This window comes from Maribacter sp. 4U21 (assembly GCF_002742365.1).
In the GTDB taxonomy this organism is placed as follows: Bacteria; Bacteroidota; Bacteroidia; order Flavobacteriales; family Flavobacteriaceae; genus Maribacter.
Map to the genome: position 1 here is coordinate 115,010 of NZ_MDGN01000074.1, position 115,343 is coordinate 230,352.

At 39.9% G+C, this 115,343-nt stretch carries 120 protein-coding genes (2 of these 120 running past the window's edge); 61 read left to right on the forward strand and 59 right to left on the reverse strand.

All coding sequences use genetic code 11. The annotated features are described in order from the left end of the window. Positions 1-410, forward strand: the 3' portion of a protein-coding gene (locus BFP77_RS15545; RefSeq protein WP_099574965.1) for a LysE family translocator. Its footprint begins 208 nt before the window's first position; the window shows 410 of its 618 coding nt (coding positions 209-618); its start codon lies beyond the left edge, outside the window; the stop codon is at positions 408-410. A 72-nt stretch (positions 411-482) separates the two neighbouring features. Beyond that, positions 483-623, forward strand: coding sequence for a hypothetical protein (locus tag BFP77_RS17045; RefSeq protein ID WP_164721426.1), 141 nt, complete (start codon positions 483-485; stop codon positions 621-623). 15 nt (positions 624-638) lie between these two features. Here the strand turns inward: BFP77_RS17045 and BFP77_RS15550 are convergent, their stop codons facing one another. From BFP77_RS15550 to BFP77_RS15620, 16 genes are all read right to left on the reverse strand, one after another. Then, positions 639-1,235 (reverse strand): nuclear transport factor 2 family protein, encoded by a 597-nt coding sequence (locus BFP77_RS15550; RefSeq protein ID WP_099574966.1) that lies wholly within the window; start codon positions 1,233-1,235, stop codon positions 639-641. Positions 1,236-1,245: 10 nt separating this feature from the next. Then, on the reverse strand, positions 1,246-1,605 hold the full coding sequence (locus BFP77_RS15555) for a hypothetical protein (RefSeq protein WP_143751924.1): 360 nt from the start codon (positions 1,603-1,605) through the stop codon (positions 1,246-1,248). A 26-nt stretch (positions 1,606-1,631) separates the two neighbouring features. Next, positions 1,632-1,946, reverse strand: coding sequence for a hypothetical protein (locus BFP77_RS15560; RefSeq protein ID WP_099574968.1), 315 nt, complete (start codon positions 1,944-1,946; stop codon positions 1,632-1,634). 73 nt (positions 1,947-2,019) lie between these two features. Continuing rightward, positions 2,020-3,246 carry an alginate lyase family protein gene (locus BFP77_RS15565; RefSeq protein WP_099574969.1) on the reverse strand — a complete coding sequence of 409 codons (1,227 nt, stop codon included), beginning with the start codon at positions 3,244-3,246 and terminating at the stop codon, positions 2,020-2,022. Positions 3,247-3,429: 183 nt separating this feature from the next. Then, positions 3,430-3,885: a pyridoxamine 5'-phosphate oxidase family protein gene (locus BFP77_RS15570; protein ID WP_099574970.1), complete on the reverse strand. Its 456-nt coding sequence runs from the start codon at positions 3,883-3,885 to the stop codon at positions 3,430-3,432. After that, positions 3,876-4,319: a VOC family protein gene (locus BFP77_RS15575; protein WP_099574971.1), complete on the reverse strand. Its 444-nt coding sequence runs from the start codon at positions 4,317-4,319 to the stop codon at positions 3,876-3,878. Before BFP77_RS15575 ends, BFP77_RS15570 begins: the two co-directional genes overlap by 10 nt. Before the next feature lie 9 nt (positions 4,320-4,328). After that, on the reverse strand, positions 4,329-4,739 hold the full coding sequence (locus tag BFP77_RS15580; protein WP_257212996.1) for a cupin domain-containing protein: 411 nt from the start codon (positions 4,737-4,739) through the stop codon (positions 4,329-4,331). Beyond that, positions 4,705-5,184: an OsmC family protein gene (locus BFP77_RS15585; RefSeq protein ID WP_099574972.1), complete on the reverse strand. Its 480-nt coding sequence runs from the start codon at positions 5,182-5,184 to the stop codon at positions 4,705-4,707. Before BFP77_RS15585 ends, BFP77_RS15580 begins: the two co-directional genes overlap by 35 nt. Then, positions 5,105-5,671: a MarR family winged helix-turn-helix transcriptional regulator gene (locus BFP77_RS15590; RefSeq protein ID WP_099574973.1), complete on the reverse strand. Its 567-nt coding sequence runs from the start codon at positions 5,669-5,671 to the stop codon at positions 5,105-5,107. Before BFP77_RS15590 ends, BFP77_RS15585 begins: the two co-directional genes overlap by 80 nt. A gap of 146 nt (positions 5,672-5,817) precedes the next feature. Continuing rightward, a complete protein-coding gene (locus tag BFP77_RS15595; RefSeq protein WP_099574974.1) occupies positions 5,818-6,414 on the reverse strand; it encodes a YkgJ family cysteine cluster protein in 597 nt (198 codons plus the stop codon). A 187-nt stretch (positions 6,415-6,601) separates the two neighbouring features. Continuing rightward, a complete protein-coding gene (locus BFP77_RS15600) occupies positions 6,602-7,102 on the reverse strand; it encodes a hypothetical protein (protein WP_143751925.1) in 501 nt (166 codons plus the stop codon). A gap of 190 nt (positions 7,103-7,292) precedes the next feature. Beyond that, positions 7,293-7,460: a hypothetical protein gene (locus tag BFP77_RS17050; RefSeq protein ID WP_164721425.1), complete on the reverse strand. Its 168-nt coding sequence runs from the start codon at positions 7,458-7,460 to the stop codon at positions 7,293-7,295. Positions 7,461-7,699: 239 nt separating this feature from the next. Then, the gene (locus BFP77_RS15605; protein ID WP_180272372.1) at positions 7,700-8,620 is read right to left on the reverse strand and encodes a PIN domain-containing protein; all 921 of its coding nucleotides are present in this window, start codon (positions 8,618-8,620) and stop codon (positions 7,700-7,702) included. A gap of 6 nt (positions 8,621-8,626) precedes the next feature. Further along, positions 8,627-8,983, reverse strand: a complete 357-nt coding sequence (locus BFP77_RS15610) for a hypothetical protein (protein ID WP_180272373.1) — start codon at positions 8,981-8,983, stop codon at positions 8,627-8,629. 316 nt (positions 8,984-9,299) lie between these two features. Further along, a complete protein-coding gene (locus tag BFP77_RS15615) occupies positions 9,300-10,778 on the reverse strand; it encodes a mannitol dehydrogenase family protein (RefSeq protein WP_099574977.1) in 1,479 nt (492 codons plus the stop codon). Between the two features lie 2 nt (positions 10,779-10,780). Continuing rightward, entirely contained in the window at positions 10,781-12,505 is a 1,725-nt protein-coding gene (locus BFP77_RS15620; protein ID WP_099574978.1) for a purine-cytosine permease family protein, read from the reverse strand. A 171-nt stretch (positions 12,506-12,676) separates the two neighbouring features. Here BFP77_RS15620 and BFP77_RS15625 point away from each other — a divergent pair, with 171 nt between their 5' ends. After that, positions 12,677-13,519, forward strand: a complete 843-nt coding sequence (locus BFP77_RS15625; RefSeq protein ID WP_099574979.1) for a 1,4-dihydroxy-2-naphthoyl-CoA synthase — start codon at positions 12,677-12,679, stop codon at positions 13,517-13,519. 843 nt (positions 13,520-14,362) lie between these two features. Here BFP77_RS15625 and BFP77_RS15630 read toward each other — a convergent pair. Next, positions 14,363-15,703 (reverse strand): serine hydrolase domain-containing protein, encoded by a 1,341-nt coding sequence (locus BFP77_RS15630; protein ID WP_099574980.1) that lies wholly within the window; start codon positions 15,701-15,703, stop codon positions 14,363-14,365. Between the two features lie 39 nt (positions 15,704-15,742). Between BFP77_RS15630 and BFP77_RS15635 the strand changes: the two genes are divergently transcribed. Next, the gene (locus BFP77_RS15635) at positions 15,743-16,618 is read left to right on the forward strand and encodes a pirin family protein (RefSeq protein ID WP_099574981.1); all 876 of its coding nucleotides are present in this window, start codon (positions 15,743-15,745) and stop codon (positions 16,616-16,618) included. Here BFP77_RS15635 and BFP77_RS15640 read toward each other — a convergent pair. Beyond that, complete coding sequence (locus BFP77_RS15640) at positions 16,613-17,014, reverse strand: DUF2452 domain-containing protein (protein ID WP_099574982.1); 402 nt, start codon at positions 17,012-17,014, stop codon at positions 16,613-16,615. The two genes, BFP77_RS15635 and BFP77_RS15640, sit on opposite strands and share 6 nt — an antisense overlap. A gap of 190 nt (positions 17,015-17,204) precedes the next feature. Between BFP77_RS15640 and BFP77_RS15645 the strand changes: the two genes are divergently transcribed. The 3 genes from BFP77_RS15645 to BFP77_RS15655 are packed head-to-tail and all read left to right on the forward strand — an operon-like array spanning position 17,205 to position 19,767. Then, complete coding sequence (locus BFP77_RS15645) at positions 17,205-17,633, forward strand: 3D domain-containing protein (RefSeq protein ID WP_257212997.1); 429 nt, start codon at positions 17,205-17,207, stop codon at positions 17,631-17,633. Beyond that, a complete protein-coding gene (locus BFP77_RS15650; protein ID WP_099574983.1) occupies positions 17,630-18,286 on the forward strand; it encodes a peptidoglycan recognition protein family protein in 657 nt (218 codons plus the stop codon). The genes BFP77_RS15645 and BFP77_RS15650 overlap by 4 nt, the downstream gene beginning before the upstream one ends. After that, positions 18,283-19,767 (forward strand): M14 family metallopeptidase, encoded by a 1,485-nt coding sequence (locus BFP77_RS15655; RefSeq protein WP_099574984.1) that lies wholly within the window; start codon positions 18,283-18,285, stop codon positions 19,765-19,767. The genes BFP77_RS15650 and BFP77_RS15655 overlap by 4 nt, the downstream gene beginning before the upstream one ends. 4 nt (positions 19,768-19,771) lie before the next feature. Here BFP77_RS15655 and BFP77_RS17055 read toward each other — a convergent pair whose 3' ends face one another. The 3 genes from BFP77_RS17055 to BFP77_RS15665 form a co-directional block, all read right to left on the reverse strand. Further along, entirely contained in the window at positions 19,772-19,939 is a 168-nt protein-coding gene (locus BFP77_RS17055) for a hypothetical protein (protein ID WP_180272374.1), read from the reverse strand. 171 nt (positions 19,940-20,110) lie between these two features. Next, positions 20,111-20,938, reverse strand: coding sequence for an OmpA/MotB family protein (locus BFP77_RS15660; protein ID WP_099574985.1), 828 nt, complete (start codon positions 20,936-20,938; stop codon positions 20,111-20,113). Positions 20,939-21,139: 201 nt separating this feature from the next. Then, a complete protein-coding gene (locus BFP77_RS15665) occupies positions 21,140-22,231 on the reverse strand; it encodes a vWA domain-containing protein (protein WP_099574986.1) in 1,092 nt (363 codons plus the stop codon). A 161-nt stretch (positions 22,232-22,392) separates the two neighbouring features. Here BFP77_RS15665 and BFP77_RS15670 point away from each other — a divergent pair, with 161 nt between their 5' ends. The 3 genes from BFP77_RS15670 to BFP77_RS15680 are packed head-to-tail and all read left to right on the forward strand — an operon-like array spanning position 22,393 to position 25,123. Next, complete coding sequence (locus BFP77_RS15670; RefSeq protein ID WP_099574987.1) at positions 22,393-23,403, forward strand: XdhC family protein; 1,011 nt, start codon at positions 22,393-22,395, stop codon at positions 23,401-23,403. Next, a complete protein-coding gene (locus BFP77_RS15675; protein WP_099574988.1) occupies positions 23,400-24,011 on the forward strand; it encodes a nucleotidyltransferase family protein in 612 nt (203 codons plus the stop codon). Before BFP77_RS15670 ends, BFP77_RS15675 begins: the two co-directional genes overlap by 4 nt. An 8-nt stretch (positions 24,012-24,019) precedes the next feature. Next, positions 24,020-25,123, forward strand: coding sequence for an amidohydrolase family protein (locus tag BFP77_RS15680; RefSeq protein WP_099575133.1), 1,104 nt, complete (start codon positions 24,020-24,022; stop codon positions 25,121-25,123). A 3-nt stretch (positions 25,124-25,126) separates the two neighbouring features. Here BFP77_RS15680 and BFP77_RS17060 read toward each other — a convergent pair whose 3' ends face one another. Beyond that, positions 25,127-25,270: a hypothetical protein gene (locus BFP77_RS17060; protein WP_180272375.1), complete on the reverse strand. Its 144-nt coding sequence runs from the start codon at positions 25,268-25,270 to the stop codon at positions 25,127-25,129. 123 nt (positions 25,271-25,393) lie between these two features. Here BFP77_RS17060 and BFP77_RS15685 point away from each other — a divergent pair, with 123 nt between their 5' ends. Next, positions 25,394-25,885, forward strand: a complete 492-nt coding sequence (locus BFP77_RS15685; protein ID WP_099574989.1) for an RNA polymerase sigma factor — start codon at positions 25,394-25,396, stop codon at positions 25,883-25,885. 3 nt (positions 25,886-25,888) lie between these two features. Continuing rightward, complete coding sequence (locus BFP77_RS15690; protein ID WP_099574990.1) at positions 25,889-26,482, forward strand: hypothetical protein; 594 nt, start codon at positions 25,889-25,891, stop codon at positions 26,480-26,482. Positions 26,483-26,492: 10 nt separating this feature from the next. Here the strand turns inward: BFP77_RS15690 and BFP77_RS15695 are convergent, their stop codons facing one another. Further along, a complete protein-coding gene (locus tag BFP77_RS15695) occupies positions 26,493-27,122 on the reverse strand; it encodes a GntR family transcriptional regulator (RefSeq protein ID WP_099574991.1) in 630 nt (209 codons plus the stop codon). 201 nt (positions 27,123-27,323) lie between these two features. Here BFP77_RS15695 and BFP77_RS15700 point away from each other — a divergent pair, with 201 nt between their 5' ends. Beyond that, positions 27,324-28,118 carry a hypothetical protein gene (locus BFP77_RS15700; protein ID WP_099574992.1) on the forward strand — a complete coding sequence of 265 codons (795 nt, stop codon included), beginning with the start codon at positions 27,324-27,326 and terminating at the stop codon, positions 28,116-28,118. Between the two features lie 1,121 nt (positions 28,119-29,239). Here BFP77_RS15700 and BFP77_RS15705 read toward each other — a convergent pair. Continuing rightward, positions 29,240-30,691 carry a c-type cytochrome gene (locus BFP77_RS15705; RefSeq protein ID WP_099574993.1) on the reverse strand — a complete coding sequence of 484 codons (1,452 nt, stop codon included), beginning with the start codon at positions 30,689-30,691 and terminating at the stop codon, positions 29,240-29,242. 300 nt (positions 30,692-30,991) lie between these two features. Here BFP77_RS15705 and BFP77_RS15710 point away from each other — a divergent pair, with 300 nt between their 5' ends. Both BFP77_RS15710 and BFP77_RS15715 read left to right on the forward strand, forming a co-directional pair. Continuing rightward, positions 30,992-31,450 (forward strand): cold-shock protein, encoded by a 459-nt coding sequence (locus BFP77_RS15710; protein ID WP_099574994.1) that lies wholly within the window; start codon positions 30,992-30,994, stop codon positions 31,448-31,450. Between the two features lie 24 nt (positions 31,451-31,474). Beyond that, a complete protein-coding gene (locus BFP77_RS15715; RefSeq protein ID WP_099574995.1) occupies positions 31,475-32,419 on the forward strand; it encodes an EamA family transporter in 945 nt (314 codons plus the stop codon). A 72-nt stretch (positions 32,420-32,491) separates the two neighbouring features. On the opposite strand, the gene BFP77_RS15720 is transcribed toward BFP77_RS15715, so the two are convergent. Beyond that, entirely contained in the window at positions 32,492-33,070 is a 579-nt protein-coding gene (locus BFP77_RS15720; RefSeq protein WP_099574996.1) for a pseudouridine synthase, read from the reverse strand. Between the two features lie 128 nt (positions 33,071-33,198). On the opposite strand from BFP77_RS15720, the gene BFP77_RS15725 reads away from it, so the two are divergent. The 7 genes from BFP77_RS15725 to BFP77_RS15755 all read left to right on the forward strand — a co-directional run bounded on the left by BFP77_RS15725 (position 33,199) and on the right by BFP77_RS15755 (position 42,128). Then, positions 33,199-34,752, forward strand: a complete 1,554-nt coding sequence (locus BFP77_RS15725; protein WP_099574997.1) for a DEAD/DEAH box helicase — start codon at positions 33,199-33,201, stop codon at positions 34,750-34,752. A 105-nt stretch (positions 34,753-34,857) separates the two neighbouring features. Next, positions 34,858-36,108 (forward strand): NAD(P)/FAD-dependent oxidoreductase, encoded by a 1,251-nt coding sequence (locus BFP77_RS15730; protein ID WP_099574998.1) that lies wholly within the window; start codon positions 34,858-34,860, stop codon positions 36,106-36,108. 63 nt (positions 36,109-36,171) lie between these two features. Beyond that, positions 36,172-37,065 carry a sugar phosphate isomerase/epimerase family protein gene (locus BFP77_RS15735; RefSeq protein WP_218963480.1) on the forward strand — a complete coding sequence of 298 codons (894 nt, stop codon included), beginning with the start codon at positions 36,172-36,174 and terminating at the stop codon, positions 37,063-37,065. Further along, entirely contained in the window at positions 37,062-38,264 is a 1,203-nt protein-coding gene (locus tag BFP77_RS15740; RefSeq protein ID WP_099574999.1) for a PQQ-dependent sugar dehydrogenase, read from the forward strand. The genes BFP77_RS15735 and BFP77_RS15740 overlap by 4 nt, the downstream gene beginning before the upstream one ends. Positions 38,265-38,461: 197 nt before the next feature. Continuing rightward, positions 38,462-40,417, forward strand: a complete 1,956-nt coding sequence (locus tag BFP77_RS15745; RefSeq protein WP_099575000.1) for a hypothetical protein — start codon at positions 38,462-38,464, stop codon at positions 40,415-40,417. Between the two features lie 2 nt (positions 40,418-40,419). Further along, positions 40,420-41,253 (forward strand): DUF2490 domain-containing protein, encoded by an 834-nt coding sequence (locus tag BFP77_RS15750; RefSeq protein WP_099575001.1) that lies wholly within the window; start codon positions 40,420-40,422, stop codon positions 41,251-41,253. 35 nt (positions 41,254-41,288) lie between these two features. Beyond that, the gene (locus BFP77_RS15755) at positions 41,289-42,128 is read left to right on the forward strand and encodes an MORN repeat-containing protein (protein ID WP_099575002.1); all 840 of its coding nucleotides are present in this window, start codon (positions 41,289-41,291) and stop codon (positions 42,126-42,128) included. 3 nt (positions 42,129-42,131) lie between these two features. Here the strand turns inward: BFP77_RS15755 and BFP77_RS15760 are convergent, their stop codons facing one another. The 3 genes from BFP77_RS15760 to BFP77_RS15770 all read right to left on the reverse strand — a co-directional run bounded on the left by BFP77_RS15760 (position 42,132) and on the right by BFP77_RS15770 (position 47,174). Continuing rightward, positions 42,132-45,443, reverse strand: a complete 3,312-nt coding sequence (locus BFP77_RS15760; RefSeq protein ID WP_257212998.1) for a ligand-binding sensor domain-containing protein — start codon at positions 45,441-45,443, stop codon at positions 42,132-42,134. Between the two features lie 115 nt (positions 45,444-45,558). Beyond that, positions 45,559-46,170, reverse strand: coding sequence for a DEAD/DEAH box helicase (locus BFP77_RS15765; protein ID WP_099575003.1), 612 nt, complete (start codon positions 46,168-46,170; stop codon positions 45,559-45,561). A 104-nt stretch (positions 46,171-46,274) separates the two neighbouring features. Beyond that, positions 46,275-47,174 (reverse strand): DMT family transporter, encoded by a 900-nt coding sequence (locus BFP77_RS15770; protein WP_099575004.1) that lies wholly within the window; start codon positions 47,172-47,174, stop codon positions 46,275-46,277. Positions 47,175-47,354: 180 nt separating this feature from the next. Here BFP77_RS15770 and BFP77_RS15775 point away from each other — a divergent pair, with 180 nt between their 5' ends. After that, on the forward strand, positions 47,355-47,723 hold the full coding sequence (locus BFP77_RS15775) for a DoxX family protein (RefSeq protein ID WP_099575005.1): 369 nt from the start codon (positions 47,355-47,357) through the stop codon (positions 47,721-47,723). 5 nt (positions 47,724-47,728) lie between these two features. Here the strand turns inward: BFP77_RS15775 and BFP77_RS15780 are convergent, their stop codons facing one another. Beyond that, positions 47,729-48,076: a DoxX family protein gene (locus BFP77_RS15780; protein ID WP_099575006.1), complete on the reverse strand. Its 348-nt coding sequence runs from the start codon at positions 48,074-48,076 to the stop codon at positions 47,729-47,731. Positions 48,077-48,237: 161 nt separating this feature from the next. Between BFP77_RS15780 and BFP77_RS15785 the strand changes: the two genes are divergently transcribed. The 3 genes from BFP77_RS15785 (at position 48,238) to BFP77_RS15795 (ending at position 51,794) form a co-directional block, all read left to right on the forward strand. Beyond that, a complete protein-coding gene (locus tag BFP77_RS15785) occupies positions 48,238-48,819 on the forward strand; it encodes a fasciclin domain-containing protein (protein WP_099575007.1) in 582 nt (193 codons plus the stop codon). A gap of 901 nt (positions 48,820-49,720) precedes the next feature. Further along, on the forward strand, positions 49,721-51,040 hold the full coding sequence (locus tag BFP77_RS15790) for an AAA family ATPase (protein WP_099575008.1): 1,320 nt from the start codon (positions 49,721-49,723) through the stop codon (positions 51,038-51,040). Next, positions 51,024-51,794 carry an RloB family protein gene (locus BFP77_RS15795; protein ID WP_099575009.1) on the forward strand — a complete coding sequence of 257 codons (771 nt, stop codon included), beginning with the start codon at positions 51,024-51,026 and terminating at the stop codon, positions 51,792-51,794. Before BFP77_RS15790 ends, BFP77_RS15795 begins: the two co-directional genes overlap by 17 nt. Positions 51,795-51,798: 4 nt before the next feature. On the opposite strand, the gene BFP77_RS15800 is transcribed toward BFP77_RS15795, so the two are convergent. Beyond that, the gene (locus BFP77_RS15800) at positions 51,799-52,419 is read right to left on the reverse strand and encodes a LexA family protein (protein ID WP_099575010.1); all 621 of its coding nucleotides are present in this window, start codon (positions 52,417-52,419) and stop codon (positions 51,799-51,801) included. An 88-nt stretch (positions 52,420-52,507) separates the two neighbouring features. Here BFP77_RS15800 and BFP77_RS17420 point away from each other — a divergent pair, with 88 nt between their 5' ends. From BFP77_RS17420 to BFP77_RS15815, 5 genes are all read left to right on the forward strand, one after another. Continuing rightward, positions 52,508-52,642, forward strand: a complete 135-nt coding sequence (locus BFP77_RS17420; protein WP_257212999.1) for a hypothetical protein — start codon at positions 52,508-52,510, stop codon at positions 52,640-52,642. A 16-nt stretch (positions 52,643-52,658) separates the two neighbouring features. Then, positions 52,659-53,336, forward strand: coding sequence for a hypothetical protein (locus BFP77_RS15805; protein WP_099575011.1), 678 nt, complete (start codon positions 52,659-52,661; stop codon positions 53,334-53,336). Positions 53,337-53,350: 14 nt separating this feature from the next. Continuing rightward, positions 53,351-53,836, forward strand: a complete 486-nt coding sequence (locus BFP77_RS15810; RefSeq protein WP_099575012.1) for a hypothetical protein — start codon at positions 53,351-53,353, stop codon at positions 53,834-53,836. A 2-nt stretch (positions 53,837-53,838) separates the two neighbouring features. After that, the gene (locus BFP77_RS17425; RefSeq protein WP_257213000.1) at positions 53,839-53,973 is read left to right on the forward strand and encodes a hypothetical protein; all 135 of its coding nucleotides are present in this window, start codon (positions 53,839-53,841) and stop codon (positions 53,971-53,973) included. A gap of 311 nt (positions 53,974-54,284) precedes the next feature. Further along, the gene (locus BFP77_RS15815; protein ID WP_099575013.1) at positions 54,285-55,223 is read left to right on the forward strand and encodes a transglutaminase domain-containing protein; all 939 of its coding nucleotides are present in this window, start codon (positions 54,285-54,287) and stop codon (positions 55,221-55,223) included. A gap of 649 nt (positions 55,224-55,872) precedes the next feature. Here BFP77_RS15815 and BFP77_RS15820 read toward each other — a convergent pair. The 3 genes from BFP77_RS15820 to BFP77_RS15830 form a co-directional block, all read right to left on the reverse strand. Further along, positions 55,873-56,433 carry a DUF4251 domain-containing protein gene (locus tag BFP77_RS15820; RefSeq protein ID WP_099575014.1) on the reverse strand — a complete coding sequence of 187 codons (561 nt, stop codon included), beginning with the start codon at positions 56,431-56,433 and terminating at the stop codon, positions 55,873-55,875. A gap of 54 nt (positions 56,434-56,487) precedes the next feature. Next, positions 56,488-56,832 carry a hypothetical protein gene (locus tag BFP77_RS15825; protein WP_143751927.1) on the reverse strand — a complete coding sequence of 115 codons (345 nt, stop codon included), beginning with the start codon at positions 56,830-56,832 and terminating at the stop codon, positions 56,488-56,490. Between the two features lie 135 nt (positions 56,833-56,967). Next, positions 56,968-57,294 (reverse strand): hypothetical protein, encoded by a 327-nt coding sequence (locus tag BFP77_RS15830; protein ID WP_099575016.1) that lies wholly within the window; start codon positions 57,292-57,294, stop codon positions 56,968-56,970. Between the two features lie 194 nt (positions 57,295-57,488). Between BFP77_RS15830 and hpf the strand changes: the two genes are divergently transcribed. After that, on the forward strand, positions 57,489-57,791 hold the full coding sequence (gene hpf, locus BFP77_RS15835) for a ribosome hibernation-promoting factor, HPF/YfiA family (RefSeq protein ID WP_099575017.1): 303 nt from the start codon (positions 57,489-57,491) through the stop codon (positions 57,789-57,791). Here the strand turns inward: hpf and BFP77_RS15840 are convergent, their stop codons facing one another. After that, positions 57,792-58,145, reverse strand: coding sequence for a hypothetical protein (locus BFP77_RS15840; protein WP_099575018.1), 354 nt, complete (start codon positions 58,143-58,145; stop codon positions 57,792-57,794). A 137-nt stretch (positions 58,146-58,282) separates the two neighbouring features. Here BFP77_RS15840 and BFP77_RS15845 point away from each other — a divergent pair, with 137 nt between their 5' ends. After that, a complete protein-coding gene (locus tag BFP77_RS15845; RefSeq protein ID WP_099575019.1) occupies positions 58,283-58,786 on the forward strand; it encodes a YceI family protein in 504 nt (167 codons plus the stop codon). A 99-nt stretch (positions 58,787-58,885) separates the two neighbouring features. After that, the gene (locus BFP77_RS15850; RefSeq protein WP_099575020.1) at positions 58,886-59,833 is read left to right on the forward strand and encodes a TerC family protein; all 948 of its coding nucleotides are present in this window, start codon (positions 58,886-58,888) and stop codon (positions 59,831-59,833) included. A 289-nt stretch (positions 59,834-60,122) separates the two neighbouring features. On the opposite strand, the gene BFP77_RS15855 is transcribed toward BFP77_RS15850, so the two are convergent. From BFP77_RS15855 to BFP77_RS15905, 11 genes are all read right to left on the reverse strand, one after another. After that, positions 60,123-60,551 (reverse strand): hypothetical protein, encoded by a 429-nt coding sequence (locus tag BFP77_RS15855; protein ID WP_099575021.1) that lies wholly within the window; start codon positions 60,549-60,551, stop codon positions 60,123-60,125. A 5-nt stretch (positions 60,552-60,556) separates the two neighbouring features. Continuing rightward, positions 60,557-60,811, reverse strand: a complete 255-nt coding sequence (locus BFP77_RS15860; RefSeq protein ID WP_099575022.1) for an acyl carrier protein — start codon at positions 60,809-60,811, stop codon at positions 60,557-60,559. A gap of 3 nt (positions 60,812-60,814) precedes the next feature. Further along, positions 60,815-62,095 carry a beta-ketoacyl-[acyl-carrier-protein] synthase family protein gene (locus BFP77_RS15865; protein WP_099575023.1) on the reverse strand — a complete coding sequence of 427 codons (1,281 nt, stop codon included), beginning with the start codon at positions 62,093-62,095 and terminating at the stop codon, positions 60,815-60,817. Beyond that, a complete protein-coding gene (locus BFP77_RS15870; RefSeq protein WP_099575024.1) occupies positions 62,088-62,537 on the reverse strand; it encodes a 3-hydroxyacyl-ACP dehydratase FabZ family protein in 450 nt (149 codons plus the stop codon). Before BFP77_RS15870 ends, BFP77_RS15865 begins: the two co-directional genes overlap by 8 nt. 15 nt (positions 62,538-62,552) lie before the next feature. Further along, a complete protein-coding gene (locus BFP77_RS15875; protein ID WP_099575025.1) occupies positions 62,553-63,332 on the reverse strand; it encodes an SDR family oxidoreductase in 780 nt (259 codons plus the stop codon). A gap of 13 nt (positions 63,333-63,345) precedes the next feature. Beyond that, positions 63,346-64,401 (reverse strand): type III polyketide synthase, encoded by a 1,056-nt coding sequence (locus tag BFP77_RS15880; protein ID WP_099575136.1) that lies wholly within the window; start codon positions 64,399-64,401, stop codon positions 63,346-63,348. A gap of 6 nt (positions 64,402-64,407) precedes the next feature. Next, positions 64,408-65,118 (reverse strand): methyltransferase domain-containing protein, encoded by a 711-nt coding sequence (locus BFP77_RS15885; protein WP_257213001.1) that lies wholly within the window; start codon positions 65,116-65,118, stop codon positions 64,408-64,410. Between the two features lie 2 nt (positions 65,119-65,120). Further along, positions 65,121-66,242, reverse strand: coding sequence for an NAD(P)/FAD-dependent oxidoreductase (locus BFP77_RS15890; protein ID WP_099575027.1), 1,122 nt, complete (start codon positions 66,240-66,242; stop codon positions 65,121-65,123). Between the two features lie 72 nt (positions 66,243-66,314). After that, positions 66,315-67,013, reverse strand: a complete 699-nt coding sequence (locus BFP77_RS15895) for an OmpA family protein (protein ID WP_099575028.1) — start codon at positions 67,011-67,013, stop codon at positions 66,315-66,317. 26 nt (positions 67,014-67,039) lie between these two features. Beyond that, complete coding sequence (locus tag BFP77_RS15900; protein ID WP_099575029.1) at positions 67,040-67,522, reverse strand: lipocalin family protein; 483 nt, start codon at positions 67,520-67,522, stop codon at positions 67,040-67,042. A 148-nt stretch (positions 67,523-67,670) separates the two neighbouring features. After that, on the reverse strand, positions 67,671-69,647 hold the full coding sequence (locus tag BFP77_RS15905) for an alpha-ketoacid dehydrogenase subunit alpha/beta (protein ID WP_099575030.1): 1,977 nt from the start codon (positions 69,645-69,647) through the stop codon (positions 67,671-67,673). Positions 69,648-69,769: 122 nt separating this feature from the next. Here BFP77_RS15905 and BFP77_RS15910 point away from each other — a divergent pair, with 122 nt between their 5' ends. The 5 genes from BFP77_RS15910 (at position 69,770) to BFP77_RS15930 (ending at position 73,812) form a co-directional block, all read left to right on the forward strand. After that, positions 69,770-70,720 carry an isopenicillin N synthase family dioxygenase gene (locus BFP77_RS15910; RefSeq protein WP_099575031.1) on the forward strand — a complete coding sequence of 317 codons (951 nt, stop codon included), beginning with the start codon at positions 69,770-69,772 and terminating at the stop codon, positions 70,718-70,720. A gap of 2 nt (positions 70,721-70,722) precedes the next feature. Continuing rightward, the gene (locus BFP77_RS15915) at positions 70,723-71,049 is read left to right on the forward strand and encodes a translation initiation factor (RefSeq protein ID WP_099575032.1); all 327 of its coding nucleotides are present in this window, start codon (positions 70,723-70,725) and stop codon (positions 71,047-71,049) included. 114 nt (positions 71,050-71,163) lie between these two features. After that, a complete protein-coding gene (locus BFP77_RS15920) occupies positions 71,164-72,096 on the forward strand; it encodes a DUF1835 domain-containing protein (RefSeq protein ID WP_099575033.1) in 933 nt (310 codons plus the stop codon). Position 72,097: 1 nt separating this feature from the next. Further along, positions 72,098-72,970, forward strand: a complete 873-nt coding sequence (locus BFP77_RS15925; RefSeq protein WP_099575034.1) for a nucleoside phosphorylase — start codon at positions 72,098-72,100, stop codon at positions 72,968-72,970. After that, positions 72,967-73,812, forward strand: coding sequence for a substrate-binding domain-containing protein (locus tag BFP77_RS15930; RefSeq protein ID WP_099575035.1), 846 nt, complete (start codon positions 72,967-72,969; stop codon positions 73,810-73,812). The genes BFP77_RS15925 and BFP77_RS15930 overlap by 4 nt, the downstream gene beginning before the upstream one ends. Positions 73,813-73,820: 8 nt before the next feature. Here the strand turns inward: BFP77_RS15930 and BFP77_RS15935 are convergent, their stop codons facing one another. Beyond that, positions 73,821-74,249 (reverse strand): response regulator, encoded by a 429-nt coding sequence (locus BFP77_RS15935; RefSeq protein ID WP_099575036.1) that lies wholly within the window; start codon positions 74,247-74,249, stop codon positions 73,821-73,823. Between the two features lie 73 nt (positions 74,250-74,322). Then, positions 74,323-74,988 carry a uracil-DNA glycosylase gene (locus tag BFP77_RS15940; protein WP_099575037.1) on the reverse strand — a complete coding sequence of 222 codons (666 nt, stop codon included), beginning with the start codon at positions 74,986-74,988 and terminating at the stop codon, positions 74,323-74,325. Between the two features lie 586 nt (positions 74,989-75,574). Between BFP77_RS15940 and BFP77_RS15950 the strand changes: the two genes are divergently transcribed. From BFP77_RS15950 to BFP77_RS15990, 9 genes are all read left to right on the forward strand, one after another. Then, positions 75,575-75,943, forward strand: a complete 369-nt coding sequence (locus BFP77_RS15950; protein ID WP_143751928.1) for a DUF6326 family protein — start codon at positions 75,575-75,577, stop codon at positions 75,941-75,943. A 137-nt stretch (positions 75,944-76,080) separates the two neighbouring features. Further along, on the forward strand, positions 76,081-77,193 hold the full coding sequence (locus BFP77_RS15955) for a helix-turn-helix domain-containing protein (RefSeq protein WP_143751929.1): 1,113 nt from the start codon (positions 76,081-76,083) through the stop codon (positions 77,191-77,193). Positions 77,194-77,267: 74 nt separating this feature from the next. Continuing rightward, a complete protein-coding gene (locus BFP77_RS15960; protein ID WP_099575040.1) occupies positions 77,268-78,737 on the forward strand; it encodes a serine hydrolase in 1,470 nt (489 codons plus the stop codon). A 171-nt stretch (positions 78,738-78,908) separates the two neighbouring features. Then, positions 78,909-79,385, forward strand: a complete 477-nt coding sequence (locus BFP77_RS15965; RefSeq protein ID WP_099575041.1) for a cupin domain-containing protein — start codon at positions 78,909-78,911, stop codon at positions 79,383-79,385. A 180-nt stretch (positions 79,386-79,565) separates the two neighbouring features. Further along, positions 79,566-82,091: a glycoside hydrolase family 3 protein gene (locus BFP77_RS15970; protein ID WP_099575042.1), complete on the forward strand. Its 2,526-nt coding sequence runs from the start codon at positions 79,566-79,568 to the stop codon at positions 82,089-82,091. 243 nt (positions 82,092-82,334) lie between these two features. Further along, positions 82,335-84,518 carry a prolyl oligopeptidase family serine peptidase gene (locus tag BFP77_RS15975; protein ID WP_099575043.1) on the forward strand — a complete coding sequence of 728 codons (2,184 nt, stop codon included), beginning with the start codon at positions 82,335-82,337 and terminating at the stop codon, positions 84,516-84,518. Between the two features lie 419 nt (positions 84,519-84,937). Further along, entirely contained in the window at positions 84,938-87,109 is a 2,172-nt protein-coding gene (locus tag BFP77_RS15980) for an endonuclease MutS2 (protein ID WP_099575044.1), read from the forward strand. Positions 87,110-87,291: 182 nt separating this feature from the next. Next, positions 87,292-87,696 (forward strand): thiol-disulfide oxidoreductase DCC family protein, encoded by a 405-nt coding sequence (locus tag BFP77_RS15985; protein WP_257213002.1) that lies wholly within the window; start codon positions 87,292-87,294, stop codon positions 87,694-87,696. 175 nt (positions 87,697-87,871) lie between these two features. After that, a complete protein-coding gene (locus BFP77_RS15990; protein ID WP_099575137.1) occupies positions 87,872-89,047 on the forward strand; it encodes a DUF748 domain-containing protein in 1,176 nt (391 codons plus the stop codon). On the opposite strand, the gene BFP77_RS15995 is transcribed toward BFP77_RS15990, so the two are convergent. The 5 genes from BFP77_RS15995 to aroC form a co-directional block, all read right to left on the reverse strand. Then, on the reverse strand, positions 89,040-90,212 hold the full coding sequence (locus tag BFP77_RS15995) for a flavohemoglobin expression-modulating QEGLA motif protein (protein ID WP_099575046.1): 1,173 nt from the start codon (positions 90,210-90,212) through the stop codon (positions 89,040-89,042). The genes BFP77_RS15990 and BFP77_RS15995 overlap by 8 nt on opposite strands. Beyond that, positions 90,209-91,036 (reverse strand): N-formylglutamate amidohydrolase, encoded by an 828-nt coding sequence (locus BFP77_RS16000; RefSeq protein WP_099575047.1) that lies wholly within the window; start codon positions 91,034-91,036, stop codon positions 90,209-90,211. The genes BFP77_RS15995 and BFP77_RS16000 overlap by 4 nt, the downstream gene beginning before the upstream one ends. Beyond that, a complete protein-coding gene (gene gshB, locus BFP77_RS16005; RefSeq protein ID WP_099575048.1) occupies positions 91,029-92,060 on the reverse strand; it encodes a glutathione synthase in 1,032 nt (343 codons plus the stop codon). Before gshB ends, BFP77_RS16000 begins: the two co-directional genes overlap by 8 nt. Positions 92,061-92,080: 20 nt before the next feature. Further along, positions 92,081-93,409: a dicarboxylate/amino acid:cation symporter gene (locus tag BFP77_RS16010; protein WP_099575049.1), complete on the reverse strand. Its 1,329-nt coding sequence runs from the start codon at positions 93,407-93,409 to the stop codon at positions 92,081-92,083. A 63-nt stretch (positions 93,410-93,472) separates the two neighbouring features. After that, positions 93,473-94,537 (reverse strand): chorismate synthase, encoded by a 1,065-nt coding sequence (gene aroC / locus BFP77_RS16015; protein WP_099575050.1) that lies wholly within the window; start codon positions 94,535-94,537, stop codon positions 93,473-93,475. Between the two features lie 190 nt (positions 94,538-94,727). Here aroC and BFP77_RS16020 point away from each other — a divergent pair, with 190 nt between their 5' ends. After that, a complete protein-coding gene (locus BFP77_RS16020; protein WP_099575051.1) occupies positions 94,728-95,570 on the forward strand; it encodes a UDP-2,3-diacylglucosamine diphosphatase in 843 nt (280 codons plus the stop codon). Here the strand turns inward: BFP77_RS16020 and BFP77_RS16025 are convergent. Next, entirely contained in the window at positions 95,567-98,479 is a 2,913-nt protein-coding gene (locus BFP77_RS16025; RefSeq protein ID WP_099575052.1) for an FAD-binding and (Fe-S)-binding domain-containing protein, read from the reverse strand. The two genes, BFP77_RS16020 and BFP77_RS16025, sit on opposite strands and share 4 nt — an antisense overlap. Positions 98,480-98,571: 92 nt before the next feature. Here BFP77_RS16025 and BFP77_RS16030 point away from each other — a divergent pair, with 92 nt between their 5' ends. Together BFP77_RS16030 and BFP77_RS16035 are read left to right on the forward strand one after the other, a co-directional pair. Next, on the forward strand, positions 98,572-99,066 hold the full coding sequence (locus BFP77_RS16030; protein ID WP_099575138.1) for a hypothetical protein: 495 nt from the start codon (positions 98,572-98,574) through the stop codon (positions 99,064-99,066). A 96-nt stretch (positions 99,067-99,162) separates the two neighbouring features. Beyond that, positions 99,163-100,296, forward strand: coding sequence for a TlpA disulfide reductase family protein (locus BFP77_RS16035; protein WP_099575053.1), 1,134 nt, complete (start codon positions 99,163-99,165; stop codon positions 100,294-100,296). Between the two features lie 76 nt (positions 100,297-100,372). Here the strand turns inward: BFP77_RS16035 and BFP77_RS16040 are convergent, their stop codons facing one another. After that, complete coding sequence (locus BFP77_RS16040) at positions 100,373-102,016, reverse strand: hypothetical protein (RefSeq protein ID WP_099575054.1); 1,644 nt, start codon at positions 102,014-102,016, stop codon at positions 100,373-100,375. 139 nt (positions 102,017-102,155) lie between these two features. After that, entirely contained in the window at positions 102,156-102,806 is a 651-nt protein-coding gene (locus BFP77_RS16045; protein WP_099575055.1) for a rhomboid family intramembrane serine protease, read from the reverse strand. A gap of 59 nt (positions 102,807-102,865) precedes the next feature. On the opposite strand from BFP77_RS16045, the gene BFP77_RS16050 reads away from it, so the two are divergent. Beyond that, positions 102,866-103,762 (forward strand): lysophospholipid acyltransferase family protein, encoded by an 897-nt coding sequence (locus BFP77_RS16050; protein WP_099575056.1) that lies wholly within the window; start codon positions 102,866-102,868, stop codon positions 103,760-103,762. 50 nt (positions 103,763-103,812) lie between these two features. On the opposite strand, the gene glmM is transcribed toward BFP77_RS16050, so the two are convergent. Next, complete coding sequence (gene glmM, locus BFP77_RS16055; protein WP_099575057.1) at positions 103,813-105,201, reverse strand: phosphoglucosamine mutase; 1,389 nt, start codon at positions 105,199-105,201, stop codon at positions 103,813-103,815. A 95-nt stretch (positions 105,202-105,296) separates the two neighbouring features. Between glmM and BFP77_RS16060 the strand changes: the two genes are divergently transcribed. The 3 genes from BFP77_RS16060 to BFP77_RS16070 all read left to right on the forward strand — a co-directional run bounded on the left by BFP77_RS16060 (position 105,297) and on the right by BFP77_RS16070 (position 108,395). Then, positions 105,297-105,881, forward strand: a complete 585-nt coding sequence (locus BFP77_RS16060) for an acyl carrier protein phosphodiesterase (RefSeq protein WP_099575058.1) — start codon at positions 105,297-105,299, stop codon at positions 105,879-105,881. 34 nt (positions 105,882-105,915) lie between these two features. Continuing rightward, the gene (gene ggt, locus BFP77_RS16065) at positions 105,916-107,601 is read left to right on the forward strand and encodes a gamma-glutamyltransferase (RefSeq protein WP_099575059.1); all 1,686 of its coding nucleotides are present in this window, start codon (positions 105,916-105,918) and stop codon (positions 107,599-107,601) included. Positions 107,602-107,687: 86 nt separating this feature from the next. After that, positions 107,688-108,395 (forward strand): hypothetical protein, encoded by a 708-nt coding sequence (locus tag BFP77_RS16070; protein WP_099575060.1) that lies wholly within the window; start codon positions 107,688-107,690, stop codon positions 108,393-108,395. On the opposite strand, the gene BFP77_RS16075 is transcribed toward BFP77_RS16070, so the two are convergent. Beyond that, positions 108,392-109,462, reverse strand: coding sequence for a transporter substrate-binding domain-containing protein (locus BFP77_RS16075; protein WP_180272377.1), 1,071 nt, complete (start codon positions 109,460-109,462; stop codon positions 108,392-108,394). The genes BFP77_RS16070 and BFP77_RS16075 overlap by 4 nt on opposite strands. Positions 109,463-109,771: 309 nt before the next feature. Between BFP77_RS16075 and BFP77_RS16080 the strand changes: the two genes are divergently transcribed. Next, positions 109,772-110,206: a GNAT family N-acetyltransferase gene (locus BFP77_RS16080; RefSeq protein WP_099575062.1), complete on the forward strand. Its 435-nt coding sequence runs from the start codon at positions 109,772-109,774 to the stop codon at positions 110,204-110,206. Here BFP77_RS16080 and BFP77_RS16085 read toward each other — a convergent pair. Continuing rightward, positions 110,203-110,970 (reverse strand): XRE family transcriptional regulator, encoded by a 768-nt coding sequence (locus BFP77_RS16085; RefSeq protein WP_099575063.1) that lies wholly within the window; start codon positions 110,968-110,970, stop codon positions 110,203-110,205. The two genes, BFP77_RS16080 and BFP77_RS16085, sit on opposite strands and share 4 nt — an antisense overlap. 97 nt (positions 110,971-111,067) lie before the next feature. Between BFP77_RS16085 and BFP77_RS16090 the strand changes: the two genes are divergently transcribed. The 5 genes from BFP77_RS16090 to BFP77_RS16110 all read left to right on the forward strand — a co-directional run bounded on the left by BFP77_RS16090 (position 111,068) and on the right by BFP77_RS16110 (position 114,801). Then, positions 111,068-112,330 carry a putative DNA modification/repair radical SAM protein gene (locus BFP77_RS16090; protein ID WP_099575064.1) on the forward strand — a complete coding sequence of 421 codons (1,263 nt, stop codon included), beginning with the start codon at positions 111,068-111,070 and terminating at the stop codon, positions 112,328-112,330. Positions 112,331-112,335: 5 nt separating this feature from the next. Next, the gene (locus BFP77_RS16095) at positions 112,336-112,518 is read left to right on the forward strand and encodes a hypothetical protein (protein ID WP_099575065.1); all 183 of its coding nucleotides are present in this window, start codon (positions 112,336-112,338) and stop codon (positions 112,516-112,518) included. A gap of 5 nt (positions 112,519-112,523) precedes the next feature. Further along, on the forward strand, positions 112,524-113,297 hold the full coding sequence (locus BFP77_RS16100) for a TIGR03915 family putative DNA repair protein (RefSeq protein WP_099575066.1): 774 nt from the start codon (positions 112,524-112,526) through the stop codon (positions 113,295-113,297). Positions 113,298-113,800: 503 nt separating this feature from the next. Next, positions 113,801-114,337: a hypothetical protein gene (locus BFP77_RS16105; RefSeq protein ID WP_099575067.1), complete on the forward strand. Its 537-nt coding sequence runs from the start codon at positions 113,801-113,803 to the stop codon at positions 114,335-114,337. 20 nt (positions 114,338-114,357) lie between these two features. Next, a complete protein-coding gene (locus tag BFP77_RS16110) occupies positions 114,358-114,801 on the forward strand; it encodes a hypothetical protein (RefSeq protein ID WP_099575068.1) in 444 nt (147 codons plus the stop codon). A gap of 76 nt (positions 114,802-114,877) precedes the next feature. Here BFP77_RS16110 and BFP77_RS16115 read toward each other — a convergent pair whose 3' ends face one another. Then, positions 114,878-115,343, reverse strand: partial view of a hypothetical protein gene (locus BFP77_RS16115; RefSeq protein WP_099575069.1) — the 3' portion only. It continues 59 nt past the right edge of the window; 466 of the gene's 525 nt are visible here — the last part of the coding sequence; its start codon lies beyond the right edge, outside the window — the gene reads right to left on this strand; it ends in the stop codon at positions 114,878-114,880.

Consider the following 115,343-nt stretch of genomic DNA (forward strand, 5'->3'; position numbering starts at 1 on the left):
AATACATTACCATCATACAGATGATAGGTACCAGTATTCTCATCCTATTATCCCTAAATTTTTTTCGATTGCATTTTAAGTCTAAGGGACAGTTAAAGAAGGTGGAGATAGAGAAGTCCAAAGCATATATGCATGGTTTAGGGATGTCCCTTTTAAATACTTTTGCCATACCTTTTTACTTTACGACCATTTCCTTTTTGATAGGGCTGGATTATTTTGAATATTCCCTTTTGAACAGTTTTTACTTTTCTATCGGCTCTACCATCGGTTCATTTACCATTTACTCAGTATATGCCACCGTTGCCAGTAGAATAGAAGATAGATTAACCACCGTAGCCACAAAAATGAACTTTATCATAGGTTGTTTAACTGGTGTAGTAGGACTGGGGAATCTTTTCTATCTCCTATAGGTAATACTCCCTAACTGGCTATATATCAATCAAAAAGAAGGTTGAATTCCCTGAATATTCGTATATTACCATATGGAAATACCAAACGAAGCAATCTATCTTATGGTTACCGTAACACTAGTTGCCGCGGCACTGGGTCTATTTTCGTACATGACCAAGGATAGTAGAAATTTTAGAAGTAGCCGCAATAGAAGGGCTAGAAAGCAGCATTAGTAGTTAACGTTCGATTTAATTGGAATTAGGACGACTTTCATACAAGCGAATCGCTTTCATGTAATTTTGAGCGCCATTCATGGTCAGGTCGTTGAGAAATCCGTCCAATTCAGGATGATGCACTTTAGTCCATTGAACCAATTCATTCACTCTTTTTTCCCATAGTTTCCATTTCGCATCCGGACATTCCAAATTATCGATTTGGGCTATTTTTCCTAGTTCAAACTGAAATCGATAAATACAGGTCATGGGGCTGTTCTTCAAGAAAACCAATCTAGGGGAATTTACAACGACTTCGGCAATGGCTACGTCGTCCTCAATGCGAATATCCTTTAATCGGTACACAGGCCTAAAAACCGAATCCCACTTAAATTTCTCGTAATAACTCTCCCGGGAAAAAGGCATCGTAAAATCGCCCTCGGTGGTGACCAAACTATCGGAAAGCGTGCTTTTAATCTGTTCGTAATCGCCCTTAACAAAACCCTCGTAATACCCACTCACCAGTTGACTAGCTGTTTGTTGTTTATCCTTACAGCCAAGACCAACGACCAAAATGCTTACGAAAAATATCTTTTTAATATGGGTAGTTATGATAGGTAAAGTGCTTGTCACAGTGTTCTTTTTATTCCCTACTAAAATAACGGTTATAACGTTCTACTACAACAAAAAACAAAGCACCCGTAAAATAGAGGAATACATCAATACCATCTGCGGTGTAACGCGAATTGAACTGTGGCAAAAACCATTCAAAATAGCAAGCGTAGCCCAGGGTGAGGATGCCTACAAGCAGTATAGGAAGTTGTATACGGCCGTCTTTTTTAAGGTAACGCACTGCAAGCTGCGCTATTTTTAGGACAATGGGCATACAGAGCAAATCGTTCAAATAGTTATTGATGAGCGATGGTAAGGCAACGGAAAATCGTTGTAAAGTGTACACTACGAGCGCTAGGGTTACAAACACCGGAAAATAAAAACGTTTCACATATGTTACGCTCCAACTCCTAAACATTACGCAGCGATATAACCGAACAATAAGGCCAAAAACGAGCCGATTGCGATGACCACCAACCAGATGGAATAGAAGAAACGTGCTACATACCGGATGATGAGATTCTCATGGTCCTTGACATCTTCCAGAAATCGCGTTACCGCGCTTTTCTTTTCTGGGTTCGCCTGTGACTTTTGCCGTTCTAGAACCTTTGCTTTGCGCTCTAGTTCCCGTTTTAGGGTAATGTTAACGATGTTACCGCAATTGGGGCAATAATCCTCGTTCAAGGATACTTCCCCGCAGTTATTGCATCTTCTATAGGTTTCGTTGCCCATCTTACTGCAAAGATAGTACAGTATGGCGCTTTCACTAACGCGATAACGAGGGATTGTGACTTAAATAAAACTATCAGCGCATAAGGGGATAGGCAAGATTTGTTCGTTGTATCTGCCTTCGCTCGAGCGGTAATGATTCTATAAATTTCAGATAGTTGCCTTTGGGATACCCATCATTGGCCATTTGAAAAATAGCTAGCAATTCCATTCGGTCCGCTTCCCCTATAGTTGGTATTGGCCAAGACCTATTTTCATCGGCATAGGGCGCAAGGTAATCCAGTGCCAGTCGTAATCGCGAATCCTTATCGCCAACTTTCCAAAGGTCAATATCTACTCTCTTGGCGAGATGCGCCACTGTAAACATAGCGTGGAGGTTGTAAATGCTATAGAAAAGGGAGCGTGTACGTGCCATTTCTTCGGGCATAGTACCATTCAACTGAATTTGAGAAAGAATCCGCTTGTGGGCGAATCGTTGCGCGATGCGGGTTGCCATTTTTCGATTATCCGCATACAACGCAAAATATAGGGCTTGTACATCATAAAAGGAACCGTGATTGTTCAGAGAGGCCGCTTCCTCTAAGGCCATCTCATTTGTGGTAAGCCACTTCAAGTAGGCATTGGACCATGCCTTTAATGCACTATATTCCTTTGGACTCAAGGCACCTAATTTTGAAATCAATTGCGCGCCCTCTAATGCCTTGATGATAAGGCGCCCATCCAATACCCCGGACTTGGTACCTTCGTTATGCCCTGGTCGGCATTGGGCATGATTAAGATTTGGATGCATAAGGGTAGCGCTATCAATAAACCAGACGCGCAGTAGTGATGCCGCTTTTTCAGCATACTTTTCCTCTCCCGTGAAATAATAGGCCAGTCCTAAAGTTTCTGTATGTTCTGCAAAAGTTCCTAAGCGTTGTCGGTCAGATTTTACTAGACTTTGACTATCGGGATTCGTTTCCCCATCACGACGAATGTAGGGTAATCCATTGGTTGTCTTGGGGTCTGGCCACCAGTATCTGCTGTAACTGGCGTAGTCATGTATATCTCCACTAGGTGCCATTTTTTCCTTATCCGTGACTGAAAACGGACCTTCTTTGAGTGCCGCCTCGGCTTCTGCAATAAGTTGGTTAAAAGCAGGCTTGTATTTTGCATCACCGTTTTTAATGGCCGCTTTTGTTGTCGCAAGATGGATGGGGTCCATTAAAATAGTAGTAGGGTAATCGATTACCTCCTCATTTTTCTTACACATGGTTACCCTTACCAAAAATAATAGCAACATAAGTGGTAAGGTTCTTTTCATAAGGAGGTTTTATCTATTATAAATTTAAGGACGTACTCTTCGGAAGCATAGAAACAAGGTACATTATTTCTTGCATAGTTATATAGGCTTACGTGATAATGGAGCTAATAATTACCACGAGAATCGCTTCAAACGAAAAACATTTTCTTTTTAAATACCGTGGCCTAGTCCAACGTTATTTACCTATGACAAGCCATAGGCTTTTTTCGCACTTTTAATCTGCTCTTGTTCCGTAGTTTCGGGATAGAGTAGGTATTTGGGTGCAATTATGGGTTTTACCTGTGCTACACTAATTTTAGTGATGGTTTGGAACGGGAATTTGCCTCCCGTCATTCGGGTCAATTTTGCTTTCATTTCGTCAAATTCCATGTCGGACGGATTTACTATCGTCGCCATTCCTTTGATTTGATAGCCTTTCTGTACCAACACATCTATAAAACTGATACAGACCTGAGCATTCGCTTGTATGTTCTTCACCGTTTGTGGTGAGGCAATATTCGCGATAATAATACTATCCGTGCCGTAATAGGTAAATATTTCTTTTGGGGATACATTGGGTATTTGCGTATCCGATACCGTGGCAAGCCAGCAAAGCACGCTACGGTCTATATATTCCTTGATTGCTATAGTTAGTTCCATTGTTGTAATTCTATAGGGTTGCTTTCTGGGTCCCTGGCATATACAAAGGTAAGAGTACCTACACCCGGGACTTCCTTTTCGGTAATTTGACCCGATGCGGCTCCACCATTTTGGATTAGATTTTTCAGTACCTTTTCCACATCCGCTACCTCAAAAGCAATATGTCCGAAACCTCTTAAATTTGGACTTGCGGGATTTTGCGATACACTGTTTTTATACTGATAAATTTCTAAGGTAGGCCCATCTCTCCCACAGCTTGGTAGCAATAGGTGCGCCCCTTCTAAACTGGCGTTCTTGAGTCCGGTACCACGGTCTAACCAAGGCCCGGATTGTTTTCGAACGGGTGGTACTTGCTTGCAATCGAAGGTTTTCTCGTAAAACGACACGAGTTTTTTCCAGTCGGTACTTACAATATTGGTGTGTGCAAATCTCATAAGAAATAATTATATGCGGTCTATATCGGTTACGGTCCTATCATTGATTAGATTACCAGTGTTTAAGGTGGCGGCCGGTTCAAAAAGCATAACATGTACCTCTTCTGGCGCATAGGGTTTATGGAGAACTCCTTTGGGAATCAACGCGAACTCCCCGGCTTGTAGCTCCAAGGTTTTATTTTCTAGTTCAATGTACAAGGTGCCGGTAATTACAAAGAACAGTTCATCTTCATTTTCATGTTGATGCATCACAAAATCGCCTTTGAATTTAGCCACTTTTACCAGTTGCTGATTGAGTTCGCCAACAATCTTGGGCGACCAATACTCTTTAAAACTTGTGAGCTTTTCGGCTACATTTACTTTTTCAATATTCATCATATCGATATTAAAGGGGTTCTTGAACAGTTGTTTTCGGAGCATGACTAATGTTGAAATTACAGGAGTTAGCGATAAAACATAAGGTATTCGCTTCCTCATGAAGGTCATTGGCTTTTGCAACCATATGCGAATCCTTCACTTTTACCTGAGGATGCAACGAAACCGCTGTAAAACGTCCGCCTCCATTTTCATCTTCTGTCATAGTACCTTCCGCCTTATCCCTGTATTCAATAACTACGATTTTATGTACGGAACATAAGTGTAAAAACCAGAGCATATGACAGGCAGAGAGGGAGGAGAGGAAGAGCTCCTCTGGATTGTAGCGGGACGCATCTCCCAGAAACGAGGGGTCGGACGAACCCATAATACCATGACTTTTCCCTAAAACGGAAATCTCGTGTGCTCTTTCATACGAGCGATAGGCCAGGGTGCCTTCGCCGGTATTTCCCGTCCATTCCACCAAGGTTTGGTAACGATGCTTTTTCATGACTGTTGTTTTTTAATGCCCGGGCGATACGCTCACCAAAAGATGCGTTTTCCAAATTGTGTTCCAAGCGTTCCAAATGCTGCATAATTTCCGTATCTCCATGGAGTAGTTCTAGGGTAACCGTTTTTCCTAGTTCCCATATCTGTGTGAAAAGGGGCATATGGTCCCTAGCTTTTTGGGTAAGCTGAAAAATGGTCTTTCGTTTGTCCAACGGGTCCTTATCACTTATCAGGTAGCCCTTGGCAATCATTTTTGTGGTCATTTTCATAACCGATTGATGCGTGAACTGTAATCGAGAAGCAATTTCCATGACGGAGACGCCCGGCTTTTCCTGTACGATCCATAACACCAAATACCAATTGGGCTCCGTATCCATTTGAAGCTCACGGTACATGGCACGTAGGCTGTGCGACATTTTATCGCTGATACGTTTTAATCGGGTATCGAGGTTGGCATAGCCCAGTTGCTTCACTAAATCATTATCCATCACGTTAATTTGTTTTAAAGATATCCATTATGCAGTTAACTGCGTAAAAATGTTTCAGATTCTATTCTTAACAGTACTTGGACGGGTAGGAGTTTTCTTGTATAATGTCTTATTGCAAGGAATCGAGAACGCCTATAGGTCGTTCATCATCCGCAATCGCTCGTAGGAAATGGTCGGTAGGCATAATAGTGTAGTACTTCTTCCAAGGCCATTTTAAGTGCCTTGTTAATGGGTAATAGCAAAGCGCCTAGCTTATAATCAATTTGATTTAGCTGCATGTAGTATTCGGTAAAAATAGGAACCTGCATTCCTTTTTCGATGGCTATTGCCGCCGCCTTGTAGTTTTCCGATTGTCCCTCTTTGATAATTTTACAGGTCGCCAAGCGCAGCTTTCCATATTTATCGGTATTGGCGGCCGCCCCGAATAAACGACAGATCAAACCTCGGTATTTGTAATCACTACAACGCCCTAGATTTACTTCCGAAAACGGTTGGTATATAACACAGGTAGTAGTTTGGTTAACACTAAGGGTCTGTAACATCTTTTCGGCCTCACCATTCAAGAATAAATGAAAGGCCCAAGGCAAAAATTCTAGGGGAGAGGCTTCTATATCTGGATACGAGCAACATTTTCCGCAACCGGAAACACAACCTAAACCTGATGCTTTTGCAAACTGAGCGCTTTCGAGCTCTAATTGATAAAAAAGACTTTCTACCAATTGCACTCTTTGCGCTATGGACATTATTTTTTTGGTGAAGGTAGCCTAAATAAAATGGCTTTTTACTGCGATTGACTCCATTACACCCTTTTTGTCGTTTTTAAGTCATAAAGAAGTTGCTGTAGGCTCCCGGCTACAGTGTAGCATTGGCACCTTTTTTTATTTAGCTACCGGTGACGATACGAGCGAGATACTAGCGCTAACCGAGTATCTACTTCTTTCGAGTATATCTGAACTCGCTTCTTTTTATCCAATCGGCCGATTCTTCAAATTGGACATCTTTTCTAATTACAAACACATCTTGGCCAATGCGATAACTGTATCGTATACGTGCCTTTTTACCATCGTCTTTAGCATCATGTTCCGTTTGAATTTGAATACTGCCATTTTCAAACTCTTCTCGTGAGCTTATCTTATGCTTGTTTAATAGTAGTCCATTTTTGCTAATCTTAATTTTGTCGGAATTATTCGCTTTTGGTTCTTTTGGGTAGCTATTGTATAGTATAAGCGTGTTTTCGTTATTGCCTTTTTCAACGATAAGATTGGCTGGCATTGTAAAAGGTGTATTGCTTTGATAATCAAGATAGGTAATGCTACCTTCCCAATCTCCGACAGCTAAGTTCAAATCCTCTGAAGTGATTTTTACTTGGCCATAACAGCCTAAAGATAGTACCAATAGCATTGTGGACAGCATACATTTCATCGGGTTCATAGGACTAAAATTTATCTAAAGACAAGGATTTACCTGCTATGTTACAGTTTAATCTTCGATAACTGAAGGGCTTTCTGTTTTTGAAAAACACTTCAGTTTATTGCTGGCTTACTGTTCTGGTCACTAGTTGTACTTGTCCGCCCTTTTTGGAAGAAACTAGCGCGAACGAGGGGAATAAAGCAACGAACTTTTACTTTTTTAAATGATTGTAAACCGATAATACGATAAAAGAAAATACCAGTATAAAAATCAGTTTAATCCAATCAAAATATCCTTTTGAAAAGTAATCGTAGCTGACAACCCCTAAGGATATTGCCAAAGCTTTTAATATCGTTTCTTTGTCCAATAGTTTCTTCATTTTTAAGTTTGATTTTTAATTGCTCAATTATGATTTTATAGTATTCTTAAATTATTAGAATGGCAAGCGCATGATGTTTGCTTTACATTTGTTTAAGCTATTTCTAGTTTACCTTTGCCACCACTAGTTGCACTTGTCCGCCCTTTTTGGAGGAAACTAGCGCTAGCGGGGGCATGTATTCAATCTGTATTTTGAAAATCACAGGCTTGTGCAACGGTTACCTATGTTGGGCATAGTTTTTATTCATTATTTTCATCATCTAAAAAATCCAGATTATCTCTCATTTTTCTTAAAGATTCGTTCCATTCATTCGATTCCAGCCTTTCTTTTAATTGCTCAATTGCCTCTTTCAATTGAAAACTTTTGTAGCTTCTAAACGAAGTGTTGATTACATTTTCTTCTTCCTCAATCATTTCTTTAGTTACTGGTATTTCAACTAATTGAAATGCTTTGTGTAACTTGTCTGTAAGTATAATTTTCCTTTTCTGGCTAATTCTTTGTTTGAACTCTTGTTTTAACCAATCATTTAGATGAGAATCATTATCATAAACGCAACCAAAGTCGGAGTCCCGTGTAACAAGAATTATATGTTTTCCAGTATTTTCTGCACATCTAATTATCCATTCCCAATTTACCGCATCTCCGATTGAATTGTCGGTTTTCTTTCTAGGTGGATAACCAAGTAGAAATCTCTTTTTTGCTAAATTCCTTATGGTAAATCTTACTTTGTTCTCGCGGTTAAGGTTAATCTCTGAGTTGTATGAAAATAGTTTTTGCAGAGATTTATAAACTGGGTCGTTATATGTAGGATTCTTTAAAATGTTCTCGATTTTCTCCTTTAGTTTTTTCTGTTTTTTTTGAATTTCTTTACGAGATTTAGCAATCATTTCAACCGCCTTAGTATCAGATAAAATTGCAGGTATATTGCCTGTAACAGTTCCGATTTTTTTAACCTCAGTAATACTTTCCAGTATAACGGATTGTCTATTTTTCTTGAATTCCATTTCCACTTGACTTGATGTAATAATGAGGTCAAGATGATTTTCAATTTCTTCAAGATATTTTAAGGAGATATCCGATTTCCGGATTCTGTAAAAGTCAAGGAGTATGTTAGTGTCAATAAATATAAGTGCGTCAATACTCTCAATTTTTTTTGCCATTAATTGTTATTTAGTCATTTCATGAACAAAATCCATGTCCAACTGTTTGTTTTCAGAAAAGGACTTACATATATATTCAAGACCTTGTCCAATTTCGACAAGTTTTTTCTCTTCCATGTTTACAATTTCAAAAACATCATTCTGATTGTAATTATATCCAAGACTGGATTGAATTCGATATGCCAACTCCCACAGTTTAGAACTTGTACGAAATCGCTCAATTTCGGTTAATTCCTGAGAATTAAGTCCATCAATAAACAGTATTAATTTGGCGAACTGGCTTTGGTCAAAATTTCCATCCTGATGTAGCTTTTCATAAAATGAACCTTCTGATTGTTGGAGATTTTCAAGTATTAAGTCCATTTGATTTAAATTATGCCCAACGTATGGATATATGTACAATTGCATACATTTCATTTATATCCATCCCAAGTGTATCGCAATATAAATAAACAAAAGAAATAAAATCGTACAAATACCGACGAAAGCCTGACATAAAAGCATCAGTAACGTCCTAATTTTGCGATATTATTTCTACTGATTAAAATTGAGGCAAAAATTTGAATTACCCTTACGGTTTTCTGTAAAGCTTCTGGCTGTAAGCTTTTTGCTATTGGCTATTGGCTATTGGCTATTGGTCATTGGAAGTTGAAAGTTGTTGGTTGATATTGGAGCGCGCTTACAACAACGACCGCATCAACTTCTTGACCTCGCTTGTTTTGTAAAGCTCTTGAATCATATCGGTATAGGTGGTAGCAAACCGCTCATTCTCTGCAAGCTCCCCAAACAAGGATTCTTGCCTGATAAATGCCAAAGGGTCACTTGAAGTTGCTGTTGCGGCCTTATGCAATTCGTCTTGCATGGCGTCTATAATTTCTAGGGGTTCTCCGTTTTGGTCAGCTTGTTTATCGCTATAATAGCACCAAGCGGCTAGGACCAAGGTGGCGAATTTGATGCATCCGCCTGTCGCTAAATTCTCCTGAATGGTGGGAATCAAAAACTTGGGCAATTTGGCAGAGCTTTCCGAGCAAATACGGCTGACGCTGTCTTTAATATTCGGGTTGGCGAAACGTTCAAGTAAACTGTCTTTATAATCTTCTAAATCAATGCCGATTATCGGCCCTAAGATGGGAGTGGCTTCTTCATCCAAAAAGGCTCCCAAATATTTAGCAAAGAGTTCATCTTCCACACAGGCATTGATGGTAGGGTGGCCGTGGATAGCTCCTAAAATTCCCATTACCGAATGCCCGGCATTGAGCAATCGCAGTTTCATCTTTTCATAAGGTCCTACATCGGGTACGAATTGTACGCCTACTTTTTCAAAGGCTGGCCTACCGTTCGAGAATTTATCTTCTACCACCCATTGTATAAAAGGTTCGCAGGTTACGGGCCAAGCATCTTGTACGCCAGAGTTTTGTGCTAGAATATCAATATCTGCGGGAGTAGTTACCGGCGTAATACGGTCCACCATACTATTGGGAAAGGTCACTTCTTTGGCGATCCATTTCGCCAAATCCGGGTTTTGTGTTTCCGCAAAAGCAAGCAGCATCTTGCGAGCCATGTCTCCGTTGTGTTCGATATTATCACATGACATAATGGTAAACGCTGGGAGTCCCGCATCGCGACGTCTTTTTAGGGCTGCGGTTAGAAATCCGTAGACGGTTTTAGGGTCGTTTGGGTGGCGGAGTTCGTGCTGAATATCAGGATTATCAAAATTGAATTCCCCCGTGGTGGGGTTGAAATTGTATCCACCTTCGGTAATGGTAAGCGACACGATTCGCGTATTTTTATGCGCCATCTGGGAGATGACGGCTTCGGGGTCCGTAGTACCCATCTTAAAGTCGATAATCGACCCTATTATCTCGGGTTCTATTTTTCCATCAGGGTGTTTGACCATCAGGGTATATAGGTGGTCTTGTTTTTTAAAAATATCATGTAGATTTTGGTCGCCTTCACGTAACCCGATTCCACAAAGCGAGGAAGCCTCGCCGCTATTTTTTAAAAGGTGTACGTAATATGCTAAATGTGACCTGTGGAATCCTCCGACGCCGATATGTACAATATCAGCCGTTTCTGAGGTCCGATTGTAGTTTGGTACGGGGATATGGTTTCCGATTTGCTCTAAATTATCCTGATTGAGTTGTATTGATTTTTTCATCCTTATGCTTCTGAATGATTAGACTTCCCGCGTTTTAACGCCCAATAGGCGAGTACGAAATAAATAATCGTACAAACAAAGGCATAGGTATAGAAGAGTTCCCGATTTTCGATATAATTGGCTTCGGTAGCGCTGCCAAACATGACATTACAGGCCAAAACCAAGGTCGCTACCAAGGCGGAAATCGCTATAAATTTTAAAGCTTTAGTCATCACAGAAGTATCTTTTACCTGTACAGGCTCCTCTTTTGCTTGCTGTTCTTGAAAACGTGCAATGGTTTCTTGCAGGGCCTCTTCTTCTTTTGCTTCTTCCGTATAGGTCTCTTTGGCTCCGTATTTAGAAGCGAGCAGCGTGTACACGGCGATAGTAAAAAACCAGGTGGGGATAAACAGGTAATAGAACGAAATTACATCCAAGAAATTCAGACCAAAACCGAAGACCAGTCCCAAGCCCCAAGAGGCCACGGCAGGCATACTAAAAGTGAGCTTGCGGTATGAAGACCAGTAACGTGTATAGCCGATTCGCGGGAACAGTTGATGTTCTGCAAAGACAATTGCTCCTACGGGAACGACCAGTAGCCCAGCATAGGTGAGTAGCGGCAGTATTTGTGAAAACACAAAAGGGAAACAGGCGATGGCTACGGTGACCATACCCACCACAATGGTCGTTTTCTTTCGGGAGTGTTTATTGAAAATGGCTTGCGCGGCCAAACCTGCTCGGTATAGATTCGTAATCGCTGTTGTCCAACCTGCCACAATAACAATCACAAATCCGGACCATCCAAGGGCATAATAGGCCACGTCGCCCGGGTCCAGTTCTACGATGGATTTCCCTAAAATGACAGCGGCACCGGCACCCATGATTCCCGCAGCGATCCATGCCACATAGTGACCGAACATCATACCGGTACTGGTGGCATAGCCGTAGTTTTTCTTTTTTGCAAAACGGAGTAGGGCCATATCAATCAACCCGAAATGGGTTATGGTATTGGCCGCCCATCCAAAGCCGATGACTTCGACCAGTCCAATGCCGGGTTGGCCATCACTATTAATGCCCGTCCATATACTCTGGTCACCCAAAGTCATAAAATCGGACCATCCGGAAGGTAATGTCGTATCCAATACGTCCAAGGACAAAGCGGGGAGGAGTACCATGGCACCGCTCGTGAACATCACAAAAAGCCAAGGCGCACAAATGCCCGAAAATTCAGAAACGGCATTAAAACCGTAGAGCGCAATGGACACTACAAAGATGCCCACGGCCAAAACAATGAGAATAAACCAGAAATTCGTCGGATACCAATTAAGCTGCGCAGGAATATCAAAAGCAAAGCGCACCGCCGTAGAAGAGACCGTTATCATGGCCGCTGAAATCACGGAGAAGATGATGACGTTGGCCCAATTGTACAATTTGGTCATGGAGTCACCCGCAATCTTGTTCAGATAGGTGTAGAGGCTTAAACGTGTATCCACCGCAATAGGCGAGGTAATGAATCGCCAGCTCAGTACGGCTAGAATATTCCCGATGAGGAGACCTAGGATGATGTCCATGGTTTTGGCACCTAGCGCTACGAAAGTGGCACCGATAACAAACTCCGTTGCTGCGACATGCTCCGCAGCGTAGAGTCCCGCAAAATGGGTCCAGTCGTGTAATTTATGTTTGGCTACAGGGAGTTGTTCTTCTTCGAGGTTTTTAAGGTGGTCAAAATCGGAGGTTTTTATATCCATACTAGGGTCGGGTTGGTATTAGTTCGGCCAAGATAATCAATTTCTAAACATTGAAAACTCATCGAGAAATAGAAGATATCGTAAGCTAAGAAACGAGAATAGCATTCAATTCTTTGTTCTAATACCACAGAGAGTATTATTTTTAGTGCTCAAATTTAAAGAATCAGAACTATGCAATCACCCGACTGGCAGACCGCCTTGGAATTTGATGACATCACCTATAAAAAGAGTAATGGCGTGGCGCGAATTGCCTTTAACCGACCCAATGTACGTAATGCCTTTAGACCACATACAACAAGTGAATTGATTAAAGCGTTCTACGATGCGCAGGAAGACACCGCTATCGGTGTGGTATTGCTCTCCGCCGAGGGTCCGTCTACCAAGGACGGTATTTGGTCCTTTTGCAGTGGAGGCGATCAAAAGGCTAGGGGAGAACAGGGCTATGTTGGCGCGGACGGTCAACACCGACTAAATATTCTAGAAGTACAACGTATGATCCGGTTTATGCCTAAAGCGGTCATCGCCGTAGTGCCTGGATGGGCCGTTGGTGGCGGACACAGTCTGCATGTGGTCTGTGATATGACCTTGGCCAGTAAGGAACATGCTATTTTTAAACAGACCGATGCCGATGTAACGAGTTTTGACGGGGGATATGGTTCGGCGTATTTGGCCAAAATGGTGGGCCAAAAGAAAGCACGTGAAATCTTCTTTTTAGGCCGAAATTATTTCGCCCAAGAAGCCTTTGAAATGGGTATGGTAAATGCCGTAGTGCCTCATGAAGAACTCGAAGCTACGGCTTACCAATGGGCGCAAGAAATACTAGAAAAGTCGCCTACCTCTATAAAAATGCTAAAATTCGCGATGAACCTTACCGATGACGGTATGGTGGGACAACAAGTATTTGCTGGAGAAGCGACACGCCTGGCCTATATGACCGAAGAAGCAAAAGAAGGACGTAATGCTTTCTTAGAAAAACGTAAACCGGATTTTGGAAAGAACAAATGGCTGCCTTGATGGTTGATTCCTTCGACTACGCTCAGGACAAGGATTGATTCCCTCGGCTACGCTCAGGACAGGGGTTGATGGTTGATGGTTGATGGTTGATGGTTGATGGTTGATGGTTGATTAAAGAAATAAAATAGTGCATCATTTTCCAAGTAAAAGGAATTTATATGCGGTCACTGAGCGGAGTCGAAACGAACGAAGTCTCACCTGTCAGTTCGATTGTTCTTTATAGGCGGTCACTGAGCGGAGTCGAAGCGAACGAAGTCTCTCCTGTTAGTTCGATTGTTCTTTGTAAGCGGTCACTGAGCGGAGTCGAAGTGAGCGAAAAATGTATCGAGAACAGTTTTATGTGAACTACTCCCTATTTCCCTAGATCACTGAGCGGAGTCGAAGCGAACGAAGTCTCACCTGTCAGTTCGATTGTTCTTTGTAAGCGATCACTGAGCGGAGTCCTACCTGTCAGTTCGAGTGTTTTTGATATTTTCATCAAAAATGTATCGAGAACAGTTTTATGTGAACTACTCCCTATTTCCCTAGATCACTGAGCGTAGTCGAAGTGAGTGGAGTCCTATCTGTCAGTTCGATTGTTCTTTGTAAGCGGTCACTGAGCGGAGTTGAAGTGAGTGGAATCGAAACAAACTAAAAAGAGTCCGATCAATGAAGACCAGACTCTTTTACGAGAACACTATATGAAAATGAAAAATTTTAATTCGTTTTTAATAACTCTGTAAATGTAAAGGGAGACCTCGTAAAATTGAAACTATTGTTGTGAGTTGAGTCAAACTTGTTGTGAAGAGGGCGTATGTTGTGGTTAAATAGGAAAAAACTTACAATTAATACCGTTAATCGAATTTATTTTATCGCTTTACAGACCTCACTGAGAAAAGTATTTACATCAAACTCGTCCTCATTGGCCAATCCGGTACGGACTACCACTAGGTCCTTAGAGGGAATAATATACACGCGCTGCCCTTGAAACCCGTTAGCGGAATACAGGTCGCGCGGAACATCGGGATATTTACCGCCGGCATTAAGCCAGAAATGTGCGCCATAAACACCATCCGAGTTCTTTGTGGGTCGGGAAACATAATCCGACCAAGCGGGGGAGAATAACTGCTCCCCGTTCCAATTTCCTTTGTTGAGATAGAGCAATCCAAATTTGGCCCAGTCCCTTGTCGTAGCCCATGCATAGGAGGAACCCACAAAATTGCCTGACATGTCGGTTTCGATAAGCATAGAATGCATCCCCATTTTATCAATGAAATCGGTATACGGAAAATCCAAGTATTCTTGGTAGGAATCAAAGTGTTCCCTTAAAATACCCGAAAGCAAATTAGTGGTTCCGGAGGAGTAGTTCCAAACCTCCGTTGGTGCGGCGACGGACTGTTTTAATCTTTGTGGTTTGGTCATATCGGCCTCCAAAAAAAGCATCTTATTGACGTCGGAGATACTGGCATAATCCTCATCCCATTCCAATCCGCTTTGCATACGAAGCAAATGATTTAGGGTGATGGTATGTTTTAAATCCTTCATTCGAACGTCCTCCGCAAAAGGCTTAAAATCCATACTGATTTTGTTCTGATGCTCCAGGATACCATAGACCGTAGCCAAAACGCTTTTGGTCATGGACCAGCCCAAGACAGGTGTTTTTTCGGAAAACCCTTCAATATACCTTTCCGTTAATAGCTCATTCTTATGGGCGATAAGTACCGTTCGTGTCTTTTGATTTTCATAGTCGGAAAAGGCAAAATCCACGGCCTTATGTAAACGTTCATAATCCACATTAGCAAAAACCGTATCCTTAATACCCTTATTTCCATAGGGAAAGGGCAAATTATTCTCTATTCGAGTTCTTTTGGGTTTTAAAAGTACCTGGGTCTTATCATAGGATTCGTTGATTAATACGCAACCCAGACCGTCCCTACAGACCGTTTCCCGTTCCATAAGACCAAAAACGGAACTGGTGACATCGTCGCCAATGACCTTTTCCAGTTCGGCCATTTTAATCAAGGGCATGTCATTATCGGTCTCAATAATCTCCGTATATAAACGTCCGCTGATAAAGTGTGCCGAGGCTAAATTCTTTGAGGCAAAACCCGAAATGATATTCAATTTTGGATAATTCGCCCAAACTAAAATTCCAGCACCCACGAGTATTAGGACCAGAACAATTCTTCTTTTCTTCAACTTCATTCTTTTAGGGATTGTCGTAAATTTATCAAAAAGAAATACATGTCAAATATCGGGTTAATCATAGAAGAACGCAGCAGGGATATCGGAGATTTTTTAGTGGGACGGCTGATTCCCTTTCGAAAAAAGCGGATGATAGGTCCGTTTATCTTCATAGACCATATGGGACCGACCACCTTGGGTCCGGATACCTACATGGATGTGGACCAGCATCCACACATTGGTTTGTCTACACTCACCTTTATGTTGGAAGGGGAGCTCATGCACGCGGACAGTCTAGGTACGGAACAGCGTATACGACCCGGGTCCGTTAACTGGATGGTAGCCGGAAGTGGAGTTTCACATACCGAACGTACGCCTGAGAACCTTAGAAACGGAAGCCGATTCAAAGCCCATGGTTATCAGATTTGGGTGGCACTACCGAAGGATTTGGAAGATATTGCGCCCGAATTCCATCATATTCCGGAAGCTGACTTACCCCAATGGAACGATGGTAGCGCAAGCTTTACCTTAGTGGCAGGGGAGGGCTACGGGAGAAAATCGCCCGTACCGGTGCATTCTCCCTTGTTCATGATAGAAATTAAAACCACGGATACCTACCAGCTTAATACCATTGGTCAGTTGAAGGGTGAAATCGGGATTTGTATCGTAAGTGGCAGTATAAAAGCCTGTGGAGAAACCGTCACTGAGGGTCATATCGTCGTTAGCAAAGTAGAAGATACCTGTACTACGGTTATTCATGAACATACCCATCTACTACTTTTTGGTGGTGAGGCATTCCCTGAGGAACGCCATATTTATTGGAATTTTGTTTCTCACGATAAAGAAAAGATAACACGTGCCAAGGAAGCTTGGAAGAACAAAACTTTTCCCATGATGGATACTGATGATAGCTACGTTCCGCTGCCCGGCCTATAGTTTCTCCCAAGTCTTGTCCGGTCCCAATTTAAAAGTTCCCAGATGTTCAAAATTACATTCGTGCGGTAAAATCAAGGATAGAAAGGTACTGTGGTCCTTGGAACGATAGAGATGATAGACCTTGCCTACAATAGGTTCAAAATTGAACTTGGCATTGTACACCAGATTGTTGTATTCAAATTCTTGCATCATCCGCTTATATTCTTCTTGAATGGACTCGTATTTTGCCTTAAACTGATTGTTGGCGCTAACGATGTTCGTGTTTTTCCAAGAAGTAACGTCCGGCGGCGTTATTTTAGGTGCGGATACACTGCTGGAGTAGGGTAATAGTTTCCCGTTATAACGTTGTGTTACTTCATCGAAGACCACATAATCCGGCTTTTTCTCTTTTTTCATAGCAGTACAAAATTACAGAAAAGTGAGGATATTAAAGGGTTCAACTAGTGATAATTGGAATTCTTCAACAATTAAACAACAGGAGTAAATGACGTATTCTATTTCTTATTCGAGTGACCGTCTTTTCTATTTCATTCCTAAATCGAAGAAATCGTATTATCTTAGAATCCAATAAATAGTAATCCCTAGTTTGAGAATTGCCCTTTTCATATGTATTTGTTGCTTACTTTTTGGTTGCAAAGAGGAGGTAAAAGATGTCGTGCGTTATGATTGGATTCCCTTAGAAGTAACCGCAGCAGCCTATAATTCTACTCCAGCGCAAACGTCCTACGAGCATCCAAAGATTACGGCTTGGGGTGATTCCATTACGCCCGGAGTCAAATGGATTGCTGTGTCCAGGGACTTGTTGCGAAAGGGCCTAAGACACAATACCATGGTAAAAATAGATACCTTTAAGGGAATTTACTTGGTGAAGGATAAAATGAACAAACGATGGACCAACAGAATTGATATTTATATGGATGAAGACGTTAAAAAAGCACGGGAATGGGGCAGACGTAAGGTTCAAATCAAATATGCCGTGAAGCGGGATACTGCAAAAAATTTAGCTAAAGAATGAAGTGTTTCCTACCGCTATTAGTATTAGGGTTATTGGTCGTCTCCTGTAGTACCACGAAAACTATTGTGGATAAGCCTATCATTTTTAATGAAGAACGGGAAATACTTACCCTGGAGTATCTTTCCAAACGTTACGGACTTGAAAAGGACGACCCCACAATCGTTCCTAAAATGATAGTCCTCCATTGGACCGTTATCCCAACCCTTGAAAAATCTTTTGAAGCCTTCAACAATCCGAGTTTACCCAACTGGCGGCCCGATATAAAGGATGTCAGCGGTTTAAATGTCTCGTCTCAATTTATGGTAGACCGTGATGGCACAATATACCGACTAATGCCAGAAACTACCATGGCGAGACATGTCATTGGTTTAAATCATTGTGCCATTGGTGTTGAAAACGTAGGAGGCGATAGGGACCAACCGCTTACCAAAGCACAACTAAAATCCAATATCTGGCTGGTGCGCTATTTAAAGGAGAAGTACCCTATTGAATATCTTATTGGCCATTATGAATACACCCGTTTTGAAGACCATCCGCTATGGTTGGAGAAAGATGACGGGTACCGCACTAAAAAAACAGATCCCGGAACGGCATTTATGAGACGCGTAAGAAAAGCCGTAAACGACTTAAATTTTAAAGACATACCTGAATGAAAAACCTAATTATTGTATTCCTTGCTTGCTGTTGTTTTGCCCCTGTACAGGCTCAGGATGCTAATATAACCACACAGCTATATGATTCTTACGAAAAATATAAGGAACCAACCCTGAACAAAAGGCGCATTAAGCACCAAGACATTCAACCCTTACTCGCCGCTTTTGCAAAGAACCCAAAGTTTAAAGTGACTAAAGTCGGTAGCTCCATAGGAGGAAAAAGTTTGAACTTAGTTAGCATTGGAACGGGTACTACCGATGTTTTTCTATGGTCACAGATGCATGGCAATGAACCTACCGCCACACAGGCCATTTTTGACATATTGAACTTTTTGGACAGTCCGGATTTTGCAGAAGAGAAGCAAGCGATATTGAATAACCTTACCGTACATTTTTTACCGATGTTAAACCCGGATGGTGCGGAACTATTTCAACGAAGAAACTTATTAGGGGTTGATATCAATAGGGATGCGTTACGTTTACAATCCCCGGAATCGCAGACCTTGAAAAGAGTTCGCGACAGTCTGGAGGCCGATTTTGGTTTTAACCTGCACGACCAGAGCACCTATTACAATGCAGAACGTACGGAAAAACCAGCTACCATTTCATATTTGGCACCTGCCTACAACTATGAAAAAGATATCAATGAAGTTCGGGGCAACGCCATTAAAATCATCGTCTTTATGAATAGTATCCTACAGAAATATGCTCCTGGGCAGGTAGGCCGGTATAATGACGATTTTGAACCCAGGGCCTTTGGGGATAATATTCAAAAATGGGGTACAAGCACTATTCTCATTGAATCTGGTGGATACCCTGAGGATACCGAGAAGCAGGAAATCAGAAAATTGAACTATGTTTCTATACTTTCGGCCATCTATACGATTGCCAAAGAAAATTATAAGGATATTCCTATTTCCGAATATGAAAAAATTCCGGAGAACGACCGTAAACTGTTCGATTTGAAAATAACGGGAGCTACCTATGAATTAATGGGGAAACCGTACAAGATAGATTTAGGAATCAATCAGGTAGAAGTAGATTACGAGGACCATAATGATTTTTGGTACAGTAGCCGCATCTGGGACCAAGGTGATTTGTCTACCTATTACGGATACGAGAATTTTGATGCTACTGGATATATCTTGAAAGAGGCCAAAGTATATCCAAAAGTACTCAATTCTTTAAAGGAAATGAAAAATTTAGATTATCAAGAAATTTTGAAATCTGGATATGGATACGTTCGTAGTAGTAAAATTGGGAATACACAATTAAATTCACCATTACCCTTTCATATAATTAGCAAAAATTATCAAGTGCCTGAATTTTTATTGAAACCTGGCATAAACCCAACTTTCTTTTTAGAAAAGGATGGCGTGTTAGAATATGCGGTAATTAATGGTTTTTTAATAAATCTAAAAGAGAGTAAAAAATCACTTATTTTTTTGTTCGCAAAGAAAAACGCGATGTTATTTAGATAAACTATTAGTATCCGAACTGCACGTTGATATGTGAGCCATGTTTTAATAGGAGTAACAACATTATCACTAATGTGGTAACGATGGATGCAAATAAAACCAAGACTAGGCTCTTATATGCGTTTGACAGCACTCCTAGCGCACTTTTCTGAAGAATTTCGTTGATAACATCCATAATTTTTTTCTTTTAAATTCAATAGCCAGGTGTTTTAGGATGTGATTCGTTGTATATGATTCGGGGTTGTATAATCCAAACAATTACCGAGCCAAAAACCCTACTCTGTATAGGTGAGAAACGAAAAAGGGAGGCAAAAGCCTCCCTAATCATACTTATGTAGGTACTATATTATAAACTTGCCGTGTCCAATAAAGCGAAGAATTTATCCAAGTTTGGAAGAATAACGATTTTAGTTCTTCTATTCTTGGCCATGTTCTCTTTGGAATCGTTCTCCACCAATGGTAAGTAACTACTTCTACCTGCCGCAATCAATTGTGTGGGGTCTACATCGTATTTAGTTTGTAACTCCCTAACGATAGAGGTTGCTCTCTTTACACTTAAATCCCAGTTATCGGTTACCATGGGCGTGTTAATGGTTCTAGAATCGGTATGCCCTTCTACCATAACTTCCATGCTTGGCTCCGACTTAATGACCTCTGCTAATTTGGTCAATATTTTGTCGGCTTTGTTGCTTACTCTGTAGCTCGCGGTATTGAACAACAACTCGTCCGAAATGTTAATCATAACTACCGTTTTGTCTATACTTACCTCTACATCCTCATCGTCGTCCGAAATAGACTGCTTTAGCTTGTATGAAACCGCTAAGTTCATTGAGTCTTGTAAAGTTTTAGCCTCTGCTAATTTTGACGCGTCAACTTTTTCCAAAGTCTTGCGCATATTCGCTTTTGTATTGTTGCTCATAACAGCGACATCGTCTACGGTAGTATACTGACTGTCGTTCATTTCTTTAAGCGAATTGATTTTAGAATTGTACTCCGCAACACGCGCTTCAATTTTAGAAAACTTGGTTTCCAATTCTTCTTTTTCCACCTGAGTCTTCGTAAGCATACTTTGCGTCTGTGCCAAGTTATCTTCCAAAGCAACGTATTTCTTTTTAGACACACATGACGTTAGGAGTGCTATGGAAAGTATTCCAACTACTGATAAATTTTTCATTTTCTTAGTTCTTTTAATTAGTATTTACACTTACATCTACGGGGGAAATCGATAAACGGATGTTTCACCATGCAGATGTCTATGCATACTCCAGTCTAGAAACGTCGCTAAATAATTGGCATTCAATTCCTTATTACAGTTCTTAAAAAACATAAAAAAAGACGCCCGTGGGCGTCTTTAAAAGCTTAGTTTAAGCTGTTGTTAATTACAGCCACCTTCAAATCCTTTAGCATCGAACTTGGTCTGCACAGCACCTTCCCTTGAACCCGTTTTAACTTCTATGGCCAAATTATTTATTCCACTACCATCCCTTTTTGGACTGCAATACTCAAAGAGGTAAAAGCTATTGGCACGTTCGGATATTTTCTCAGAGATGTCGTTGAACGTATCTTCTAATTCCTCCTTATTCGTTGCAAAAACAGAAGCTGTTTTGCCAATATCCGTTAACACCTGGGTATCTATCTCACTTCCTAATCCAATACTGAAGAAAGAAATATTTGAATCGGCATCCGTTACTTTCTTTAAAGCGGCATCTTTTGTAAATCGAGAGGCTTGATCGGTACCATCCGTAAATATGACAACCGAGGCCGCCCCAATCTTTCCGCCCGTAGTGGTTTCCCTGATAAGGTTAGACGCGATGTCCGTTGACTTGATCACCGCTCCGTATAAATCCGTAGAGGGGTCAGAACTGATATCGTCCGTAATACCATCAATAGCGGCAATTAAATCCTGTCTTGACGGTGTTAACTCGTTCAGCAAATGCAACTCATCCTCGCCATCGAACCAATATATGGCCATTTGGAAAGATTCTTGAGCCATTTCCGGCATAACGTTATTGATGAAACTGGTACTTGCAATTTTTAGTTCCTCCAAACTACTGTCCAGTACACTATTACTCAAATCGAGTACCAAAAGTGTGTTATTACTGAATATCTGGGCATTCGGAGATATTCTTGCAAAAGACTCGGATGTAGAAATGGTATTGAAACAATCGTCGTTCCTTCCTTGTTCGTAAATTGTAAACTGATCGGCATTTAAACCAGGAACAGGATTTCCGTCCGTATCGGAAACTCTAAAGAAAATAGATACCTTACCGGGTAAGGTGGTAAACTCTTCTTGGATGGACAACACCAATTCCCCTTCCTCCAATCCTAAACAATCGTCCACAGGGACTCCTTTACCAAGGCCGTCACCAAAATTCAAGTTTAGATTTACATCATCATCGGCATTACCGCAAGAAACGAAAAGTGCCATAAATAAAGTAAATCCAAAGGTCTTCAAAAATAATTTCATAAACATATATTTTGGGTTCAACAAGCAGAACGGTCTTTCTGTCCAGAAATTATGAGGGATTTAAAAAAATATGTTAAACATTGTTAAAGTAGGTCTTGAAGCCTATTGGAAATAGGTAATTTTCAAATGTATACCAACCCTAATTCCACAGCAGGATATCCATGACCCACGAATTAAAGAAAATAGTTAAACAACACCTTGTTTACAAAGCCCACGGATTACAATCCGTTCTTGCTACTGTAGTGGCCTTGGACGGTTCATCATATCGAAGGCCAGGTGTGCGCATGCTTATTTGTGAAAACGGGGAACTCACGGGTGCCGTAAGCGGTGGTTGTGTTGAGAAGGAGATTGTTTTTCAAGCGAGTACGGTTTTCGCATCGGGAAAATCAAAAATGATGACCTACGATGGGAGATTCAGATTGGGCTGCGAAGGAATATTATACATTTTGTTGGAGCCTTTTGCGCCCGACAAATCCTTCCTTGATGCGTTCGAAACCATAATCGATCAAAGAAAACCATTTTCTATTACAGCACAATATCTCAAGGAATATGGCGAACACGAGCATCTCGGTTCTATATTTGTTATTGCTGGAAAGGAATATCATCTTGAGCCGAAGCAGAAAAAAGAACCTAAGCTAGAACTATTTGAGCAAGAGATGCTACCTTCCTATAAATTAGTGCTCGTGGGAGGAGAGCACGATGCCGTGCAACTTTCACAGTTGGCCCTACAGATGGGCTGGGAGGTCAAGGTGTGTACCGTACCCGAAGAAGAAAAGACGCTGACGGATTTCCCGGGAATTGATGCGCTATGGAATACGCAGCCCTTGGAGATGCCCGTAGCACAGATAGATGAACAAACAGCGGTGGTGTTGATGACGCATAGCTATGTCAAGGATTTAAAATACTTGTTCGCACTAAAAAATACTGCCCCGATGTATTTTGGACTTTTAGGACCTTCCAAGAGGAGAGAAAAATTGTTCGGGGAGTTCATTGATCTGTATCCCGATGAAGACTATGACTTCTTCGATACCATTCATGGTCCGGCAGGACTGAATATCGGAGCGGAAACTCCCGAGGAAATCGCCATTGCCATCCTTTCCGAAATATTGGCTGTTATCAGAAACCAAGAACCGATGATGTTGAAGGACAAACAGAAAGGTATTCATCATTGAAAAATACTTCTAAAATAGCGATACTGGTGATGGCCGCAGGTGCCGCTAGCCGTATGCAAAAAGTAAAACAGTTACTGCCTTGGAAAGGGTCTAATCTGCTTTCCCATACACTTAAAACGCTGCGAGAGGTTCAAAAACAGCATTTGTATATAGTTTTAGGTGCCAACTACGATGCTATTTTTAAGCAAATCGACTTTGCGGCGCTATCTGCCTCGATTATCCATAATACGAGTTGGGAAAAAGGCCTGGGAAATAGTATTTCCTGCGGTGTAGCCCATATTTTAAATCAGGACGAAGCTTACGAGGGAATTCTAGTCTGTTTGGCAGATCAGCCCTTGATGGATACTGCCTATTATAAGGCGATGATAAGTGAATTTCAAAGGAAGAATCACCCCATCCTCGCTACCAAATATGCTGCCAAAGCGGGTGTACCGGCTCTTTTTAGGCATGATGTTGTTACGGAATTGACCCGTTTAGACGCGGATACCGGTGCTAAGAAGGTATTGGCTAAATATAAGGAAGCAATTTATATCTTTGATGCCGGGGCCAGGATTACGGATATAGACACCCCAGAAGAATACCAAAAGCTTTACGAACAGTATAATTGATGTATCATATGACTAAAAGCAGTATTTCTAAAAATACAACCCTACTGGTTTTTACCTTTATTTTCATAGTGTTCAACGCGGTAGGTCAGGAGATGAGTTTTGAGGAATACAATCCTACATCTACTCTAGTAGTGCCGGGAAAGGAGATAAAACGGGCTAAATTTCCTTTTATAGACGTTCACAGTCATCAGCGGGATATGTCCGTTGGAAAATTAACTTCATTGGTAAAGGATATGGAGTCCTTAAATGAGGGTATTATGGTAAATCTCAGCGGTGGTTCCGGGGCAAGCCTTAAAAGTAAAGTGGATAACATCAACAAAAGCTTCCCGAACCGATTCGTTGTATTCGCCAATGTCGATTTTTCTAGTGTGGATGATGCCGATTGGGGTGAAAAAGCCGCACAAAAGTTAGAGCAGGATATAAAGAATGGCGCGAAGGGACTTAAAATTTTTAAAAGTCTAGGACTGCGCTATAAGGATTCCAATGGCGAAAGATTGGCCATAGACGATGCTCGCTTGGACCCTGTATGGGCTAAGTGTGCAGCAATGGGTGTGCCAGTACTCATCCATGCAGCGGACCCCAAATCGTTCTGGGACGATATGGACGGTGATAACGAGCGTTGGCTAGAGTTAAAGACACATCCCCGAAGAAAACGTTCCAGCACTGACCCCGCGCCTTGGGAACAGATAATACAGGAGCAGCACAATGTTTTTAAGAGACATCCAAAAACAAAGTTCATTAATGCACATATGGGTTGGTATGCCAATAATCTGGGTAAACTTGGGACACTCCTTGATGCCATGCCCAATATGAACGTGGGCATTGCCGCAGTAATCGCCGAGCTAGGAAGACAACCGCAAAACGCAAGAGCATTCTTTATAAAATATCAAGATAGAATACTTTTTGGAAAGGACAGTTGGAGACCTGAGGAGTTTCCTACCTATTTCCGTGTGCTCGAAAGTAATGATGAGTATTTTCCATATTATAAAAAATACCATGCTTTTTGGGCAATGTACGGCTTAAAATTGCCGGACGAAGTGCTCCGGAAGGTGTATTACAAGAACGCCCTTAATCTGATACCTGGTCTGGACAAGACACTTTTTGAAGACTAATGGTTATTGTCCGTCCTTTTCTTCTTTGGGAGTATTGACAAGACCTTCCACATCTTGAAAAATACCACAGGATACTTCTTTCCTTACCAGCGATGTGGATTTTTTCCTTTTAGTCAAGGCCTCAATTTCTTTATTTAAGAATTGCATACGATTAATTTATGCCTAAAACGTTCTATATTTCAGCTTGTTGTATAGTTCAGGATTAAAATTTTTCATTTTGTGTGATTTTTTTACTGTTCCGTATACCAATAAGAAAACCAGCAAGGCCAAATGGCTAAAGAAGAAGCATTTTCCGCATTAATACGTGAGCATCAAGGGCTACTTTATAAGGTAGCATCGATATATACGAATACGAAACAAGATCAAGAGGACCTCTTTCAGGAAATCGTATACCAACTTTGGAAGTATTTTGATTCGTTCCGAAAAGAGTCCAAAATAACCACTTGGATGTATCGTGTAGGCATGAATACGGCCATAACCTATTTAAAGAAATCCAAAAGGAAAGAGATCCATGCCGTTCCTATATCCGAAGTTGTTGTGGGCAGTAGTGAAGTATTGGATGAAGTTTACGAAGAGCGTTTAAAGCAGTTATATCATCATATACGACACCTGAACGCCTTGGAAAAAGGACTGATGCTCTTACTGTTAGAGGGAAAAAGCTATAAAGAAATGGCCGAGATTACCGGATTGAGCGGCTCTAATATAGGCACGAAAATCTCCAGGATCAAATCCAAACTAAGAAACAACATGACAAAACCTTAACTCATGGAACTAGAAGAATTACAAACGGCATGGACAGCGATGAGCCACGAATTGGAAAAACAAAAGGAACTTACTAATGATATTATTATGGAAATGACAAAAGAGAAATACAAAGCTAAATTTAGGACCATAACCAGTTATGAAAAAGCGGGAACTTTGGTCTGTGTGGCATCTGCGGTATTCATTTTAATACAAGTAAATAAGCTAGATACCTGGTATTTGCTTGCTTGTGGGCTGTTTGCCGTATTATTTAGTATACTCTTGCCTTTCTTGGTCCTGCGTTCCCTAAAGCGTATTCGCCAATTGGATATTATTAATTTAAACTACAAGGACGCACTACTTAAATACACCCAAGCGAAGACCAATCTGCTGAAAATACAGCGTTATGGGAGTTTTGCCGGCATGTTGTATTTGGCTGCTTTTTTACCTACCGTAGCGAAGATACTCAATGACAAAAATCTTTTTTTAGAGCCCTCTAGTTTGCTATGGAAACTTGGCATAATGGCTATTTTTTTGATACTTTTTACCCTTTGGGGTTATGGTCATTACAAACGTATTACCAATGCTGCGGAGCAATTGATAAAAGAATTGGAATAGGGTAAAAAACTCACTCCGTCAACTTTTTCTGAATATAGTTTAAAATTAACATCCAATTCATTTTTAATAGGAGGGAGGCTGTGGGCACATTGTCATCCGCAATGGCGGAAATTATCGCATCATGCTGGTTATCGGATTTGTTATAGAACGAATCGTCCGTCATGAATGCCCTTTCATAAAAGAATATGCGTGTTTTTAAGTCATTTAAAATTTGTAAAGCCAAATGGTTATCATGCCCTTTGGTAAGCAATCTATGAAACTCTAAATCGGCCTGTATGCGTGACAGTGCATCCTTTGCGTCTTCAAAAACCTGTTGTTGCAGCTTAAGCGCTTCAATATCCTGCGTATCGAATTCCGTATTTTCAATGGCCATAACCTCTAAACTGGCCACAAGATTGTACAGGTCTTCCGCTTCTTTTACATCCAGCTCGGCTATAATAAAACCTCTATTGGGTATGGCCTTGATGATATTGGCCTGCTGTAATTGGGTCAGGGCTTCCCGAATTGGGGTAACGCTGATATTCAATTCTCTTGAGAGCGCAGCCAAATTTATGGTTTTTCCTATTTGAAGCTCGCCCTTAACCATTTGGCTCAAAAGATGATCTCGTACTTGCGTTCTTAAATTTACTTTCGTTATCATATAATCGTATATCGTATACGATTTAAACTGGAAATTCTAAAGTTTATTGCTGTACACCCCAGTGTTAAGCCATACTAATTAAATGATTAGTACAAGAATGAATCAATTCTGCTATGTTAAAGTACTAACTATCAACCTAACAGCTTATACTAAATTTAATTACCTCCCGTTCATATTATTCACACCCACAAAACAAATAATATGAAAATTTCAGTAGCAGTATTCAAAAGAATCGCCCTTATTATGATGGGCGTGGTTGTCATTCTTAGTTGTAGTGATGAAACGGAAACAGAGGAAAACGTGGAACTTACCTCCACGGAACTTAAAACTATTTTGGAAACCGACGATGTTTCCGGAGCAGTAGATACGGTTTTATCAGATTTATATATGAATAATAGTACTTCAGGTAAATCGGCTAAGAACGACGACTGCTATAATGCGGAATATACGGATACCGGCTATACGGTGACTTTTAACAACTGTGTTTTGAACGGTAGCGACAATGTGAACGGTACTTTAGTGGTTACCTACAATTTAGATAATGAAACCGCCTCGTATACGGCAGTTTATGAAGATTTTTATGTGGGTGAAATTAAAATAAACGGTACCAGAACCTATGTTTTAAACGGAAATTCCAACGAAAATGTGGTTTCGTTCGCAGTAACGAGTAATATGTCTCTGGTATTAGAAGATGGTTCCACTGTTTCAGAAAATGGAACAAAGACATTTGGAATTACTTTTGGAGATAGTCTTGAGTCCACCACATTCTCCATTGAAGGTGACTGGACATTAATGGCCGATGGTAACACATATAATGTAAGCGTAATTTCTGCTTTGCAAGGTAATCTAAACTGTGCATACCTTAATACTGGCAACATGACCATAGATAAAAACGGTTTAACGATAGGTGTAAATTTCGGAGACGGTACTTGTGACGACATAGCGCTAGTAACATACCCCAACGGGGTAGAAGAGGAAATCACCTTGAAGAATTAAACATAAATTCAGTCATACAAAAAAACCTATAATACCTTATTAGGGGTTTTCTTTTATCTCATTACAATGGAAGGTGATAAGCTCGCTTAAATTTTTAAAATAAAGAAAAGGATATGATTGATTAGGTCATATCCTTTATAACTTAGTTGCCGATCCATTAGGAAGTAAATTCCCTTCTCTGTTCCCAACGTATACGCTTACTACCTGAATTACTTGTAAAAAAAGCGAATTTTTTTGATGTCGTTGGGGATAAGTTCCTGTAATGCTTCATAACCCCGATTTTTAATGATTGATGATTGTTGTAATTAGTGCATATGGTTCCTAACCTCTGCCCATTGTACTCTTTTGCTATTCCTGAAATTTGAAAAGAAAGAGTGTCTTCTAGATTCTGTTGGTGATTTTCTGTTGAAAGTTCTCATGATGTTCGTTTTTAATGATTGATGAAAATTGATTGATGATTGATTATTGTTGTAATTAGTGCATATGGTTCCTAACCTCTGCCCATTGTACCCTTTTTGCTATTCCTGAAATTCGAAAAGAAAGAGTGTCTTCTAGATTCTGTCGGTGATTGTCTGATGAAAGTTTTCATGATGTTCGTTTTTAATGATTGATAAAAATTGATTGATGATTGTTATTGTTTTTCTTATGTCTAATAGACGAGGGCAAATAAGTTTTGCTACAGTACTATGTAATAAAAGGTACTGCTTTTAACATTATTTAACAAAATCAAAATTATCGAATCAATTAATTAATTGATTTTCAAAATTTTAAATAAATCAAAGGCTACGCTTTAGTTAAATAAAAACAGGATAAACGAGTAAAAAGATGCTCAAACACAGCTTCGCCTATTCTTGTCTGCACAGAAAATCCTCAGTTTTATACCGTATATGCCTTTGTGAAAGTGGTCTGGCAGTGAGCTTTTATATGTACTCGATATCGAAATCTATAATGATAAAAAACTTGCGTTTTAATAAATGGAGGCTTTACTTTTAATACCTTGTAGCTTGCCTTATGGTCATTTGCTTTTGTTACGGAATAAAAATTGGTACAGAAGAGGATAGGAGGGATGTGTTATTCATACTCCTACCGTATTCATTTAGAAGGGTACGCCAAAAAAAAGGTTACAATGTTTTTAAGTATTCCAAGAGCGCCAATCTTTCGGTATTGGTAAGCTCATCCCCGAATATATGTCCGCCATTACCATAACCCTTAAGGTTAGTGTTATAGGTATTCTTATCGGACTGGCCTGTTTCTACCGTATAATTCCAACCTACTTTATTCGTGTCGTAATCAGCGTTATCAAATGACCTTTTCCAAAATTCAGGTCGGGCCTTACTGTTCAACATATCCATTAAAGTGGGTACCGAACCGTTATGAAGGTACGGCGCTGTAGCCCAAATACCATCCAGAGGTGGCGCAACATAGCCACCCTCGGGAACTATTTCCAAGGGACTCCCGAATGTTCCGAACCAACCGTTATTGAACCAATCTAGAAAATACGTGTTGAGCTCAGAAGGAGTGTTGTAATGATTAGATAATTCGGGGTCCGTTTGAATACTTTCCAAGGCCACTAGGAAATTGGGATACGTTTCTTGCTCCCCGTATGTACCATGACAGGAAGAACAGGTGTTTTCAAAAACTACTTTCCCTTCCCCAGCTAAATCCGAATTTACCTCAAATGGATAATCAGGGGCCTCCAAGCTATAGATATACGCGAGTATATCTTCTACTTTCTCATCTACTTCAATAGCTTTTTCCGTACCGTCAATGGTTAGAAGACTAGCGCCAATAAAAGATTTACAAAAATCCATTCTTCCCATCGCATTGAAAAACATGGCATTTTTCTTTTTTAACAACCACCATGCAGGAACATCTGTAGGAATTACTTCATCCGGTAAATCGACTAGCGGATCATCTTGCCATTCTAAGGTGTTTTTATCCCTATGAGATACCAGTACTTCGGCAATTTTGTTCGCTGGGTTAACACCGCGGCTCAGTGTCATGGTTTTGGGTCCCAATGCGGTTATGCTTTTGGCAAACTGTTGATAAGAGATTGCTTCGGGACTGTTAGCTCCATACACCGAGTTGATGGCCGTGGTTAGTAGGGCCACATTATCCGCCCTGTTCGTAGTGTAATCACCATCATGCTGCCCTAAACCAATCACATATTCATCGTTTATAAAAGAGGAATGACAATTCAAACAATTGGGCGCTACCGCCCTAACACCGTTTTTAGTTATAAAAGCTGTATTGTCGTAAGAAATAACCGCGTTATCACCAATTCTGTTCAAGATATTGGAATTATCCTCTCCATAAAGTCGTAACCAAGCATCATATGGTATTCCGGCACTCATATAATCGCCAGAAAATAGATACTGTTCCCCTTTCTCCGCATCTCCGGGTCGCTGCACGGACTCCGGGATTGCGGTAGTTCGTATAATTTCGGGTTCAGGTTCTTCTACAACTTCTGGCTCCTCTATAATTTCCAATTCTTCCGCTAAATTTTCACTAGAGCAAGAAGGTAGTACCAGGATAAATGATAGTAAGCAAAGTATTTGAAATTTGTATTTCATCCTTGAATAGAGTCTATATAATCCTTAAAAGTAATTAATGCCATTATATTCTACCGATTATACGGTTAGATGGCCTATTTTGTCGACAAAAGGCCTTTGTCAAATACTTACATTGGCTCTTACTTGAAAATTAAAATACAAATCTTATCTTTGTAACAATTCTGATAGCTTAGTAATTACACGTTACTTCCTTAACAAAGCGCAAGAACTTAGTACCATACGTTGTTATAAGTCGTTTATTCAAGTTCCTTTACATTGCTATAACTCAGATGTACATCTTATAATATTTTAAAATTATCAATGGCAAAATCGCAACAGACATTTAATAAAACTGAAAAAGAAAAGAAGCGTTTGAAAAAACGTGAAGAAAAGAGGAAGAAAATGCTTGCTCGGAAAGCAGAAGCTAAGGAAAACGGTACTTCAGGTATTCCTTTGGCTTATGTAGACTTTAACGGAAATTTAGTGGATACACCGCCAGACCCTTCGATGAAAGTGGAAATAGAGGCGGAAGACATCGTATTAGGTATTCCTAAGAAGGTTCCGGGAGAAGAGGAAGCTTTTGACCCCATTAGAAAAGGAAAGGTCTCGTTCTTCGATTCTTCAAAAGGATTCGGTTTTATAATTGACGCTGAGAACAACGAAAAGTACTTTGTTCATGTAAGTGGTCTTATCGATGAAATCATTGAGAACGACAATGTTTCTTACGAGCTAGAAAAAGGGATGAAAGGCATGAACGCAGTTCGTGTCAAAAAAATCTAAGGCTCTACACCGCCATTATTTGATTTGAGGGAAGCCAAACGTAATACGGGTTTAGTTATATTGGCCTTCTTTGCTATCTATGTTATTTGGGGTTCCACCTATCTATTAAACAAAATTGCAGTAACAGAGTTACCTGCGTTCATGTTAGCAGGTATACGTTTTGTTGTGGCCGGGTTATTAATTTTTATAATCGCCAAAATCCTAGGATTTCCCTTAAGGATTACAAGGAAGCAATTTATAAACACCATTAAGGCAGGATTCTTGTTCCTGACCTTTGGTAATGGAGTCGTTGTTTGGGCCCTACAGTTTGTGGATAGTGGCTTTGCCGCCTTGGAGGTTTCCGCCCAGCCTTTGGTGGTACTACTTTTAATGCGCATACTACAAGGTAAAAGAATTCAACCCATGTCTATTGTAGGCGTCCTATTGGGTATTGTAGGTATCTATCTCTTAGTCAGTCAAAAACAGATTATAACCAAGGATGGTGCTATTTTGGGCATGATGCTCATCTTTGCATGCATGTTTAGTTGGGCCTATGGTAGCCTGTTCGTAGGTAAGGCCGATTTACCGGCGAACTATTTTGTAAACACCGGTTATCAGATGGTTACAGGCGGCATTTCTATGTTTCTAATAAGTTTGGTAATTGGGGAACAATGGATTTCTCCCACGGAATGGAGCCTTCCGGTGCTCTGGTCCATGCTTTTACTTATTGTTTTTGGAAGTATCGTAGCCTTTACGGCCTTTAATTATTTATTACAGGTGGTTTCTCCGGAAAAAGTGGCCACCTCGTCATACGTAAATCCAATTATAGCAATGCTATTGGGGTGGTACTTCCTAAACGAAGAAATTACAACGCAGTCCATAATCGCAGCGATAGTTTTATTAACGGGAGTTTATTTTATCAATACCAAAAAGAAGCTTACCCTATTTTCCCGTTTTTCTACAAAACAAGTTTCGGACGAAAAATCATAATACTATCCTTAAAAAGGAGGTAATGTTCAAAAAACTTAAGAAAATCATCTAACGTTAAAGTCATTATCAATCCTAAAAATCCAAGGTTGTAGGAAGTACATCCCCTATGTTCATATCTCCAATTCCTATGGTTCCGATGCGTACCCTAACAAGTCTTACCGTAGGGAACCCCACCGCCGCGGTCATTTTTCGAACTTGTCTAAATTTACCTTCGGTAAGCGTAATGCTAATCCATGAAGTTGGCCTGTGCACTCCAATACGTAACTTGGAATCTGCCGGAGGCAAGATGGGAAGCCCTTGTAATTTAGCAACTTGGCAAGGCTTGGTGGTGTAGTTTTTTCCAAATAAGCCAATAATGACCCCTTTACGGAGCTGAATTAGTGCTGCTGTTGTTATAACACCATCCAATTGAGCGTAATATTCCTTTGCTATGTTCGCCTTATTAATATGGTTGCTTAACTTTCCATCCGTAGTCATTAACAGCAATCCTTCAGACTTTTCATCCAAACGACCAATTGGCATTATTCCCGGAGGAAAATCATAGAGTTCTCCAAGGAACTTTTTCTTTCTAACCTGTCGCTTCTCACTGGAAGTTAACTGACTTAACATTCCAAATGGTTTATACAATTTGAAATGACTGGACTCGCTCATTTAGATGAAGATAATGAAGAAATTATACGGCAATACTTTCATTGGTCGGAAAGATACCCTTTTTAACCTAATGATTAGCAAAACCCTATAGAACATTGTACCTTTGCAGGCTCCCGAAAAAAGATAGTATGCAAGAGACCTTGATCGAATTACAGGAAAAAAAGACGGATAAAGAGTTGTATAGTTACCAGCAGGGTGCTATTCAGCAAATATTTGAAAAATTCGATAACGAACGGGAAGATTACCACCTACTATATCAATTACCTACAGGTGGTGGTAAAACGGTTATCTTTTCTGAAATCGTAAGGCAATACCTGAAAAATCATTCTAAAAAAGTATTGGTAATGACCCACAGGGTGGAGCTTTGCAACCAAACCTCTAATATGCTTACCGATTTTGGTGTCATGAACAAGGTGGTGAACAGTAAGGCCAATTTGGATGACCAAGAGGAGTATAGCTGTTTCGTTGCCATGGTGGAAACCTTGAACAATAGGTTGAATGATGACAAGCTGGACATTTCCGATGTTGGTCTCGTTATCATTGATGAGGCGCACTACAATTCCTTCACCAAGTTATTCAAGTTCTTTGAGAATTCGTTTATCCTCGGTGTAACGGCAACACCCCTGAGTTCCAATAAAGATTTGCCCATGAACGGTAATTACGATGAGCTGATTGCTGGGGAATCTATCGAAAATTTAATTGAAAACGATTTTTTAGCAAGGGCAGAGACCTTTCAATATGATATGGGCTTGACCTCGCTAGAAGTAGGTTCTAACGGTGACTACACGGTAAAGTCCTCATCGGACCTGTATACCAGTGCTTCTATGTTGAACAAACTATTGGAAGCCTATACCAAGCATTCTAAAGGGAAAAAGACCTTGATATTCAATAATGGTATCGAGACTTCCGTGCAGGTATACTACACCTTTAAGAATGCAGGATTACCTATTATGCATTTGGACAACACCGCTACAAAAAAACAACGAAAACAAATACTAAAATGGTTTAAAGAAACTCCGGATGCCATTCTTACTTCTGTCAGTATCCTGACCACCGGGTTTGATGAACCCACCATAGATACGATTATTTTGAACAGGGCCACCAAATCATTGACCTTGTATTACCAAATGATCGGTAGGGGCTCCCGTGTCCTTAACAACAAGTCAAAATTTACCGTAATTGACCTTGGGAACAACATGTACCGCTTTGGTCCTTGGGGTGCAGATTTGGATTGGAACGCTATTTTCAAGTCACCTAACTTCTACATGGACCGTATTAAGGATGATGAGGAGATAGAAGGTACTTTTAAGCATGACCTTTCCGAGGAAATAAAAGAAGAGTTCGCCAAATCGGAAAATACCTATTTTGATATTAAGGCAACCTATAAAGAGGCTACCTTCTCAGGGGAAAGTTCAAAAGTGGTTTTGGAGAAATCCATTGCCCAACATGCTTATATATGTATTGAAAACAGCGAAGATGTCTACGATGCCATTGCTTTGGCAAAACTCCTTAAGGAAGATATTGATAACAGAATACAGGTCTACGGTAAATGCATCAGTAAAAGCACCTATAATTTTATCAGTTGGTTAAAACTGGACTACCAGAAAAAACTAAATGCCTACCTCCGTGAGAATTTCGACAGGGTATTTGAGGATATTCATGGGTTTCCGCCAGAGGACTAGTAAATCGAATTCTTTCAACTCGCTGTTTTGGTTACGGATAGAAAACTTCTTTTTATCTATTAGAATTAGTGCATCCTATACCATTCATTTCCTATTTTTACAGGTATGGAAAAGGATTTAAAAATTGCTATTATTGGCGCAGGTGTAAGTGGTCTCATCGCTGCGCAAGTATTAGAAGCCAATGGCTTTTCACCAACTATTTATGAGAAGACCGATAGGGTAGGTGGTCGTGTAAAGACGGATATTATGGATGGCTATCAGTTAGACCATGGTTTTCAGGTTTTGCTAGATTCTTATCCCATGGCTAAAAAATACTTGAATTATGAAGACTTAGCACTTCAAAAATTCCTTCCTGGAGCCTTTATCTATAATAATGGAAAAAAGGTAGTCATCGGTGACCCTCTACGAAAACTATCCTTACTCTTCCCGACCCTTACCGCTGGTGTAGGAACTCTGTCCGACAAAATTGAAATTCTAAAGTTGAATACCGAGCTCAAGAAAAAATCCATAGAAACTATTTTTGAGGAAAAGGAAACCACCACGATGGACTATCTTAAAAATAGGGGGTTCAGTAATGAAATCATCGACTTATTTTTTCAACCTTTTTTTGCGGGAATTTTTTTAGAGGAAGCACTAAGCACCTCGTCTAGAATGTTTCAGTTCGTTTACAAGATGTTCGGAACGGGTCATGCAACGCTGCCAAAAACAGGTATCGGTGCTATTCCAGAACAATTACACAATACCCTAAAAACCACTAAGATCGTATATAATACCGCTTTAGTTAGTTGTGAGGATGGCAAACTGTTTTTTAAGGACGGAAGTACCAAAAGAGTGGACTTTATAATCATCGCCACCGAAGGTTCCGGTCTAGTGAAAAACCTGCGTAACCAAAAGGTACACTGGAAATCTTGCCAAACCCTTTATTTTACTACGCCTAAAAACAAGGACACAAGGCCATTAATAGGATTGGTCGCCAAAACGGACGCTTTTATCAACAATATCTTTTTCCATAATACTTTAAGCACGGAGAACTCTGGGTCCGATGAACTATTGTCGGTTACCGTGGTCAAGAATCACGAACTTTCGGAATCGGAATTGATCACCAAGGTAAAGAACGAGCTACAAGCAGAATGTAATATCGGTGACGTAAGCTACTTGAAGACCTACAACATAAAAAAGGCACTACCAGATTTAAAAGCTATTACCGCCAGCATATCCCCAACCGAAACGAGATTAACAGATGCTATTTTTCTAGCCGGAGATTATCTGGTAAACGGCTCTTTGAATGCGGCCATGCTGAGCGGCGAAAATGCGGCCTTGGGATTAATAGAGGTAGCCAAGGGCAAAAGCCTTTAATTGAAATGATAATAAACTTATATTTGATAGTGGGCAGCATCCTTTAATCTATTTCTCGTCCTGATGAACAGAAGAATATTCACAAAACATACCGCCGCAGGTCTTGCCCTAGCACTACTTCCTAAACCCATCTTTTCTATGGATAAGAAGAAAAATTATATGTTAGGATTGCAAGCGTTTACCATCAGGGATGCACTGAAGAAAGACCTAATCGGAAGTCTTAAAACTGTAAAGTCGCTGGGTTATGAGGACCTTGAACTATATGGGTTCAATCCAGAGAACACCAGTTATTACGGTCATGAAGCAGCTGAGTTTCGCAATATATTGAGCGATTTAGGATTGAGTTCTTCCAGTTGTCATTATGGATTTTCTGACTATTTAGAGGCATCCAAAGACGATTTAAATCGATATGTAGACGCCTGTATAAAAGGTGCAGCCACCCTTGATAACAGCTATATCACCTGGCCATGGATGGCACCGGAACAGAGAACGGAAGCGACTTTCAAAAAGCTTCCGGAACTTTTGAACCATATCGGAGAACGAATTACTAAGGCCGGATTAGGTTTTGCCTATCATAACCATGATTTTGAATTTTTAACCTACGACGGCAAAACAGGTTACGAGCGGATTATTGATGAAACTGATCCGTCTTTGGTAAAACTACAGTTAGATTTGTATTGGGCCGTACATTCTTCCCAAAAAAGTCCACAGGAGTTAATCGCCATGGCACCCGAACGCTTTGTCATGTGGCACATTAAAGATATGGACAAGATTACCCGAGATTATAGTGAACTGGGTAATGGTTCTATAGATTATGCAGCACTACTGCCTCAACTCGATACAAGTGCGTTAAAATATTATTACCTGGAACAGGGTGGTAATTATGCGACAAACTCCATGCAGAGTATTGCCGATAGTGCAGTTCATTTTAAAGAAAATTTACAACAATATTTATGAAAAACTTAAATTCTAGAATAGCAACATTAGTAGTACTATCCGCATTAGTATTAGGACAATCCTGTAAAGAGAAGCCGTCAGAAGAAACCAAAGGCGAACCTGTTGTGCATTATAATGAGCCTGCATCGTTGCTTCCAATTGATAAATTAAAACTGCCTGATGGTTTTAAAATAGAGGTGTATGCCGACAGCATTGATGGTGCGCGCTCCATGGCTATGGGCGATAACGGCACCCTTTTCGTAGGCACCAGAAACGAAAATACGGTTTATGCCATTCAGGATAGGGACCATGATTTTGTAGCGGACAGAACCATTGTTCTAGACACAACCATGGAAGTTCCAAATGGTATAGCCTTTAAAAACGGTAGCCTATATGTAGCAGAGGTAGATCGCCTATTGAAATTTTCAGATATTGAATCCCATCTTGATAGCCTGCCCGAACCAGAAGTCATTTATGACGACTACCCAGATGAATTTCATCATGGATGGAAGTACATTGCCTTTGGACCAGATGATAAATTATACGTCCCTGTCGGTGCACCCTGCAATATTTGCGATTCCACCGTGGTAGATGAACGTTATGCTACCATCACAAGAATGAACCCGGACGGCTCCGATAGAGAGATTTACGCTAGAGGTGTTCGTAATAGTGTCGGGTTTACATGGCATCCGGATACTAAGGAAATGTGGTTTACGGATAATGGTAGGGATATGCTAGGAGACGATATTCCCCCATGTGAATTGAATAGGGTTACGGAAGTTGGTCAGCATTTTGGTTACCCCTATTGTCATGGTGGGGTGGTAAAGGACCCTGAATTCGGTGACCAAAAGCCCTGTTCGGATTTCATTGCACCGGTACAAGCATTGGGAGCACATGTAGCTCCGCTTGGCGTTAAATTCAATACGGGCAAAATGTTTCCGGAAAAATATAAGGACTATGCCTTTATTGCCGAACATGGTTCTTGGAACAGGAGTAAAAAAGTAGGGTATAAAATTGCCATGGTCAAATTAGAGAATAACGTAGCGGTAGCTTATGAAACCTTTTTGGACGGATGGTTGGATGAGGCTTCTCAAGAGCGGTTTGGTAGGCCAGTAGATCTTCTGTTTTTAGAAGACGGCTCCATGTTGATTTCAGACGATTATGGAGATGCCATTTATAGGGTCAGCTATGAAGAGCCTTTAGTTGCTCAACGAGATTAATGCTCAGAGTTATTTGATTACAATTCATATGTTATTTCAAATACGTATTGCCCTGGAATTTTCAGAGAGAAATAGAACCACTAAGCCGATAATCTCGTTTGAAAAGCTATTCTAGATAAAATATGACGTTTATAACTGGGGTATAATTTTCCGCGTTAAACCTACTTCATCTAAATTTTATTTAGTTTTTTTGCCGCATGAAACGGTTAAATTATACACGGTTTACTGTCTTTGTGCACTTTTTAGGTCTTTTTTTCCTATCCTCGGTGCTCTTTGCTCAAGAAAATAGCCAATATAATGGTCCATATAAAGTGGGGGATTATCAAGGCAAAGCTGCTTTTAATTATTTCCTTAAGAATAACGATACTATTCTAGACGGTTCGTTCTTAATGCAAAGGTCCAGCCTTGAGGCCTTATTGGAGGAGGAGGACTATTCCTTTCTTTTTAAAGGGAATTTTTCCAACAACTATCCCAACGGCCCATGGGTTTTGCAATTTGGAGAATTTAAATCGGACAAGCAATCGGAGGTTATCGATTATGCCTATCGGGTAACCATCAGCGGAATTCAAGAAGAGGCAAAGGGAAGTATTAGTCAAGGAAAGCCAGACGGTAAGTGGTCTTACGAAGTCAATAAGATCGTGGATTCCGAGGTAGAGGAAATCGTATTTAAAAGTACTATTGATTTTGACAAGGGGGTTCCACAAAGTAGTTTCAGTATAGAGAATAGCACCAGAACCTTGGTAGGTCGATTTTTACGGAACGGGTTGGCTCATGATGAATGGGCCTTGTACGATTCGGAAGAATTGGGTGCGTCCGAAAGTTGGATATTCGATGATGGTGTATTAAGGTCTATACAACTTCAAATGAACGGAACACCCAGGAACATTCCCGTTTTCAGTACGCTTACCGCAGCAACGAAAACCGTAAATTTAGATAAACGATACCTCGAGGCACTTCAGCTACAAAAATCCATTGGTGACACCACCAATATTTTTAGGGAGCGTATGACCAATTTGCTCGAAGAGAATGCAGCTTATTATAAAAAAATCGACACCGTACTTTCCAACTTGGGCGAAGCGGAATTTTTACCGGAGTTTAAGGTAAAATTGCCTTTCTACCCTTTAAACGAGGAGGAAGCACAACAGTTGGATAGTATTAGTTCATTATACAGGTCGGCTGCGGCAATAAGCACCTCCTTTTTGGATAATTCCCAGCTGAATATTTTAAAACTTTCGGATAAGCAAGCGTTATACCTGTATACCGTAGTAGCTGCTATTAACGAGGCCTATCTTGTTCCTTTAGAGCAAATGAATACGTCTAGGGAGCATGGAATTCTAGAGTTTGTTCCTAGAGCACACCTGATTAGCACATCTTGGACGGAGGGCCCACCTTCTACCACGATTCAATTAAAGGATTCTAGCCTGCAGAAAACTTCTTTCGAATTACCCGGATTCCCAGGTTTTGATATGAATACCAATACTTTATCCGCTGTACTTCAATGGAGCGGATACGCAAAGAATAGCTTGGAATATGTGCAGGATATTTTAAACGAAAAGTTGACCAAGGATAAGCGAGAGCAAGAGCTAATCGCCATAGAAAACCTTTTAATTACTCAGAAAGAGACGCTAAACACTACGATAGACTCCTTGGGAAATCTTCAGAACAATGCTGGCAAAAAGGCACTGAACAGCATTCAAGAGGTTTCTGATGCCGGACTAAGCACTTATGCCAGTGAAAAAAACGTAAAGCTCAAATTGAGCAGCGCTAAAGCCCTTTCGTCGTGCATGAGACAACTCCAGACCTTAGCCTTGGCCGTAGGAAGTTTACCGGAACAATCAAAAAAAATAGAAAGTGAATACCAAGACCGTATCTGGAACCCCTTTATGGCTAACCTAATGAACGAGGAGGTCAAAAAAAGACTGACTGCGGCATATAGAAAAGTACTGCTCCCTTACTTCTTGGACGAGATACAAACTAATTTAAGTTGTGATAACGCAAATGAACTTGGGAATTTGCTCCAGGAAACCTATCAACAGATGTTATTGCTTCGAAATGAAGAAACGTCAAAATTAGAACGAAAGTTAAAGAGGACCACGGAACCTAACGTTGTTTTGGACTTACTTATGAACCATCCAATCGGCAAAGAAGATTAAGAATGAAGTACTTAAATAACATATGTAGTTCGTTATTGGTAGTCTTTCTACTAATGTCTTGTTTATTTTCAAGTGCTCAGGAAGAGGAGAAAGAGGTTTTACCTTTGGAATCTAAGTATAAAGAACCGGTTACAAAGACATGGATAAACACCTATGGAAATATCAGGATATCCAAACGCCTGTTCTGGGTAGCGCAAACGCATTTTAGGTTCGAGGAGACGGAAGCTACCCCGTTTGTAGGGCAAGTGGCCCAAATTTATAATAGACATGCCATTGGCTATATCTACAATAAAAAAATCAATGCTGCTTTGGGTGGTGTGCTACGTCTCAATTTTAATACCGATGAAACTTCCGAAGACAGAAATCTAGTACCGGAATGGCGTATTTGGCATCAGTACCAATTCGCCATGCCCTTGTATAGTGCAATGATATATCATCGGTTGCGTATAGAACACCGATGGACGCAGGGTTTTGAAGATAATAGTGAATATGTCTTCCGAAACCGCTATCGGTATATGTTCAGGGCAAAAATTCCGCTCAACAGTCACAAACTAGAACCTAAAACCCTTTATGTTTCTCCAGAAGCGGAACTTATTATGCAGAGTGGAAAGGTTGTGGTGGCAAGTCCCATGGAAGACCTACGTTTAACCACGACCATGGGGTATATTGTTACACCACGGCTTACGTTTGCCGCCGGCCTCATGTATTCACAAGGGCAACAATTGAGCAATGGGGGTATATTTAAGCAGGCCTGGACCCTTCGATTTCATATGTATTTCTCTCCCGATTTTAGAAAAGTTAGGGATAAATTGCCTTCCATACATCTAAACGATTAAGGCATCCGTAAATTAAAGAGTACATTTAAGGAACCATGAAAAAAAGAATTGCGCTACCATATAGTTTATTGATATTAGCAACAGGAGTTGCCGTATTCTTTATGTTTAAGACCGATGGGTTACAACGGGAATTGAACGAGAGCGAAAAGGCCAAAATAGCCTTGGATAATCGGACTTCACAACAAAAAGAACTGTTGCGTATCGATTCTATGCTGGTTGCAGGGAAGTACGAGGAAGCCATTACGTCTTACGGAAATACCCAACAGACCATCGATGATGGAAACAAGGTCATACCCTTAAGAATTGCCTTGGCAAAAAAATTACAAGAATTTAACGCTGAAAAGAGAACGGATTTGCTCTCGGACACCAATCTTAAAGATTCCACCGCTTCTGAAATTGCGACGCCTAGGGAAATAAGACGTTATGATTCCATCAATTTTGCCCTTGAAAAGGCCAGAGTACAACTGAAAGGGATGCAGGCCCAGTTACGCAAAAAATCTTTCGGGGAATATTTGACCTTCAACAGCAAAAAAGGTAATACGATGCATTACGTGGGGCAGGTTAAAAACGGTATGGCTACCGGCACCGGTATTGCCTTGTTGGACACGGGAAGCCGTTACGAAGGGGAGTGGTTGGCCAATAAACGACATGGGGAAGGTATTTTTTATTGGTCGGATGGTCAACGTTACGAAGGTACCTACGAAGGAGATACCCGAAACGGTCTCGGTACTTATTACTGGCCAAACGGAGAAAAGTATACCGGACAATGGAAAGAGGACAAACGCAACGGACAAGGCACTTTTTACGGCAAAGACGGTAAAGTTGTCAAAGGCATCTGGAAGAACGATAAATTGGTACAGCAGGCGAAAAAATAAGCTTTAACGTTGAGCTGTATGAGGTTCGTTTTCCTGAACCATCCCTTCTAGTTCTGTAAAGGTTTGCATTGCCCGCGCTGTTTTGGGCAAGGTCACCGAAAAAGTCGTTCCTTTCCCTTTTCCTTCGGAATCCGCCACAATTTCGCCGCCATGGGATACCACAATTTGTTTTACCATATAAAGGCCTAAACCTGTTCCCTGAACATCGGCATGAAACCTTTCAAAAGGGGAGAAGAGCTTTTTTAATGACTTGGCATCCATTCCAGAACCATTATCGATTACTTGAAATTTAGCAAAATCGCCTTCATCCAAAACCTTGATCTTGATCGTTGGATGCTTTTGGTCACCCATATATTTGATGGCGTTGTCCAACAAATTCCCAAAAACTTGGATAATGCGGTTTTTGTCACCATAAATTTGGGGTAGAATTTTTGGAATATCGAGCTTAATCTTACGAACTTCCAGTTTACCCCTGACCAGAACACTGGAATCTTCCAAAATTTGTTTTCCTTCTAAAAGCTCGTTTCTATTTTCTATTTTACCAATCTTGGCAATTTTGGTAATATCGGCAATAAGCGTAGCCATGGTATCACAGGAAACATTGATCATTTCCAGGTACTTTTCCATATCCGGAAAGTCGTCCATAACCATTTCTAAGGGAATGAGACTGGCGATACCCTTTATGCCACTTAAGGGGCTTTTTAAATCATGTGAAACGGCATAGGTAAAACGCTGTATTTCATCATTTTTAGTAGAAAGTTCATCCGCAGTTTTCATGAGCTTTTTTTGACTCAGTTGAAGTTCTTTGGTACGCTCATCAATTCTCCTTTCTAGCTTGGCCTGATAATGCCTAATCTTCTTTATTTTGTTATAGTAGTAAAAAAAGACAGCGCCTACGATACCAAGCACCACTAAGGACCTGAACCACCAGGTGGCCCAAAAAGGCGGGGTAATTTTAATGAAGAGCGTAGTTTCCTCATCGTTCCAGACACCATCGGCATTACTTGACTTTACCCGTAATTTATAATCTCCTGGGTCTATATTGGTGTACGTGGCGGAAGTTTTATTGCCCACATAGTTCCAATCTTTCTCAAAACCTTCTAAAAAGTAGGCATATTCAACTTTCTTCGCTGCCTTTAATGTAAGCGCGTGAAAATCGATATTGAAAACAGAGTGCTTGTGACTTAGAGTAATGGAATCAACTTGCCCAATGTCACGTTTTAAAACACCAAAATCGTCATTGGCATACACGGGTTTATTAAAGATTTTTAAACCTGATAAAATCACCTCAGGAACATCGTTCCCCTTTTCCGCTTGGGTTGACGTAAATATGTTAAACCCGTTATTTCCGCCAAAGGCTATTTCGTACGTATTGGTTTTATAGAAAGCGCTTGCATTGAACTCGTTTCCTTGAAGGCCGTCGAAAATATCGTAATTCAACATCTCCCCGGTATTATCATTGTATTTTATAATGCCCTTGTTGGTACTTAACCATAAAAGACCATATTCATCTTGCACAATCCCCTTAATAGCATCGTTCACAAGACCATCTGCCTTGGTTTTTACCTCAAAACGATCAGTAGATGGTATGTATTTATGAAGTCCTGCCTGTGTGCCTACCCAAAGATTCCCGTAATCGTCCTGAGTAATACTATTGATAAAATCACTACGTATACCGGTTTTTTCGTTAAGGGTATGGTACTGTTTTGTGGACCAGCCACTTGAGGTTTCTATCAGTTTAAAGACCCCCATCGTCTGGGTTCCGACCCATATGGCTCCTTTATCGTCTTGGAACAGTCTCGCAATAGTCCCGATATCCTTACCATCTATTGCCGACCTAATAGGAATGTCTTGATGTTTTTTAGTTTTTAAATCATAGACCTGTAGGCCGCCATAAAGTGTCGCTATCCAAATTCGATTCTTACTGTCCTTAATAAGACTCATTACATTGTTAGAGGCTAAAAAAGAATTCTGGGTATTCCATATCTCGTAGTCTTTGGTCTCGGTATTAAAAATAATTATTCCCTTAGCCCATGAACCGATCCACAATTCCTCTTCATCTACAGGAAGTAGCGAGAGTACGACATTGCTGTTCAACTTTCCATTATCCAGATTAAAGTGCTCAAATTCATTTTCCTTACGGTCCCAATAATTTAGTCCGCCACCATCTGTGCCTATCCACATATTACCCGATTCATCCTCACTAAAGCAATTGACGATGTTATTACTTAAGGAATTGGTATTGAAAGGGTCTACGGCCACGTGTTCAAATTTGTCGTAATCAGGATCATAAAAGCTAAGTCCCTTCTTAAAAAGACCCATCCACATAACACCATCCTTGGTTCTACGAAGAGACCAGATGGAGTTGTTAGAAATAGACGATGGCTTTTGATGATTGGCCTTTATGGTGGATATGTTACCATCATAAATAGAATAGATAGAAAGCCCGGCATTTTCTGTAGCCAGCCATAGATTACCCTGTACATCTTCCTCCATATCCATGATAGCATAGCCTGGACTCACATTTTTCTCCGCTACCAGTACCAGTTCATTGCCTACAAGTTCATAACTTAGTAGCTTACCGTCCCTGGTTCCCATAAAAAAATGCAAGGGCCCAAATCTAAACGCACTTCGTATAAATTCAGGTGTTTTAAAGGAGTGTTTTACCTGTAGATTTATATCTATAACATGGCTTGAGGCTTGGGTTACCAAAAAAAACCGACCGTCTAGAAGTTCAAATATTTCAATAATATGGTTCTCATCTGGTTTACCCATTTCTGGGATTTCGAATGCTAAGCGCATTGTCTCTCCCGTTGCTATCGAATAGCGATACAGCCCGTTTTGGGTAGTTCCCAACAAAAGATACGCTCCTGTTCTATGGATAACATTGATGTATTCGTTCTGTATTTCCTTACCCTGAGGTTTAAAATCGTAGGGCTTTACGATATCCAAGTTACGGTCATACCAATTTAAGCCCTTATATGTTCCTATGTAAATGATACCCTCTTCATCCTCGTAGATACGCTCTACATAACCGTTGGTTAGACCAACAGCACCATCAAGACTTTTGTCAAAAATCTGAAAATCGCTTCCGTTGTATTTATTCAGTCCGTTTGGGGTGCCTATCCATAAATATCCCTGACTATCTTGAAATATTTCGCTTACCGAACTGTGGGACATTCCAGTTTTTATATGCTGAAAGTTCAACGAATCAAGGGGATTCTGAGCCCGTAAGTTTTGGGATTGTCCCAAATATAAAAAAGCGAGTGCCATGATAGCTATCGCATATGATTGTTCCACTCGCCCAAGAATCATAATAGTAGTAATTTTCTTTCAAATAACTACATATATTTCCGAATATTAAATTATTGTTGTGAAAGGTTAATAAGTTGTGGTCTATACACTTAGCCGAAGTTTAGTGGAATGCGCATTAGACAGAAACCCTTAGGGCACGTTCCATAAAATAGTTTTCAAACCGTTGCAATTTTGGATGTGATTTTTCTGCGTAAATAACGTACTGACACTTAAAGATACTCTGGGTGATGGATATTAATGCACTACTGTCCGATTTTTGCAATAAAAACTCGGCATCATCGATACTGAAAATTTTTAGTTGCGAAGTACTTACCCCGTTGAGTAAAAATAATTTATTCATGGACTTTGGGGTGGTAATCAAGATATCTATTCCTTCAAAAATCTCTGACTTTTGCACATCGATATGTAGCTCCTCATACCCTACATAGACCCTTAGGTCATTATACTTGGTATAGTTAAGAAACAAATCGTACATGGCCAGAGCTTCTTCCTTGTTTTGCACTAGCACTATTGCTCTGGGAGCGCTACCCACGGCTTCACACTTAAGCTTCTGCAAAGTGGTAAGGATTAAGGTCGTTGTTTTACCACTTCCATTCGCTGCCGTGCAAAACACGTTTGCGCCACTTTTGATTGCCGGTATACTCTTTTCTTGAAATGGAGTAGGGGTCTCAATTTCTAAACGGGCTAAAGTGTCCAGAATATCCGGATGTAGTTTTTTAAATGGCATAGTGGTAACTTCTATTCAAAAAGGCACTACAAATATACCATCTTGAAACAGAAAACGATTCAAGACCACGGGGAATCCTCAATCGCGAATAACTAAAAAGTGTCTTATGAATAAAGAATCAGGAAAACACCGCACATAATTCCCGCTAAGGGAATCAGTTTTTTCCGTTTGTTCTTTTCTTTGAATACCAGTCCGCCCACGACGACTGCAATAAGTATTTGACTACGCTTTATGGCAGAAAGTAGCATTATGAGCGCTTCCGGGTCCTGTAGGGCTTTAAAATAAAAGTAATCCGCCGCTACCAATAAAACACCCACCAAGGGTATGGACCAGCGCCATGTAAAGGCTTTTCGCTTTTCTGGATATGGAAACCAAGTAACGGACAGGATAATAAGCAAAAGGAGTACGGTATAAAAGCAGAACCAAAATTGTAAGGTAGGCGGATTCAAATCTAAACCCTGAATCAAGAACTTATCGTATAAGCCGCTTGAAGCTCCCAAAAAGGTAGCTGCTATGATGGCCAGTATCCACTTGTTCTTGGTAAAGTGAATCCCTTCTTTTTTACCTATCCTAGAATAGAGCAACACTGAAAATATGATTAAAAAGAAACCGACCCATTGCCAAGGATTGGGTTTTTCTTGATAAATGGTGATTGCTCCGATAAAAGTGAAAAAAGGTCCCGCAGAACGGATAGGGGTAACGATAGTAATGGGAAGATGCTTCAGTGCCTGATATGCCAATACCCATGATGCAGCCATAATGGCCGACTTAATTAGTATAAATCCGTGTATGCGCCAAGGGATATCCGTTATGTAAAGTTGTAATTTGGTCAAGTAATTTTCAAAGAAAAAGGAGCCGAAATAAAAAGGAAGCAATATCAAAAATCCTGATGCTATGGTGCCAAGCAACACAGGAAAGGCCTCATTTCCTTGAACGGCATGTTTTTTACACAAATTATGTAAGCCTAAGAACAAGGCGGCTAAAAGACCCAGGTACATCCACATGATGCGCGCGAAGATAACGCACTTTAAGAAGTCGGACCTTTAGAATGAAGCACAAAGAACTCTAAATTAGCGTTAAAAATTTCGAATCGTTCAAAGATTTAAGTAATATTGTTTAGTTATTTATAATTATAATTAAACAATTTTTGAATACTTCGATTATAAAACCTTAAAACAGACCACATGAACTACATCAGTATTGCGCTTCAAATCATTGTTTCTATAAGTATCTTGAACGTATGGCTCGTACAAAATAACAAGGCCACGCAATGGCGTGGTGGGGATGCGAAGAATATCAAGGAAGAATTTAAAGTGTATGGCCTACCGGAATGGTCTTGTTATCTCATAGGAACCTTAAAAGTGATTTTAGCCCTTTTGTTATTGGTGGCCATCTGGTTTCCGGGCTTAAGACAACCAGCCGCCCTAGGTTTGGCCCTATTATTATTAGGTTCCGTAATTATGCACATACGAATAAACGACCCCTTTAAAAAATCCATTCCGGCCCTTCTGTTTTTATTGATGTGTCTGTATATAGCGTTTCCCCTTCCTTAACCGACTTACATTACATATAGTAAACGATAAAGGATGTAGGCATTGATTATTGCGTAAATTAATGATGGTGCAGCCTGTAGTACGTTATCCTTGATCTTTAATCGGACCATAAAACCCAAGAGCATTAACACCGCTAATCCAGCCGCGGCAGCCATTTGTAAGATTGTGGAATAAAACAATCCCATGAGCAGACCTAAACCGCCCAAGACCTGTAAAAAGCCCACTGTTTTACGGTAAGACGCTAGTCCGTAACGGAAAAACTCCTTCTTCATTTGAACCGTGGTAAAACAGGCAATTCCGAATGCAAGAAAGGAAAAGGCCGAGAAAAGTGTAAGGTAAAAAACGATATTCATATCCACTTCATTTTATAATACGGACAATACTTTTTCAATAGGATACCAAAGTACGCATTTGATCACAAACAATTTTTATTTTTGTTTAATCTTATGTTAAATAAATTAAACAATATAAAATAGCTTGTATCTTTGAAGAAATCAAAATATCAAAAAATAATATGAAAACATTAAAAGTTCTAAGTACACTAGCTATTACCGCAGCATTGTTCGTGTCTTGCGGAGAAAAGAAAAAGGAAATGGAGGCGGAAGCCAATGAAGAGGTTATGGAGGTCAAGGCCGAAATAAAGGAAGAAACTACGCCTAATATTGTTGGAGTTGCCGCAGGTAACGATTCCTTCACGACATTGGTAGCCGCCGTAAAAGCCGCCGGTCTTGTAGAGACCCTAAGTGGTACTGGTCCTTTTACCGTATTCGCTCCTACCAACGAAGCCTTTGCCAAATTACCGGAAGGGACGGTTGAGAACTTATTGAAGCCCGAAAATAAAGAAGCTTTAACAGGCATATTAACGTACCATGTAGTATCAGGTAAGTATGAAGCTGCCGCAGTAATCGAGGCTATCAACGGTAATAATGGTGCCTTTACTGTAGAAACCGTTCAAGGTGGAACCATTACCTTAAGTCTACAGGATGGTAATGTAATGTTGACCGATGCCAAAGGAGGTACTTCTACCGTGGTTATTGCAGACGTAGCAGCATCTAACGGTGTTATCCATGCTTTGGACACTGTGGTGATGCCGTAGTATAATAAATTATGAGAAAGAAGATTAAGGCCATTGCAATTCTGCAATGGCTTTTTTTTATGAATTAACTTCATAGTGGGAAGTGGTGATAGGCTATTTAATAACTATCAAAACTTTAAAAATAGTTGTTCAATACATCTAAAACCTAAACCTAGTCCAGAAATGCACTTAAATTACTTACTGATTTTTTCTTATTTGATACTTCGATAAACTCCGTACACGTGCCACGCTAAATTGTGTTTCGTTTTTGAAACGCGGTTGGGAGCGCTGGCGTATTTGGTACTACACTTTCTCTTGCCACCATTATATCTCGTACAAATTTTTAATGATTATTAATCTTTAAAAATTATGTCGTCTTCCAAAAAGTTTCTTCTTGAAAGGTAATGAAACCGAGGACCAGATTTTGAAATGAGCAAAATTGCTTCTTTCCGACTTTTATCTTCATACGGCAAGCGGAATTTTTATTCTTAGAGTTCTAAGTCAGCGCATGGACTATGGGCGAAACCTTATAGATGGCTAGGAATTCCCTTAAATTAAGTATAACTTATCGCTATTTGACGTAATGTCGGATTATGTTTCTCTATTGAAACATAATGTCTTGCATTATGACACTTTGCTTGGGTAAAGCAAAGTATTTTGTAGTAAGCCTCCTTTAAATTTTTCTTCTAAAAAGATTCTTCCACAAGAGTAATGGAACACTTATTATGCGAGCCGACAGTAGGAGGGGAGTGTAATGTGTGTGGAATGGGAATAACTGTTGAAAACTTATTTTAAATGCTAATATGTAGTTAATTTATTAAAATTTTAACTGTTAATAAAAGACAATAAAATTCATAATTATACATTATATATAACAAATAAAACATATTTTTACTCAAAACAAGCAAATAACCTATTTATTATGCTGATTCAATTCAAAGTTAAGAATTATAAAACATTTCGAGAAACAGCCACACTTAGCATGGTTGCCTCTAATTATGATAAAAAAATTAGAGAGAAGGAAAATGTTACCCAAATAGATAAGTTTGACTTGCGCGTATTGAAAAGCGCCGTGATTTACGGTGCAAATGCAAGTGGGAAAAGCAAATTTTATGATGCCATTAGTTTTGCGAAACGCTTTATCATCAATTCTGCAACTGACTATAATGCTGGAGATAAAATTCCTGTAGAACCATTTTTATTAAATATTAATAGCGAGAAAGAATCAAGTGAATTTGAATTTATTTTTGTGATTAAAGATGTTCGATACAGATATGGTTTTGAACTGAATAATGAGAAGGTTATCTCAGAATGGTTATATGAAAAAGCAAAGATTAAGGAAATTGAATTGTTTTATCGAGATAATCAAGATATCGAAACACACCCGAAAAGGTTTAAAAAAGCCGGTAGTATTGCTAAACAAGGTTTTGTAAGAGATAACCAGCTATTTATTTCTAAAGCAACTCAATTTAACGATGAGTATTCTGAATCTATTTATAACTGGTTTGATGGGTTGAAAACGTTATCAGGACATGACGAGTCAAGATTCCAAGGCTATACAATGTCTCGACTGGAAAATAAGAAGGATAAGAATAAAATATTAAAACTCCTCAAAGCGGCTGACTTGAATATCGATGACGTCAAAGCTGAAATGTTAGACCTTAATAAAATGCCTGAAAACATGCCAAAGGGCCTTAAAGATATTATAATTAAGGAATCGAAAGAAGATGATAAAATTTTCTTTACTGATGTAATCACAACTAAAAAGAAATATGATGATGAAGGAAATTTTATCTCTGACACCTATTTTTCAATGGATGATAACGAATCATCTGGAACAAAAAAGTTTTTCGCGTTAACGGGACCTATTTTAAATGTTTTAGAAAAAGGATATATCCTTGTTGTAGACGAACTAGACTCAAAGCTGCACCCCAATTTAGTGAGTGAGATTGTATCTTTATTTAATTCTAAAGAGTCCAATCCCAATAATGCCCAATTAATTTTTAATTCTCATGATACCAATCTTCTAAGCTCAGGACTTTTCAGGAGAGACCAAATTTGGTTTACCGATAAAAACAATAAGGGTGAAGCTTCCCTTTATTCACTAGCAGAGTTTAAAAAAATTAGACAAAATGAGGCTTTAGAAAGCAACTATTTAAGAGGTAAATACGGAGCAATTCCTTTCCTAAAATACTTTAATACTATTGACTCTAAATTTCTTCAATATGAAAATGAAGAATAAAAACGAAAGGCAAAAGGCAAATAAATTTCGCCATTTAGACGAAGTTGGTAGAAATAAAAGACAGAGAAGAGAAGAACCTAAATTGAATCGTAAAAGGGCTTCGAAAGAAGCACTTCCTTTGATTTTGATTGCTTGCGAGGGTAAGAATACCGAACCATCATATTTCAATAAATTTGAATTAAAATCTGTTGAAATTGAACCTATTGGTGACGGGTTCAGTCATTTATCTCTTATTAATTGGGCTCAAAGACTAGCAAAATTAAAAAAATACGATGAAGTGTGGTGTGTTTTCGATGCTGACCCAAAACCGGATGACCCAAATTGGGCTCATAATTTCAATAATGCCATTTGGACTGCTCAAAAAATTAAATATCATGTTGGTTATTCTCATCAGGCTTTTGAATATTGGTTGATTTTACATTTTGAAGACCATCAAGGAGGAAGCATGAATCGAACAGATTATAATACAAAGCTAAACCAGTTAATTAACCCTCTTGGAGCTAGCTTTGATGGTAATGGCTCTAAAGTAGTTACTCCTGAGTTATTTGAACTTCTTAATGGTGTTGACAAAGCAACAGGAAAGGCAAGAGTTGAACTAGCAATTTGCAGAGCAAAAAAGATATTTGATAAACATGACCATAAAAACCCTGCAAAAGAAGAATCATCGACAAATATCTTTGAATTAGTATTGAGAATATTGAATTTTGACAAAGATGATAATGACAAATTTTTGATTGAAAAAATTTGTGGTTAACATATTAAGAGTACTTAATTATATTTCTAACAATGCCTTCTATTCTAAAATCTTCGCTAGCTATAAAAGGTTGATGTTTGTTAGAATTTAAAGAGTGAAGAATTATTGTATCTCCAGTTTTGGAATATGATTTAATGATTGCTTTTTTATCATTTACACACACTATTATTTCCCCATTTAAAGCTGAAGTTTGTTTTTGTGCAATAACATAATCTCCTTGTCTAATTTCCGGTTCCATAGAATCTCCTTTAGCAATAACCATAAAAGCATCTACGGAGGGAAATTTTAATAATTTAGATGCTATTGGTATTCTTTCAATTGGATTTCCATCTAAAACACTTCCGTTTGGACCACATTCAGCTAAACCATATTGATTTACATAAATAATAGGTTTTTCAGGGTCTTGCAATAATTGATAATCTCTAGGGTTTGATTGATTTCGTTTTAAGTACCCTTTTTTTTCTAGTTGAACAATATGATGATGAACAACGCTTGTAGATGCAACATCTAATTCTCCCATTAACTCAAACATTGTTAAGGGGTTATCTATATTTTCTCTTAAAATATTGATTAACTTCTCTTGATTGGGATGCAATTTCTTCATTTCCGCTAAAGTAGTTAACATTTTTGAGAACTTATAAACATATTCTAGTTTTTATTCTACGAATTTTTATATTCGTTCGATAATTCATTCTAATTTAAAATTTTATAAAATGGCTAGAACAAGCAAAAGAGGAAGAGATGCTAAAACAGGTCAATTCGTTCCTATTAAAGTTGCAAACAGAAGACCGAGTACAACAGTTATTGAGACTATTAAAGTAGGTCCTACAAAAAAGAGGAAAAAGTAGAATTTAAGTTTAACTTATGGCTATAGAAAAACTACCCGTAAAAAAGCTTGTAGAGTTTAGAAGATTATCTAAACCAAGAAAAGTCACTTTCACTAATAAATTAAAAGTTGGTAGAAAACCAGCCTCTGCCGGTGATGGTGGGAATTATTGGGTAAGAAGTTTAAGTGCCATTAGTAAAGCGTTTAAAGAAAATGACAATTCAATTATCATAGATAAAATTGAAGAAGTTTCAGACCTTTATAATTTAAACCAAAGGTCACAAACTAAAAGAATGTATAAACGAAATATTGATATACTTTCTAAGTATAAAGATTTTGATTTTACACAATTGAGGCCAACTGCCGATTTGAAATTTTTATCAAAACCCAATTCCATACTAGAAATGGGCGGTTTACCTGTTCAAATTTTGCCACAACATATTTTTTCTTATGGTGCTGAAAACAATCAAAGTATTGGTGGAATTTGGTTCATTGTTTGGCAAGATGGTTTTAAACCGAGTGATTTAGGTATTTATTCTGAAACCCTATTTAGATATTTATCGTCTTACTATTCTAAGGACTATATAATTAATCCAGCTGCTTGTATTATTGTTGATGTTACAAGTTTAGAATCAATAAGTTATAAAGATGTTTTAAATGGTGAAATCCCTTCTATATTGGATGATACAATGAAGTCTGTTAAAGAGTATTTGTAATTATAGATTCAATTATGAGGAGTAAGGTTTGGTATGAAATGATGCAAATAAAGTATGGAGAAGTATATCTTTCCTTGTATCTCGATTTTCAGAAAGATTTAAAACGATATATAAAAATTGCAACATTGGTCTTTTCCGGTTCTGGCGTTTTTGGTTGGGCTTTTTGGGAACCTCTTGCATGGTTTGCTTGTATAATAATTGCTTTAATTCAACTTATAGGTTTAATAGAAAATCAAATAGTGAGGTCAGATTCAGAACTTGAAGAAATTTCTGTGTTAAGAAGTATGTATTTGAAATATTTGAACAAATTAGAGGAGCTCTGGTATGATTGCGAAAATGATTACAAAAAAGAAAAGAAAATTAAAAAGGTCTTTTTCTCGCTTAGAGAAACAGATTTTGCCGCTATTGAAAGGTTAGACGACAAACTTAATATAAAGCATTGGAAGAGATTAAAGAGTAAAGCAGATATAAGAACAAGAGAATATTTTAACAATTTTTAAAAATGGCAAAACAAAATAAAGGTACGGAGCCTATTCCAAGGCCAAAAACGAAGGAACAACCCCATGGTGGAATTGTAAAAGGTAGTGTTCCTTCAATGAAAAACCCACCACCGCCGCCTCCGGAAAAGAAGGATTAGTTGTTTGATTATCGGAGTCTTAGCGAGGTATTTGGCCTAAGATAATTTTGGGAAAACAATAGGGGAGAGGAGCGTTAAGAATTTTAGGGGGCTGGTTACCATAATTGTTGATTACTGTAATGGTTGTATTACCTTAATGTAGTCTTAAGAGTTACAATGGATCCTAAAATTTAGCGACCGACCCGTACATTGTTTCCAAAATTATCTGTAAGCCTTGATTTTTTTGTTTCTTTTTTTATCAAGAAAAAAAGAAAAGACACTTTCTTCAATGTTGGTATTATATTTGAATAAGTATAGTAAACCAAACCGCAATGCCAATTTTAAAAAGAATAATCTTGTTACTTCTGTTATTCTCAGTATGTGTAATCTATTCGCAAGATTATCAAAAAGTCGATGAAATAGTTTCAAAGTATCCTAATCATTTTAGTTCAGCAGCAAAACTTACTAAGCAAATCTCTAATGATTTTAATACCGATTCTGATAAGGTAAGAGCCGCTTTTTATTGGATTGCTGATAATGTTGAATACGACTCAAAAGAATATGGTAAGTTCACTTACGAATATGCAGATAAGGAAGAATATCTTCGAAAAGAAAAAAAGTTTGATGATAGACTTTCAAAAAGGGTTATTTCGAAAGGTATAGCTGTTTGCGAAGGATATTCTACATTGTTTACAGAAGTCTGTACTGAATTGGGTATCAATTCTAAAGTGGTTTCAGGAGCATCAAAAACCACTTTTAAAGACATAGGAAAACGATTTTATCCTGACCATGCATGGAATGTTGTAGAAATTGACGGAAAAAAGTATTTGGTTGATGTTACATGGGGAGCTGGTACATATGGTAATGGAGGATTTAGAAAAGGTCTAGAAAATTCATTTTTTTTAACGGCACCTGAGGTGTTCATAAAACGTCATTATCCTTTAAAATATGAGGATGCGCTGATAAAAGATAAGATTAGTAAAGAAAGTTTTTTGAACGCTCCACTTATATACGAAACGGACTTTTCACTAATATCTCCAGTAGAGGGCGTCATAGAAAAAAATCAAAAAACGGTAAAATTTAGCTTTGGTTGTAAATCAGGAACATATGTGGTTGACTATGATATTGACAGAAAACAAAATGCATTAGGTGACATAAAATGTATAGACGGTAAACTCGAATTTGAAATCGAACTAAAGAACATAAAGCGAGCAAAAGAGTTGACTTTATATTTTGATTTTAAGCAAGTTGTAATGTTTAGATTAAAATAACTTCTGGAATTAGTTTTAAACATTATGTAAAATAGGATTTCAAAAAATGTTTCTAGGAACGTGAAGAGTAGCAAGGGCACAGAAATTTTTATTTCTAAAATTTTGTGCTGTTGCGGCAAGTTACTGAGAATCTCCTGAAAAATTTATTAACGGATTGTTTCTCATAAATCACAAATTTCAAAAGAATCTAAAAGTTTTGCTTTTTTTGGCGCTGGCCAAGCGGCTGGAAATTGCGTATAAAATAAAATGCCTGAGCATTTTGATTTTATGAAAGCAATAAGCTGTTGGCCGAGCGGCAATTTGACATAATGACAAATTATGAGTACAGACGCGAGGTTTGTCGTCAGGGTTGCCGAATTTCGAAGTTTGGAATAAATTTTATTCTGAGTGGAAAATTTGAAACTACGTAAATTAAACAGCTTGATGACCCTGTTGGTAATTCGCTTAAAAGCTATAAATGCGAGGGATATTTTACATAATAGAATTATGACTTACAGCTAAAGGTTTGAACCTGAAATACTTATATATCAAAATGTATCATAATTTATATTATGTCAAATAGGATATTTTAAGCCTTGTAGGAGCATGTGTTTCTCCTATCCCTTCTATCACCATAAAATTGAAATAGTATGCTGCTTTACAGCTCTTTTTACTTTGAAGTTTCCGTATCCTCAATATCCTGAATTATTCCATTGTACCGGATGGTACTGCGCTGTGTACTGTTCAGGCTTAGGTTTCCATTCTTACTCGGAAAAACAGCCATATGCACATCGTAAACTTCGGTATTCTGTTCCATACGAAATGAAATACGGTATATACTCTTAATTGTATCGTAGGCTATCTCATAATCACTTAAAATACCATCGAATTTAATATCCGTATTGGCGCCATAGCCACCAGATACGCGTCTTTCGCCAAAATACGGTAAAAGTACCGAGATGCTGTCCCCTATAAACCTAACATAACTTGGATTACCCGTAAGGTCTATGTGACCCGAATTACTCCCCGGCTGTAAAAGTCCGGAATTCGCTACATTAGTAAACGCGTGGGTTTGAAGTGGAAATGTGGCCGTTGCGTTGAACTCAAAACTTCCGTTTTCTATATAGGTTTTAAAAGCTGCCAATTCCGCGGGGCTTACAGTCGTTTTCTTAGCACTACTACAACTTAGCATTACCAACAAAACCATTAGAAAAACCGCTATTTTTCTCATAATAAGCTATTTAGGAACAGGCTATTGTGTTGTTTAATGACTCCTCCATGCGCCTTATTTGTCCAGCTCGTCCTCAAATTTAGTCTCGGCCAAAAGTACCTTCTGTAATCGTTTAGAATTTAAATCCCTGTACAGTTCTTTGATCAGGCGTAATTTTTTCTTTTCGGAGATATCCATTGTATCGATCATACGGCGTTTCTCCAAAATTACATTTCTACGTTTTAGTTGCTCCGCTACGTAATCGGGTTCAAACTTTAGCATTATGGGACCTTCATCCTCTTCTGTAATGGTACTTTTATTTTTTTTCGTGGAGTTCGAATCCGATGTTTCGGTCTGCGCATATAGCCCATGACCCATCGTGCAAGCCGCACATAGGCTTAAAAAGAATAATTTTTTCATGTGTTTTCAATAGTGTCTCTCTCGAAATTACCATAAAAAAGTTAAAGTCCACATTTATGGCGTATCCGTATCTTTTTACCGATAGTTAAGGGCCTTTCATCCCTAACTGAAATTTGATTCAGCCAATATTCACTCCTAAGGGTGTGCTGCCAACATATAGTTACTTATCCCCTTCTCCAACTGTTTAGCGGCCCGTAACTGCGCCGTAATCTCTCCCAATTCCTTGGTGAGAATATCTTTCTTGTGTTCTAACTGATGTAGCAAATCCAGATGGCCGGCCATCAAAGCCTCCATTTTGAATTTTAACTTTTCCCTGGTCTCAAATAGGCCGGATGTTGTGGGTTCACATAAATAGGAATACATCTTCTCTTTACACTTCACCAATTCACTATAACTACGTTGAACACGAACCAACGATGAATTTACATCTTTTAGCTCGGTCTTTAAGTGTTTTCCATCCATAACCAGCCTTATTTTAAATTAAAGCTATTTCTTCCACTGTATATAGTACGAATTTTTTTCACATCTATTTTTATGATAATTATCACATTATCAATCTTTAACTAAAATTTATCATCAGGTACTCAAAATTAACCCCTTGGTAACATTGAAAATTTGAGGGGAAATGTCTACCTTAATCCTAAACAAACGGAAATATGAATATCAATTTTGAATATGACGATGTAAAGGCCAGTAATAGGCTAGAAATTATGGCAGCCTCTAGGCTCGAAAAGCTGCTGGATAAGTTTGATTTTATTGTTCGTGCAGATGTATTCTTTAAAACGGAAAATACTTCTTCCCCGGATACGGGTATGATTTGTAATATCAGGTTAAGTGCGCCCGGCCCAAGACTCTTTGCGGAGGCGAGCCATTCCAGTTTTGAGGCATCTATCGCGGAGTCCGTTAGCGATTTGGAAAGGCAATTACAAAAGCGTAAAGCGAAGATGAAATCGCGCTAGCTACTTTTTGGGATTATTATCGATTTCGTCCTCGAATTCGGTTTCTGCAAGGATGGTTTTTTGAATACGTTCCGAAAAAGGACTACGTCTTAATTCTCGCATTAACCTACGTCGCTTTCGGTCCGAAATATTCAAAGTATCCAAAATTTTCTTTGTCTGTTGCTGGGATGCAATACGTTTTTCCTTTAGAGCGATTCGCTCGTCCACAGGTTTTACTAAATCCGGTTCAAACTTGTCCATCAAGGTGCGCTTCTGCACTTTAATAGGTTTGTCAGCTTTTGACTGTGCCGTGGCCATAAAAATACCGCCTACGAACACAACTAGGCTTTTGGCCCAAATGGTCGTTTTTTTCATTTTTCATATAATGTCCTCATTCTAAATGTAATGTATTTTTAATACACCGACTATATTTGTACTAGTTTCACCTTTTATATCGATAATGAAATACGCTTCATCGGACATTTTAAGGCATCATACCAAATAGTTGCCACATGAAAAATATTATTGTTCTCTTTCTCCTATTCGCCATACAACAGCAGGTTTATGGGCAACAGATTGCCAATGCCAATATCAGTTTTACATTTGTAGCTAGAGATGTAGATGGTACCATTGACGGCTTCTCCTCTACTTCTACCGTTGATTGGGATACTCCGGAAAATTCAGTTATAGAAGGAACCGTACTTTCTGAAACCATAAAAACCGGTAATTTTTTACGTGATTGGTCACTAAGGGGCAGCAAATATTTTAATGCGGACGAACATCCGAAAATTTCCTTTAAAAGCACTACGGTAAAAAGGGAAAACAATGCGCTTTTGGTCAATGGAAATCTTACGCTTAAAGGAATCACAAAACCTATAACCATTCGTTTTACCAAAAACGGAAAAAAACTGTTAGGCTCCACTACCCTATTCTCCTCCGATTTTGATATTACCATTTTAAAGAAAGGAAGGGAGTCTAACAAGGTACGCGTTCAGTTTAATTTGGAACTTCAATAACGAGCAGAGCCACCCATATAGCTTCATTTTAACATTTTTCAGCTATAATTATTCCATTTTGAAAATGATGTTTAACTTCGCTCATTCAATTATTACTTTATGCTCGTTTGGACTATTTTCATTGCTTGTATAGTGGTTTTCCTGGCCTTGGACCTTGGTGTTTTTCATAAGAACGACCATGTCATCAAATCTAAGGAAGCGGGCATTTGGACCGCCATTTGGGTAAGCGTAGCCCTAGCTTTTAGTGTTGTTATCTATTGGCTGTTCTCCGCTGTATTAACGGAAAATCCTACCGGACTAACGCCTAACGATGCCGTCTTAAAATACATCACCGGTTACCTTATTGAACTGTCCTTAAGTATTGACAATGTCTTTGTTATCGCTGTCATTTTTTCCGCCTTTAAGATACCGCCACTTTACCAGCACCGGGTGTTGTTCTGGGGGATTTTAGGGGCCATTATATTCAGAGCGTTAATGATTCTCTTTGGGGTGGCCTTAATTACCAAATTCGAGTGGATCATCTATGTTTTTGGTGTATTTCTTCTTTACACGGCCTTTAAGATGCTTAAAAGTGACGATACCTATTTTAATCCCAAGGATTCCTTTGTATTTAAACAATTGAAAAAAATCTATCCCATTACATCGCAAATTAACGGTCATGATTTCTTTGTGAAAAAGATGGGCGTGCGTGCCGCCACTCCCCTATTTGTAGCACTTATTATTATTGAGCTTACCGATATTCTTTTTGCACTGGATAGTATTCCGGCCATTCTTGCCATTACGGCCGACCCTTTCATTGTATTCAGTTCCAATATTTTGGCCATACTAGGCCTACGGTCTATGTATTTCCTTATCTCCCGCATGCTGGCAAAGTTTCGATTTATCAACTATAGCCTAGTGGTCATCTTGGCTTTTGTGGGACTGAAGATGTTATTCTCCCACTTTATTCATCTACCGGAATGGGTTTCGCTTAGCGTTATTTCAGGGTCCTTAGTTTCGGGCGTATTGGCCTCCTTATTGATTCCTGAGAAAGAAAAGGAAGTTTAGCTTTTGATGGTTGATGGTTGGAAATTATTAGAATCCTCTTTTAGGCGCTTAATGAAATAAAACGCATGACGTTTATCAGTTGTGCATTTTAATTTGAGTACTTCTTCTGTTTCGTAGTTGGAGTACGTTTTTCGCCTTTTTTTGAGGTAATCCCTAGCTTTTGTAAGTATTTTGATGTCCTTTTAGCTTATTAAGAGGTCTCGATACATTTGATTTAATAATGAAAAGGTTGAAAAATCAAACACTAGAACTGAGGCTATTTTAAGTAATGCCTCAAATCCGGAACGAACTAACTGTTTCTGAAAATAGCCTTGTAAATTTTAGCAACTGCCCAATTCCCGGCAGGAAAGTATAGCCCAAAAAATAGTGCCATGCCCAATGCAAAGGTGCGTTCCCCAAAAAATTCGTCCAACAAATTATTCGGATAGGCATACGAGGTTTCTAGCGCATAACCGCCAAATTCCAAGAAACACATCGCGATAAGGCCGTAGGCATATTGCACATGAAAGGGCTGTTTTCGTAATAAGAGCGAAATGGGTACCATATAAAGAATATAACAAGTAATGACCTGCCACCAGTAAGTGAAGCGGGCAATCTCAACTTGTGATCCGAACCAGTTCATACCCAGACCCCACAGAAAATATACCGAACAGTATGATAGCAGCAGTTTAGGGTTAACTTTTAGTTGACCTTTGGCCCAATTAAGAAAATCGTTCATTACAATTATTTGTCAGCCAACTTTTTATCGATGATGGCCATAGCATCCTGTACCGTTTGCATTTGGTCCATATCCTCGTTCTCCAAACGAATATCAAAGGCGTCCTCCACATCAAGTACGATGTCCACCAAATTGGCCGAATTTATGTTCAATTCGGATATAAAATTGCTTTCGGGTTTAATATCATCAACGCTTACATCTTCCGGAAGGTAAGTTTTAACAATATTCTTTAAGGAAGTATACTTGTCTTCGTTTTGCATGGGTCACGGTTCGTCGTTAAAAGCCTTAAAAATAACACAAGCATTTACATCTCCAAAACCGAAACTGGCCTTGGCAATCATTTTTGGTCGGTAAGGGATGGTCTTTCTGGGAATTTTATTTGCTGAAATAACGGAAGTGATATCTGGATTTAAGTCTTCGCAATTGATATTCCCGAACACACTAGCTTCTTCAAACTGTAATATAGCTCCAACACACTCTATACTTCCAGCAGCGGCCAAACAGTGTCCTATCATTCCTTTAAAAGAATTGATGTATGGAAAATCGGTATCCGCGCGTTCCAAGGCGGCACTCCAATTGGCTATTTCCAGCGCATCCTTGGTCGTTGCGGTCAGATGTCCGTTAATGACATCAATGGCCTCCGCCGAAATTCCTGCATTGGTTACCGCATTGCGAATACAGCGCTGAACGGCCATACTATTGGGTGCGGTCATGGAACCTTCTCCCCGCTGTCCGCCGCTATTTATTTCCCCGCCCAGAACTTCAGCATAAATTTTGGCTCCTCGCTTTTTGGCACTCTCAAGGGATTCAAGTACCAATGCTCCTGCTCCACTCCCGGGCACAAAACCTTTAGCCGAGGCACTCATCGGTCTACTGGCCTGGGCCGGGTTGTCGTTATAATTTCTAGGAAGTATGCGCATAGCGTCAAATCCGCCCCAAACATAAGGTCCACTATCACTACAGCTACCGGTGAGGATTACTTCTGCCTTCCCTTGGGAAATACGCTCATAGGCCATTAAAACACCTTCTGTTCCTGTGGTACAGGCAGAGGAATTCGTAGTTACCTGATTACCGCAGCCTAACATGCCACCAAGATATGCACTAATACCACTTGCCATGGTCTGTACTACGGTAGTACTTCCCACACGTCTCACATTCTTTTCGTCCACCCTGTAAATGGACTCCCGTAATTTATCTACTCCGAGAATCCCGGTTCCAAAAAGCACGCCATAATCCCAGTACGGCTCATTAGCCGTGTTCACTTTTAATCCCGCGTCTTTCCACGCATCCATACCGGCAATGACGCCAAACACCAAGCCCGATGCGTTCAATCCTCGCAGTTGCAGAGGATTAAAGTATTGATTTAAAAGATTATCCTTAATCAATGGTTCTCCAGCTATTTGACAACTGAAATTTAGTTCTTGAAGTTTGGACTGATGGCGAATTCCACTTTTACCGACACGCAAGGCCTCCTTAAAGTCTTTTAGCCCTACACCGTTCGGTGCGCATACGCCCAAACCTGTAATTACGACCTGTTTACTCATCCTTATTATTTGTTAGCATACCCGCTAGGATTCCCTTGCACACCAAATCACCATTCGCATCATACATCTTTACTTCGCATTTTAGTTTTCGAAAACGAAAATAGATTTTTTTGGAGGTCACCCTTACTTTTTCTCCCGGGAACACGGGTTTTAAAAACTCCATTTCTGAACTGCTAAAACCTATCCCTACCTTAGCTATCGCCACGTTCTCTTTACCTAACAAATGTAACCCTAAACAGACCAGACCTATTTGTGCACAGCATTCCGTTAACAATACGCCAGGAGTTACCGGATTATTTTTAAAATGTCCCTTATAGAAATCCATTTTCGGCTGAAAGGTGAAATAGCCCTCTGCCCCATCATCATCCAAACGGGACAGTCCGTCCACAAATAGAAAGGGAGGCTCATAAGGTAAACTGGCCAATATATGCTGAAAACTCATCGTTATTGAACTACATTATCGTAAACTTTCTCCGCCATCCACTTTAATTACGGTGCCGGTGATCCATTTGGCCTCATCTTTGGTCAACAAATATGCTGCATTAGCCACATCTTCAGGAGTGGTGAGTCGTCCGTTGGGATTACGTTTTAAGGCGTGTTCCCTAATTTGTTCCTGACCGGGAATCATTTGAAAAGACTTGGTAAGGGTAACACCGGCCTGTATGCAATTCGCCTTAATTCCCAAGGGGGCGAATTCCAATGCCATATTACGTGTAAGCGCTTCTAAGGCCACCTTGGCCACGGAAACCGCTCCGTAATTAGGCAGCGCCCTTGTATTCCCTTCACTCGTGAAGGAAATAATCCGAGTATCATCGGCAAAAAGCCCTTGGTCCACTAAAAGTCGGGTCCATTCATAGAGACTTAGTGCCATGGCTTCAAAAGTGATTTTTATGTCTTGATTGGACAATGGCATTCCTTTGCTGACGTGCATGGGTTTTAAACTGCCTTTGGCGATACTGTGCACTAAAACCTTTATGCGATGGCCTTCAGGAAGAAAGGCTTTCATTTCTTCTACCAATTCCATACGCTTATCCGCATTCAAGGCATCTGCATTAAAGGTCTTTACTTGGACTCCCAAAGCCCTCATAGCTTCAAAATCTGCTTCGATAGTATCCATCTCGGAACGTCTATCTCGATGAACAATGCATATATGAAATCCATGCCTTGACAATTTCGTCGCCGTTGCAAGACCCAAGCCGTTACTTCCCCCTAATATCAAAGCCCAATCTTTTCCCATCTTTTTTATATGATTACCATTCCAATAATACCCGTTGCGCCGAAAACCCTGGGCCGAAACTTAGGATTAATCCCTGTTCTCCTTGCTTAATATCTTTAGCTAGAAATCGCTCTAAAACATATAAAACGGTAGCACTACTCATATTTCCGTATAATTGTAATACTGCACGTGTATCATCTATATTCTTGCCCAAGCTTCCAAAAAGTGCTTCAACAGTCTGTACTATCTTTTTTCCTCCGGGGTGAAAAATTAAATGATTCACGTTTTCGATGGCACTCCCATACTTTTTTAAGAACGGATGTACAATATCAGGAAAATGGTCTGCAATCGTTTCGGGTACTTTGGGGTCTAAAATCATTTTTAGTCCATGGTTGGTCAAATCAAAACCCATAAGGTGTGTTGCATCCTTAAAATGGTACATATCTTCTCCGATAATCTTAGGGCCTTCTGCCTCCGCTTCTGAAGATAAAAGAACACATGCCGCGCCATCACCGAAGATGGCGGCACTCACCATATTGGTCATAGAATAATCGTTGAGCTGAAAGGTTGCTGTTGGACTTTCAACAGAGACCACAGCGATTCGCTTATCCGGATTCGCCTTAAGAAAATTATTGGCATAGATAATTCCAGAAACTCCTGCCGCACAGCCCATTTCTGTAACGGGTAAACGCACAATGTCCTGTCTTAAATCCAGTTCATTGATAAGATAGGCATCCAAGGAAGGTATCATAATTCCCGTGCAACTGACGGTGATGATATAATCCAAAGAATCTGGCGTCCAATGCGCCTCCTTCAAAGCTTTTTCTAAAACCTTACGCCCTAACTTCTTGGATTCCCGAGCGTAAATTGCATTTTTCTCCTCAAAAGAAGAGGCCAAGAACACCTCTTCAATAGGCATGATTCCGTACCGCTTATCAACGGCTGCACCCTCGAAAATCTTAACGACCTTACGTCTAAAACGCTCCTCTTGGCCCTGCAGCCAAAAGTCTACGTAGGGAATGATGTCTTTGGTCTCTCGGCAGTGTTCAGGTAGTTCTTTGGCTACCGCAACTATTTTTGTAGTATTCATATGCATTTATAGTCGCATTTTACGCATGACCCATACATATCTAAAGGCCCATTTCCATTCTATGGTATGGGACACTCCTTTCAAGGCACTTGCGAATGTTTCTAGCTCCCTCTTTCTAAATCCTTTACTAATAGAAATAAGGCCGTCTATCTTAGCAACTTTTGTTTTAATAAAAATAAGGCTAAAAATCTGGAACAAATAATACGCTAGTCTACTTCGTTGTAAGTCATTGACCACTATACCGATAGCGGATAGTTTTATAAATTGACGAATAAACTTTAGTATATCCACATCTTTAAAATGATGCATGGTCAGCGTAGTAATGACAATGTCTACCCTGAAATCAGAAAAATCATCGCTTAAAATGTTCTTTTTAGAATAACTGATCTCGGGATATGTCTCGGAGGCCTTCCGCGCAATTTCCAAAGCATCTTCACTTAGGTCTACCCCTATCAATTTAACGACTACCTGTTCTTTTCTGGCCTTATCCGCTAGTAAACGAAGCATGTTACCGTCCGCACAACCCATGTCTAAAATCGTATACGATTCTCTCCTGTTCTCTCTAATCAGCCTAAAAACAGCGTCTACCGTAATTGAATTTCCTCCAAGGATTTTATTTACCCTCGTAATATCCTTCAACACGGCCTTTAAGGTTTCTTTGCTCCCATCATAGTTGTCCATGATTTCTTCTCGCTCACTTCGCTGCTTAAAATTCATCCTCATATAATTGGTTTGCCATGTGTTTTGCTGATTATATAGCGTAGCACTTTTCCGGAGACGCTCGCTAGTGCTACGCCACTATTGACCCATTTTTTATGCAACAACACCTGCTGTAATTTGCGCCCGTACCAGAGTCTTTTCTTAAAAGTGGTGTTCCAACGTTTGCTGTATTCCTGTTCTAAAACGGTGCGATCTCTACTGGCACTTTCAAAGAAGGTGCTGATGCAGTTCGATGCCAACTTTGCACTATGAATAGCCATTGCCATTCCGTTTCCACATAAAGGATGAATAAGACCCGCAGTATCCCCACACATTAAGATATGGTTCACTATCGGCTTCTTTTCCTCAAAGGCGATCTGCGCAATGGTCAAAGGTTTCTCGAACAGGGCTTCCGATTCATGAAAAAAATGTCTTAAGTTCTTGTTCTGGGCGACAATCTTTTGGTTGAACTCTTCTATGTTCGGATATTTCTTAAAGGAATCATAATGCGCTAAATAGCAGAAATTCACAGCACCACTCTCGGTTTTGGAGAGTCCGCCATAGCCCCCGGGAAAATTATGCAATGCGACCAAGTTATCCGGAAAATCCGGAGTGCGATAATGTCCCTTTACCGCTAACCAAGAATGTTTTTGAAAGCTGAAGTCCCGCTTTAGGGATTTATCCAAGGCATCCCGTTTGCCATAAGCGCCGATTACGATAGGCGAATTATAAACCTCGGATTGCGCACGGACTTGAAATATATCGTTTTTAAAATCGATGCTGGACACCTTGGCAAAAATGAACGCTACCCCTACTTCCAGCGCTCTTCTATAGAGGGTATGGTCTAGCGTGTACCTACTGATACCAATGCCTCCTAGAGGGAGTTTGGTCTGCGCCACACGACCGCTTGTAGCGCTGATTTGAAAATCGGTAACGGGTACGGCCCCAGCCTTGTCCAATGCTACTCCGAGTGACTCTAGATAAGGCACTACTTCATTGGAAACATATTCCCCGCATACTTTGTGATGCGGATATTGATTGGGCTCAAAGACCAATACCACATATCCTTTGCGAGATAGGGCTATAGCGGCGGTAAGCCCGGCTAGTCCACCACCAACAATGACAACATCATATTCCTTCACCCCGTGAAAGTAACATCTTTCCAAAAAAAATCCCCGCTAGTGCGAGGATTTAATTTACCGTATTTTAAAATATTATTGTTTTGTTTGCTCTATGGCTTCCTCTTTAAGCTCTTCGCTAGCAACAATTGCCAACTCAACTCTCCTATTCTTGGCCTTACCATCGCTAGTGGTATTATCACCTACAGGCTGTAATTCTCCGTACCATTTGGTGGAAAACCTGCTAGCGGAAATACCTTTTGCTACTAAATAATTGGTAACAGATTCCGCACGTTGCTTAGAAAGGTTCATGTTATAATCTTCCGCACCTGCACTATCCGTGTGCCCTTCTACCAAAATATTGGACTTTGGATATTCGTTGAAAATTCCTGCCAGTTTATCCAAGGTAGTTGCGGAAGTTCCCTTCACACTAGATTTATTGGTGTCAAAATAAACACCCGCATCTTCATTAAAGGTAACATTGATACCTTCTCCTACCCTTTTTACTTCTGCACCAGGTATTTCCTCTTCTATACGTTCTGCCTGCCTATCCATACGGTTTCCGATATAGCCACCGGCAGCACCACCTATAGCAGCTCCCAAAATAGCGCCTAGGGCAGTATTATTTCCGTTACCGATATTATTCCCGAGGACACCACCAATAACTGCGCCTCCTGCTGCTCCTATTACAGCTCCTTTTTGTGTTTTATTTGCGTTCTTAACTGTACTACAGCTTAGCACTAAAGCTAAGGTTACCACAATACTTGCACTTCTTTTAAAAATACTTTTTATCATTATATTTAGTTTAAAGTAGATTTCTATTATTTTTTTGTGAAGTCATATACGACGGTAACCGTTTCACCATCGACCATGACGTTCGATTTTAATTGCATGGACTGCTCGGTCAAGCTTTCAATGTTCAAACGGTATCCAAGACCACCTGAAATATCCTTGCGTTTTTCATCGATAAATTTAAACTGTAATTGACTGGAATAGTTTTCATCACGCTCTACTACGGACCATCTGATAAAACGGTCTCCTCCGTTACATAAGGTAGAAGGTGCTATCGTATAGCGACCTGTACTATTATTGTCTCGAAAGAACCAATCGCTTCCTTCTAAGCAAATATCTTCCACATCATTGAACATGGTTGCTTTGAAGTTCCCAGTGTTGTTTGCAAAAGAGACATTATCCAATGTCCAAGAACCGCTTAAAAGATTTCTTTTTCCTCTGGTGTCCTTGGATACGGAGCAAGAAGCTAACATGAATACACTTACTCCTAAAAGTAATAGTATTTTTCTCATAACTTATTTAGATTTATAGTTAATCTTATATACGTTTCTATTTAAAGATTGGACGTATTGATAGATTAAATTATTATTAATGTGATGCAAAGATGATACATATTAAGGGTGTCTATTGACCTTATTCGTACGGATGTTAACGGATTCGCTAATAGGCCAACAAGGCCAACAAAGCTGCTTCAAATTTTGATTTGGCAAGATAATTACGCTCCAGTTCCGCATTAAAGGGTATGGGCGTTTCCATACTGGCGACTCTTTTAATGGGTCCGTCCAGGTATTCAAAACAGTTCTCCATCACCAAACTGGAAATGTCACTTGCAATACCGCCGAAGAGACTATCTTCCTGAAGGATAATTAATTTCCCCGTCTTTTTTACGGAACTGTAGATACGCTCCATATCCAGTGGAACTAGCGTCCTTAAGTCAAGAAGGTCGGCCTTAATATCCTCGTTCTTATCCAAAGTTTCCAGTGCCCAATGAACACCTGCGCCATAACTTACTATGGTAATAGCATCACCCTCACGGAGTATAGAAGCCTCACCAAAAGGAATCGTATAATGATTGGTCGGCACCTCTTGGTATACACTTCTGTACAATCCTTTGTGCTCAAAGAACAGCACTGGATTTGGGTCTTCAATCGCCGTGGACAATAAACCCTTGGCATCCGTAGGAAATGCGGGATAGACCACCTTTAACCCCGGAGTCTTGGCAAACCATGCCTCATTGGTCTGCGAGTGAAAAGGACCGGCGGCCACACCGCCCCCACAGGGCATACGGATAACAACATCGGCCTTTTCACCCCATCTATAGTGGGTTTTTGCTAAATAATTTACGATGGGATTAAATCCGCTGCTCGCAAAATCGGCAAACTGCATTTCCATCACCGCCTTCATTCCGTTAATGGAAAGTCCCATGGCGGCAGCAACTATGGCCGATTCACAAATGGGCGTATTCCGAACACGTTCTTTACCAAAAGCAGCTACAAAACCATCCGTTATTTTAAAAACGCCACCGTATTCCGCCACATCTTGCCCCATAATAACCAGATTATCATGCTTTTCCATTGCGCCCCGAAGTCCATCGGAGATGGCATCCACCAGTCGGATATTCTTGGTGTGTATATTAGGTGTAACATCTTCTAAATCAAAATTAAAATAGACATCACTTAATTCTTTACTTTCATCAAATACAATAGCCTCTTCTTCATAGGCTTGCTGCAAATGCGCATCAATTTCATCACTAATAGTTGCCCTTATCTCTTTTTCCAAGGCATCATTTAAGAGTTTGTGCTCTTTTAAATAATCCGCAAAATTATCCAAGGGGTCCTTTTGCGCCCATTCCTCCAGGAGTTCCTTTGGCACGTATTTGGTGCCGCTCGCCTCTTCATGACCTCGCATTCTAAAAGTCTTAAACTCTAAAAGTACGGGCCTTGGATTGGCGCGTATGTCCGTGCAAAGTGCATTTACTTTGGTATACACCTCTAAGATGTTATTTCCGTCAATGATATGTGATTCCATACCATAACCCGCACCTTTGTCGGCCAAATGTTCGCATTTATACTGCTCCTCTGTAGGTGTAGAAAGTCCGTAGCCATTGTTCTCGATACAGAACAGTACTGGTAAATCCCATACCGCCGCAACATTAAGCGCCTCATGGAAATCTCCTTCGCTGGTTGCCCCTTCGCCGGTAAAGACCGCCGTGACTTTATTTTCTCCACGCAGTTTATGCGCCAAGGCAATACCGTCTGCCACTCCTAATTGTGGGCCTAAATGGGATATCATACCTACGATATTATATTCTTGGGTACCAAAATGAAAACTTCTATCCCTACCATTGGTAAAGCCGCTAGCTTTGCCCTGCCATTGCGAAAAAAGTCGGTACAGCGGAATCTCTCGAGTGGTAAATACGCCCAAATTACGATGCATTGGCAATATATATTCTGAAGCATGTAAGGCGCTGGTGACCCCTACGGAGATGGCTTCTTGACCAATACCGCTGAACCACTTAGATATTTTACCCTGCCGAAGTAGGATCAACATCTTCTCCTCTATCATCCTAGGTTTAAGCATGGCCTTGTACAGCATCAGCTTCACGTCATCCGTTACCTTAAATTTTTTGTAATCCATCGAATTAAAAAGCGTTTAAATACATATAAATATAACAAAGAAGCAAGTTAGTAATAGTATTATAACAATGTGTGAGCTAATCAATAATTTGTAATTTTACCAAAACAAGCAAAGAAAAAAGCATGAGTTTAGTGCCAAGCGTGGATTTATCGGATTTTATTTCCGGTGATGATGCAAGAAAGAAAAAGTTCATTCGGGAAATTGGAAAGGCTTTTGAAGAAATTGGATTTGTAGCCTTAAGCGGCCATTTCTTATCGGAAGAACTGGTGGAAAATCTATATGATGAAATAAAAAAGTTCTTCGCGCTTCCGCAAGATATCAAGGATAGTTACGAAATTCCGGGAATTGGCGGTCAGCGTGGATATACTTCCTTTGGTAAAGAACATGCTAAGGGTAGAAAGGAAGGTGATCTAAAGGAATTTTGGCATTTTGGACAGTATGTTACCGATAACCCTGAGTTAGACGAGGAATATCCTGACAATGTCATTGTTAGGGAGCTTCCTGACTTTAATCAGGTGGGTGAGGAAACGTACAAGATGCTGGAGAAAACAGCGCGTTATGTGTTGCGAGCCTTAGCCCTTCACCTTCATCTTGAAGAAACCTATTTTGATGAATTCATCACCAATGGTAATTCAATTTTAAGGCCTATACACTATCCGCCCATTACATCGGAACCTAAAAATGCTGTCAGAGCGGCTGCACATGGCGACATTAATTTAATCACCTTGTTAATGGGTGCTCACGGAAAAGGCTTGCAAGTGAAAAATCATAAAGGGGAATGGATCGATGCCATTGCCAGACCGGACCAGCTAATGATCAACGTAGGCGATATGTTATCGCGACTGTCCAATAACAAGCTTAAATCCACCATACACCAAGTAGTGAATCCTCCAAAGGAACTTTGGGGTACTTCAAGGTATTCCGTACCGTTCTTTATGCATCCCATAAGCGAAATGCCCCTGAATTGTTTGGAGAATTGTATAGACGAAGCGCATCCAAAACAGTTTGAGGACATTACCGCCGGAGAATTCCTGCACGAACGTTTGATAGAGCTTGGACTTATAAAAGAATAAGAATGGACCTGAAAGATCAACTAAAAAATCTATTTCCGGACCATACACCAGAGGAAACACCTCAAGAAGCACCTAAGAATAACATTTGGGTGCAGGAAGACCCTATCATCTGTAAGTATGAAAAACGTAAGGGTAAACCCATTACCATTTTAGAAGGATATACCGGTACGGATAAGGATTTCAAGAAATTAGCCAAAGAACTGAAGACCAAATTAAGTGTGGGCGGTAGTTTCAAGGACGACAAAATTATTATTCAAGGAGATTACAGGGATAAAATTATGGCCATGCTTGTGGAAAAAGGATTTAAGGTAAAGCGTGTAGGGGGCTGATTGAATTGGTCTTTATGTTTTAACCCAAGAGGGTTGCGTCTTTTTATGTTAAATTCTTTTGTTTTTTTACTTTAAACCTTACATTTAACTATTAGAACCTAAACCAAACTGGAAATGAGTCCCCTACTGCATATAACTAACGGAGACAGCTTCACAGAGCGTCTAAAATCACTAGATCTTAAAGGAGATATCATCACCTGGCGAGAAATGCTGTGCGAAGGTAAAACCTTAACTACGGTGGGGAGTGAATCTTTTTGGAAAACCCGATATGAATTTCTTCATAAGAACTTCAAGGTCTCCAAATCTTGGTTTATTGAAAAAACCCTGAAAGAATATCGGTCTTTGTGCAATCATAAGCAACAGGACCATATTGTACTTTGGTTCGAATACGATTTATTCTGTCAAATAAACATGCTCGCGGTAATTAGCTGGCTTCTGGCCAATAGAAAATACGCGCAGATTTCCTTGGTTTGCAGTGGTAAAGAGGATGAAACGGATAAGTTGTACAGCCTAAACGAACTTTCCGATGAGCAACTTAGACGTTTGTATGACAAGCGAACAGTATTATCCCAGGACGATATAGAATATGCAGATTACGTATGGCAATTGTACTGCAGCAACAACCCTATTCGTCTGGAAAACTTGACGGATTTTGAAAACTATAATTTTAATTATCTCGGAGACGCTATCAAATCTCACCTTAAAAGATTTCCAAGCATCGGTAATGGCTTAAACCATATGGAAAATAATATTTTGGAGCTTGCCGTACATGAGCGACCAAAAAATAAGGCTGGTTTACTGAAGACCGTGTTGGAAAATCAGGGTAACCTTGGTTTTGGAGATTCGCAATACGAAAGAGCCATCAGCAGGTTAAGACCCCTGTTCAATACCTTCAATCCGGTAAGATTATCCAAAAAAGGAAAAGAAATTCTAGAAGGAAAGACCAACTATTACTCCGTTATCCAAGATAATGACGTGTATTTGGGTGGGGCCTTAAAGTATAATTTTCTCTATAACACCATTTCGGACCGCATATTAAAGTTATAATATGCCACTAAGCCCCGCTGAGCTTATCCTGAATGACGACGGTAGCATTTACCACCTCAATTTACGACCAGAAGACATTACCACGCATATTATAACGGTTGGCGATCCTGACCGTGTTGCGGAAGTATCCAAACATTTTGACCTTATCGAATTGAAAAAGGGAAAAAGGGAGTTTCTCACCCATACCGGAACTTTCAACGGAAAACGCATCAGTGTAATCTCTACAGGTATAGGAACCGATAATATCGATATCGTTTTAAACGAGTTGGATGCCCTAGTGAATATCGATTTCGAGACAAGAACTGTCCGTTCAAATCGTATACGATTAAAAATAGTACGCGTGGGTACTTCCGGTGCCATACAACCTGATATTCCCATAGATTCTTTTTTAATGAGTCGCTATGCCATCGGTTTTGATGGACTATTACACTTCTATAAGAATGACTTTACAGCGCATCAAGGATTTGAAGACGCCTTTATGGCCCAGACCAATTGGTCCGGCTCAAAAGCTAGGCCCTATGTGGTCGAATTTGATAGTGATTTAGGTGCCCATTTTATTGAAAATCATATACGATTAGGCATAACCGCAACCAATACAGGGTTTTATGGGCCACAAGGCAGGTCGCTTAGACTTGCTATAAGTGATGAAGACTTTATGAAAAACTTAGCCGACTTTAACTATGAAAATAAGCGTATCACCAACTTGGAAATGGAGACCTCGGGCATTTATGCCCTATCTAAATTGTTGGGGCACCAAGCAGTTTCATTAAATTGTATTTTGGCCAATAGGGCCACTGGTGAATTTTCAGAGAATCCAGCTAAATCCGTGGAAGAACTCATTAAATTCGTATTACAAAAATTGACTAACACGTGAAAACGGTAAAAATTATAGGAGTACCCGAGCATTTTAATCTTCCTTGGCATTTGGCGATTGAAGAAGGTGCTTTTGAGCAACGTGGAATCGACTTGCAATGGACGGATGTACCCGAAGGAACCGGAAAGATGTGTCAGCTGCTAGCAGATGAACAAACGGACTTGGCAATCATCCTTACTGAGGGCATCGTGAAGAGTATTACCGAAGGGAATCGCTCAAAAATTGTACAGGAATACATAGCTACACCGTTACTGTGGGGAATACATGTTGGAGCGCAAAGTGCCCACCAAACTATTGCTGACCTTAAGGACACCAAAGCCGCTATCAGCAGATACGGTAGCGGAAGCCATCTCATGGCCTATGTACACGCTCAAAACAATCTGTGGGACCTGGACGCCCTTCAGTTCGAGGTTATCAATAACCTTGATGGTGCTGTTGATGGACTAACCCATGGTAAGGCCGATTATTTTATGTGGGAACATTTTACGACCAAACCCTTGGTAGATGACGGTACCTTTAGACGTTTGGGAGATTGCCCTACCCCATGGCCCTGTTTTATGATCGTAGGTACGGAAAAGTTTTTGAGTGGTAATCCAAGAATCCTACACCACATATTAGAAATCATCAATATGTACACTAGGGATTTCAAGCATATACCCAGCATAGACCGCACATTGGCAAATCGCTACCAACAAAGATTAGAAGATATACAAGAGTGGATGACGTTAACGCAATGGAGCCAAGAGCAACTGACAGTAACCGCTTTGGCAAAAGTCCAAGATACGCTTATGCGCTTAGCTTTGATCGATGATATAAAACCTTCAGATAATTTTCTACTGTAATCACCGGTCTATGCTGGCGTTAAAGAAAAGTATTTGCTGATTAATTTCTTGAAAGTAGCATCCGATAATGGTTTTTGAGAGAAATCCGCAATGTAAGGATTAGCGGTTGCCTTGGCTTTGTCTTCAGCGTTATCACTAATTGTAACTAAAACAATCACAATTTGTTCTTTCAACTCCTGAGGTACTTGTTCCTCGTACATTTCCATAAATTTCCAACCGTCTACAACCGGCATTCTTAAATCTAACATTACCATACAGGGCATAGCTAGGTGGTCTACACCTTTATCTAGGATGAAATCTAGGGCCTCCTGACCGTTTAAAGCGGCATTGACCTCCACTTCCAACCCTAATTTATTAATGAATATGGAATGAAGAAAGTTACTGGCCTCGTCATCGTCCACCAATAGAATTGATTTTAAATTGTCGAATTTTCTCATAGCTAATAAGGTATAAATTTTAAACGTCAGAAATTACGTTAACAAAAATACTAAAAAGTCTTATGTAGAAAACTTACCAGTCTATGATTTTATTGCCTAAACCTGATAAAATTGCATTCGTTTTTGAAAAATGTTGGTTACCGAACCAATATCCACGATTTGCACTTAGTGGCGAAGGATGTCCAGAAGTAAGGATATGATGTTTATCGCCATTGATGAATTTAACTTTCTTTTTGGCAAATCCGCCCCAAAGCAAAAATACCAATTGTTCTTTTTCTTCGGATAAGGCCTTGATAACTGCATCGGTAAACCTTTCCCAGCCTTGGCCCTGATGACTGCCTGCTTCGTGTGCCCTTACTGTCAGCGTAGCATTAAGTAGTAATACGCCCTGATTGGCCCATCGCTCTAAATTACCACTTTGAGGGTACGGTACGCCTAAGTCGGTCGTAATCTCCTTGAAAATATTGATAAGTGAAGGCGGATGCGAAATGCCATCCTTCACTGAAAAACATAGACCATTCGCCTGACCAGGTCCGTGATACGGGTCTTGCCCTATAATCACAACTTTTGTTTGGTCGAACGGACAATGGTCAAAAGCCGCAAAAATATCGGCACCGTTGGGATAGCAGGTATGCGTTGCGTATTCTTCCTTTACAAAGCTTGTTAAACTCTTAAAATAGTCCTGCTCAAACTCATTTTGCAGTTTTTCTTTCCAACTGGGATGTATTTGTATGGACATGATGTAATTTATGGTGCTAAGCTTCTAGCCTTCTGGTAATGTAAAATTAGTCAAAATTCAGGCGTTTATTCCATACATGTCCCGTTTGAAATGAATGGATTAAAAGTTTAACTTCGTAATCGTCCAAGATACGAAGCCCTTAGCCCGTTAGTACCTTGTTTGGATAAACAAACCCTTTTAAAAAAACGAATGACTCACGTTTTAGTAGCACAAATGAAGCAATTCACTGAACTATCTTCAGAGGAAGTTTTGGCCATTTAAAACCTGAAGAACGCTATGTAAAACTACGGAAAGAGCGATCTAATCTCATCCAAAGGGTCCCACAGTATCAAATCGCAAGCTACCTTGGCCTTAATCCACAATCGCTAAGTAGAATACGAAAAAGGCTGGTCCGCTAAAACAAAATTTCTACTCGATAATTGAGCGTAAAAATGCCACAATCTAATTTACTGCGTAAAGGTCATTTATTAACTTAAGTGAACGATTTTTTAAAGGTTTCTCGCTTTATTTTGCACTAACCAACCGGAACGTAAACCATATTTTTATTGTACGTTTTACTTGGTCATCATTAATAAAACAATACGTTGTGCATATAAAAACGAAACTATCCGCGCTTTGGGTGGTAGTAATGCTGAATCTTATTTTTGCGGATATCCTTTCTATCATGGTTCAATTGATAGACCAAAGCGCTCTAGAAATAATGGGTGATGATGTGCGATTAACTATGGCCATTGCCGCGGTAATTACCAACATACCCATACTCATGATTTATTTTTCGCGTGTATTACCGTACAGAATCAATCGTTTGCTGAACATCATAGCAGCCATCTTGACGTTGATATTCGTAATCGGAGGCGGAAGTACCCTACCACACTATCTTATCTGTGCAAGTATTGAGGTAATGCTGTTATTATTCATTATCTATAGCGCCTATCAATGGTCGTCCACTAAATAAGGCACTTTGTTTTCTAAACAACAAATTACCTAGTGATGCTATAATCTCCACTAGTTACCTAATGGGTAATTGGTTATTTTTATGCCAGCTGTTCATTACATCTCTAGGGAAATGAATTGGATAAAACCAGTAATATATTGGAGGGAAAAATTGAGTTTATTAGTAGTCTTGGAAAGATTTCTTTCTTTTTAATGGTGTTGTTTTCTATATTTCTAATCACCGTAAAGACTAAGAGAAGACTACCTAATTACCTATTGGCAACAATGCTCTTATTAGTAGCGTTTGATTTAACCGGTTTCTTTGCATGGAAGTGGATGTCGGGTAGTGATGTATTGGTAATTCTCAAGACCGCTTCGTCACTTTTACAGATGCCGCTATTCTTTTTATATTTGGTATCCGTCTGTTATGCTAATTTCAAATTAAGGCCGGCACATCTGCTTCATGGCGTAGTATGCCTCCTATTTATTTTCATATTTAGCCTGACCAACATTTCAGAGAGGTCGGTATTCTGGTTTGAAATTACAGGAGAACTACAATGGGCTGTTTATATGCTTGCCTGTTTTAGGGAACTCTTTCGCTACGAAAAGATACATCAAGAAAACCATTCCTTTCCCAATTCCAAAGCGTACAAATGGCTATTTCAATTCGCCGTCATTTCGACTATAGCACATAGTCTAGTTACTTTTAGATGGTTGTTTTCGGCCTTTAACTGGGAAATCGCCGTATTGAACCTCAATATAGGTATTAGTATCTCCATTCTATTGATTACGGCTTGGTTTGTGTTCAAAGCCTTACACAATCCTGATTTATTTACTGGAGTTGCCACTAAACTTAGACCTTTAAAGGCCAAAATAAAGAGCGGAGACGCACTACATCAGGATGACTTCAACCAAAAGAAAAAGGAGAAACTACTCATTTATATGGAGCAAGAAAAACCTTACTTGGACTACGATTTAACACTTCAGAAATTGGCCTTTCAAATTGATATCATAGATAAAGAGCTTTCCATACTTATTAATCATCACATTGGACAGCACTTCTTTGATTTTGTAAATGAATATCGTGTTAATGAGGCAAAACGATTACTTGGAAATCCGGATAAAAAAGCACTTACCATTCTAGAAATCCTTTATCAAGTGGGTTTTAATTCTAAATCTTCATTTTATACAGCCTTCAAAAAAATAACCGGAAAAACCCCTGTTTTATATAGAAAGGAACGCTTGCAGCAGGAAAGTCCGACCAAAAAATAGTCCGACTTTCTTTATTCGGACTTTTAAAATTATCAAACCCGTCATCTTAGTTGAAACTAAAAAAAATAAGAGTGATGAGATTCATACAAATTATAGTACTCATTTTGTTGGTAAATATCATGAACGGGCAGACAAAGCTTCCAGAGCTAAAGGGCTTAGATAAGGATATTAATAAATTAATAGAACAATACAAAGCGGTAGGCCTATCCGTTGCCGTGGTAAAGGATAATAAAATAATCTACTCAAAAGGTTTTGGATATAGGGACTTAGAACAGCAGTTACTAGTAGATGCACAGACTGTTTTTCCCATAGGTTCGGTCACCAAGGCTTTTACTGGTGCTCTTTTAGGTATTCAAGAAGCTAAAAATCAGCTTTCGTTAAAGGAAAAACCCTCCCTTTACGTTCCAAACCTAGCGTTTTACTCGGATGAGATGAACAATCTTATCGCTATTGAAGATTTACTTAGTCACAAAAGTGGTATAGGCAATCAAGGCACCACAGAAAGATTTTTCCCCAGCACCGACAAACTAGAAGTTGTACAGCGTTTAAGATTCTTAAGGCCGGAAGGTGAGGTTAAGAATAGTTTTGAATACAGTAATATGGCTTATGCACTGGCCGGGACCATAACGGAACAGGTCACTGGTAAAAGCTGGGAAACCAATATTCAAGAAAATCTTTTTGAGCCTTTGGTGATGCCTAATTCTTTTACAGGCTTAGCTGAAATGAAAAAAACTAAAAACTACGCCTTGCCCTATGGTCTCTATCAAGAAAAAATAGAACAAGTCTCATTTGAAAAATTTTATTCGGTAAGTCCAGCAGGTGCAATAAAGAGTAATGTACTGGACATATCCAACTGGATGCTGACCTGGCTTAACAAAGGTAAATTCAGTGAGCAACAAGTAATTCCATCAGAATACGTAGCTAAGGCAACCCGTCTTCAGAACATAAAACCGGGTGTTTATGAGCAAGATTCGTTTTTATATGGTGATGGTTTTGGTTGGCGCCTACGTTCTAGCTATGGCCATTACCGAATAGACCATGGCGGCAATACCTACGGCTTTAGTTCTAATCTTATTCTTTTCCCTTTGGACGGAATTGGCGTAATAGTACTTACCAATCAAGATAACTCGCTCCTACCCTACATGGTGGCGGACAATATTATACGAAGATTGTTTCAATTAGCCCCGGAACCAGAATACCCTGTTGTGGTAACTGATATATTTAAACCAAGTCCCTATAATCCGCTAAATAAAGATAAGATGCCAACCCATCCTCTGAGCAGCTACACAGGTAACTATACAGCAGATGGGTTTGGTAAACTTGAGGTGGTTCTTAACGATAATAAGTTGGTAGCAATACTCCCCACTTTTAAATTTCAGTTGGAACATGTCAATTATAACACCTTCTACCTAAAGCCTACAACGGATTTTAAAGATGTCTTTAACCCGCAGTTTACTGTTAAATTCACAATGAATACCGAAGGTAAAATTGCTGTACTAGAGATGTATTCACAGAAAGAGCCCGTCAGTTTTACAAAAGAATAGGAGATGACTAAAAAAAGAATGCTATAAAATTTGAAATCCATTACCGTGTAATTTAAAGGAGGCGCTTTTCTTCGCAAAAGCCATAGTTGGCTTTTTAGATTCATTAAAGGATTTCAATTTTAAGTTATCTTTGATTATCAAGTGATTACATTCCACTTTGAAAAATCTAGTATGAGAAATGCAATAATATTCCTGTTCTTACTATTTGTAACATCAGTCTTTTCACAAGATACTGGGTATAATGTTTCTTCCTACCTAACAGCGGGTACCAAGGCACCAAAAACACATTATATTGGAGAAGCCTGGTTGAACGCTATTATTCACGATGATGCCGAATTGGGCTATAATATTACCACAGCTACCTTTAAAGCAAATTCTACCTTAGATTGGCATAAGCATAGTTCTGCACAAGTTTTGATTATTGTAGCGGGAGAGGCCTATTATCAGGAGAAAGGAAATGCACCTATAATTTTGAAAGAGGGTGACGTTATTAAGTGCGTTAAAGACGTAGAACATTGGCATTCTTCCACCAAAACCAGTGACGTAACCTATCTAGCATTGTATGGAGGCGACCAACCAACAACTTGGACCGAGGTCGTGACACAAGAATATTACGACGAGGTGGCCCTAAAATTGAAAAAACAATGACTTTTGCCACTATTTTTAAGATTTAACCACCTAAACTAATTTGGTAAAGATTTTCAAAAACTCCTTAGACTTATGCTGTTCTCATTCTTGAGAGGCCAAATAAATTACAGTATCTTTCTTCGCTAATTAGTAATATTAAAGAGATACATATAATTTAGAACTTTATATCAATTATTTCCTATGCGTACCATCAAATCTTTGCTTCTACCTGGTCTAATTTTCTGTACGACCCTTGGCTTTATAGTAGGTTGCACGGAGCAAGTCAATACCACAGCTGCAAAAAAATCCGAAAACCTCGTCAATCCTGAAGATTGGCCCGCTATTAAAGCGTTACCCTTGGACCCCAAGATTGAAGCGCAAATTGATGAGATATTGCCCAAATTAACTTTAGAACAGAAGGTAGGACAGGTAATTCAAGCCGATAATGCTTCGGTTACCGTGGAAGAGGTTAAAAAGTATCGCTTAGGTTCCGTTCTAAGCGGCGGTAATTCAGCACCCGGTCCACTGCCCTACGCGAACACCAAGGAGTGGTTGGAGTTGGCGGATGCCTATTACAACGCTTCCCTTGACACGACCGGTGTTGAAATAGCCATTCCTACGATTTGGGGTATTGATGCCGTACATGGTCATGCCAACCTTAGCGGCGCAATTGTATTTCCCCACAATGTTGGGCTTGGGGCGATGCGCAATCCAGACCTTATAGAAAAAATCGCCAATATTACCGCAAACGAGCTTACCGTCTCGGGTCACGATTGGACCTTTGCACCCACTCTAGCGGTCCCACAAGATATACGTTGGGGCCGTAGTTACGAAGGCTTTTCCGAGGACCCAGAAATAGTCGCATCCTACGCCGGTCGTATTGTTTACGGATTACAAGGTCGTTTCGGCGAAGATAATTTTATGGGCGCTGGTAGGGTTATTTCCAGTGCAAAGCATTTCTTGGCCGACGGAGCAACCGAAAACGGTGTGGACCAAGGGGACGCTTTGATCAGTGAGGAAGAATTGCGAAAAGTACATGCTGCCGGATACTATGAGGCCATACCGGCAGGAGTCCAAACGGTAATGGCTTCTTTTTCTAGCTGGCAGGGTAGAAAACTCCATGGTGACAAGGAACTACTGACCGATGTTTTGAAAGGGCGCTTAGGATTTAACGGTTTTGTTGTGGGCGACTGGAACGGTCATGGGCAGGTTACCGGTTGTACGAATACGGATTGTGCTCAGTCTTTAAATTCGGGTCTTGACATGTTTATGGCCCCCGACAGTTGGAAAGGCCTCTACGAAAGTACCCTGAACCATGTAAAAAACGGAGTGGTACCCATGGAGCGCTTAGATGATGCGGTACGCCGTATCCTACGAGTAAAAATCGCTTCGGGCATATTTACCAAAGGAGCGCCCAGCACTCGGAAATATGCGGGAGACGAAAGTATTTTGGGACTTCCTAAAAATAGGGCAATCGCAAGACAAGCCGTACGCGAATCCATGGTTTTACTCAAAAACAATAATGGCGTATTGCCGTTAGACCTTACGAAAACCATTATGGTCGTGGGTGACGGAGCCAATAGTATTTCCAAAACCTGTGGTGGCTGGACGCTCTCGTGGCAAGGTACGGGCCACACCAATGACGAATTCCCTAATGGCGAAACCATACTCGATGGAATTAAAGAAGCTGTTGGTGAAGCGGGTGGTCAAGTAATTTTTTCAGCGGATGCAGAAAGTAACCAGACCGCTGATGTGGTTATTGCCGTTTATGGTGAAGACCCCTACGCAGAGTTTCAAGGGGACCGCAAAAATCTGGATTTTGTACCCAACGGTTTTGATACGGGTAAACTCGCTAAATTTCGTGAACAAGGTATTCCCGTCGTTTCCGTTTTTCTTTCTGGCCGTCCTTTGTGGAGCAATCCCGAGATAAACTTGTCGGACGCCTTTATTGCAGCCTGGTTGCCGGGCAGCGAAGGTGGTGGCGTATCGGACCTCTTGTTCCAAAGAGACCCGTCTTACGATTTTACAGGGCGTTTGTCGTTCTCATGGCCAAGCACGGCAGTGGTAACCGATAACACCGCTAATCAAGATGCGGAAAGGTTGTTTGAACTGGGCTATGGACTTAATTATGAAAGTAAGGACATTGTGGAGCAACTCCCAGAAGCATCTGGCCTAGAAAATAGTGAGGTAGCCTCAACAGGGGTATTTTACGCCAAAGGCGCGCCGGTTGCTCCGTGGAGTTTATGGCTTAAATCAGGAGATTTGGATAAGCAAATAGCGAGTTTCCCAACGTCTGTTGGCGGATTGATCGTTAGTAAGACCGACCATAAGGCGCAAGAAGATGCGTTACGTATCAATTGGACCACATCCGGTAATAATCAGCTGCGATTAACTGCTGCCGCTCCTGCGGATATGGCCCGCGAAAGCAATGGGGCTATGGAATTGACCTTCTCGGCAAAATCCATGACCAAAAGCGATGCGATGGTTAAAATTGGTATGGGCTGCGATAAGAGTACCGCTTGTGAGCAAACCCTTGACATCAATATTGTCGCAAACGCATGGAAAGAATACCGTATTAGCCTAAGTTGTTTTTATAAATTAGGCGTGGATATGAGTAAAATCCGCACAGCATTTATGATTACCGCGGATGAAGGCGTAGAAATTGGACTGGGCACTATTCGTCTTGAATCGGACATCGATGCGAAGCCCGGATGTGACGGGAAATAATGGCTTTCTATTTTTTAAACTAGGCAACAACGAACTATTCTGTTAGTTGTTGCCTAGTCTGTTCTATGGTAGGGATGCTTTACGACTTATGTCAACTTTAATCCACTAAGCTCTTGACATACAAATTTGGAAAGGATATATTCGTTACTTGTGTTGAACATATTTATTATGGAAACTTCATTTAGCCTTCTGTTTACAATACATAAAAATTAAAATTAAAGCAATCCATATAAATTGATTAAGATGACCAGAATATATTCGATATGTCTTTACTTGATTCTATTAAATTCTTGTAAGGATACCATAACTGAAAATATCGCTTACAATTATCCAAAAATCGAAAAGCAAAGTGTAAAAGAAGAATATTGTGGTATCGAAATCACTGATGACTATAGAAATTTAGAAAACCTTAAAGATTCATCGGTAATAAATTGGTTTAAAGAACAAGAAAAATTCACAAAAAATTTTTTAAATAAAATAAACGGGAGGGATGAATTGTTTGATAGAATGAAAGGATATGCGTCCAAAAATGAATTTGAAACTTATTTCATAAGAGTATTAACAAATGGGAATTACTTTTATTTGAAGCATTATGCTGAAGATAATGCGCCGAAATTATACATGAAACGGTCATTAAAAAACGATGATGAGATTCTTTTTGACCCAAAAGATTATGAAAAAGGTAATGATGAAAATTTTACTATAAGGAGTTATGCACCTAGTTGGGATGGTAAAAAAGTCGCGATAGCGCTGACATCTGGAGGTAGAGAATTCTCGGAAATACTAATTATTGATGTCCTTTCTAAAAAAATTCTCGTGGAAGGTATACCCAATTTTTGGGGAAATTTAACATGGTTGCCTGATAATAGAGGAATAGCTTTTATGGCCCTTGCAGACAATTTTGAAAAATCTGCTGATCATTTTAAAAATATGAATGTTAGTATTTACAAATTAGGGTTACCAGCTTCTAAAAAAGAAATAGTTTTAAGCAAAGAAGTAAACCCAGAACTTCATATGACCGTTTCTGATATTCCAGTGGCAAACTTTCACAACCAAACCGACAAGTATATCATTACAGATATTTCTGGTGCAACTGCCTATGCAGACCATTATTATTGTCTTTCCTCAAACTTTTTTGAGCAAAAAGAAATAAATTGGAAACCGTTGGCAAAGAAAAATGATAAAATCAAAAAAATAAGAATTTATAATGATTCAATTTTCGCATTAACTGCTATCAATAATGAAAGTTTTGAGATTGTTACAAAAGGTCTTAAAAATATTGATTGGAATAAAATAAAGGTAATTGTTACACCAAAAGAAGGAGAGGTAATTGATGATTTTGAAATAACTTCAAAAGGTATTTTTTTCACAACACTTTTGAACGGGGTAAAAGCTAAACTTTATAAATTTAAAAATGGTAATGTCACTGAAGTAAATTTACCGATTGATGCTGGTTATGCATCCATTTCTAACTTATCCCCATATCACTCTGAACTTTGGTTAATAACTATGGGCTGGCTCAATAATTATGAAAGGTTTAAGTATCAACCTGAAAATGAAGACTTTTTGTCTGAAGAAATATCGCCGGTTGCAGATTATCCAGAATTTGAAAATTTTTCCGTTAAAGAAGTTGAAGTTACTGCTCATGACGGAGAAAAAATACCATTATCAATAATCCATAACGGTAAGATTAAAAAGAATGGAGAAAACCCGACTCTAATGATTGCCTATGGCTCATACGGCATTAGTTATGAGCCCTTTTTCAATACCGATTGGCTAACTTGGGTTGAATATGGAGGGGTTTTAGCCATTGCCCATGTTAGAGGTGGTGGAGAAAAAGGAAATACTTGGTACGAAGGAGGAAAAAAGGAAAGTAAACCAAATACATGGAAAGATATGATTTCATGTACGGAGTTTATGATTGAAAAAAACTATACTTCTAAGAATAGAACTATAGTCAGAGGAGGTAGTGCTGGTGGAATCATGGCTGGTCGCTCGATAACGGAAAGACCAGATTTATTTGCAGTAGCTATGATAAGGGTTGGTGTTTTAAATGCATTAAGAAATGAAGATGGTCCAAATGGTGATAATAATGTTAAGGAATTCGGCTCATACAAAAACCCCGAAGAATGCTTGGCTTTATTAGAAATGGACTCCTATACCAAGATTGAAAAAGGTGTTGATTACCCTGCAACCATAATTACTGCGGGTTTAAACGACCCAAGAGTTGTTTCATGGTCACCTGGGAAGTTCGCTGCACGTTTACAAGAATTGAGTACTTCTAATAACCCAATATTATTCTATGTCCAATCTGATGGTGGACATGGATTTGACGCAGGAAAGTGGAAAGCGATAAAAGAAGAAGCAAATCTTTTTGCTTTTGCCTTCTGGCAGGTGGGACATCCAAATTTTGTTTTAACTCATTAGTCAATGATTATTAGTAACAACAAAATAAATTATTGAACGAACAAAATCTTATTTTATCTGAAACATCAAGACTTCAAGATTATCGATTCTAAAACCTGATTTTTTGAGCTTTTTATTACCCATATAAAAGATAGCGGATTATCCTTTAAGCTTCGGGATTGTCAAAGTCTTGGCCTAAGCGCAGAAACTCACGATATTTAAGGCTATTACTATTTATAACCATAACATCAATTTATTGGGAATTTGATTTGAGATGAACGAGATTAATTACTAATAAATACTCAGTAATCACAGTTTTTAACTATTTGCAATTTATTTCTAAATCAGTGTAAATAGTCTTATTCAAAGAGGACAACAAAACCTTTCAATTCCTAATCTCAGACCCAATCCGTACCTTTGCCGCTCCTTAATGCATAAAAGTGGCTAACATACATACCAAAACGCTCCAAGACTTAGAGTTCCCTACGGTTTTACAACAGGTGGCTAGCCGTTGCAATACCGAGTTGGGCAAGGAGGCCGCCATGAAAATAGAGCCTTTGCCCACCAAGCAAGAAATACTTAAGGAACTGGGAAAGACCTCGGAATACCTAGGCTCTTTCATTAGTGAAAACCGTATTCCAAACCATGGTTTTGACAGCATTAGCAACGATTTAAAGCTGCTAAAGATTGAAAATACCACTTTGGAGCTTTCGGGGTTTCGGCGTATTGCCAGTCTGTGCAATACCGTGGCAACGCACCAAAAATTTTTTAAGAAATTTAAAGAATATTATCCCTTACTGTACGAGTCCGCCTCAACATTGGAGACCAATACGGAAATTCCGCTCCTTATTAATGCGGTAATTGACCGCTTTGGGGAAATCAAGGACAATGCCTCCGACACCTTATTGAGCGTAAGACGACAGATGAACCACGTACGCGGTAAAATAAGCCAAAGCTTTGGGAGTGCGCTGGCCACGTACCAGTCATCGGACTATTTGGACGATATTAGGGAGTCTGTCGTGGAGAACAGGCGTGTTCTTGCCGTTAAGGCCATGTACCGCAAGAAAATTAAGGGAGCGGTCATGGGTACTTCAAAAACAGGCAGTATAGTTTACATAGAACCAGAGGCCGCCTTAAAATATAGTAGGGAACTGAATAATCTGGAATTTGAGGAGAAGGAAGAAATCCAACGAATCCTGAATCAGCTTACCTATCAAATAAGACCATTTAGAGGGCTTTTAAGCGATTATCAAGATTATTTAAGCCAGATTGATGTTACAGCGGCGAAAGCCAAGCACGCGCAAGATATTAACGCCATAATGCCCAATAGCAATGAGGAAAGCCGCTTGTACCTCCGAGATGCATATCATCCTTTGTTATTTCTGAGAAATAAACGTAAGAATGAAAAGACCTTTCCACAGACAATAGAACTGCACCCGGAAAACCGCATCATCGTTATTTCCGGACCCAATGCCGGTGGTAAAAGCATCACGCTAAAAACTATTGGCCTGCTTCAGGTGATGGCACAGAGTGGTTTGCTGATTCCCGTGCACGAGCGTAGCGAGATTTGCTTTTTCGATAAGATTTTAACGGATATCGGGGACAACCAATCCATTGAAAATCATTTAAGTACGTACAGTTACCGCTTAAAGAACATGAACCAGTTTTTAAAGCGCTGTAACGACCGTACCTTGTTCCTTATCGATGAGTTTGGAACAGGGAGCGACCCCGAACTGGGCGGTGCCTTGGCCGAAGCCTTCCTAGAGGTTTTCTACGAGCGTGGTTCCTATGGTGTAATCACCACCCACTACGCCAACCTAAAAGCTTTAGCGAACGAACTTCCGCACATCAGTAATGCGAATATGCTTTTTGATGGTAAAACTTTGGAACCAACGTTTCAATTAATATTGGGTCAGGCCGGTAGTTCCTTCACTTTCGAGGTGGCGCAGAAAAACGGTATCCCCTACTCGCTTATCAACAAGGCGAAGAAGAAGATAGAGCGCGGTAAGGTGCGTTTTGATGCCACTATTGCCAAATTACAGAAAGAGCGCAGTAAAATGGCGCAAACCGGTTCTCGATTGCAAGAAGAGGAATCCAAGGCAAGGGAGGAAGCGGCCCGATTGGAGAAGCTGAACGCCAAAATAAAATCCAAACTAGAGAATTATCAAGAGCTGTACGACCATGACCAGCGGATGATACAGCTGGGTAACAAAGTAAATACAGCTGCTGACAAATATTTTCAGGATAAAAAGAAACGCCCTTTGGTTTCAGAGTTACTACGTATCGTAGAGACCGAAAATAGTAAGCGTAAAAAGAAAACCGCTAAACAAGCCAAGGCAGACCGTTCCAAAAAGGTGCAAGTAGCACAAGAAGTGCAGAAAGAGGTAAAGGTTATTCGAGAGAAAAAGAAGGTGGAAAAGAAAAAGGCCATCATTAAGGAAAAGAACAAACCAAGACCTGTTTTTAAGCTAGGGGACCGTGTGCGTATGCACGATGGTAAGGCAGTTGGCAGTATTGACAAGCTAGAAAAAGGAAAAGCGACCGTAAACTATGGCATGTTTACTACCAATGTGAGTGTGGGACAATTGGAATTGGTAGAACGCAAGAAGTGAGAGGCTAATAAATTTGATTATCAAGTGGTTGTATTAAATCGTATACGATTTTAATGTTTTGGATAAGAATGATATTAAACCTATCTTGTTATAAATCCTCAACTTCTAGAAACCTCCAAAACAGTTTCTTAAATCCATTATAAAATTTAGGTGTTGCACCTCTCCTGGCGTATCTTTGTAACGTGGATGAAAACAAGAAAATTATTCTTTTTGACGGCATTTGCAATCTTTGCAATGGCTTTATTCAGTTTGTTATCAAACGTGATACTGCGGACACCTTTCGCTATGCTTCCCTCCAAAGTGAAATTGGTCAAAAACTGGTATCCGAGCGTGGAATCGATACCGCACGAATTGATTCGGTCGTTTTAATTGAACCGGGAGTTGCCTACTACATCAAATCGGACGCTGCATTACAAATCGGTAGTCACCTTAAGGGTTTTCGAACCATTTCAAGAATTTTATACTTGATTCCTAGTGGTTTACGAAATATCATATACGATTTAATCGCGCGCTATCGCTATGCCTGGTTCGGAAAAAAAGATGCTTGCATGATTCCGACACCGGAACTTCAGTCCAAATTTCTATAAATCCGCTCGCTGTTGGTCTCATTTTCCAACATACAGACCAAAGCCCTTTATTTTAGATTTGAATTAATCGTATACGATTTAAGCGGTCTTTACAACTGGTATAAGGTCTCAAATATTTCATTTGAACCAAGCTGATACCGTTAAAAATTTAATCTTTGCAGCACATTTTTTAACTATGACTACAAAAAAGAAAAGGGCCTACAAGAAGAAACGATACGCCGTTCCCGTGAGTATCATTGCTTTCTTAATTCTTCTAAGATTGCTTTTACCCTATGCGGTTAAAAACTATGTCAATAACGTGCTTGCGGAAATCCCTGGCTACTACGGTCAGGTAGATGATATTGATTTGGCTTTATGGCGTGGGGCTTACGTAATCCACGGACTGTACCTCAACAAAGTGGAGGCATCCTCGAATGTTCCCTTTCTCGACTTTGAGAAAACGGATATTTCTATGGAGTGGAATGCACTTCTGGATGGTAGGATTGTGAGTGAAATTACAATGACCCGGCCCACGTTCATCTACGTATTCGAAGACCAGCAGGTAAATGGCACTGAACCAGAAGTAGAGGACTGGTCCAAGGCGCTTACCGACCTTGTGCCCATAGACATTAATCATCTAGAGATTATAGATGGTACTGCAGCATTTGTTCAACTGCAGGCCGACCCTAATATCGATTTAAACTTAAAGAACATTCAACTTTCAGCATCCAACCTTAGAAACGTGGTGCAAAAAGAGCGCACCCTACCCTCAGAAGTTCATGCCACCGCGGTTTCTATTGGTAATGGTTCGATGCAGCTCGACGGAAAAATGAACATTGTTAAAGAAATACCCGATATGGATATCGCTTTATCCATTACCAATGCCGACGCCACCGCACTGAACGATTTTACAAAACACTATGCCAAGATAGATTTTGACAGCGGTACGTTCGAAGTTTTCGGGGAAATAGCCATTGCAGACGGATTTCTAAAGGGTTCTATTAAACCGATTATCAAGGACAGTAAACTTATTGGAAAGGATGACGGCTTCTTGGGAACACTATGGGAAGGTTTTGTTGGCTTCTTTAAGTTTGTGCTTAAGAATCAAAAAAACAACACCTTGGCCACTAAAGTGCCTATTGAGGGCGATTTGAACAATGTTGGTCCCAAGTTATGGCCCACTGTTACCGGAATCTTTAAAAATGCATGGATACAGGCCTTCAAAGGGGTTGTGGATGACGACATTGATTTTGAAGATGCGGCCGAAGAAGCGGACAAAGCCCAGGAGAAGGAAGATGAAAAGCAAGAGCGCAAAGCAAAGCGGGAAGCCAGGAAAAATGAGGACCAAAAAGACGGATCTAAACCTATTTAAGATTGTTCAAGATAAAGTCCAGCGTCCTATTGGTATTGTTATTCTGTTGATACGCTAAATTCTCGTACCTATTTTTCTGTGCAAGACCTACATCCAGTAGATGTTTTATTACGGGCTCGTAGTCTAAGGAAACCTTTCCGGCTAAAAGTGCATCCATGCTCTTCTCCTTTAAGTAGCGTTTATAAATTTTCTTTAGACCGCTTAAGTACAAACGGTCTTTCGTAAACCCACCGCCTCGGTGCGCACGTAAGGTAATGGAGAAGGCATCATTTCTGTTGAGTTTGTACTGGCTATGTATCAAATCGAAAGTGTCGGAAAAACTATACCCTTTAATCAGACTATCCGAAGCCAATACCCGATACGCCAACTCCTTTAATCGTTTTAAAGTCAGTGCTCCGCTCATATATTCGCTAAAAACGGCCAAGCCTTCCTGGGTTTCTACATTCTTTGGAAAACCGTTGGAAAAAATCTTTAAAGGCTGGTGCATCCCATTATAGGTAGTAACCAAGTGTACCCCTATCTCGTGGTTGGCAAGGGTGAGCAACTGGTTCTTGCTGAATTTTGTATTTCGCTTAATGAGTAAGGATTGTGACGCATTGCTGACCATAGCATCCGCGGCAATATGCGTAGAGAACTTTATGTTCAAGGGAAAATCGTACTGATAGGAAAATTTCTCGAAATATGCTTTCGCCTCTTCTGCCGTGTATATCTTATCCATATCCGAAGATTCCGGTTCATTGGCATAATGAAGAATAAATTGGGCATTTTGAACATCTTTCTCGGTCGGTGAACCGTACACCCGAAGGGAATTGTAATAGAAGCGCTTATCCTGACCTATGGTTTCAATACATTGAACCATATTGGAGTAGTAATAAATGATGTCTTGATACACTTTACGTATCCGTTCATCCGTAATGCGTTCCAAACGTTGTGAAAAGAAAAGACGGTGTAACTTATACGCATCAAATTTTAACTTGGGGTATCTAAAAACGGGGTCTTCCGTGTATTTTGAAGTAAAGAACCGGTTTTTTGCCTTCTCTATATTCAAAGGATTCACATAGCTGAGCAATTCAATCTTCTTTACCAAACGGTCTAGATTGGCATCGACCTCAAAAAGGTCGGCATATTCATCCCGCAACGCAATCTGTTGTTTTTCTTCGATCATCTTAAATAATCCTGAAACTCTTTGAGCTGTAAAGGTATCAATTCTTTTAACTGTGACTCCGCGGAACGCACTACCTCGGGATAAATTATACCCTCATATTCATCACAGTACACTTTAGCTATTTCCGTGGCCAAAACCAAGGTATTTTTAAAGTTTTGAGTGATGTACTTAAGAAAGTAGCCATTGCCTTGAAAAGTATCATTGATTTTCGAGGTCGATTTTATACCGTTCGGTAGATTCATCGTTCCTAATCTTTTGCTCCACGCTGCGGCCAACGCCCCAAATCTTTCATTATCAATATTCGAGGTGCCTAAATTCCAAGTGGGTACTTCCCTCTCCCATCTTTTCCAATTGTAGCTGTGCATATCAAAAACAAGGGTTTTTCCGTACAGCGCCTCTATCTTCTGGACCAGTGCCTGTACTACCCTATAAAAATTCTGGTGCTTTTCTAAGCTCTCTTTTCGCTCTTTGGCCGAAATTGGCATTTTCCATAACTTTTTACCCCAAGCATCCTCATAAATGGCGGTTTCAGGAGCTCTGTTAAGGTCGTATTCAAATCTGCTATCGCGACCGGCAATAACAATAGGGTGCGATTGTACCATTTCCTTTGTACAAGGGTCTTCTTCATACCACCGGTCATGTTCCGTATGCAAGCAATTCTCCCAAAGCGTTTTTCTAAATTGATGACCATCATGGACCGCTCCGCAGATGTAGGGCGCGTAATTCGCAATCTTAATGGTAAAAGAGTAATCCGCAGAAACCGCCTCAAAGGGAATTTCCGCATTTATATTGGAAATGATATCGTCAATGGAAAGCTTATGCATTTTCTACCTCGTTACGGAGACGAGAACGTCTGTCAAACGCCTTTAGCTTATCGATTACCTTACTTTCTACAAAATCGATGACCTTTACTTGTATCTTGGTTTTGTATACCTTGTTCATATAGGTAACGCCTCCTGGGGACATGACATTGACCTCAACTAATTTCCCTCCTATAACGTCAATACCCACAAAAAAGAGTCCGTCCTTAACCAATTTTGGCCCTATTTGTTTGCAAAGTGCCTTCTCTTGTTTTGTTAAGCTATGCTTTGCCACAGTACCACCAGCAGAAACATTGGAACGGTGGTCGTCCGTACCCGGTACCCTTTTCATAGCGCCGATTACTTCCCCATTTAAAAGAAGCACGCGTACATCTCCTTGGTCCGCCCCTTCTATATATTCCTGAAGTATTACATAGTTCGATGTCCCGTCCGGATTGGTGATGTAAAAATCTAATAAAGACTTTATACTGCTCATGGCCGACTTTTCAATCAATATGACACCCGAACCACCAAAGCCGTTCAAGGGCTTCAAAATCATCTTATCGGCCTTTGCCTCCTTGATTTGCTGAATAAGGTAATTTTTATTTTTGGAGACATGCGTAGCTGGAATAATATTACTGTGGGAATCACCAAAAGCGGCAGTATACAGTTTGTTATTGGCTTCCCTGATGCCTTGTAGGGAATTCACAATGAAAACATCGTCCTTGACCGAATCCAAAAAATTGAGCATTATCGGGTCCAGGGGCGGATTGGCCCTCATAAAAATAACATCGAACCCCGCCAGCGGTAACATTTCTTCACGTAGGGTAGCCTGCTTATAAAACGATTTTAAACTTGTGGAAACCTTATCCATACGATTAAGTACTGTACAAAAAGCGTTCGTAACACTGTTTCTTATGGTGAGATTCGCCGGGGAACACAAGGCAACACCATGTTTTCGTTTTACACATTCGTGTATCAACGCTAAACTGGTATCGTTTTCCGGGTCTATTTCTTCCCAAGGATACATTAAAAAGCAAATGTTCATTTTCAACCGTTTTATTATTTCTATTTTACTTCGTCATAATGGTCGTCCCAATTCGCCGCCTTAGGATGATCATGTAATTTATCTACCGATTTGGCAACTATGGTTGCCACTGTTGCGTCACCCGTAATATTAACAACGGTTCGCAGCATATCCAATGGTCTGTCCACCGCAAATATCAAGGCAAGGCCTATGGCATATTTATCTGGCGGAAAGCCAACGGATTCCAATACGATGACCAGCATTACCATTCCGGCGCCCGGAACGGCCGCGGTTCCGATAGAGGCTAGAAGCGCTGTTAAAACTATGGTCAATTGTGCCGGCAAAGGAAGGTCAAAACTTAGGGCCTGCGCTATAAAAACTGCGGCTATACCCTGATACAGACTAGTCCCGTCCATGTTTACCGTTGCCCCGACGGGAAGCACAAAACTAGAAACCTCCTTGTCCACCCCAATGTGCTCCTCCACCCGTTCCATAGTAACCGGAAGGGTAGCCGCACTTGAGCTTGTTGAAAAGGCAAGTAATTGTGCGGGACTCAGTTGTTTTAAGAACCAAAAGGGATTCTTTTTTGCAAATACAGAAACTAATGTTGCATAGAACACTATCATCAAGAACAAGCCCAAAACTACCACTCCCGCATATTTCAAGAGGGCCAGCAGAATCTCCGGATCGCTCGAGGAGACGACAACATTGGCTAATAGGGCGAACACAGCAAAGGGAGCAGTAAGCATTATTAGATCTACCATTTTCAAGACCACATCATTTAAGGAATCAAAGAATTTTTTTAATGGTCTCGCACTTTCCTCTCCAATTAACAACATGGAAATTCCCATGAAAATGGTAAAGAAAATAACCTGTAGCATCAATTGATTGTTCCCCAAGGCACTGACCGCGTTATCAGGAACCATATCTTCTAAGAACTTCAATGGTCCGCTTTCTTTTTGACGGGAGGCTTCCTCCAATTTAGCAGTGACCCCTTCATCGTTGGCGTAGGTGGATGTCAATTTCTCGATGGTCTCTTCGGAAATACCGTTTCCCGGTTCTAGAAGGTTCACCAATACAAGACCTAAAATAATGGCTACCGTGGTGGTACCCACATAAATACCTATGGTTCTAAGACCTATATTCCTAAATTTAGAGATGTCCTTTAGGTCAGAAATACCTTTAATCAAGGATGCTAAAATCAGTGGGACTGCAATGAGCTTAAGTAGTTTTATAAATATGGTTCCGAGTGGAGCGATCCAATTGATCACAAATTCTTTCCCCCAATCAAAATAGGTCATTCCGAAACCAAAAAACAGTCCCAAAACCATACCTATCATTATCTGCCAGTGCAGCGCTAGTTTCTTCATACCTAAATTTACATTAGGTCAGTAAGATACCATTTTGAGAGGTATATGTCCAAAAAAGAAAACTTATAATTTAATAGTTCTGTTCAAAAGGGTATAATCTGCCAGAACCATAGCGGTCATCGCTTCGACTATAGGTACCGCTCTTGGGACCACACAAGGGTCATGCCTGCCTTTTCCTTGGGTTTTCACGGTATTACCTGCTTTATCGATTGTCTCATAAGCCTGTATCACCGTGGCTACGGGTTTGAAAGCGACATTAAAGTAAATGTCCATTCCGTTACTTATTCCTCCTTGTACACCACCACTATAATTGGTCTTGGTAGAACCATCCGAATTGAATTGGTCATTGTGCGCGCTTCCTTTCATGGTCACACCCTCGAATCCGCTGCCATATTCAAAACCTTTGACGGCATTGATGGATAACATTGCTTTCCCCAATTCTGCATGTAACTTATCAAAAACGGGTTCTCCTAGGCCGACAGGTACATTCTTTGCCACGCAGGTAATAATTCCGCCAATGGTATCTCCTTCTTTTTTAATCGATTTGATGTAGTTTTCCATCTCCTTGGCTGTCTCCGGGTCCGGGCAACGCACGTCATTGGACTCGGTTAAAGAAAGGTCCAAATCCAAATAGCTTTTTTCCAGTTTTAGTTCTCCAACTTGGGAAACAAAGGCGTTAATTTCTACACCCTTAAGAAACTGCTTGGCTACAGCACCGGCCACTACCCTACTTGCCGTTTCCCGGGCGGAGCTTCTTCCGCCACCGCGATAGTCCCTGAAACCATATTTCTTATCGTATACGTAATCTGCATGAGAGGGACGGTACGAGTCCTTAATATGGCCGTAGTCCTTGGATTTTTGATTGGTATTATGGATGGCGAATCCTATTGGTGTTCCTGTGGTCTTCCCTTCGAAAATACCGGAGAAAAATTCAACTTCATCCGGTTCCTTGCGCTGCGTCACAATGGCTGATTGTCCTGGTTTACGCCTATCCAAATCTTTTTGAATCGCATCCATATCCAGAACTATCCCGGAGGGACATCCATCTATGACGCCTCCTATTGCCTTACCATGTGATTCTCCAAACGTACTTACCCTAAATAAGTTTCCAAAAGTATTTCCTGCCATGCCTTCATTAAAAGTATAGAAACAAAGGTAATTTTTAAATCCATCAAAGAAAAATACTCAGCTTACTTAAGATTAAATTAAACTTAGCCCTTGTACGTAAGGATTACTTAACACTTTGCTGATTTAAAGATGACGTACTTTAAATACAAGCTATATACCATTAGGTTTAATTTTGTGACAAATTTGAATCTTGAAAAAAAGAAAGCTAGATATTGTAGTTTTATCTGACCTACACCTAGGTACTTATGGGTGTTATGCCGATGAGCTCCTGGTCTACCTTTCCAGTATAGAACCTAGGATATTGGTATTGAACGGAGCCATTATAGACCAGTGGCCCTTGAACACTAATAGTTTCCTCCCATCACATCTCAAGGTCATTCAAAAAATCAATGCCATGGCCTCCAAAGGCATTGAAGTCCATTATGTCAAAGGAATTCATGATAAAGCCCCCACAGATCTTTTCATTGATTATGTAAAAGTGTGTGAAAATCTAGTGTTGAATGTAGATGGAAAAAAAACAGGCTTCTTTCACGGTGCTATTCTGGCACATCCTTTCTTCAATATAAGCTGGTTCCGCAAATTTGGAAGACACGCCTTCGGCCTATTGTACTATAGTAATAAATTAAACCATTGGATTTCAAGAAAAAGCATCATACCAAAATCCGTTTTATCTAAAACCGTCCACTATAAGAAGAAGAATACTGATTTTACCGAACGTTTTAAGTCCACCGTCTCGGATATAGGCAATGCCAATCGTTATGATACCGTAGTCTGTGGTTACCTCCATCAACCTGAAAAAACAATTATAGAAAGACCGAACGGCAATGGCAATATCTTGTATCTCAATGCTGGCGATTGGGTGTCGCATTTATCGGCGTTGGAATATTCTCTTAAACGTTGGAAAATCTACAGGTACGAGAATGACAAGCTTGTACCATTCTTCATGGATGCCGAGTTAAAGGAAATGGATATGAACACGCTCATAAAAAGAATTACTTCCAAGAAAGAAAAAACCGAAAAGGCAACTCATTAAGGAAGTAAGGCCTCTTTTAAAACACTTATCGGATGTTTGGCCACTCTTTTGGTACCATCAAAAATCTGATGCCTGCAACTGGTGCCGTTCGCAGCAATTATGGTTTCCGAGTTGGATTTGTTTACCGCCGGAAATAGTTTGAGGCTGCCGATGTTCATACTTACGTCGTAATGTTCCTTTTCGTAACCAAAAGAACCTGCCATTCCACAGCAACCGGATGCGATAATCGTAACCTTGTAATTTTTAGGTAGGTTAAGGACATCAAACGTAACCTTTTGATTGCTCAAGGCCTTTTGGTGGCAATGATTGTGAATTTTCACTTGTTTCTCTTCTTCCGTGAATGCACTTGCGTCGATTTTATTATCCTCGATTTCATTGGCCAAAAACTCCTCTATTAAAAAAGAAGCGTCCGCAATCTGTTGCGCTTCTTCAGCGTTTTGGGACATTCTTTTGTATTCATCTCTAAAGGATAAAATAGCGGACGGCTCCAATCCCAAAATGGGCCATCCCTTTTTACTGAACTCTAATAAATGCTGGCTGTTTCGCTCAGCCAATTTTTTTGCCTGCTTTAGAAACCCTTTGGACAGGAAAGTCCTACCGCTTTCTGCATAAAATAATTCCACATCATACCCTAAACGTACCAAGACCTCAATGGCGTCTTTACCTACTTCAATATCAAGAAAACGAGTAAATTCATCTATATATAAAACAACTTTTCGTTTTTTATCAATGTTTTGTTTTTTAGAATTTTGAAGGTATTTATCGAAATTAAAACTATAGACTTTTGGAAGACTTCTTTCTTGCGCAACACCGCTCGTATTTTTAAGCAAGCCGCCTAGTATTTTTGATTCATAGACCGTATTCGTTAAACCGGCTACTTTGCTCCCAATTTTATTCAATTTGGTATTGTATGCAAAGAGTTTGCTTCGCAGGGGATAGCCATTCGTTTCCTGATATTGATATAAAAATTCAGCTTTGAGAGTTGCGATGTCCACATTGCTGGGGCACTCGCGCGCGCAGGCTTTACAACTTAAACATAGGTCAAAAACCTCTTTTAACTCCTTACTGTCAAAAGCGTTGGTATTTTCAGGGTTGGTCAATACCTCACGTAAGGCATTGGCCCTTCCTCTTGTAGTATCCTTTTCGTTTTTCGTGGCGTGGTAACTGGGACACATACCGCCCGCCATGTGGTGTGTTTTTCTACAATCCCCACTACCATTACATTTTTCTGCGGCTTTTAAAATACCCTCACTATCCGAAAAATCCAAAAGGGTTGCCACATCAGGTTCTTTTCGGTCAATCTCGTAACGAAACGATTGATCCATAGGATATGGGTCTACAATTTTACCGGGATTAAGGATGTTGTTAGGGTCAAAATAGGTCTTAATCCTTTTGAGTAGTTCATAGTTCTTGTCCCCAATCATTAACGGAATAAACTCCGCACGTACAATACCATCCCCATGTTCTCCGCTAAAGGAACCTTTATATTTCTTTGTCAGTTTTGCGACATCCGTGGTAATGGCCCTGAACAACTTTACGTCGTCGGATTTCTTAAGATTCAGAATAGGTCTTAGATGCAACTCACCCGCACCTGCATGGGCATAGTAAACTGCCTTTTGGTCATAACCTTCCATAATCTGGGTAAACTCACCAATAAAATCCTTGAGGTCTTCTAGAGCCACCGCAGTATCTTCAATACAGGCAACTGCCTTCATATCCCCAACGATATTGCCCAAGAGGCCCAGTCCTGCTTTTCGCAGTTCTATTGCCTTCTTGATATCATTGCCCTTGAGTACCGGATTGGCATAACTTAGTCCGGATTGCGTAATAGTAGCTTGTAATTCCTGAATCTGTTGGTCTAATTCCGCCTCGCTATGTGCGCTCACTTGGAGCATTAATAAGGCTTCCGGGTCACCATCTACAAAAAACCGGTTCGCTAGTTGTTGTCGATTGTTCTTAGTGCAATCCAATATCACCTTGTCCATCATCTCGCACAACTGCAAAGGATGTTTCATAACCGGGGCTACATCTAAAAGACAACCCTCTAATGTTCTGTAATGCGTAACGACCATGGCGGAGTACCTTGGTGGCAAATCATCCAGACGCAAGGTAATCTCGGTGGTAAAAGCGAGGGTTCCCTCGCTACCACATAGAAGACTGGCCAAATTCAAATCGTCTTCAGGTCCGCCAAAAAACGAAGATTTCAGCAGTTCGTCCACGGCATATCCCGTGTTTCTTCTATGAATTTTAGGTTTTGGGAATTGTGCAACTATTTCATCTTTTATTTGCTTATTGGATAGTTCGTTATAAATGTTCTTGTAAAGTGATACTTCAAGTGTGTTATTTGTAGTTTTATCTTCGAAATCGGTTTTGGTAATGCTTCCGAACTCCGCCTCGCTACCATCGGACAAGATTGTTTTCAAGGACACCACTTTGTCCCTAGTAACACCATATTGAATAGATGTTGTACCAGAAGAATTGTTTCCCACCATTCCGCCAATCATACAGCGGTTAGAAGTTGATGTATTTGGCCCGAAGAATAGTCCGAAGGGTTCTAGGTACTGGTTAAGTTCGTCCCTAATAACTCCAGGTTGTACGGTAACTTGTTTCTTTTCTTTATCGAGTGCTATAATTTCCGTGAAATTTTTAGAGACGTCCACTACGATTCCATCACCGACACATTGTCCGGCAAGTGACGTTCCGGCCGTACGAGGAATAAGTCCAATCTTGTTCTTATTCGCAAAACGTATCAAACGCTTTATATCTTCCTTGGTTTTAGGCAAAGCAACTGCGATGGGAATTTTGCGATACACAGAGGCATCCGTAGCATATAGACTTTTCGTAAGCTTATCATCCAGCAATTCGCCCTCTAGGTCCGTCGCTAGATTGGTGAGTAATTTATTATTCAACTTGGCACAATTTTGGGTACTAAATTAAGTTTTATTGATTGAGCACAACAAAGTATACGGAAATTTTTAATTTTGAATCAAAACAAAAACATATGAAAAAATCAAATTATCTAATCCTTATGTTCCTTTTCGCGACTATTACACTGAGTGCGCAAGAAATATCAGAACATGCAATTGGTCTCCGATTAGGGGACAGTGATGGGTTCGGAGCAGAAATTTCGTATCAAAATGCAACGAGCCAAAACAATAGACTCGAGTTTGACCTAGGCTGGAGAGATAGTAGAAAGTTCAGCGCCTTTAAATTAGCCGGACTGTATCAGTGGGTGAGACCCATCGAGGGTGGATTTAATTGGTACTACGGCGTTGGTGGTGGTGTAGGTAGTGTAGATTTTGACGGTGCTTTCGATGACGACGATGATGGTGGTGTATTTATTTTTGCTGCAGGGGATATCGGCATCGAATATAATTTTGATATTCCCCTACTCCTTTCAATGGATTTTAGGCCTGAAATCGGCGTAGCAGGTTACAACGGCTTCTCGGACAATTTCGATTTTGACATCGGTCTAGGCATTCGATACCAATTCTAGATAAACAAGCTAGTAAAAAGACCCTTGCCATAGTGCAAGGGTCTTTTTTTTATGCCATTATATAAGTACCTTTACCGCTACTAAAAATTTGATTTTATGAAAAATGGCATGCTGTTCCTTTTGGGTTTACTTACACTGGTAGGTTGTAATCAAGAACCAGATGGATTCACTATTGATGGAACTTTAAGAGGTGAAGTTGAAGAAGGGACTAAGGTCTTTTTGAAAAAGATAGGGGACAACAATCAGCCTGTAGAGGTAGATACTGCTATCATAGCCAATGGTAAGTTCCAATTTAAAGGAACTGCCACAGCTCCTGAATTACACTATATTTTTTTGGATGAGGCTCAGAGCTATACGGCTGTTATTCTTGAAAACGGAACTATTGATTTTAATGGTCAAAAAGACAGTCTGGGTTTTGCCGTTGTAAAGGGAACATTACAGAATGATGTTTTTAGGGATTATCTAGAGCAATCAAGAGCATTGTCGAACAAAGCAAGGTCCATTCAAGAGGATTTGCAAAGAGCCACAAAAGACGGTAGTCCACAAGCTTCCATTATAGCGTTAAGAGATGAAATGCAAGAACTCCAAGAGGAATATAAAGGTTTTGAGCTGGACTATATAAAAAACAATCCGAACGCTTTGATCTCGGCCTTGCTTTTAGACCGGGCGGTAGCCACCAAAGCTATAGGTTATGAAGAAATACAGACCATGTACAATGCGTTGAGCCCTGTAATTCAAAATTCGAGACCTGGAAAACGTGTATTAGATGATATTGAAGGACTGAAAAAATCGGAAGAGGCAGAGAAGAATACCGCCATCGGAGCAAAAGCCCCAGAATTTTCCGGTCCAAATCCTGAAGGGGAAACTGTAGCACTCAGTGATGTTATGGGGAAAGTTACCCTAGTGGATTTTTGGGCAGCTTGGTGTAGACCATGTAGAGCCGAGAATCCCAATGTTGTGGCCGTCTACAATAAATACCATGACAAAGGCCTTAATATTGTGGGCGTTTCTTTGGATAGAACTGCCGAAGCTTGGAAAAAGGCTATTGCCGACGACGGACTTGAATGGAACCATATTTCCAACATTGCCTATTTTGACGATCAAATTGCAAAGCTCTACAACGTAGATGCCATTCCCGCGGCGTTTTTGTTAGATGAAAATGGTATTATAGTGGCGAAAAACTTAAGAGGACAGGCCTTGGAGGAAAAGGTGGCCGAGCTACTGAACTAAAGCTAAAAAATATTATAAAAAAAGCCCGGACAGTCGTCCGGGCTTTTTGTTTGTTAGGCTATTATATCATGCCTCTTTAGAACTTATTTCTGACATCCCTATAGGTGCCGTCTACTGTAGTGTCGCCATTTCTCGTAACACTTCCAAAGATATTTACTACTGAATTGTCTCCGATAAATTCAACAGTTGCACCATCGTTCAGTACCAAGTCTCCGTAAATCGTAAGGTTACCTTCAACTCTTAATATAGCACCCGCATCTACGATAACATTTCTTCTTCTACTGTTTCGGCCTACCACAAAGGTACCGTTCATTTCAAACAAGGCGTTCTCACCAATGGTAGCATTATTTCTAACGGTCCAGGAACCACATAACAATAGCGAGCCATCCACATTAAAATTGTTGAATCTTCTTGCCCCTCTAAAAGCACCACCGCTACCACTATTGATTGTTAAGTTAGAACTACCGGAATAGGCAGCTAAATTAGCACATCTTGCAACAAGACTTTCATTTGGTCTATTTAACTTAATGATCTGTAAACCTTCTTTACCGGAAGCTGCGAAAATATAATCCCCTTTAGACGCTACAAAGTTGATAGAGCCTTCCAATTGAATTATCCCGACTAAATCGGTATTGTCATTCTTTTCTTCCGACAGGCATAAACCAGCACCACCATTTGCCATTAATAGAACTTCTTCATTCGTCGCAACGGCATTGGTAACTTCATCAACATCGTCAACATTATCCGGATTCAAAAGAATAGGCACATATTCGATAAAGCTTCCGCTAGCGGCATTATAAATTCCAGCGCCCCTTGAGCCCTCGGCTACGATAATATGTTCACCAGAGAAATCCAAGGTTCTTTTAGTATTCAATCCAAAATCGGAATCAATGGCGATATCCCTGACAACATTTAAACTTTGGTCCATAATGCTGACACCTTGGCTAGCATCTAGAACCGCAACAAAATTATCTTGAATTGCAACTGCTCTTAAATCCATGAAAGGGGCTTCTTTCGTAAGCGAAAGATCTGCTTTATTGTAAGCCTTTACAAAACCATCCCGTCCACTGGTGAGAAAAACTTCACTACCATATACTTCAACATCCGTAGCGTTAAAGCCTTCTTGGAAACCGTAGCTTATTCCCGCATCCAAATTCATTCGGCCATTAGCGGCCTGAATCTTAGCTATAAAAGAATTGTCTGTGGCACGCACCGACCTTTCCGCATCTACGCCACCAGCTAAGTACATATATCCGTTATCATAGTCAATTGCATTGATGTCCGCATTGGAATAATATAATCTAGAGGTTACCCTAGGATTATTGGGGTCACTTACGTTTATGATATCTACGCCACCGGCATAACCATCTTCTACAGTATTGTAGGATACATAGGCATAATCCCCTTCAACATCTACATGGGAGGCGGTAAGATTTTCACCTCCGTTAAAAGAAGGCACGTCTACCTGTGCTACCAAGGTCAAAGGATAGTCACCTGCTTGGTCGTTTTTAGCCGTAATCGATTTTTTACCGGTTACCGTGGCTTCATCATATATATCCAGTACACCTGCATTATTATATAAAATACTATTCTCTAATAAGGTTTCGCTGGTTTCTAGCCTCAGGTCGTCTTTTGAAGGTTCTTCAAAAACCGTAGTTTCATCACTACAAGAAGATAGGGTCGTGAGTGCTACAGCGGTTAATAGTACTATTTTTTTCATAGCTGAAAATAAGATTTGGTTTATTAAGTCATTCAATAACGACCCAAACCTATTTCTCTTATGAACGTGTGATGCTTTTCGACGAACTACATGATTTTATGGTAAAAAATACAATTATTGTAATTTAAATCTTACAATTTCATATTTTTCCAAGTTTTTCCAAAATAAAAAGTAGAATAATTGGAACAGCCAGCAATAGTACCATTACTGTGTCTGATTGCAAAAGACTGGGCATGAATAACAGGGTGGTTACATAACCTCCTATGGCCCCTCCAAAGTGTGCGGTATGTCCTATATTCCCTATTCTACTCTTCATACCATAAATGGAATAAAGCAAATAGCCAATTCCTAAGATGTATGCCGGAATGGGTATAGGAATGAACATAATGCCCAGGGAGTCATTAGGCTGCAAAAGAATTGCGGCATATAGAATACCGGTAACCGCACCGCTCGCCCCTACTGCGGAATAATAAGGTTCATCTTTATGAAAGAACAGGGCCAATAAACTCCCTGCCAAAAGACTAATAAAGTAAATGATGATAAATTTTGCAGGTCCAAACCAAGCAATTACAACATCTGCAAAGAAATACAGCGTAAACATATTAAAAAATAGGTGCGCTATATCTACGTGCAGAAAACCAGAAGTCAACATGCGTTCTTTTTGCCCGGCCCTTATGGCACCGATACCAAATTTATACCTGTCAAAAAAGTGGGAATCCTTAAATCCTTTTAATGAAACAAGGATGTTGGCGGCTATTACTGCTATGGTGGCAATGTGCATATTGTTCATAAAGAAACCCTTAAGTTTGGTTTCAAATATAGCTATATTTGCCCATTATATCCTCTTATATGCAACTACTGGTATTTGTTATAACCTACCCTTTTCTGTGGTTCATATCCATATTACCGCACCGACTATTCTATGGTTTTTCGGACTTTGTTTTCTTTCTGGTTTATTGTGTTATCGGCTATAGAAGAAAGGTAGTACAGGACAACTTGAATTTGGTTTTCCCCGAAAAGAGCGAAAAGGAAATACAGCGCATAGAAAAGGAATTTTTTAGACATATGTGCGATATGTTCCTAGAAACGGTGAAAACCATGAACCTGAGCAAAGAGCAGGTTCGAAAAAAATATGATGTTTGGAATATTGAAGTTTTAAAGGAACTTGAAAAAGAGCGTAGCATTTTAATCGTATGCTCCCATTACGCGAATTGGGAATGGAACGTAAGCATAAATAACTACGTAAAATCAAAAGGCTATGCCGTATATCAAAAAATTGGCAATGTTTATTTTGATAAGTTCATTAAAAAGGTTCGCGCGCGGTGGAATACCACGCTCATAACCCAGCAACAGACTGTAAAGACCGTTGTTCGTAACAAACGGGACGGTGTCATCGGTATTTTCGGCATGGTCAGTGACCAATCTCCACAAGCTCACAGAGCACAATATTGGGCAGATTTTATGGGTATTAAAGTACCGATTTTCAATGGCGCGGAGACCATGGCGCGGAAGTTGGACCTCGCCGTTGTTTTTCTTAAGGTGAGTAAGGTTAAACGTGGTTATTACAAGGCGGAATTCATTCCCATTGCGGAACGTGGCAAACAGACCAAGGAAAATGAAATTACGGACACCTTTTTACGTTTTACCGAGCAACAGATTAGGGAAAGACCAGAGCACTATCTATGGACACATAAAAGATGGAAGCACAGGGATAAAACCCCAGCATCCTTTGCTAAAATTGTATAAAAAATGCCCTAAGTCCAGGGCATTTTTTAGTTATCAACAAACCGAGATTTTTAAATCCTCGCTATCGCCTTTATTTCTTCAATTACACGGTCCGCTAAAGCATCGGCCTCCTTCTGGCTTTTTGCCTCCGTATAGATTCTGATGATAGGCTCCGTGTTCGATTTTCTAAGGTGCACCCAATTCTCCGCAAAGTCAATTTTTACCCCATCAATCGTAGAAATTTCCTCATCCTTGTATTTTTCGGCCATGGCCTCCAATATACCGTCCACATCCAATCCTGGTGTTAACTGTATTTTTTTCTTGCTCATAAAATAACTCGGGTAACTGGCTCTTAGTTCTGCTACCGTGCCTCCTTTCTCTGCCATAAGCATTAAAAACAGTGCGGAGCCTACCAATGAATCCCTTCCGTAATGACTTTCAGGATAAATGATACCACCATTACCCTCTCCACCAATAATAGCCTTGTTGGCTTTCATCTTGGTAACCACATTTACTTCACCCACAGCGGCGGCTTCGTAGGTACCACCGTGCTTTTCCGTAATATCACGAAGTGCACGTGACGAAGAAAGGTTGGATACCGTATTTCCCTTTGTCTTACCCAATACATAATCAGCACAGGCTACTAGGGTATATTCTTCACCGAACATTTCACCATCATTACTTATAAACGCTAAACGGTCTACATCCGGGTCTACCACAATACCAAAATCGGCCTTCTCCTTCACCACCATGTCACAGATATCCTTTAAATGCTCCTTTAAAGGCTCTGGGTTGTGTGGAAAATGACCTGTTGGGTCGCAATACAACTCTACGACGTCTACCCCTAACTCTTTTAAAAGCTTAGGGATGGCAATGCCTCCAGTAGAATTCACACCGTCGACGACCACTTTAAATTTAGCTTTCCGAATAACATCCGCATCGACCAAGGATAGGCTCAGTACTTCATCAATATGTATATCTATATAACTATCGTTCTTTGAAATTTCACCCAAATCATCAACTTCTGAAAAATCAAAATCCTCCCGCTCGGCAATTTCTAAAATCTTGGCCCCTTGGGCGGCATCCAAAAATTCACCTTTCTCGTTCAATAGTTTTAAAGCGTTCCATTGTTTTGGGTTGTGACTTGCCGTTAAGATGATTCCACCATCCGCCTTTTCTAAAGGAACGGCAATTTCAACGGTGGGCGTAGTGGATAAATCTAAATCTATAACATCGATTCCCAACCCCACTAAAGTGGAAACGACCAGATTCTGAATCATTTCTCCGGAGAGTCGGGCATCCCTGCCGATTACAACTTTCAATTTATCTTTCTTGGAATAGTCCTTTAACCAGATACCGTAAGATGCGGCAAATTTTACTGCGTCTATTGGGGTTAGGTTATCTCCAGGCTTTCCTCCTATAGTGCCCCTGATTCCTGATATGGATTTGATTAGTGTCATAAATTCGTTATAAGTTTTGGCAAATATAAAGGTCTATCGGCAATTGAGAGTTTAGCAATTCGTAAATTCGATGGCGACAAAACTATTCTCGTTCAATGAACTTCCTTGCCCATATATACCTTTCCTTTGGTGATAAAGAGATAACCATTGGCAACTTTATTGCCGATAGTATACGGGGGAATAAGTTTAAACATCTTCCTCCAAGGGTGCAACAAGGCATAACACTACACCGGCATATTGATACCTATACGGACAGCCATAGGATACCCAAAATAAGTAGCAAACGTCTACACAAGAATTATAGCCATTATAGCAGGGTCATTGTAGATATTTTCTACGACCATTTTCTCGCAAAGAACTGGAGCCGTTATTCTGATATCCCTTTAGGGGTATTTGTTGATGATTTTTATGATCTCTTGGAGGATAATTATAAAATCCTACCGGATGGTGTAAAACGCATGATGCCTTACATGATTGCTGATAATTGGATTTACAATTACGCCAAAATGGATGGTATTGCCAAGGTGTTGAAAGGCATGAACCGCAGGACCAAAAACAAGTCTAAAATGAATTTTGCCATTATGGACCTCGAGGACCATTACGCGGATTTTGAAAAGGAGTTTACGCTGTTTTTCGAAGAATTGATTATCTTTTCGCAACAAAAACTCAAATCATTATAGCGAATTCAAATACAAAACCACCAACTACCTCCTTATGAAAAAAATACTGCTCTTATCCGCTTGTTTGTTCCTTTTTGTTCAATGTAAGGAAGCCCCCGCGGAACCTACGGGATTGGTAACGGATGAGGCCATGGTGGTTTCTGCCCGTGAGGAAGCTTCTAAAATTGGCGTAGAAATCATGAAAAAGGGAGGCAATGCCTTTGATGCCATGGTAGCGACTGAAATGGCTTTGGTTGTGGCCTACCCTTTTGCGGGCAATCTTGGTGGTGGAGGTTTTATGGTCTATAGAAAAGCGGACGGCAATGTCGGTGGATTGGATTATAGGGAGAAAGCTCCTTTGGCCGGACACAAGGACATGTATTTAGATTCCCTGGGAAACGTTATTCCCAACAAAAGTACGCTGGGTGCAACGGCAGTGGGTGTGCCAGGCACCGTAGCGGGAATCATTGAAGTCCACAAAAAATTTGGTTCTTTACCCCTGGCGGAAATATTTGAACCTGTAATCGCCTTAGCGGAAAAGGGCGTAGTCGTCACTGCAAATCAAGAAAAAAGACTGGCCAGTCAACGGGATAAGTTTATTGAAGTAAATGGTGATAGTACTAAATTTGCAACGGTTTTCAAGGAGGGCGATATAATTACCTACCCCGCCCTGGCAGCAACAATGCGGAAAATTGCGGAAAATGGAAGGGATGGTTTTTACAAAGGAGAAACGGCAAAAAAGCTAGCTTCCTTTATTCAGGAAAACGGCGGATACATTACCGAGGAAGACTTGACAAAATATGAAGCCGTATGGCGCCAACCTATCATATTCAACTACAAGGATATCCGTGTAATATCCATGAGTCCACCCAGTAGTGGTGGGGTTACCATCAATCAAATCTTTAAGATGATGGAGCCTTATGAGATTTCTGAATTTGGTCATAATTCCGCCAAAACGGTACAATTGTTTACGGAGGCTTCGCGCAGGGCGTATGCGGATCGGAACTACTACTTGGGAGATCCCGATTTCGTGGATATTCCTCTTGATGTTATTTTAAGCAACGGTTATCTAAAAGAACGTATGGAGAATTTTTCTTTCGATAAGGCTACCAAATCTTCAGAGGTAGAACGGGGTAGTGTGGAAATCATAGAAAGCATGGAAACGACGCACTATTCTATTGTAGATGAGGAAGGAAATGCGGTTTCGGTGACCACGACCTTGAACGGAGCCTATGGTTCCAAACTATATTCGGACGAGCTGGGCTTCTTTTTGAATAATGAAATGGATGATTTTAGTGCCAAACCTGGAGTTCCTAATATGTTCGGGTTAATAGGTGCGGAAGCCAATAGTATAGCTGCAGAAAAACGTATGCTAAGTAGCATGACGCCTACCATTGTGGAACGCGACGGCAAACTATGGTTGGTCGTAGGGACGCCCGGTGGTTCTACCATCATAACCGCAGTGGCACAGACCATTCTAAATACCTATGAATTTAATATGAGTATGCAAGAGGCAGTAAATGCACCTCGTTTTCACCACCAATGGTTGCCGGATATGGTGATATTTGAACCGGAAGGCTTTTCCAGCGTATTAAAGGATGAAATGAAATCCAAAGGTTATATCATCAATGAAGATCGTACACCTATTATAGGCAAGGTCGATGCCATTCGCGTCTTACCTGATGGAAAATTAGAAGGTGGTGCCGATAAACGCGGGGATGATATGGCGGTCGGGTATTAGCCCCTAGCTCCCAAAGAGGGAATTTTTATTCCCTAAAATTAAATTGAAAAGTCAGGTATCAAAAACCATTATGAAGAAAATTAGTTATGATTCGTAAACTATTAAAAATCTTAGGGGTAATTTTAGTGTTGCTCATCGTTGGTTTTGCCTGTCTCTACTTCGTCTACAACGAAAAATTACCTGAAGGGCAATCAGGTCCTGAGGCTGATGCGCTAGCCCAAAAAATGTTGAACTCCCTGAATTATGAAACCTATCAACAGACACGTTTTTTGGAATGGTCTTTTCAAGGAGGGGCCCATAAGTACAAATGGGACAAACAAAAAGCTATGGTTGAGGTAAAGTGGGATAACTATTTGGTTCAATTGGATTTAATCTCAACAAAATCTAGCCTTGTCTTTAAGGATAAAGAACGTTTGAACGAGAATGAAAGTGCGTCCATTATCGCAGATGCGTTGGATTATTTTAACAACGATTCTTTTTGGTTAGTGGCGCCCTACAAAGTATTCGACAACGGAACAGAGCGCAGTATTGTACCCTTAGAAGATGGTTTAAGTGGTCTGTTGGTTACCTACGCATCGGGTGGTTCTACACCGGGGGATTCCTATTTATGGGTCCTGCAACCCAACGGATTCCCTAAAAGTTATAAAATGTGGGTGAAAATAATACCTATCGGTGGTATTGAAGCCACTTGGGACGATTGGGCCATTATGGAAAGTGGGGCTTATTTACCAAAAACCCACAAGCTGGGACCTCTTGAGCTTTCTATGGGAGATGTTAGGGGCTATAACCGCTAAAGCTCAACCAAACCAAATTCGTTCAACACGATCTCCCACTCCTTGGTTTCCTTGATATCCAGGATACGTTGCGAGATTAATTGTTCCAACGCAGTATGGGTCTTGGGTAGCCCAAAAGCATACAATTGCACATCGAATTTTAGAGGAAGGATTTCTAGGTCGTTCAAACTGGAATCTTTCTGGATTCTATATTTTAAAATAGGTTCATCATATAAAAAAGCTTCAATTTTTCCTTTTTTCAAATCGATTAGGCCCGCAACTACCCCAGGATAAGTTTTTACATTCTTAAAGAAATGTTCTGCCAAGAACGTTCGCGTACCCGATTTGGCTACCGTACCCACTTTTCGCTCCTTAAACTCATTAAATCCATCGGGGTTATTGTTAAGCTGGTTCACCGTTAAACTAGAGGCAATACTTGCCGTAAGTCCGGAGATAAACAACAAGCCCCCGAACATTAGTACCAAAGCGGAAACCTTACCAAGTTTTGTTTGTGGAGCCTTGTCCCCATAACCTACGGTGGTGAGCGTTACGGCGGACCACCATATACCGTCCCAAATTCCCCTTGGTCCGGTCCTAAAGGTCTCCGGATTTTCTTTTCGTTCAAACAACCACCCTAAAAAGCCGAAAATAAAGATGATGAGCAATAGCAGCAAAAGTCCTCGAAGGAAATTGGCATTGAAAAATCCTTTCAAAAAGACCATCAACTTTTCAAAAGAAGATACTTCGGCAACGACCGCAGTGGCATTGGAGGCGAAAAAAGAATGCGTAAACTCCATTTTCCTGCTACGATCACTAGTAATGGTCAATGGATTAATACTTAAATCGATACCTCCCGTTTGTAAAGAATCCAACATGTCCGAGAAGTTCATGGGAACCAGGGTATACTTCAGCTCTAAATCTTTCGCTACCTCTTTCCACAGCCAAATATTAAGGCCTTCCAAGTTTTTACCCTCTTTGACAATAAAGGGAGCTGCCGGTGTATAGCCAACGAGCAAGGTGTCGCGTGTAACCTGACCGCTCGCCACGAAACCGATGAAATATAACAAAGCCAATAATAATCTGCTCATAGCCTTAAGTATTCCTATTTTGCAATTAAATATACGTTTTTTAGTGTGTAACGGAAATACATCAAAACCTAATAAATAACCATTGTGCATTTAAAAATTTTATACGAAAATGTCAGTTCAAGAGGTTGATTTTCGATTTTTTCCAATCGAAAATCAAGTATATCGAGAACCCCTTGAGCCATAAAATGGTTCTGTCCCGAAGCTTCGGGAACAATTTTGCTTTATAACTTTCTGAAAAATCACTGGAACTGCCGCCTTGTTTTAGTTAAAAGGTTAAAAAAGTATACTTTTAAATATCAAACTAAAAAAATGGAAATAAAGCTACTCGGAAAAGAGGATATTTCTCAAGAATTACAAACGCAACTATCGCAGCTTTACCTGCAACTGAATGCGGAATTAAGACAATTACATTTAACCACTATTTTAAAGCGGTCAGATGCCATAGATATTGCCTGTTGTCTTGATGGACCTAAATTAGTGGGAATTGCCATGATGGCGAATTATAAGGTGGTGTCAGGTTATAAGGGTATGATTGAAGATGTTGTGGTTTCTGAAGAGTATCGGGGAAAAGGAATCGGTAGAAAATTGATGGAAAAACTATTGGAGCAAGCCCGTTTACGAAAACTAGACGATGTGCTTCTGTTCAGTGGTCACCACAGAACGGCCGCCATCAGTCTGTATAAAAGTCTAGGGTTCACTCTTAAGAGCAGCGGCTTGTACGTTAAAAAGATGGAGAATGATTAATCCACCTTCTTTACATGTTGCAGTTGATTCTTTAACTCCTGCATGGATTCCTGCAATTGGCGCAGTAAACCACTGTCCGTTGTTGCGTCTACATTAAAGGTTATCTTACTACTTACTTCCCAAATTTCCTGAATCTGAAAAGGTTTGATGTTATAGGGCGGATAGGTTTCATTTAACGAAACCAATGTAATGTTATTGGAATTTGGACGCTTCTCTATCTTTTTTACCATTACGGAATCCTGTAAGACCACCACATACATTTTATTGGCACTCACATAATCTATATGTTCAATGGCCCTGGCCAAGACCCATTCCCCGGGATGCAGATTGGGCAACATACTATCCCCTTCTACCTGAAAACCTCTGTACGTCGCATTTCTGAACTCCGGAATAGGCAAATCAAAGGCAGGCAATTGCTCGTACCAACTGGTATCCGCAATATTCTGCGGATAACCGGCCGCCGCCTTGGCATTGACCAAAACCATATTCTCGTTCTCGGCCGCGTTTACGGTAACTACTTTAGGAATAACACTAGTATTGGAAGTTTCCAAATATTGTTGCTCACTCTCCCCGAACAACCAGAGCGGATTTATCTTGAACTGTTTTAAAAGTTCGGAAACCACTTTTCCGGAGAGTTTGGTACGACCACGTTCTATATCCGCGGTGGTATTGGACACGCCTATAAGAGCGGCAAATTCTGCCTGCGTATATCCCAATTCCCGTCTAATAGCTGTAAATCGTTTTAAAGTGAGTTCATTTTCCATACTCAAATATACTAAATATGGATTATATCCAAAATATTATTTGGAATATTTCCATAATTAGGAATATATCCATATTTTTGGAATATATACAAGTACGATGAATTTTGAACGTGTTAAAGAGAAATTGAATATTTTGGCCGATGCGGCTAAATACGATGTTTCCTGTTCCAGCAGCGGCAGTAACCGTACCAATAAGAACAAAGGCCTTGGCAATAGCACGGTAATGGGCATTTGTCATAGCTATACGGAAGATGGTAGGTGTGTATCACTACTTAAGATATTGCTGACCAACCATTGTATTTTTGATTGTGCCTATTGTGTCACCCGAAAAAGCAACGATGTACAACGTGCCGCTTTCAAAATTCAGGAGGTGGTGGATTTGACCATCAATTTTTACCGTAGAAACTATATCGAGGGTTTGTTTTTAAGTTCAGGGATTTTTAAAAGTCCCGATTACACCATGGAACGCCTGGTTGCCGTGGCCAAAAAACTACGGGAGGAAGAGAATTTTAACGGATACATCCATTTAAAGTCCATTCCCGGTGCCAGTGATGAATTAATGTATGAGGCCGGATTGTATGCGGACCGTTTATCGGTCAACATAGAAATCCCCACTATTTCCGGCCTTAAACTATTGGCTCCCGATAAGAAGCATGAGGACTTTTTAAAGCCGATGCTGAAGGTGAAAAACGAAATTGTGCGCTATAAGTCCGAAAAGAAACTTATCCGCAGTACCCCCAAATATGCACCAGCGGGGCAAAGTACACAAATGATTGTAGGTGCAACAGGAGAATCTGACAAGGACATTATGTACTCCGCCACGCACTTTTACAAGAATTACAATATGAAGCGGGTATACTACTCCGGGTATGTACCCGTAGCGGATGACAAAAGATTGCCGGCCATAGGCACTCAAGTTCCTATGCTAAGGGAAAATAGATTGTACCAAACAGATTGGTTGTTGCGCTTTTATGGCTTTGCCGTTAATGAACTCTTGAACGATGCCCATCCCAATCTGGATATTGAGGTGGACCCGAAGTTGAGCTGGGCGCTACGCAACTTGAACCATTTTCCCGTGGATATTAATACGGCGGACAAACGCCTGTTGGCCCGTATTCCGGGCATTGGAATGTATTCTGTGAGCAAGATTATTAAAGGAAGAAAATTTAGAAAATTGAACTGGGAACACCTTAAGAAAATGGGGGTGGCCCTTAACCGTGCTAAATTCTTTATCCTCTGCGATTCACCTAATTGGGAACGAAGGGATTTGGATGCGGACCGTATCAAAGGAATGATTCTGCAGAACTCCTCGGGAAAGTTCAGGAATCAGTATAGTAGTCAATTATCATTATTTAATTAAACAGCATGGAATACGCGGATAGCACTTGGAAAGGTATGGGTAAGATTAGTACCAAATTTAGGTTTCTGGAACGTAGCCGAAATACCATTCTAAACACCGGTTATCAGTATGTCGTTTTTAAAAGTAGGGCCAAGAAATATGCCTATACCCTAAAAAGAAAAATCATTTTGTTTTACTCTAAATCCTAACGAATATGAACACTTCAAAAACATTAATTTACGACGGTAGTTTCAATGGATTTTTAACCGCTGTTTTTATAGGCTTTGAACAAAAAATTGCTCAGGCCGATATTCAACGTAAGGGTCAGGCACAGAACGGACTTTTTACGGAAACGGAAACCATATTCACTAACGTTGAGAAGGCCAAAAGGGTCTGGAACGGTATTCGTGGGCGTAGCAACAATGCCATAAAAAGTATCTATTTCGCTTTTCTGAGCGAGCAAAAAGGGATAGAACCCCTACTCTATAATTACATTCAAAAACTGATGGCAAGCAGAGAAAATAAGGCTACGGATTTCTCCGATGATGCCGTGCTTAAGATAAACCAACTGGCACACCGCGTAGGCAGGGAAAAACACCGTATGGAGGCTTTTGTACGCTTTCAATTGACCAAGGACGAAATCTATTTTGCGAATATTGAGCCTGATTTTGATGTATTGCCCTTGATCTCCAAACATTTTCGTTCCAGGTATGCGGACCAACAATGGATTATCTATGACCTAAAGCGAAAATACGGTCTGTTCTATAATTTGCAAAGTGTAGAGCTGATTTCGCTAGACCTACAAGATGCCCATGTAAACAGTATAAAAAGAAAAACCATCTTTACTAATGAAGAGTACAATTATCAAGAACTTTGGAACAACTACTTCCAAAGTACCAATATTAAATCCCGTATCAATAAAAAGTTACATACACAGCATGTGCCTAAGCGGTATTGGAAGTATTTGTCGGAGAAGAAAGTGAGTTAGTTAAACCCGCACCCTTCGACTCCGCTCAGGGTACGTTAGAAGAAATTGAGTTAGTCAAATTATTGTGAATTATAGAAACTAATTTTTAAAATGTCAGTTCGAGTGCTTGATTTTACAATAATTTCATTGTGAAATCAAGTGTATCGAGAACGCTTTTGCTTCGATCAGGCCATCGCCTTTTGGGACACGAAAGCTTCTCGATAATATTTTCGCCCCAGAAAAGGTCGCGAAAATCACTCGAAGTGACATCCGTACTTAGGAAACAAGCCGAAATGTACAACGGGTATAGTTCTACAACCGTACCCTGAGCGGAGTCGAAGGGTGTAAATGAGTAAAAATAATTAGTCCTCCTACCTGTTCATAAATGAGGAATAACTGCGTAGGAATGCTCTTGAAACGAATAAAGTAAAATTCTAACTTCGTTAGCAGCGGATAAATGCACTAGAAACATCACTTATCCAATCTTTGGCAGTAATTTGCAAACTGAAAAATAAAAATTAGCTATGAAGATTTTAAAATATTTCCTTTTTATTATTTCTGCGATAATTACAGTTGGAATAATTTATTTCTTACTTGGTTTATTATTTTCTTACGCTATCATTTTTTATTCTGGTTTGACAAGTTTTTGGAAAATTGTTTTTTGGATTTTTGGAGGTATTTCAATATTATTGTTTACTTACAGTATACTATATTCAATTACATCACTTTTAACTAACGCAATAATGAAATTGTCCCCTAATTCGAACTTTGCGTTATGGATCATAACCATTCTTGCAGGATATTTTTCAATTTCTGGAATAATTGGTATTTGGAATGATGGTTTTAACTGGATTGCTTTAGTATATTCAATTTTATTGATATTCTTATCTACATTTTTTATATCTACTGCCAATAAATATAATAAGCAAAACAATTTTGATAAATGGAAATTGGAAAACGAAACACCATTTGAAAAAAACCTAAGAGGATTAGAAGAAAGTTTTCTAAAAAATGCATCGAATAAAGAACGGGAGGAATACTTCAAAGGGAAAAATGACTAAACAAACAGAAAGATATATAATTGATTATTGCGTTGGTTAATAGAGGAAAAATATTACAATTTGAACGAAAGCCTAAAAAATTAAATTTAGTCGATAAAAATCTAAAAGTAAATTATTCCTATTGTAAATATGAAAATTATAAAAAAGCTAAAATTAGAATTAAAATTAATGATTTTCATAGTTCCTTAACATTGTGCAATCGATGTTTAGAAATCGATCGAAAATTTATAAAAGCAATTTTACTAAAGGCTTATATCTTTTTCGAGATAAATGATTGTCATCGTGGTTATTGTAATATATTTTTAGCTCAAGACATAGAATTATTATCAAAAAAAGAAGAAACTCTAACATTTACAATGTTGGTTAGATATTTAAAGAATGTTGAAAAAATAAAGAGAAAATATATTGTGGATTATCTACAAATAATGAAAGAAATTAAACACGAATATGTTTGTGATATATAACCTTCAATAAAAAACAATTACTACCAATAAGGTATATAGCTTATAGCTTGGAGCGGATACCGAAATCCACATTAAATCACTTACTCCGCTCCCCAACGAAATGGTCGCTCTTATTTTTAAATAGTACATTAAAAGAGGTTAAACTTCCGTAGATACGTGTAATGTACTGCTGGAGATCTATCTTTTCTTGGTCGTCCAAGTTCTTACTACTGTTTATTTTTTGTTCCATAACCCGGATACGGTCGCGTACCATCACAATCTTATGAAAAAAGCTATCAATGGGGAGTTCCTTATTGGCCAAGGCATCACCCGGTTCCAGAATTAATTTTCCGCCCTTCCACTTATCGGCGATAGCCACTTTCTCATGGGTATCGCTCCATTTTTCTAAAATTTGGACCAAGGAGCTTTCTACATCAAAAAAGCTAACCGTATCCACCTCCCCTTCTACCGCTTCTACTACTTCAAAATCGCTATCCAAGGCTATGGTTTCCAGTCCACCGTCCATAAACGTTACCCAATAGTACTTTGTGGAGACATTGGTA

Bases quoted from the DNA above. Each gene is read 5' to 3' on its own strand.
- BFP77_RS15620 (WP_099574978.1), bottom strand. From the start codon at position 12,505: ATGGATATAAAAACCTCCGATTTTGACCACCTTAAAAACCTCGAAGAA.
- BFP77_RS15910 (WP_099575031.1), top strand. From the start codon at position 69,770: ATGAGTTTAGTGCCAAGCGTGGATTTATCGGATTTTATTTCCGGTGAT.
- BFP77_RS15795 (WP_099575009.1), top strand. From the start codon at position 51,024: ATGAAAATGAAGAATAAAAACGAAAGGCAAAAGGCAAATAAATTTCGC.
- BFP77_RS15775 (WP_099575005.1), top strand. From the start codon at position 47,355: ATGAACTACATCAGTATTGCGCTTCAAATCATTGTTTCTATAAGTATC.
- BFP77_RS15655 (WP_099574984.1), top strand. From the start codon at position 18,283: ATGAAAAACCTAATTATTGTATTCCTTGCTTGCTGTTGTTTTGCCCCT.
- BFP77_RS16010 (WP_099575049.1), bottom strand. From the start codon at position 93,409: ATGAAGAAACTAGCGCTGCACTGGCAGATAATGATAGGTATGGTTTTG.
- BFP77_RS15585 (WP_099574972.1), bottom strand. From the start codon at position 5,184: ATGAAAAAGCATCGTTACCAAACCTTGGTGGAATGGACGGGAAATACC.
- BFP77_RS16090 (WP_099575064.1), top strand. From the start codon at position 111,068: ATGAATTTTGAACGTGTTAAAGAGAAATTGAATATTTTGGCCGATGCG.
- BFP77_RS15875 (WP_099575025.1), bottom strand. From the start codon at position 63,332: ATGGGAAAAGATTGGGCTTTGATATTAGGGGGAAGTAACGGCTTGGGT.
- BFP77_RS15815 (WP_099575013.1), top strand. From the start codon at position 54,285: ATGCCAATTTTAAAAAGAATAATCTTGTTACTTCTGTTATTCTCAGTA.
- BFP77_RS15925 (WP_099575034.1), top strand. From the start codon at position 72,098: ATGCCACTAAGCCCCGCTGAGCTTATCCTGAATGACGACGGTAGCATT.
- BFP77_RS15895 (WP_099575028.1), bottom strand. From the start codon at position 67,013: ATGATAAAAAGTATTTTTAAAAGAAGTGCAAGTATTGTGGTAACCTTA.
- BFP77_RS15850 (WP_099575020.1), top strand. From the start codon at position 58,886: ATGCTCGTTTGGACTATTTTCATTGCTTGTATAGTGGTTTTCCTGGCC.
- BFP77_RS16075 (WP_180272377.1), bottom strand. From the start codon at position 109,462: ATGAGCAGATTATTATTGGCTTTGTTATATTTCATCGGTTTCGTGGCG.
- BFP77_RS15660 (WP_099574985.1), bottom strand. From the start codon at position 20,938: ATGAAAAATTTATCAGTAGTTGGAATACTTTCCATAGCACTCCTAACG.
- BFP77_RS17055 (WP_180272374.1), bottom strand. From the start codon at position 19,939: ATGGATGTTATCAACGAAATTCTTCAGAAAAGTGCGCTAGGAGTGCTG.
- glmM (WP_099575057.1), bottom strand. From the start codon at position 105,201: ATGACACTAATCAAATCCATATCAGGAATCAGGGGCACTATAGGAGGA.
- aroC (WP_099575050.1), bottom strand. From the start codon at position 94,537: ATGGCAGGAAATACTTTTGGAAACTTATTTAGGGTAAGTACGTTTGGA.
- BFP77_RS17050 (WP_164721425.1), bottom strand. From the start codon at position 7,460: ATGAAGAAACTATTGGACAAAGAAACGATATTAAAAGCTTTGGCAATA.
- BFP77_RS15590 (WP_099574973.1), bottom strand. From the start codon at position 5,671: ATGGATAATGATTTAGTGAAGCAACTGGGCTATGCCAACCTCGATACC.
- BFP77_RS15670 (WP_099574987.1), top strand. From the start codon at position 22,393: ATGACCCACGAATTAAAGAAAATAGTTAAACAACACCTTGTTTACAAA.
- BFP77_RS17425 (WP_257213000.1), top strand. From the start codon at position 53,839: ATGGCAAAACAAAATAAAGGTACGGAGCCTATTCCAAGGCCAAAAACG.
- BFP77_RS15615 (WP_099574977.1), bottom strand. From the start codon at position 10,778: ATGAAAAAATCAATACAACTCAATCAGGATAATTTAGAGCAAATCGGA.
- BFP77_RS15995 (WP_099575046.1), bottom strand. From the start codon at position 90,212: ATGATCGAAGAAAAACAACAGATTGCGTTGCGGGATGAATATGCCGAC.
- BFP77_RS15790 (WP_099575008.1), top strand. From the start codon at position 49,721: ATGCTGATTCAATTCAAAGTTAAGAATTATAAAACATTTCGAGAAACA.
- BFP77_RS15565 (WP_099574969.1), bottom strand. From the start codon at position 3,246: ATGAAAAGAACCTTACCACTTATGTTGCTATTATTTTTGGTAAGGGTA.
- BFP77_RS16040 (WP_099575054.1), bottom strand. From the start codon at position 102,016: ATGAAAAAAATAGTACTATTAACCGCTGTAGCACTCACGACCCTATCT.
- BFP77_RS15940 (WP_099575037.1), bottom strand. From the start codon at position 74,988: ATGTCCATACAAATACATCCCAGTTGGAAAGAAAAACTGCAAAATGAG.
- BFP77_RS15695 (WP_099574991.1), bottom strand. From the start codon at position 27,122: ATGATAACGAAAGTAAATTTAAGAACGCAAGTACGAGATCATCTTTTG.
- BFP77_RS15810 (WP_099575012.1), top strand. From the start codon at position 53,351: ATGAGGAGTAAGGTTTGGTATGAAATGATGCAAATAAAGTATGGAGAA.
- BFP77_RS15970 (WP_099575042.1), top strand. From the start codon at position 79,566: ATGCGTACCATCAAATCTTTGCTTCTACCTGGTCTAATTTTCTGTACG.
- BFP77_RS15630 (WP_099574980.1), bottom strand. From the start codon at position 15,703: ATGAAGTTGAAGAAAAGAAGAATTGTTCTGGTCCTAATACTCGTGGGT.
- BFP77_RS15855 (WP_099575021.1), bottom strand. From the start codon at position 60,551: ATGAACGATTTTCTTAATTGGGCCAAAGGTCAACTAAAAGTTAACCCT.
- BFP77_RS15920 (WP_099575033.1), top strand. From the start codon at position 71,164: ATGAGTCCCCTACTGCATATAACTAACGGAGACAGCTTCACAGAGCGT.
- BFP77_RS16100 (WP_099575066.1), top strand. From the start codon at position 112,524: ATGAACACTTCAAAAACATTAATTTACGACGGTAGTTTCAATGGATTT.
- BFP77_RS15965 (WP_099575041.1), top strand. From the start codon at position 78,909: ATGAGAAATGCAATAATATTCCTGTTCTTACTATTTGTAACATCAGTC.
- BFP77_RS15625 (WP_099574979.1), top strand. From the start codon at position 12,677: ATGCAATCACCCGACTGGCAGACCGCCTTGGAATTTGATGACATCACC.
- BFP77_RS15755 (WP_099575002.1), top strand. From the start codon at position 41,289: ATGAAAAAAAGAATTGCGCTACCATATAGTTTATTGATATTAGCAACA.
- BFP77_RS15710 (WP_099574994.1), top strand. From the start codon at position 30,992: ATGGCAAAATCGCAACAGACATTTAATAAAACTGAAAAAGAAAAGAAG.
- BFP77_RS16085 (WP_099575063.1), bottom strand. From the start codon at position 110,970: ATGGAAAATGAACTCACTTTAAAACGATTTACAGCTATTAGACGGGAA.
- BFP77_RS17045 (WP_164721426.1), top strand. From the start codon at position 483: ATGGAAATACCAAACGAAGCAATCTATCTTATGGTTACCGTAACACTA.
- BFP77_RS15805 (WP_099575011.1), top strand. From the start codon at position 52,659: ATGGCTATAGAAAAACTACCCGTAAAAAAGCTTGTAGAGTTTAGAAGA.
- BFP77_RS15740 (WP_099574999.1), top strand. From the start codon at position 37,062: ATGAAAAACTTAAATTCTAGAATAGCAACATTAGTAGTACTATCCGCA.
- BFP77_RS15975 (WP_099575043.1), top strand. From the start codon at position 82,335: ATGACCAGAATATATTCGATATGTCTTTACTTGATTCTATTAAATTCT.
- BFP77_RS15730 (WP_099574998.1), top strand. From the start codon at position 34,858: ATGGAAAAGGATTTAAAAATTGCTATTATTGGCGCAGGTGTAAGTGGT.
- BFP77_RS15725 (WP_099574997.1), top strand. From the start codon at position 33,199: ATGCAAGAGACCTTGATCGAATTACAGGAAAAAAAGACGGATAAAGAG.
- BFP77_RS15860 (WP_099575022.1), bottom strand. From the start codon at position 60,811: ATGCAAAACGAAGACAAGTATACTTCCTTAAAGAATATTGTTAAAACT.
- BFP77_RS17060 (WP_180272375.1), bottom strand. From the start codon at position 25,270: ATGCAATTCTTAAATAAAGAAATTGAGGCCTTGACTAAAAGGAAAAAA.
- BFP77_RS15605 (WP_180272372.1), bottom strand. From the start codon at position 8,620: ATGGCAAAAAAAATTGAGAGTATTGACGCACTTATATTTATTGACACT.
- BFP77_RS16000 (WP_099575047.1), bottom strand. From the start codon at position 91,036: ATGCATAAGCTTTCCATTGACGATATCATTTCCAATATAAATGCGGAA.
- BFP77_RS15935 (WP_099575036.1), bottom strand. From the start codon at position 74,249: ATGAGAAAATTCGACAATTTAAAATCAATTCTATTGGTGGACGATGAC.
- gshB (WP_099575048.1), bottom strand. From the start codon at position 92,060: ATGAACATTTGCTTTTTAATGTATCCTTGGGAAGAAATAGACCCGGAA.
- BFP77_RS15665 (WP_099574986.1), bottom strand. From the start codon at position 22,231: ATGAAATTATTTTTGAAGACCTTTGGATTTACTTTATTTATGGCACTT.
- BFP77_RS15765 (WP_099575003.1), bottom strand. From the start codon at position 46,170: ATGCCATTTAAAAAACTACATCCGGATATTCTGGACACTTTAGCCCGT.
- BFP77_RS16045 (WP_099575055.1), bottom strand. From the start codon at position 102,806: ATGAACAATATGCACATTGCCACCATAGCAGTAATAGCCGCCAACATC.
- BFP77_RS15745 (WP_099575000.1), top strand. From the start codon at position 38,462: ATGAAACGGTTAAATTATACACGGTTTACTGTCTTTGTGCACTTTTTA.
- BFP77_RS17420 (WP_257212999.1), top strand. From the start codon at position 52,508: ATGGCTAGAACAAGCAAAAGAGGAAGAGATGCTAAAACAGGTCAATTC.
- BFP77_RS15570 (WP_099574970.1), bottom strand. From the start codon at position 3,885: ATGGAACTAACTATAGCAATCAAGGAATATATAGACCGTAGCGTGCTT.
- BFP77_RS16095 (WP_099575065.1), top strand. From the start codon at position 112,336: ATGGAATACGCGGATAGCACTTGGAAAGGTATGGGTAAGATTAGTACC.
- BFP77_RS15575 (WP_099574971.1), bottom strand. From the start codon at position 4,319: ATGAGATTTGCACACACCAATATTGTAAGTACCGACTGGAAAAAACTC.
- BFP77_RS16050 (WP_099575056.1), top strand. From the start codon at position 102,866: ATGCAACTACTGGTATTTGTTATAACCTACCCTTTTCTGTGGTTCATA.
- BFP77_RS15760 (WP_257212998.1), bottom strand. From the start codon at position 45,443: ATGATTCTTGGGCGAGTGGAACAATCATATGCGATAGCTATCATGGCA.
- BFP77_RS15880 (WP_099575136.1), bottom strand. From the start codon at position 64,401: ATGAATACTACAAAAATAGTTGCGGTAGCCAAAGAACTACCTGAACAC.
- BFP77_RS15560 (WP_099574968.1), bottom strand. From the start codon at position 1,946: ATGGGCAACGAAACCTATAGAAGATGCAATAACTGCGGGGAAGTATCC.
- ggt (WP_099575059.1), top strand. From the start codon at position 105,916: ATGAAAAAAATACTGCTCTTATCCGCTTGTTTGTTCCTTTTTGTTCAA.
- BFP77_RS15825 (WP_143751927.1), bottom strand. From the start codon at position 56,832: ATGAAAAAATTATTCTTTTTAAGCCTATGTGCGGCTTGCACGATGGGT.
- BFP77_RS16080 (WP_099575062.1), top strand. From the start codon at position 109,772: ATGGAAATAAAGCTACTCGGAAAAGAGGATATTTCTCAAGAATTACAA.
- BFP77_RS15580 (WP_257212996.1), bottom strand. From the start codon at position 4,739: ATGCTCCGAAAACAACTGTTCAAGAACCCCTTTAATATCGATATGATG.
- BFP77_RS15685 (WP_099574989.1), top strand. From the start codon at position 25,394: ATGGCTAAAGAAGAAGCATTTTCCGCATTAATACGTGAGCATCAAGGG.
- BFP77_RS15830 (WP_099575016.1), bottom strand. From the start codon at position 57,294: ATGGATGGAAAACACTTAAAGACCGAGCTAAAAGATGTAAATTCATCG.
- BFP77_RS15865 (WP_099575023.1), bottom strand. From the start codon at position 62,095: ATGAGTAAACAGGTCGTAATTACAGGTTTGGGCGTATGCGCACCGAAC.
- BFP77_RS15900 (WP_099575029.1), bottom strand. From the start codon at position 67,522: ATGAGAAAAATACTATTACTTTTAGGAGTAAGTGTATTCATGTTAGCT.
- BFP77_RS15680 (WP_099575133.1), top strand. From the start codon at position 24,020: ATGACTAAAAGCAGTATTTCTAAAAATACAACCCTACTGGTTTTTACC.
- BFP77_RS16070 (WP_099575060.1), top strand. From the start codon at position 107,688: ATGATTCGTAAACTATTAAAAATCTTAGGGGTAATTTTAGTGTTGCTC.
- BFP77_RS15750 (WP_099575001.1), top strand. From the start codon at position 40,420: ATGAAGTACTTAAATAACATATGTAGTTCGTTATTGGTAGTCTTTCTA.
- BFP77_RS15735 (WP_218963480.1), top strand. From the start codon at position 36,172: ATGAACAGAAGAATATTCACAAAACATACCGCCGCAGGTCTTGCCCTA.
- BFP77_RS15885 (WP_257213001.1), bottom strand. From the start codon at position 65,118: ATGAATTTTAAGCAGCGAAGTGAGCGAGAAGAAATCATGGACAACTAT.
- BFP77_RS15990 (WP_099575137.1), top strand. From the start codon at position 87,872: ATGACTACAAAAAAGAAAAGGGCCTACAAGAAGAAACGATACGCCGTT.
- BFP77_RS15870 (WP_099575024.1), bottom strand. From the start codon at position 62,537: ATGAGTTTTCAGCATATATTGGCCAGTTTACCTTATGAGCCTCCCTTT.
- BFP77_RS15840 (WP_099575018.1), bottom strand. From the start codon at position 58,145: ATGAAAAAAACGACCATTTGGGCCAAAAGCCTAGTTGTGTTCGTAGGC.
- BFP77_RS15960 (WP_099575040.1), top strand. From the start codon at position 77,268: ATGAGATTCATACAAATTATAGTACTCATTTTGTTGGTAAATATCATG.
- BFP77_RS15905 (WP_099575030.1), bottom strand. From the start codon at position 69,647: ATGGATTACAAAAAATTTAAGGTAACGGATGACGTGAAGCTGATGCTG.
- BFP77_RS15635 (WP_099574981.1), top strand. From the start codon at position 15,743: ATGTCAAATATCGGGTTAATCATAGAAGAACGCAGCAGGGATATCGGA.
- BFP77_RS15785 (WP_099575007.1), top strand. From the start codon at position 48,238: ATGAAAACATTAAAAGTTCTAAGTACACTAGCTATTACCGCAGCATTG.
- BFP77_RS15780 (WP_099575006.1), bottom strand. From the start codon at position 48,076: ATGAATATCGTTTTTTACCTTACACTTTTCTCGGCCTTTTCCTTTCTT.
- BFP77_RS16030 (WP_099575138.1), top strand. From the start codon at position 98,572: ATGAAAAAATCAAATTATCTAATCCTTATGTTCCTTTTCGCGACTATT.
- BFP77_RS15640 (WP_099574982.1), bottom strand. From the start codon at position 17,014: ATGAAAAAAGAGAAAAAGCCGGATTATGTGGTCTTCGATGAAGTAACA.
- BFP77_RS15820 (WP_099575014.1), bottom strand. From the start codon at position 56,433: ATGAGAAAAATAGCGGTTTTTCTAATGGTTTTGTTGGTAATGCTAAGT.
- BFP77_RS16060 (WP_099575058.1), top strand. From the start codon at position 105,297: ATGAACTTCCTTGCCCATATATACCTTTCCTTTGGTGATAAAGAGATA.
- BFP77_RS15770 (WP_099575004.1), bottom strand. From the start codon at position 47,174: ATGTGGATGTACCTGGGTCTTTTAGCCGCCTTGTTCTTAGGCTTACAT.
- BFP77_RS15845 (WP_099575019.1), top strand. From the start codon at position 58,283: ATGAAAAATATTATTGTTCTCTTTCTCCTATTCGCCATACAACAGCAG.
- BFP77_RS15705 (WP_099574993.1), bottom strand. From the start codon at position 30,691: ATGAAATACAAATTTCAAATACTTTGCTTACTATCATTTATCCTGGTA.
- hpf (WP_099575017.1), top strand. From the start codon at position 57,489: ATGAATATCAATTTTGAATATGACGATGTAAAGGCCAGTAATAGGCTA.
- BFP77_RS15915 (WP_099575032.1), top strand. From the start codon at position 70,723: ATGGACCTGAAAGATCAACTAAAAAATCTATTTCCGGACCATACACCA.
- BFP77_RS15610 (WP_180272373.1), bottom strand. From the start codon at position 8,983: ATGGACTTAATACTTGAAAATCTCCAACAATCAGAAGGTTCATTTTAT.
- BFP77_RS16035 (WP_099575053.1), top strand. From the start codon at position 99,163: ATGAAAAATGGCATGCTGTTCCTTTTGGGTTTACTTACACTGGTAGGT.
- BFP77_RS15650 (WP_099574983.1), top strand. From the start codon at position 17,630: ATGAAGTGTTTCCTACCGCTATTAGTATTAGGGTTATTGGTCGTCTCC.
- BFP77_RS16105 (WP_099575067.1), top strand. From the start codon at position 113,801: ATGAAGATTTTAAAATATTTCCTTTTTATTATTTCTGCGATAATTACA.
- BFP77_RS15600 (WP_143751925.1), bottom strand. From the start codon at position 7,102: ATGAACCCGATGAAATGTATGCTGTCCACAATGCTATTGGTACTATCT.
- BFP77_RS15800 (WP_099575010.1), bottom strand. From the start codon at position 52,419: ATGTTAACTACTTTAGCGGAAATGAAGAAATTGCATCCCAATCAAGAG.
- BFP77_RS15690 (WP_099574990.1), top strand. From the start codon at position 25,889: ATGGAACTAGAAGAATTACAAACGGCATGGACAGCGATGAGCCACGAA.
- BFP77_RS15720 (WP_099574996.1), bottom strand. From the start codon at position 33,070: ATGAGCGAGTCCAGTCATTTCAAATTGTATAAACCATTTGGAATGTTA.
- BFP77_RS15700 (WP_099574992.1), top strand. From the start codon at position 27,324: ATGAAAATTTCAGTAGCAGTATTCAAAAGAATCGCCCTTATTATGATG.
- BFP77_RS15595 (WP_099574974.1), bottom strand. From the start codon at position 6,414: ATGTCCATAGCGCAAAGAGTGCAATTGGTAGAAAGTCTTTTTTATCAA.